Origin of the sequence: Maribacter litoralis, from assembly GCF_003075045.1 — a bacterium.
Classification (GTDB): Bacteria; Bacteroidota; Bacteroidia; order Flavobacteriales; family Flavobacteriaceae; genus Maribacter; species Maribacter litoralis.
In genome coordinates, this window is sequence record NZ_QCZD01000002.1 from 346,027 (window position 1) to 461,369 (window position 115,343).

Annotated in this window: 112 protein-coding genes (2 of these 112 only partly in view); 83 read left to right on the plus strand and 29 right to left on the minus strand. The window is 36.6% G+C overall.

The genetic code is table 11. The features are described 5' to 3' along the window. Positions 1-397: the 3' portion of a rhomboid family intramembrane serine protease gene (locus tag DCS95_RS08740; protein WP_116770421.1), read on the plus strand. 350 nt of this gene lie to the left of the window's left edge; 397 of the gene's 747 nt are visible here — the last part of the coding sequence; the start codon falls outside the window, past its left edge; the stop codon is at positions 395-397. A gap of 7 nt (positions 398-404) precedes the next feature. On the opposite strand, the gene rlmB is transcribed toward DCS95_RS08740, so the two are convergent. The 6 genes from rlmB to DCS95_RS08770 form a co-directional block, all read right to left on the minus strand. Continuing rightward, complete coding sequence (rlmB, locus tag DCS95_RS08745) at positions 405-1,139, minus strand: 23S rRNA (guanosine(2251)-2'-O)-methyltransferase RlmB (protein WP_116770422.1); 735 nt, start codon at positions 1,137-1,139, stop codon at positions 405-407. 66 nt (positions 1,140-1,205) lie between these two features. Beyond that, the gene (locus DCS95_RS08750) at positions 1,206-1,952 is read right to left on the minus strand and encodes a hypothetical protein (RefSeq protein WP_116770423.1); all 747 of its coding nucleotides are present in this window, start codon (positions 1,950-1,952) and stop codon (positions 1,206-1,208) included. Between the two features lie 62 nt (positions 1,953-2,014). Then, positions 2,015-5,386, minus strand: coding sequence for a VCBS repeat-containing protein (locus DCS95_RS08755; protein ID WP_116770424.1), 3,372 nt, complete (start codon positions 5,384-5,386; stop codon positions 2,015-2,017). A gap of 89 nt (positions 5,387-5,475) precedes the next feature. After that, on the minus strand, positions 5,476-6,342 hold the full coding sequence (locus DCS95_RS08760) for a hypothetical protein (RefSeq protein WP_071341358.1): 867 nt from the start codon (positions 6,340-6,342) through the stop codon (positions 5,476-5,478). Positions 6,343-6,353: 11 nt separating this feature from the next. Next, the gene (locus DCS95_RS08765; protein ID WP_116770425.1) at positions 6,354-8,030 is read right to left on the minus strand and encodes a SusD/RagB family nutrient-binding outer membrane lipoprotein; all 1,677 of its coding nucleotides are present in this window, start codon (positions 8,028-8,030) and stop codon (positions 6,354-6,356) included. 30 nt (positions 8,031-8,060) lie between these two features. Then, positions 8,061-11,294, minus strand: a complete 3,234-nt coding sequence (locus DCS95_RS08770; RefSeq protein ID WP_116770426.1) for a SusC/RagA family TonB-linked outer membrane protein — start codon at positions 11,292-11,294, stop codon at positions 8,061-8,063. 400 nt (positions 11,295-11,694) lie between these two features. On the opposite strand from DCS95_RS08770, the gene rpsL reads away from it, so the two are divergent. The 41 genes from rpsL to DCS95_RS08975 all read left to right on the plus strand — a co-directional run bounded on the left by rpsL (position 11,695) and on the right by DCS95_RS08975 (position 39,852). Beyond that, on the plus strand, positions 11,695-12,069 hold the full coding sequence (gene rpsL, locus DCS95_RS08775; protein WP_036152127.1) for a 30S ribosomal protein S12: 375 nt from the start codon (positions 11,695-11,697) through the stop codon (positions 12,067-12,069). A gap of 23 nt (positions 12,070-12,092) precedes the next feature. Further along, a complete protein-coding gene (rpsG, locus tag DCS95_RS08780; protein ID WP_116770427.1) occupies positions 12,093-12,569 on the plus strand; it encodes a 30S ribosomal protein S7 in 477 nt (158 codons plus the stop codon). A 6-nt stretch (positions 12,570-12,575) separates the two neighbouring features. Further along, a complete protein-coding gene (gene fusA / locus DCS95_RS08785) occupies positions 12,576-14,708 on the plus strand; it encodes an elongation factor G (RefSeq protein ID WP_116770428.1) in 2,133 nt (710 codons plus the stop codon). 9 nt (positions 14,709-14,717) lie between these two features. After that, entirely contained in the window at positions 14,718-15,023 is a 306-nt protein-coding gene (rpsJ, locus tag DCS95_RS08790; RefSeq protein WP_007094989.1) for a 30S ribosomal protein S10, read from the plus strand. A 145-nt stretch (positions 15,024-15,168) separates the two neighbouring features. Beyond that, positions 15,169-15,786: a 50S ribosomal protein L3 gene (gene rplC / locus DCS95_RS08795; protein WP_116770429.1), complete on the plus strand. Its 618-nt coding sequence runs from the start codon at positions 15,169-15,171 to the stop codon at positions 15,784-15,786. 5 nt (positions 15,787-15,791) lie between these two features. Further along, positions 15,792-16,424, plus strand: a complete 633-nt coding sequence (gene rplD / locus DCS95_RS08800; protein WP_058103829.1) for a 50S ribosomal protein L4 — start codon at positions 15,792-15,794, stop codon at positions 16,422-16,424. Between the two features lie 4 nt (positions 16,425-16,428). Next, positions 16,429-16,719, plus strand: a complete 291-nt coding sequence (rplW, locus tag DCS95_RS08805; RefSeq protein ID WP_073242596.1) for a 50S ribosomal protein L23 — start codon at positions 16,429-16,431, stop codon at positions 16,717-16,719. 9 nt (positions 16,720-16,728) lie between these two features. After that, entirely contained in the window at positions 16,729-17,553 is an 825-nt protein-coding gene (gene rplB, locus DCS95_RS08810; protein ID WP_116770430.1) for a 50S ribosomal protein L2, read from the plus strand. A 14-nt stretch (positions 17,554-17,567) separates the two neighbouring features. Beyond that, a complete protein-coding gene (gene rpsS, locus DCS95_RS08815) occupies positions 17,568-17,846 on the plus strand; it encodes a 30S ribosomal protein S19 (protein ID WP_036152139.1) in 279 nt (92 codons plus the stop codon). A gap of 3 nt (positions 17,847-17,849) precedes the next feature. Beyond that, positions 17,850-18,257, plus strand: a complete 408-nt coding sequence (gene rplV, locus DCS95_RS08820; RefSeq protein ID WP_116770431.1) for a 50S ribosomal protein L22 — start codon at positions 17,850-17,852, stop codon at positions 18,255-18,257. 1 nt (position 18,258) lies between these two features. Then, a complete protein-coding gene (rpsC, locus tag DCS95_RS08825) occupies positions 18,259-18,975 on the plus strand; it encodes a 30S ribosomal protein S3 (protein ID WP_058103826.1) in 717 nt (238 codons plus the stop codon). Positions 18,976-18,995: 20 nt separating this feature from the next. Further along, positions 18,996-19,424 (plus strand): 50S ribosomal protein L16, encoded by a 429-nt coding sequence (rplP, locus tag DCS95_RS08830; RefSeq protein ID WP_036152144.1) that lies wholly within the window; start codon positions 18,996-18,998, stop codon positions 19,422-19,424. 12 nt (positions 19,425-19,436) lie between these two features. After that, positions 19,437-19,628: a 50S ribosomal protein L29 gene (gene rpmC, locus DCS95_RS08835; RefSeq protein WP_116770432.1), complete on the plus strand. Its 192-nt coding sequence runs from the start codon at positions 19,437-19,439 to the stop codon at positions 19,626-19,628. A 12-nt stretch (positions 19,629-19,640) separates the two neighbouring features. Beyond that, a complete protein-coding gene (gene rpsQ, locus DCS95_RS08840; RefSeq protein WP_027064820.1) occupies positions 19,641-19,898 on the plus strand; it encodes a 30S ribosomal protein S17 in 258 nt (85 codons plus the stop codon). Between the two features lie 3 nt (positions 19,899-19,901). After that, on the plus strand, positions 19,902-20,270 hold the full coding sequence (gene rplN / locus DCS95_RS08845) for a 50S ribosomal protein L14 (protein ID WP_027064819.1): 369 nt from the start codon (positions 19,902-19,904) through the stop codon (positions 20,268-20,270). 13 nt (positions 20,271-20,283) lie between these two features. Then, positions 20,284-20,598, plus strand: coding sequence for a 50S ribosomal protein L24 (rplX, locus tag DCS95_RS08850; protein ID WP_116770433.1), 315 nt, complete (start codon positions 20,284-20,286; stop codon positions 20,596-20,598). Between the two features lie 2 nt (positions 20,599-20,600). Further along, positions 20,601-21,152, plus strand: coding sequence for a 50S ribosomal protein L5 (gene rplE, locus DCS95_RS08855; RefSeq protein ID WP_058103822.1), 552 nt, complete (start codon positions 20,601-20,603; stop codon positions 21,150-21,152). Between the two features lies 1 nt (position 21,153). Beyond that, positions 21,154-21,423, plus strand: a complete 270-nt coding sequence (gene rpsN / locus DCS95_RS08860) for a 30S ribosomal protein S14 (RefSeq protein WP_116770434.1) — start codon at positions 21,154-21,156, stop codon at positions 21,421-21,423. A 66-nt stretch (positions 21,424-21,489) separates the two neighbouring features. Further along, the gene (gene rpsH, locus DCS95_RS08865) at positions 21,490-21,888 is read left to right on the plus strand and encodes a 30S ribosomal protein S8 (RefSeq protein ID WP_058103820.1); all 399 of its coding nucleotides are present in this window, start codon (positions 21,490-21,492) and stop codon (positions 21,886-21,888) included. Positions 21,889-21,907: 19 nt separating this feature from the next. Further along, on the plus strand, positions 21,908-22,450 hold the full coding sequence (rplF, locus tag DCS95_RS08870) for a 50S ribosomal protein L6 (protein ID WP_058103819.1): 543 nt from the start codon (positions 21,908-21,910) through the stop codon (positions 22,448-22,450). A gap of 12 nt (positions 22,451-22,462) precedes the next feature. Further along, positions 22,463-22,819 carry a 50S ribosomal protein L18 gene (gene rplR / locus DCS95_RS08875; RefSeq protein ID WP_058103818.1) on the plus strand — a complete coding sequence of 119 codons (357 nt, stop codon included), beginning with the start codon at positions 22,463-22,465 and terminating at the stop codon, positions 22,817-22,819. Positions 22,820-22,828: 9 nt separating this feature from the next. Continuing rightward, the gene (gene rpsE, locus DCS95_RS08880; protein WP_116770435.1) at positions 22,829-23,353 is read left to right on the plus strand and encodes a 30S ribosomal protein S5; all 525 of its coding nucleotides are present in this window, start codon (positions 22,829-22,831) and stop codon (positions 23,351-23,353) included. A 10-nt stretch (positions 23,354-23,363) separates the two neighbouring features. After that, complete coding sequence (gene rpmD, locus DCS95_RS08885; RefSeq protein WP_027064811.1) at positions 23,364-23,543, plus strand: 50S ribosomal protein L30; 180 nt, start codon at positions 23,364-23,366, stop codon at positions 23,541-23,543. A gap of 12 nt (positions 23,544-23,555) precedes the next feature. Continuing rightward, complete coding sequence (gene rplO, locus DCS95_RS08890) at positions 23,556-24,008, plus strand: 50S ribosomal protein L15 (protein ID WP_116770436.1); 453 nt, start codon at positions 23,556-23,558, stop codon at positions 24,006-24,008. Between the two features lie 14 nt (positions 24,009-24,022). After that, positions 24,023-25,366, plus strand: a complete 1,344-nt coding sequence (secY, locus tag DCS95_RS08895; protein ID WP_058103815.1) for a preprotein translocase subunit SecY — start codon at positions 24,023-24,025, stop codon at positions 25,364-25,366. 3 nt (positions 25,367-25,369) lie between these two features. Continuing rightward, positions 25,370-25,585: a translation initiation factor IF-1 gene (gene infA / locus DCS95_RS08900; RefSeq protein ID WP_013305172.1), complete on the plus strand. Its 216-nt coding sequence runs from the start codon at positions 25,370-25,372 to the stop codon at positions 25,583-25,585. Positions 25,586-25,593: 8 nt separating this feature from the next. Next, positions 25,594-25,710 (plus strand): type B 50S ribosomal protein L36, encoded by a 117-nt coding sequence (gene ykgO, locus DCS95_RS08905; protein WP_013305171.1) that lies wholly within the window; start codon positions 25,594-25,596, stop codon positions 25,708-25,710. Between the two features lie 2 nt (positions 25,711-25,712). Continuing rightward, positions 25,713-26,087, plus strand: coding sequence for a 30S ribosomal protein S13 (rpsM, locus tag DCS95_RS08910; RefSeq protein ID WP_116770437.1), 375 nt, complete (start codon positions 25,713-25,715; stop codon positions 26,085-26,087). Positions 26,088-26,096: 9 nt separating this feature from the next. After that, entirely contained in the window at positions 26,097-26,489 is a 393-nt protein-coding gene (gene rpsK / locus DCS95_RS08915) for a 30S ribosomal protein S11 (protein ID WP_027064807.1), read from the plus strand. Between the two features lie 88 nt (positions 26,490-26,577). Further along, a complete protein-coding gene (gene rpsD, locus DCS95_RS08920) occupies positions 26,578-27,183 on the plus strand; it encodes a 30S ribosomal protein S4 (RefSeq protein ID WP_116770438.1) in 606 nt (201 codons plus the stop codon). 17 nt (positions 27,184-27,200) lie between these two features. Further along, positions 27,201-28,193, plus strand: coding sequence for a DNA-directed RNA polymerase subunit alpha (locus tag DCS95_RS08925; RefSeq protein WP_058103813.1), 993 nt, complete (start codon positions 27,201-27,203; stop codon positions 28,191-28,193). 59 nt (positions 28,194-28,252) lie between these two features. Continuing rightward, on the plus strand, positions 28,253-28,807 hold the full coding sequence (gene rplQ, locus DCS95_RS08930; RefSeq protein ID WP_116770439.1) for a 50S ribosomal protein L17: 555 nt from the start codon (positions 28,253-28,255) through the stop codon (positions 28,805-28,807). Between the two features lie 96 nt (positions 28,808-28,903). Beyond that, positions 28,904-30,031, plus strand: coding sequence for a glutamine-hydrolyzing carbamoyl-phosphate synthase small subunit (gene carA, locus DCS95_RS08935; RefSeq protein ID WP_116770924.1), 1,128 nt, complete (start codon positions 28,904-28,906; stop codon positions 30,029-30,031). A 102-nt stretch (positions 30,032-30,133) separates the two neighbouring features. Beyond that, the gene (gene eno / locus DCS95_RS08940) at positions 30,134-31,426 is read left to right on the plus strand and encodes a phosphopyruvate hydratase (protein ID WP_116770440.1); all 1,293 of its coding nucleotides are present in this window, start codon (positions 30,134-30,136) and stop codon (positions 31,424-31,426) included. A 119-nt stretch (positions 31,427-31,545) separates the two neighbouring features. Continuing rightward, positions 31,546-33,081 (plus strand): glycogen synthase, encoded by a 1,536-nt coding sequence (locus DCS95_RS08945; protein ID WP_116770441.1) that lies wholly within the window; start codon positions 31,546-31,548, stop codon positions 33,079-33,081. Positions 33,082-33,196: 115 nt separating this feature from the next. Continuing rightward, positions 33,197-34,483 (plus strand): citrate synthase, encoded by a 1,287-nt coding sequence (locus tag DCS95_RS08950; protein ID WP_116770442.1) that lies wholly within the window; start codon positions 33,197-33,199, stop codon positions 34,481-34,483. A gap of 93 nt (positions 34,484-34,576) precedes the next feature. Further along, positions 34,577-35,491 carry a dimethylarginine dimethylaminohydrolase family protein gene (locus DCS95_RS08955; protein ID WP_116770443.1) on the plus strand — a complete coding sequence of 305 codons (915 nt, stop codon included), beginning with the start codon at positions 34,577-34,579 and terminating at the stop codon, positions 35,489-35,491. Positions 35,492-35,531: 40 nt separating this feature from the next. Then, a complete protein-coding gene (gene ctlX / locus DCS95_RS08960; protein ID WP_116770444.1) occupies positions 35,532-36,461 on the plus strand; it encodes a citrulline utilization hydrolase CtlX in 930 nt (309 codons plus the stop codon). Between the two features lie 136 nt (positions 36,462-36,597). Then, on the plus strand, positions 36,598-37,179 hold the full coding sequence (locus tag DCS95_RS08965) for a hypothetical protein (RefSeq protein WP_208630755.1): 582 nt from the start codon (positions 36,598-36,600) through the stop codon (positions 37,177-37,179). 9 nt (positions 37,180-37,188) lie between these two features. Further along, entirely contained in the window at positions 37,189-37,680 is a 492-nt protein-coding gene (locus DCS95_RS08970) for a (2Fe-2S)-binding protein (protein ID WP_116770446.1), read from the plus strand. Positions 37,681-37,683: 3 nt separating this feature from the next. Further along, positions 37,684-39,852 (plus strand): xanthine dehydrogenase family protein molybdopterin-binding subunit, encoded by a 2,169-nt coding sequence (locus DCS95_RS08975; RefSeq protein ID WP_116770447.1) that lies wholly within the window; start codon positions 37,684-37,686, stop codon positions 39,850-39,852. Between the two features lie 2 nt (positions 39,853-39,854). On the opposite strand, the gene DCS95_RS08980 is transcribed toward DCS95_RS08975, so the two are convergent. From DCS95_RS08980 to DCS95_RS08990, 3 genes are all read right to left on the minus strand, one after another. Then, on the minus strand, positions 39,855-40,721 hold the full coding sequence (locus DCS95_RS08980) for a lysophospholipid acyltransferase family protein (RefSeq protein WP_116770448.1): 867 nt from the start codon (positions 40,719-40,721) through the stop codon (positions 39,855-39,857). Positions 40,722-40,834: 113 nt separating this feature from the next. Continuing rightward, positions 40,835-42,268: an SDR family oxidoreductase gene (locus DCS95_RS08985; protein WP_116770449.1), complete on the minus strand. Its 1,434-nt coding sequence runs from the start codon at positions 42,266-42,268 to the stop codon at positions 40,835-40,837. Continuing rightward, the gene (locus DCS95_RS08990) at positions 42,265-42,690 is read right to left on the minus strand and encodes a hypothetical protein (RefSeq protein WP_116770450.1); all 426 of its coding nucleotides are present in this window, start codon (positions 42,688-42,690) and stop codon (positions 42,265-42,267) included. The genes DCS95_RS08985 and DCS95_RS08990 overlap by 4 nt, the downstream gene beginning before the upstream one ends. Positions 42,691-42,805: 115 nt before the next feature. Here DCS95_RS08990 and argS point away from each other — a divergent pair, with 115 nt between their 5' ends. Next, a complete protein-coding gene (gene argS / locus DCS95_RS08995) occupies positions 42,806-44,587 on the plus strand; it encodes an arginine--tRNA ligase (protein WP_116770451.1) in 1,782 nt (593 codons plus the stop codon). A 2-nt stretch (positions 44,588-44,589) separates the two neighbouring features. Here the strand turns inward: argS and DCS95_RS09000 are convergent, their stop codons facing one another. From DCS95_RS09000 to DCS95_RS09010, 3 genes are all read right to left on the minus strand, one after another. Continuing rightward, positions 44,590-47,109 (minus strand): TonB-dependent receptor plug domain-containing protein, encoded by a 2,520-nt coding sequence (locus DCS95_RS09000; protein ID WP_116770452.1) that lies wholly within the window; start codon positions 47,107-47,109, stop codon positions 44,590-44,592. Then, positions 47,090-48,001: a FecR family protein gene (locus DCS95_RS09005; protein ID WP_116770453.1), complete on the minus strand. Its 912-nt coding sequence runs from the start codon at positions 47,999-48,001 to the stop codon at positions 47,090-47,092. The genes DCS95_RS09000 and DCS95_RS09005 overlap by 20 nt, the downstream gene beginning before the upstream one ends. A 115-nt stretch (positions 48,002-48,116) precedes the next feature. Next, positions 48,117-48,629, minus strand: a complete 513-nt coding sequence (locus tag DCS95_RS09010) for an RNA polymerase sigma factor (RefSeq protein ID WP_116770454.1) — start codon at positions 48,627-48,629, stop codon at positions 48,117-48,119. 106 nt (positions 48,630-48,735) lie between these two features. Here DCS95_RS09010 and DCS95_RS09015 point away from each other — a divergent pair, with 106 nt between their 5' ends. The 3 genes from DCS95_RS09015 to DCS95_RS09025 all read left to right on the plus strand — a co-directional run bounded on the left by DCS95_RS09015 (position 48,736) and on the right by DCS95_RS09025 (position 52,997). Beyond that, positions 48,736-50,508 (plus strand): hypothetical protein, encoded by a 1,773-nt coding sequence (locus DCS95_RS09015; RefSeq protein WP_244178425.1) that lies wholly within the window; start codon positions 48,736-48,738, stop codon positions 50,506-50,508. Positions 50,509-50,741: 233 nt separating this feature from the next. After that, complete coding sequence (gene ffh / locus DCS95_RS09020; protein ID WP_116770455.1) at positions 50,742-52,079, plus strand: signal recognition particle protein; 1,338 nt, start codon at positions 50,742-50,744, stop codon at positions 52,077-52,079. Positions 52,080-52,112: 33 nt separating this feature from the next. Beyond that, positions 52,113-52,997 (plus strand): bifunctional 5,10-methylenetetrahydrofolate dehydrogenase/5,10-methenyltetrahydrofolate cyclohydrolase, encoded by an 885-nt coding sequence (locus DCS95_RS09025; protein ID WP_116770456.1) that lies wholly within the window; start codon positions 52,113-52,115, stop codon positions 52,995-52,997. 49 nt (positions 52,998-53,046) lie between these two features. Here DCS95_RS09025 and DCS95_RS20235 read toward each other — a convergent pair whose 3' ends face one another. Further along, positions 53,047-53,193 carry a hypothetical protein gene (locus tag DCS95_RS20235; RefSeq protein ID WP_159303129.1) on the minus strand — a complete coding sequence of 49 codons (147 nt, stop codon included), beginning with the start codon at positions 53,191-53,193 and terminating at the stop codon, positions 53,047-53,049. Between the two features lie 113 nt (positions 53,194-53,306). On the opposite strand from DCS95_RS20235, the gene DCS95_RS09030 reads away from it, so the two are divergent. The 3 genes from DCS95_RS09030 (at position 53,307) to DCS95_RS09040 (ending at position 57,063) form a co-directional block, all read left to right on the plus strand. Next, on the plus strand, positions 53,307-55,037 hold the full coding sequence (locus tag DCS95_RS09030) for an alpha/beta hydrolase-fold protein (protein WP_116770457.1): 1,731 nt from the start codon (positions 53,307-53,309) through the stop codon (positions 55,035-55,037). Positions 55,038-55,168: 131 nt separating this feature from the next. After that, the gene (locus DCS95_RS09035; protein ID WP_116770458.1) at positions 55,169-56,140 is read left to right on the plus strand and encodes an aldo/keto reductase; all 972 of its coding nucleotides are present in this window, start codon (positions 55,169-55,171) and stop codon (positions 56,138-56,140) included. A gap of 14 nt (positions 56,141-56,154) precedes the next feature. Further along, positions 56,155-57,063, plus strand: a complete 909-nt coding sequence (locus DCS95_RS09040) for an alpha/beta hydrolase family protein (protein ID WP_116770459.1) — start codon at positions 56,155-56,157, stop codon at positions 57,061-57,063. Positions 57,064-57,072: 9 nt separating this feature from the next. Here the strand turns inward: DCS95_RS09040 and DCS95_RS09045 are convergent, their stop codons facing one another. From DCS95_RS09045 to DCS95_RS09065, 5 genes are all read right to left on the minus strand, one after another. After that, complete coding sequence (locus tag DCS95_RS09045; protein WP_116770460.1) at positions 57,073-57,498, minus strand: VOC family protein; 426 nt, start codon at positions 57,496-57,498, stop codon at positions 57,073-57,075. A gap of 2 nt (positions 57,499-57,500) precedes the next feature. After that, positions 57,501-57,752 carry a DUF7218 family protein gene (locus DCS95_RS09050; RefSeq protein WP_116770461.1) on the minus strand — a complete coding sequence of 84 codons (252 nt, stop codon included), beginning with the start codon at positions 57,750-57,752 and terminating at the stop codon, positions 57,501-57,503. 58 nt (positions 57,753-57,810) lie between these two features. Continuing rightward, complete coding sequence (locus DCS95_RS09055) at positions 57,811-58,650, minus strand: alpha/beta fold hydrolase (protein WP_116770462.1); 840 nt, start codon at positions 58,648-58,650, stop codon at positions 57,811-57,813. A 64-nt stretch (positions 58,651-58,714) separates the two neighbouring features. Continuing rightward, on the minus strand, positions 58,715-59,269 hold the full coding sequence (locus tag DCS95_RS09060; RefSeq protein ID WP_116770463.1) for a hypothetical protein: 555 nt from the start codon (positions 59,267-59,269) through the stop codon (positions 58,715-58,717). Positions 59,270-59,272: 3 nt separating this feature from the next. After that, positions 59,273-60,778: a helicase HerA-like domain-containing protein gene (locus DCS95_RS09065; RefSeq protein WP_116770464.1), complete on the minus strand. Its 1,506-nt coding sequence runs from the start codon at positions 60,776-60,778 to the stop codon at positions 59,273-59,275. A gap of 171 nt (positions 60,779-60,949) precedes the next feature. Between DCS95_RS09065 and DCS95_RS09070 the strand changes: the two genes are divergently transcribed. Continuing rightward, positions 60,950-61,582: a 7-carboxy-7-deazaguanine synthase QueE gene (locus tag DCS95_RS09070; RefSeq protein WP_116770465.1), complete on the plus strand. Its 633-nt coding sequence runs from the start codon at positions 60,950-60,952 to the stop codon at positions 61,580-61,582. Between the two features lie 10 nt (positions 61,583-61,592). On the opposite strand, the gene DCS95_RS09075 is transcribed toward DCS95_RS09070, so the two are convergent. Both DCS95_RS09075 and DCS95_RS09080 read right to left on the minus strand, forming a co-directional pair. Further along, on the minus strand, positions 61,593-62,504 hold the full coding sequence (locus tag DCS95_RS09075; RefSeq protein WP_116770466.1) for a hypothetical protein: 912 nt from the start codon (positions 62,502-62,504) through the stop codon (positions 61,593-61,595). A gap of 44 nt (positions 62,505-62,548) precedes the next feature. Next, positions 62,549-63,262, minus strand: coding sequence for a class I SAM-dependent methyltransferase (locus DCS95_RS09080; RefSeq protein ID WP_116770467.1), 714 nt, complete (start codon positions 63,260-63,262; stop codon positions 62,549-62,551). A gap of 75 nt (positions 63,263-63,337) precedes the next feature. On the opposite strand from DCS95_RS09080, the gene DCS95_RS09085 reads away from it, so the two are divergent. From DCS95_RS09085 to DCS95_RS09105, 4 genes are all read left to right on the plus strand, one after another. Beyond that, positions 63,338-63,829, plus strand: coding sequence for a YkgJ family cysteine cluster protein (locus DCS95_RS09085; RefSeq protein WP_116770468.1), 492 nt, complete (start codon positions 63,338-63,340; stop codon positions 63,827-63,829). 64 nt (positions 63,830-63,893) lie between these two features. Then, positions 63,894-64,619: a tRNA-uridine aminocarboxypropyltransferase gene (locus DCS95_RS09090; RefSeq protein ID WP_279629389.1), complete on the plus strand. Its 726-nt coding sequence runs from the start codon at positions 63,894-63,896 to the stop codon at positions 64,617-64,619. A 175-nt stretch (positions 64,620-64,794) separates the two neighbouring features. Beyond that, positions 64,795-65,607 carry a hypothetical protein gene (locus tag DCS95_RS09095; RefSeq protein WP_116770470.1) on the plus strand — a complete coding sequence of 271 codons (813 nt, stop codon included), beginning with the start codon at positions 64,795-64,797 and terminating at the stop codon, positions 65,605-65,607. Positions 65,608-66,211: 604 nt separating this feature from the next. Continuing rightward, complete coding sequence (locus DCS95_RS09105; protein WP_116770472.1) at positions 66,212-67,084, plus strand: sterol desaturase family protein; 873 nt, start codon at positions 66,212-66,214, stop codon at positions 67,082-67,084. Here the strand turns inward: DCS95_RS09105 and DCS95_RS09110 are convergent. Next, positions 67,073-68,308 (minus strand): exo-beta-N-acetylmuramidase NamZ family protein, encoded by a 1,236-nt coding sequence (locus DCS95_RS09110; RefSeq protein ID WP_116770926.1) that lies wholly within the window; start codon positions 68,306-68,308, stop codon positions 67,073-67,075. The genes DCS95_RS09105 and DCS95_RS09110 overlap by 12 nt on opposite strands. A 3-nt stretch (positions 68,309-68,311) precedes the next feature. Here DCS95_RS09110 and DCS95_RS09115 point away from each other — a divergent pair, with 3 nt between their 5' ends. From DCS95_RS09115 to DCS95_RS09145, 7 genes are all read left to right on the plus strand, one after another. Next, positions 68,312-69,553, plus strand: a complete 1,242-nt coding sequence (locus DCS95_RS09115) for an ABC transporter permease (protein ID WP_116770473.1) — start codon at positions 68,312-68,314, stop codon at positions 69,551-69,553. Between the two features lie 78 nt (positions 69,554-69,631). Then, entirely contained in the window at positions 69,632-70,927 is a 1,296-nt protein-coding gene (locus tag DCS95_RS09120; RefSeq protein WP_116770474.1) for a M20/M25/M40 family metallo-hydrolase, read from the plus strand. A 1-nt stretch (position 70,928) separates the two neighbouring features. Further along, positions 70,929-71,705 carry an aldose 1-epimerase gene (locus tag DCS95_RS09125; RefSeq protein WP_116770475.1) on the plus strand — a complete coding sequence of 259 codons (777 nt, stop codon included), beginning with the start codon at positions 70,929-70,931 and terminating at the stop codon, positions 71,703-71,705. Positions 71,706-71,723: 18 nt separating this feature from the next. Next, complete coding sequence (locus DCS95_RS09130; RefSeq protein ID WP_116770476.1) at positions 71,724-72,497, plus strand: SOS response-associated peptidase; 774 nt, start codon at positions 71,724-71,726, stop codon at positions 72,495-72,497. A gap of 2 nt (positions 72,498-72,499) precedes the next feature. Further along, positions 72,500-72,844, plus strand: a complete 345-nt coding sequence (locus DCS95_RS09135; protein WP_116770477.1) for a TfoX/Sxy family protein — start codon at positions 72,500-72,502, stop codon at positions 72,842-72,844. A 54-nt stretch (positions 72,845-72,898) separates the two neighbouring features. Then, positions 72,899-74,647: a SulP family inorganic anion transporter gene (locus DCS95_RS09140; RefSeq protein WP_116770478.1), complete on the plus strand. Its 1,749-nt coding sequence runs from the start codon at positions 72,899-72,901 to the stop codon at positions 74,645-74,647. 58 nt (positions 74,648-74,705) lie between these two features. Further along, positions 74,706-76,112, plus strand: coding sequence for an MBL fold metallo-hydrolase (locus tag DCS95_RS09145; protein ID WP_116770479.1), 1,407 nt, complete (start codon positions 74,706-74,708; stop codon positions 76,110-76,112). Here DCS95_RS09145 and DCS95_RS09150 read toward each other — a convergent pair. From DCS95_RS09150 to DCS95_RS20240, 3 genes are all read right to left on the minus strand, one after another. Continuing rightward, positions 76,107-77,471: an exonuclease domain-containing protein gene (locus DCS95_RS09150; protein ID WP_116770480.1), complete on the minus strand. Its 1,365-nt coding sequence runs from the start codon at positions 77,469-77,471 to the stop codon at positions 76,107-76,109. The two genes, DCS95_RS09145 and DCS95_RS09150, sit on opposite strands and share 6 nt — an antisense overlap. Positions 77,472-77,714: 243 nt before the next feature. Next, positions 77,715-77,912: a hypothetical protein gene (locus DCS95_RS09155; protein ID WP_116770481.1), complete on the minus strand. Its 198-nt coding sequence runs from the start codon at positions 77,910-77,912 to the stop codon at positions 77,715-77,717. A gap of 284 nt (positions 77,913-78,196) precedes the next feature. Further along, positions 78,197-78,373, minus strand: a complete 177-nt coding sequence (locus tag DCS95_RS20240) for a hypothetical protein (protein WP_164674156.1) — start codon at positions 78,371-78,373, stop codon at positions 78,197-78,199. A gap of 636 nt (positions 78,374-79,009) precedes the next feature. On the opposite strand from DCS95_RS20240, the gene DCS95_RS09160 reads away from it, so the two are divergent. From DCS95_RS09160 to eutC, 3 genes are read left to right on the plus strand one after another with little or no spacing between them, the layout of a single operon-like run. Next, positions 79,010-80,326, plus strand: a complete 1,317-nt coding sequence (locus DCS95_RS09160; RefSeq protein ID WP_116770482.1) for an amino acid permease — start codon at positions 79,010-79,012, stop codon at positions 80,324-80,326. A 1-nt stretch (position 80,327) separates the two neighbouring features. Beyond that, complete coding sequence (locus DCS95_RS09165) at positions 80,328-81,698, plus strand: ethanolamine ammonia-lyase subunit EutB (RefSeq protein WP_116770483.1); 1,371 nt, start codon at positions 80,328-80,330, stop codon at positions 81,696-81,698. Beyond that, complete coding sequence (eutC, locus tag DCS95_RS09170; RefSeq protein ID WP_116770484.1) at positions 81,695-82,435, plus strand: ethanolamine ammonia-lyase subunit EutC; 741 nt, start codon at positions 81,695-81,697, stop codon at positions 82,433-82,435. The genes DCS95_RS09165 and eutC overlap by 4 nt, the downstream gene beginning before the upstream one ends. 3 nt (positions 82,436-82,438) lie before the next feature. Here eutC and DCS95_RS09175 read toward each other — a convergent pair whose 3' ends face one another. Next, a complete protein-coding gene (locus DCS95_RS09175) occupies positions 82,439-82,669 on the minus strand; it encodes a hypothetical protein (RefSeq protein WP_116770485.1) in 231 nt (76 codons plus the stop codon). A gap of 221 nt (positions 82,670-82,890) precedes the next feature. Between DCS95_RS09175 and DCS95_RS09180 the strand changes: the two genes are divergently transcribed. From DCS95_RS09180 to DCS95_RS09220, 10 genes are all read left to right on the plus strand, one after another. Then, on the plus strand, positions 82,891-84,678 hold the full coding sequence (locus DCS95_RS09180; protein ID WP_116770486.1) for an alkaline phosphatase: 1,788 nt from the start codon (positions 82,891-82,893) through the stop codon (positions 84,676-84,678). Positions 84,679-84,779: 101 nt separating this feature from the next. Continuing rightward, positions 84,780-85,349 (plus strand): RNA polymerase sigma factor, encoded by a 570-nt coding sequence (locus DCS95_RS09185; RefSeq protein ID WP_116770487.1) that lies wholly within the window; start codon positions 84,780-84,782, stop codon positions 85,347-85,349. 120 nt (positions 85,350-85,469) lie between these two features. Further along, positions 85,470-86,438: a FecR family protein gene (locus DCS95_RS09190; protein ID WP_116770488.1), complete on the plus strand. Its 969-nt coding sequence runs from the start codon at positions 85,470-85,472 to the stop codon at positions 86,436-86,438. A 201-nt stretch (positions 86,439-86,639) separates the two neighbouring features. After that, complete coding sequence (locus DCS95_RS09195) at positions 86,640-89,861, plus strand: SusC/RagA family TonB-linked outer membrane protein (protein WP_244178426.1); 3,222 nt, start codon at positions 86,640-86,642, stop codon at positions 89,859-89,861. A gap of 18 nt (positions 89,862-89,879) precedes the next feature. Continuing rightward, positions 89,880-91,637, plus strand: a complete 1,758-nt coding sequence (locus DCS95_RS09200) for a RagB/SusD family nutrient uptake outer membrane protein (RefSeq protein ID WP_116770490.1) — start codon at positions 89,880-89,882, stop codon at positions 91,635-91,637. A 73-nt stretch (positions 91,638-91,710) separates the two neighbouring features. Beyond that, positions 91,711-92,400: an alkaline phosphatase gene (locus DCS95_RS20605; RefSeq protein ID WP_279629391.1), complete on the plus strand. Its 690-nt coding sequence runs from the start codon at positions 91,711-91,713 to the stop codon at positions 92,398-92,400. A gap of 4 nt (positions 92,401-92,404) precedes the next feature. Beyond that, positions 92,405-92,845, plus strand: coding sequence for an alkaline phosphatase (locus DCS95_RS20610; protein WP_279629392.1), 441 nt, complete (start codon positions 92,405-92,407; stop codon positions 92,843-92,845). A gap of 235 nt (positions 92,846-93,080) precedes the next feature. Continuing rightward, on the plus strand, positions 93,081-94,355 hold the full coding sequence (locus DCS95_RS09210; RefSeq protein WP_116770491.1) for a DUF5690 family protein: 1,275 nt from the start codon (positions 93,081-93,083) through the stop codon (positions 94,353-94,355). Then, the gene (locus DCS95_RS09215) at positions 94,342-95,499 is read left to right on the plus strand and encodes a TIGR03364 family FAD-dependent oxidoreductase (RefSeq protein WP_116770492.1); all 1,158 of its coding nucleotides are present in this window, start codon (positions 94,342-94,344) and stop codon (positions 95,497-95,499) included. Before DCS95_RS09210 ends, DCS95_RS09215 begins: the two co-directional genes overlap by 14 nt. Before the next feature lies 1 nt (position 95,500). Next, positions 95,501-96,184 (plus strand): phosphonatase-like hydrolase, encoded by a 684-nt coding sequence (locus DCS95_RS09220; protein ID WP_116770493.1) that lies wholly within the window; start codon positions 95,501-95,503, stop codon positions 96,182-96,184. A 64-nt stretch (positions 96,185-96,248) separates the two neighbouring features. On the opposite strand, the gene DCS95_RS09225 is transcribed toward DCS95_RS09220, so the two are convergent. Then, positions 96,249-96,815 (minus strand): helix-turn-helix domain-containing protein, encoded by a 567-nt coding sequence (locus DCS95_RS09225; RefSeq protein WP_116770494.1) that lies wholly within the window; start codon positions 96,813-96,815, stop codon positions 96,249-96,251. A gap of 258 nt (positions 96,816-97,073) precedes the next feature. Here DCS95_RS09225 and DCS95_RS09230 point away from each other — a divergent pair, with 258 nt between their 5' ends. From DCS95_RS09230 to DCS95_RS09260, 7 genes are read left to right on the plus strand one after another with little or no spacing between them, the layout of a single operon-like run. Beyond that, the gene (locus tag DCS95_RS09230; protein WP_116770495.1) at positions 97,074-100,253 is read left to right on the plus strand and encodes a SusC/RagA family TonB-linked outer membrane protein; all 3,180 of its coding nucleotides are present in this window, start codon (positions 97,074-97,076) and stop codon (positions 100,251-100,253) included. Between the two features lie 30 nt (positions 100,254-100,283). Further along, positions 100,284-101,837 (plus strand): SusD/RagB family nutrient-binding outer membrane lipoprotein, encoded by a 1,554-nt coding sequence (locus DCS95_RS09235; protein ID WP_116770496.1) that lies wholly within the window; start codon positions 100,284-100,286, stop codon positions 101,835-101,837. Next, positions 101,800-103,491, plus strand: a complete 1,692-nt coding sequence (locus DCS95_RS09240; protein WP_164674157.1) for an alkaline phosphatase family protein — start codon at positions 101,800-101,802, stop codon at positions 103,489-103,491. Before DCS95_RS09235 ends, DCS95_RS09240 begins: the two co-directional genes overlap by 38 nt. Before the next feature lie 2 nt (positions 103,492-103,493). Further along, on the plus strand, positions 103,494-104,771 hold the full coding sequence (locus DCS95_RS09245) for a ComEC/Rec2 family competence protein (RefSeq protein ID WP_244178427.1): 1,278 nt from the start codon (positions 103,494-103,496) through the stop codon (positions 104,769-104,771). Next, positions 104,758-106,110 carry a (R)-1-hydroxy-2-aminoethylphosphonate ammonia-lyase gene (gene pbfA, locus DCS95_RS09250; RefSeq protein ID WP_116770499.1) on the plus strand — a complete coding sequence of 451 codons (1,353 nt, stop codon included), beginning with the start codon at positions 104,758-104,760 and terminating at the stop codon, positions 106,108-106,110. The genes DCS95_RS09245 and pbfA overlap by 14 nt, the downstream gene beginning before the upstream one ends. Positions 106,111-106,116: 6 nt before the next feature. Beyond that, positions 106,117-107,703 carry a fibronectin type III domain-containing protein gene (locus DCS95_RS09255; RefSeq protein ID WP_116770500.1) on the plus strand — a complete coding sequence of 529 codons (1,587 nt, stop codon included), beginning with the start codon at positions 106,117-106,119 and terminating at the stop codon, positions 107,701-107,703. Between the two features lie 6 nt (positions 107,704-107,709). Continuing rightward, entirely contained in the window at positions 107,710-108,795 is a 1,086-nt protein-coding gene (locus tag DCS95_RS09260) for an alkaline phosphatase family protein (protein ID WP_116770501.1), read from the plus strand. 188 nt (positions 108,796-108,983) lie between these two features. On the opposite strand, the gene DCS95_RS09265 is transcribed toward DCS95_RS09260, so the two are convergent. After that, positions 108,984-109,595: an SIMPL domain-containing protein gene (locus DCS95_RS09265; protein WP_116770502.1), complete on the minus strand. Its 612-nt coding sequence runs from the start codon at positions 109,593-109,595 to the stop codon at positions 108,984-108,986. Between the two features lie 353 nt (positions 109,596-109,948). Here DCS95_RS09265 and DCS95_RS09270 point away from each other — a divergent pair, with 353 nt between their 5' ends. Next, a complete protein-coding gene (locus tag DCS95_RS09270; protein ID WP_116770503.1) occupies positions 109,949-110,353 on the plus strand; it encodes a response regulator in 405 nt (134 codons plus the stop codon). 80 nt (positions 110,354-110,433) lie between these two features. Here the strand turns inward: DCS95_RS09270 and DCS95_RS09275 are convergent, their stop codons facing one another. After that, entirely contained in the window at positions 110,434-110,820 is a 387-nt protein-coding gene (locus DCS95_RS09275) for a hypothetical protein (RefSeq protein WP_164674158.1), read from the minus strand. Between the two features lie 102 nt (positions 110,821-110,922). After that, positions 110,923-113,451, minus strand: coding sequence for a leucine-rich repeat domain-containing protein (locus tag DCS95_RS09280; protein WP_116770505.1), 2,529 nt, complete (start codon positions 113,449-113,451; stop codon positions 110,923-110,925). Between the two features lie 259 nt (positions 113,452-113,710). Between DCS95_RS09280 and DCS95_RS09285 the strand changes: the two genes are divergently transcribed. After that, positions 113,711-115,343, plus strand: partial view of a DUF4132 domain-containing protein gene (locus DCS95_RS09285; RefSeq protein ID WP_116770506.1) — the beginning only. Its footprint extends 3,362 nt past the window's final position; the window shows 1,633 of its 4,995 coding nt (coding positions 1-1,633); its start codon is at positions 113,711-113,713; its stop codon lies off the right edge, out of view.

Below are 115,343 nucleotides of genomic sequence, written 5' to 3' on the forward strand. Positions count from 1 at the left end.
CGGGCTCATCTATGTTCTGGCTAGTTTCGTGTTCTTTAAGGGAGTTTTTAGCTCCTATTATAGATTGGTAGCGCTATCTTTAATAGTTGTATTTATCTACGGAAGTATGCTATGGTATATATTTCCAGTGAAAGAAGGTATGTCTTGGGAAGGTCATTTAGCTGGATTCATTGCCGGATTGGTTTTAGCGAAAATGGTGAAGGCGCGTATTCCCCAAACTAAAAAATATGAGTGGGAAAAAGACGACTATAATGAAGAAGATGATCTTTTTTTAAGACATTTTGATGAAAACGGAAACTTTAGGGAATTACCCATTGAAGAAGATTTCGAGGAAGAAGAAAGTTTTAAATACAACTACATCTTCAAGAAAAGCTCTAAAAGTGATTCAGATAGATAAATTGTAATTACAAACGTTGGCGAACCGCTTCGTATAAGAAAACGGCACATGCAACAGAAACATTCAACGATTCAATCTCACCTAATAATGGAAGTTTAGCTTTATAGTCAGAAGCTTTTAAAATAGAAGGAGTAATGCCACGATCTTCAGCACCCATAACAATTGCTATAGAATCTGTAAAAGGAACATCATAAACGGAATCATCTGTTTTTTCGGTAGCCGAAACTATTTTAATATCTGATGCCTGTAGGTAAAATACAGCATCTTTTAAGTGGTCTACTTTTGCTATTGGCACTCTATATGCGGCACCGGCACTGGTTTTTATAGTATCGGCCGTTACTGGAGCGGCACCTTTCTTTTGAACAATGATTCCGTCAACTCCGGTACATTCCGCAGTTCTAATGATTGCACCAAAATTACGTACATCTGAAAGTTGGTCCAATAATAAAAATAAAGCGGGACCTTCTTTTTCGTTCGCTTTTTCCACTAAATCTTCAAGAGTATGAAATGTAATAGGGGAGATATTGGCAACGGCACCTTGATGATTGTTTTTTGTTAACCTGTTCAGTTTTTCAATAGGCACATAGACCATATTAATTTCATTGCGACGCAATAAACCCTCCAATTCTTTCATAAGATCTCCTTTAAGACCTTTTTGTAGAAATACCTTATCTATTTCCTCATTGGAGTTAACAGCTTCTATGATGGCTCTTAAGCCATAAATTTGAGTGGTTTTTTGCATGGAGCAAAGGTAAATAAAAACCGCCCAACTATTGTTGGGCGGCTATTAATCTTAAGATTTAAATTTTTAGCTGTTTAAATAATCAAACACTTTAATTAAATCTTGCTCGTTCTTAATGTTTAAGCTGTTCTCTTTTAAAAATACTTTTACATCCTCTCTTTTAGAGGCATCAAGTAACTTTAAAAGCTTTTTATTTTTTTGTGGAATCTGATCTATTCTGTTTACACCTTCTTTTTGAAAATAATATTCGGTAAATTTTGTAAATCTACTAGGTACTGCTGCAACAAATGAGTTTTGCGCAGGTTGACCTTCAGTAAATTTAACTAGGGTTCTTTGGTAAAGGTCGTATTTACTACCTTTTTGAAGTAGGGTTAAATAACCATTGGTCGTTGTATTTTTTTCAGTTACGAAAGTTTTAAAACTTAATGGTTTTGAATTTATTAATAAACTAATCTCTTTATCCTTTACCAAAGCTTGATATGGTTCATCTTCAGAAGAGGTTTTCTTTATTTCAATTTCCTCATTTAAGGCATTGTATCGATAATAAATAGAGCCTACAACTTCATCTTCATATTTTAAAACAGTAGGGGCAAAGGTGTTTGAAGTATAAGGTGAACCTTGAAATTTATCTAAATCTATTTCTCTTCTTTTTTGATAAGCTTCATTTACGGGACCCAAAAAATTTGCAATTGCTGCACCTGCCGCTGCATTTTGACTTGCACCGCCTAAATTGGATGGTACTTGGCCAGAATATTGTGCTTGTAAAGTTGTACTAGCTATAGCGGTAATAACTAACATTAAAATTTTTCTCATGGTGTGGTTGTTTAAGAGGTATAATTTAGAAATTTTTTTTAACCTGCTTATAGTCAGTATGTTTAATTTTTTGTTAATTCGAAAGTTCGCAGTTTATCATCGTTTATGCCTGCAACTAATAAAGTCTGGTCATTAAATTTTATGGATTCTGTACTTTTTACGTTGCCTTTAATGTAAAGTCCGGTTTTTTCCATCGATGCAGGTGTATACCCATCTTTTCCATTGGATATAAGTGCTAAACCAGAAACAGCATCGAGTCTAGGGGTTTCTACCTCCGTTTCATATATATTTCCAGAGATAACACAGTCTTCAAATCCGTCATTATTCAAATCAAAAACTGATATCGCTAAAATCGGAAATAATTGTGATTCGCTAGGAAGCGTAATTTTTTCAAAGTTATTATTCCCTTTGTTCAATAGAAGAATGGAATTAAAATCGTTGACTTCGCCAGTATAGGATTCTTTTAATTTATCACCATAAATATCCTCCATAGTTGCCTGGGCAAAATCATTATAGGTAGAAAATTTCTCTTTAATAAACGGCATTTGTTGAGATGAGCATTCTCTACCTCTTACGGGTACATAGGTTTCATGATATTTCTTACTTAACACCACATCGTTAATACCATTATCATCAAAATCGTTGGCGTATATTTTAAAAGGTTTTTCTTCGCTAGCGGTAAATTTTATATTTCTACCGACATTGCCAACAATGTAATCTTTATTTCCATCATTATTAATATCGGTCTCTTTCACCTTAAACCACCAGCCTTTAGTGTTAAGTACATTGCCTTCGACAGGTAGACGTTGGAATTTGCCATTTTTGTTTTCGAACATTCCAATTGGTGTCCATTCACCTACAGCTATAAAGTCTTGCCACCCATCATTATTAAAATCTGTTGTGATAATACTATTGATCAAACCAAAATTTTCCAATTCTGGTACAATGGTATTTGTAACATTTTTCAAAACACCGTTATCATTTTCATATAGTATGGATGCACTAAACTTCGGATAGTTATGAGGTATAATTCTATTACCTACTAATACATCGTTATCACCATCTTTGTCGAAATCTATTATTGTGACAGATTTACCACTTTTTGGAAAGGATTGTAAAATAGGAGTGTCTAATTTTTCAAAATTTCCCTTACCGTCATTTATGTACAATCTATCGGCATAATATGAAGAGCTTTCTCCATATTCATTTCCCCCGCTAACCACATATAGATCTAAATCATTATCATTGTCAAAATCAAAAAATACAGATTCAGCATCCTCTTTTTCTTTATCCAATTCAAAAGATTTTTGTGTGTTCTTAATAAATCCATTTGCAGTCTGAAGGAATAAAGCACCTGCTTGTCTTGAACCTCCGCCAACATACATGTCTTCTTTACCATCGCCATTTACATCGCCTTTAGCTAAAAATGGACCAGTGTTAGACTGTTTGTAAGGTAGTAGGATTTCTTGCTCAAAATCATCATAAGTTGTTTCTTGATGACGGTAATTTAAGCTAAGGTCTTTTGTGTTTTTTAAATTAAAAAAGGGAGTGCTTACCAATGTTGATTTTAATATCGTATCAACAGACTCTTCTTCTAAGAATTTTAATGAAGAGTTAGCCTCAACGTTTAATTTGTATGACACTTTTCCACTAAGCCATTCCACTTTTACTGTGTCAATAATTTTTGAACTGCCTATACCAAAGTGGGCGGAATTTTCTTGAGAAGACATGTAGCCTCTTATTCTTTTTATTTCTTGGTGCTGTGTTTTATTATTATAGGAAATTGTGATTTTGGCAAAAGATTCTGGTGTATTATCTAGGGTTGTAACTTTTAGAAAATTACCAAGGTTGTTGTCTACAGTTGTATTCTTATATAATAAAGCTTTTTGATCGATATTGTTAATGACCAAATCCAAGTCACCATCATTGTCAAAATCGCCTTGTGCCGCTCCATTGCTAAAAGTTAGTTCATTAAGCCCCCAGTCATTACTGATTTCTTGAAACTTTAAATCTCCTTTATTTCTATACATTAAGTTGCTTAGACTTTCAGAAGGCATTTCATTATAAAGTTGTTGTTTTAAATTGCTTGGTATATTGCCTTTATATTTAATTTTTGCATTATAAACTTTGTTCTGGAAATCATTGTCTAGGGCGTATTTGCGATATCCATTAGTAATAAACACATCTTTTTCTCCGTCATTATTATAGTCGGACATTAAGACAGACCAGCTCCAATCTGAGCTTGCCATTCCCGTAAGTTGTGCTATGTTTGAGAAATGATCGTTTCCTTGATTCAACTGTAGGGAGTTGAACATATATTGATATTGAAAGCCGGCTGTATTTGTTAAGAAGTTAAATCTTTCTACACTCATAGATGCCATAAGGGTTTTTGCTCTAAAATGGTCATTTGATGCCATATCCAGTACAAATATATCTTGCAAGTTATCGTTGTTGATATCGGCAATATCCAAGCCCATACCATAAAATGAAATTTGTTGTGTTAATTCGTTAACGGAGTTGATAAATTGCCCCTTCTGATTGTTAATGTATAGAGCATCTGGTAAATAATAGTCGCTGGACATATAAATATCTAGGTATCCATCAGAATTTATATCGGATACACAAAGACCTAAACCAAATATGGGGTTTTCTAAACCTACTTCTTTAGTGACGTCTATGTATTTTCCGTCTACATTTTTATAAAAATGACTACTGTTGAAGTATTTTGATTCGTTGGAAGTATTTACGGTTTTTAATAGGGAAATAGGATCTAGACCATAAAGTTCATTTTCATTCATAACTATGCAATCTAAATCACCATCTTTATCATAATCGAAAAATGCAGTTTGTGTAGAAATTCCTGGATCGTTTAAACCATACTCTGTGGCACTTTCTGTAAATGTTAAGTCTTGGTTATTAATATATAAGAGGTTGTTTCTATTACTTCTATTGTTAGGGCCGCCCTGTGATACATATATATCTTGCCACCCATCATTGTTAATGTCTACGAAAGTAACACCGTTGCACCATTTTTTATTAATGTTGATACCGGCGGTAGAGGAGATGTCTTCAAACTTAAAATTCCCATTATTTAGATATAATTTATTGTCAACTTGATTGCCGGAAAAGAAAATATCTAATAAACCGTCATTATTAATATCTTCCACGCCTACGCCAGCCCCATTGTAGAAATAATCAAAATTAAAAACGTTTTCATAAGTTTCAACATTCTCAATTAAGTTATTGCTAAAGTCTATAGCACTATGTTCACTGGTGATTTTTTCAAAAATTTTTGTTGTTTCTTTTTTATTTACAGCAATTTCTTTTGAGTTGCTATTTGTTTGTTCAGAGCACGAGTGCATTATTGGGAGTAATGACAAAATTAGAATTTTCGTCATTTTCTTTATTCTATTGAACTCTAATACAAATTTCATAAGGGGAAGTTATATGTTGTTGTAAACAAAATAGCTGCCTTAATTTTTAAATAAGGCAGCTATATTAATGAATGAAATATTATTTAAGACTACCCTCCACAGATATTCAATGTTTGAACACCTACAGCTGGCGTTGGACCGTCAGAAAGAGCTAATTCTCCAGTTGGCGCAATAATTTCATAAGTAATTTCACCATCCCAGTCACCTGAAGAAAATGCTAAAGTAAATTCAGCTGTTCCCTCTGGTACTGTAAATGTTTGAGAACCGGCAGCACCACTATCAAGAGTGTAAGATGTTTCAACACCATCAATAACAACATCAATAGAAGCTCCGTTCCATCCATCACCATAACTATCTTCCATTTCAATAGTGTACTCACCTGCAACTGGTGCTGGAGGAATACATTTTATGATAGGAGCATAGAAATAAGGTGCATTAAAGAAAGAACCTGTAATTGTACCTGTACTATCATCATTGGTAAAGGTTCTTCCGTCAGTTAAAGTTAAAATTAAACGGAATTGAATAGCGTCTCCACCGTCAAAATCACCTTCAACTAAACCTAGTTGAGAAAGTGCGTTGGCTAAAGTGGTTTCATAACTAGCTCTAGGTAAACCAAATTCACCATCTGTAAAATCTGCAGGTAAGAAAGTTTCAATTAGAATTTCGTCTACAGTGGAATCACCATTAGCTTCAGTATTATCTTCAAAGCTAATATATAGATCTACTTTCTCCAAAAGATCACCATCTTCGTAATCTTGCTCTTCAAATGTAAACCCATAGGTAGTTGAAGTATCAAAACGATCAAAAATACCGTCTGCTTCAATTGTTCTAAGAACTGCACCTCTAGTTGTTTCGTCAAAAACAGTGTCAATAACTTTGTCACCATCATCACATGATGATATTAGTAGCGTAGAAACACCTAGAATAGCGCCTAATATTTTATTGTTTATTTTCATTTTCTTATTTTTTAGTTAGCAGATGGGAATGCTGGTCCGGCTGGATTTGTATCCCAAAATACTTGAGTTGATAAATCTGATTTCTGCGATACATTTGAGTTTGTAATAACCTCTGTCTGAGGATACAAAAATGATCTTGGGAAAGCACCTGGATTTAACTCCCAGTTTGGAGCCAATGTAGTAGGGAAGCCAGTTCTTCTATAATAGTTATATGCTTCAACACCACCACCGTAAAGTGCTATCCAGTATTGTTCAGATAAAATATTCATTTGATCATCTCCTGTTGCCGCTAGGTAATCAGCAACCGTATCTTCAATGTAAGTAGTAACTTCATCATCAGAAGGGGCTACAGATAAATCTGCACCAGAATCCAATGATCCAAAACTTTGAACTTTAGCTATAGACTTGGTCATTGCAGACTCTAAGAAAGTTGCTTTTTCAGCTGCAGATGAAGCCATTTCAGCTTGCCAGAAATCAACATAAGATGCTAAGATAATCGGCTCTATACCGCCACCTCCGCCACCAAGGCCAAGACCTACAACATCAAAGCTGCTATCGTCAAAACGACCTCCTGCAGGGTAAACACCTACAGCCGTTCTTTGGAAACCATCTGGAGGGGTACCTTCATTGTTACCATGAGATCTGCCCCAGTATCCGTTAGGTACGGAACAATAGATGAAGCCGTCATAATGTGCCGGTGCTGTAGCTAATGAACAAGCTAATAGCTCTTCATTGGCTGGTTCACCCGCTGCACCTGGAGTAGCGCTTTCTTGACGATAGAAATAATATCTAATCCTAGGATCGTTTTTCACCATCATGTTGTTCATCAACCAGTTATTTTGGTAAATGTTTGCACCACTAGTGGTGTAATCATCTTGATAATCTGGGTGACGTGTATCTGGTTGTAATTCTCTAGTTCCATATTGCCATTGAAAATCATCTGCAGAATCAGCAATATATTCACCTCCAGCAATTATAGAATTAAATGTACTTGTGTCACCGGTAGTAACAGCAGCTTTTAATCTAATAGTGTTAATTAATTTAATCCAATTTTCAGTGTCACCACCGTAAAAGAAATCTTCTCCACCTTGGGTTGAAGGGTCAGCTGCAAATAATGCTTCTGCTTCGCTTAAAAGAGCTAACGCTCCGGTATAAACATCTTGACCATCATCTAACATAGGAGCTGGAAAATCTACTGGATTACCTGCTTCGCTCAATGTCGCTTTTCCAAGATAATCAACTAACAATAAAAGCATGTGAGCTTTTAATGTTTGACCTACGGCAATATGGAAAGAGTAATCAATATCACTTTCAGCATCTATAGTTTGCAAGTTGTCAACATTAGGGAAAATACCTAGGTCAACAGCAGTGCTAAAAACATCACCATTTCCATCTGTACTACTGTACAAACGTTCCCAGATGTCATCAAAAGTATCACCAGGGTATGTGTTAAAGTAGTTACGACCAAGCATGTAATCAATTCTAGTTAATTCAGAACCAATATCATTTATTGTATACATGTTAGCAACATACGCTAATTGAATTGAATTCAATAATAGGTTAGGATCTGCTTGATCAGCAGCAAGATCATTAGGGCTAGTCCTAAGATCTAGATCTGTTGTTTCACAAGAGTTGAATAACACTCCAGCTGCAAAAACAACGGTTATATATTTAATTATTTTTTTCATAATATTTCTATTAATTAAGATTAGCAATTTTTAAAAGGTTGCTTTAATACTAACTCCATATCTTCTAGAACTTGGACCGTTGATAAAGTCAAAACCTTGAGAGTTACCAACACCAGCACCTTGAATGTTTGGATCGAAGTTAGCTCCATCTGGTGTGTTGTAAGCATCATACCAAAGGTTAAATCCTTGGGCAGTGATTGTCAATGAACCGAAAGGAGTTCTTTCTAATGCTTTTGCAGGGAAAGTGTATCCTAAAGAAAGTTCTTGTAAACGTACTACAGAAGCATCATAAACTTTTAATTCTGTTGGTCCGAATAAGATGTTGTTGAAGTAGTAAGTAGAGTTATTGATCTGCTTATTGTTTACTTCTCCAGTGCTCTGAGATACACCAGGTAAAATATAAGTGTTCTCTCTATCTAAAGTTTCAGTAATTAAACCTCTACCTAATAATGTACCAATAGTGTTAGAAACTATGTCACCACCTTTGGTATGACTAATTTGAAAACCTAAATTCCAATTCTTGTAAGAAAGAGAGTTTATGATGTTCATAATATAATCAGGGTTTGGGTTACCGATGATTGGAACATTACCATTAGCATCTACCTCTGTAGTTACATAATCACCACCATCATCAATTAAGAAGTTGCCATCCGCATCTCTTGCAATTGCATCACCTACAATAACACCTAACTGCTCACCTTTAATTGCGGCGTTACCACCTACTGATAAAGTTGAACTACCAGCATAGATAATGATATCTTGCTCTTGCTCAGTTACTATAAATTTGTTTTTAGTGAAGTTAGCTCTTGTGTTCCAGTTGAAGTTGTCACCTCTTACCCAGTCAACACCTAAATCTATTTCAATACCATCACCTTCTATTTTACCTACGTTACTTTGTGTGAAAGTAAAACCGGTTGAAGGAGAAAGAGGCTCTCTAACGATCAAGTCTTTTGTAGTTCTGTCAAAATATGTGAAATCTAAAGAAACTCTATTGTTAAAGAATTTAGATTCAAATCCTACTTCAAATTCGGATAATAGCTCAGGTTTTAAGTCAGGATTAGCTTTAAAAGCAGCAACCTGGTTGGTTGTAACTTCACCGCCTTCACCATATACTTGCGTATTTTGCTCGACAACACTAACAGTTGGATAAGCAGTTGGGAAAGTCGCAGACTGTCCTAAACCAGCTCTTAATTTCAAGAAGTTAAGACCTTTTTCAGATTTAATACCAGGCCAAGCAGCAGTAGGCAAGAAAGATGCACTAGCACTTGGATATGTTTGACTGTTGTTTTCTGTAGTTAAGTTAGAAACCCAGTCAGTTCTAGTAGATGCTGTAAGGAATAACATGTTGTCGTAGTCCAAAGTAACCTGTCCTAATAAACCAGCAATATTTCTTTTTTCAGAATATTGAATAGGGGATTGGTTAGAGTAGTTAAAATGTCTCTGTATGTCAAATACAATTTGACCAGTACTAGCAACACCCTGCTGATCAAAAGTTGTAGATCTTGTTGTAGCACCTGCGTTGAATGACAAACCTAATTTTTCAGATAAATCATAATTACCATTAAGGGCTAAATAGTGGTCCCAAATCGTATTATTGTTATCATAGGTATTCAAGAAACCAAATATTGCACTTGTAAATGCAACACCACCCTTATTAGAGTATTGTTCATTTCTTTCGTTATAATAATCTAAACCTGCTCTATAGGTCATGTTTAGGTTATCATTGATGTCATATTGTACAGAAGCATTCCAGAAAACACGTGTTGTTAACTGAGAGTATTTTACGTTATTTTCAGTCCAACGTGGGTTAATGATATCGTTACCATTTCTATAGTATACACTAGAACCATCAATTGGGTTTTGGTAAGGTAATCCTAATAAATCTACACTTCGTGGTGTAAAATATATATTACCAAAAATTGATAGACCAGTTGTACCGTTACCTTCACTTGCCGCAATTGGAGGTGAACTATAGTCAGTTCTAGAGTAGTTCATAGCACCAGAAACAGTAAACCTGTTTGATAGTTTAGATCTACCTCCCAAAGAAATGTTGGCTCTTGTTAAACCGTTACCTGGAACGAAAGATTCATCGTCTAAATAACCAAAGTTAGCGTTGAAAGTTGTATTTCCATCTTCAGAAGCACCATTAATGTTAACAGAGGTAGAACTTACTGAACCTGGCTTAAAGTAATCTTCAACAGAATCGTAAGGTTTCCAATCATATCTTGTTCCTTGTAATTCAGGAAATGCTTCTCTAGTAGCAGCAACTGCTGTACTACTATATGGGTGCTCTAAAGTTCCATTTTCATCAATTGCAGATTGTCTTCCCCAACCTGAAAGGCCGCTTTCTTCAAAACTTGGTCCCCAATTACTAAAGAACCAACCAAATGCTTGATCAAAACCATTACCGTATTCATCTTGGTAATCGGGTAATGAAGCAAATTCGTTAACAAAGTAAGATTGGTTAACTGTAATTTCAGTTTTCTTCTTACCACCAACAGCGGAACCTGCTTTAGTAGTAATTAGAATTACACCATTTTTACCTTGAGAACCATAAAGTGTTGCAGCTGCAAGACCTTTTAAAACTTCGATTTTAGCAATGTTGTTTGGATCTAAATCTAAAAATCTTGAAGAACCAGTGTTACCGGTTAAAAAGTTAGAACCACCACCATTTGTATCCTGTGCGTTAGTATCACTACTAAAAGGTACACCATCAACAACAAAAAGAGCTTGGTTACTTCCACTAAAGGAACTTAAACCCCTTACTACAACATTCGTCGCAGAACCAGACATACCACCTGCAGCGGTAATCTGTACACCAGACGCTTTTCCCGAAAGTACACGGGCAACATCACCTTCAGAACGAGACTCCAAATCTTCTTCGTCTACAGATGATACTGCAAAACCTAAAGCTTTTTTCTCACGTTTAATACCTTGAGCGGTTACAACCACTTCTTCCAGTGCTTGTGCATCTTCTTCCATTTGCACATTTACTGTACTACCGGCACCAACCGATTGTCTCACGGCTTTCTGACCGATGTAAGTAAATAATAATGTTTCGCCTTGTGAGGCCATAATGGAATAGTTACCATCAAAATCTGTTTGAGTACCAGTAGTGGTACCTTCAACTACGATGTTAACCCCGGGCAAAGGAAGCCCTCCCTGATCAGTAACCGTACCGGAAACTGTTTTTTGCTGTGCAAAAGAAATATGCACAACTAACGCCAATAGTAGCGTTAACAATCCATTTAGTTTTGTTCTCATTTTTAAATTATTTGAATTAGCTAGCGACAAACTTCATAATAATGTGTTAATAATGCAAGATAATTTTAATAAAACTTTAAGAACTTGTTATAAAATTCGGAGTTACATATTAAACACGATCCATATTTAAAGTTATATAATTCAACACGGTTTTTTTTATCATATTCATAATTCTGCAGAAAAAGTCCAAAAAACCTGCGTTTAATTTAAAGTGAAAATTGTATGGGAATTTACGTGGAGTTTTAAATAAATTAAGGTTGTTTTAACAGTGTATTTTGTGAGTAAATTTGTTGGGATTAAAAAAAAATAAAAATAAATTCATAATGATTTGAATTTTACCGAAATATGACTACATTTGCCGACCCTTAAAGTAGGGGTAATTTTTATATATTATTATAGTATGCCAACAATATCACAATTAGTACGAATAGGAAGAGAGACGATTACTAAGAAGAGTAAATCGGCTGCTTTGGATTCGTGTCCTCAAAGAAGGGGTGTTTGTACACGTGTTTATACTACCACGCCAAAGAAACCAAATTCAGCTATGAGAAAAGTAGCAAGGGTTAGGTTGACAAATGGTAAGGAAGTGAATGCTTACATACCTGGTGAGGGTCACAATTTGCAAGAGCACTCGATAGTATTAGTAAGAGGCGGAAGAGTTAAAGATTTACCAGGAGTTAGGTATCATATTGTACGTGGTGCATTGGACACAGCAGGTGTGGCCGGTAGAACACAACGTAGATCAAAATATGGTGCAAAGCGTCCAAAGAAGTAATTAAACTTGTTTAAAACGAAGTAATGAGAAAAAGACAGGCAAAGAAAAGACCACTTTTACCAGATCCAAGATTTAATGATCAATTGGTGACGCGTTTCGTCAATATGATGATGTGGGATGGTAAAAAATCAGTTGCTTTTGGTGTTTTTTACGATGCAATAGATATCGTAGATGCTAAAAAGACCGACGATGAAAAAACAGCTTTAGAGCTTTGGAAGGATGCATTAAGTAATGTTATGCCTCACGTTGAAGTTAGAAGTAGAAGAGTTGGTGGTGCAACATTTCAGATTCCAATGCAAATTAGACCAGACCGTAAAATATCAACAGCTATGAAGTGGTTGATCAGTTATGCTAGAAAGCGTAATGAAAAAGGTATGGCTCAAAAGTTGGCTGGAGAAATCTTAGCGGCTGCCAAAGAAGAAGGTGCAGCTGTTAAGAAAAGAGTCGATACGCACAAGATGGCTGAGGCAAACAAAGCATTTTCGCACTTTAGATTCTAAATAGACATGGCAAGAGATTTAAAATTTACAAGAAATATTGGTATTGCAGCACATATTGATGCTGGAAAAACTACTACTACTGAACGTATTCTTTTTTATACGGGTGTTAGTCATAAAATAGGTGAGGTACATGATGGTGCTGCGACTATGGACTGGATGGAGCAGGAGCAAGAAAGAGGTATTACAATTACTTCTGCTGCTACTACATGTACATGGAAGTTTCCTTTGGAAAATGCAAAAGAATTGCCCGATACAAAGGATTATCACTTTAATATTATTGATACTCCTGGACACGTTGATTTTACCGTTGAGGTGAATCGTTCTTTGCGTGTTTTGGATGGTTTGGTCTTTTTGTTTAGTGCTGTTGATGGTGTAGAGCCTCAATCTGAAACTAACTGGAGATTGGCTGATAATTATAAGGTTCCAAGAATTGGTTTCGTGAACAAAATGGACCGTCAAGGTTCTAATTTCCTTATGGTTTGTAAGCAAGTTAAGGAAATGTTGGGTTCAAATGCAGTTCCAATTGTTTTGCCTATTGGTGAAGAGGCTGATTTTAAAGGCATCGTTGATTTGGCAAAGAACAGAGCAATTGTATGGCACGATGAAGGTTTCGGTTCAACATTTGATGTTATCGACATTCCAGAAGATATGAAAGCAGAGGTTAAGGAGTATAGAGCTGCCTTGATCGAAGCTGTTGCGGAATATGATGAGGAGTTGATGGAGAAATTCTTCGAAGACGAGGATTCTATTACTGAAGAAGAAGTTCATGCTGCTTTAAGAGCTGCGGTTATGGATCGCGCGATTATTCCTATGATATGTGGTTCTTCATTTAAGAACAAGGGTGTTCAGTTTTTATTGGATGCTGTTTGTAGATATTTGCCTTCTCCAGTGGATAAGGATGATATTGAAGGTACAAACCCAGATACAGGTGCTGTTGAAAAGCGTAAGCCTAATGTAAAAGAGCCTTTTTCGGCTTTGGCATTTAAGATTGCTACCGATCCTTTTGTGGGTAGATTGGCGTTCTTTAGAACATATTCTGGTCGTTTAGATGCTGGTTCTTATATATTGAATAACCGTTCAGGTAAAAAAGAGCGTATTTCACGTATTTATCAAATGCACTCCAATAAACAAAATGCTATCGATTATATCGAAGCTGGTGATATTGGTGCTGCTGTAGGTTTTAAGGATATTAAAACAGGTGATACTATGTCTGACGAAAAACATCCTATCGTTTTAGAGAGTATGGATTTCCCAGAGCCGGTAATTGGTATTGCTGTAGAGCCTAAAACTAAGGCGGATGTAGATAAGTTAGGTATGGCCTTAGGAAAATTGGCCGAAGAGGATCCAACTTTTACGGTTAGAACCGATGAAGCATCAGGGCAGACTATTATATCTGGTATGGGTGAGCTTCACTTAGATATTATCGTTGATCGTCTTAAAAGAGAATTTAAAGTTGAGGTTAGCCAAGGTGAGCCGCAAGTTGAATATAAAGAAGCATTAACAAAAACTGCATCACATAGAGAAACTTATAAAAAGCAGTCTGGTGGTCGTGGTAAATTTGGTGACATTGTTTTCGAAATGGGTCCTGCTGATGCGGATTTCGAAGGAGATGGGTTACAGTTTGTTGATGAGATTAAAGGTGGTCGTATTCCAAAAGAATTTATACCATCTGTAGAAAAAGGATTTACCGTTGCTATGCAAAACGGACCTTTGGCTGGATATGAAATGGATTCCATGAAAGTTGTTCTTAAGGATGGATCTTTCCACCCTGTGGATTCAGATGCTCTTTCTTTCGAATTAGCTGCTAAAATGGGGTATAAAGCTGCTGGTAAAGCTGCTGGTGCCGTAATTATGGAGCCTATTATGAAATTAGAGGTTATTACTCCTGAAGAAAACATGGGTGATATCGTTGGAGATTTAAATAGACGTAGAGGTACTATTGGTGATATGAGTGATAGAGCTGGGGCAAAAGTGGTTAAAGGTACTGTACCTTTATCTGAGATGTTCGGTTATGTTACTTCGTTGAGAACATTGTCTTCGGGTCGTGCAACTTCAACAATGGAATTTTCACATTATGCAGAAACTCCTTCTAATATTTCAGAAGAAGTGATCAAAGCAGCAAAAGGTATAACAGCATAAATTTAGGACATGAGTCAGAAAATTAGAATAAAACTAAAATCTTACGATCACAATTTGGTGGATAAGTCTGCTGAAAAGATTGTAAAAACGGTAAAAACTACCGGTGCTGTTGTAACAGGACCAATTCCTTTACCAACGCATAAAAAGATATTTACGGTTTTACGTTCACCACACGTGAATAAAAAATCAAGAGAGCAATTTCAATTAAGTTCTTATAAGAGATTATTGGATATTTATAGCTCTTCATCTAAGACTATTGATGCACTAATGAAGTTAGAGCTTCCAAGTGGTGTTGAGGTAGAGATCAAGGTGTAATTAATGTCCATCTCTATTAAAAGAGTTGGGCTACATGTCCTAAGCTGCGTGCGAGGGAAAAACGGAAAAAATAATTTAGGGTTAAATTATTTTGACCCTATTTTTTTGAAAAGAATTTAATAAGTAATAATTAATATAAATAAGTATGTCTGGGTTAATAGGAAAGAAAGTAGGCATGACTAGTATTTTTGACGAGAACGGAAAGAACATTCCTTGTACCGTTATTGAGGCTGGACCATGTGTAGTTACCCAAGTCAGAACCGAAGAGGTAGACGGGTATAGTGCCCTTCAACTTGGTTTCGATGACAAGGCAGAAAGTCGTGCTAATAAGGCTGAATTAGGCCATTTTAAAAAAGCAGGTGCTTCTCCTAAGAAAAAAGTCGTTGAGTTTCAAGATTTTGAAGGTGATTTTAAATTAGGCGACACTGTAGGTGTTGATGTTTTCGAAGAAGGTCAGTTCGTAGATGTAATTGGTACATCTAAAGGAAAAGGTTTTCAAGGTGTTGTGAAGCGTCACGGTTTTGGTGGTGTTGGTCAAGCAACGCACGGTCAGCATAACAGACTTAGAGCTCCTGGTTCTATTGGTGCTGCGTCATATCCTGCAAGAGTATTCAAGGGTATGAAAATGGCCGGTAGAATGGGTACGGACCGTGTTACGGTTCAAAACCTTAGAGTTTTAAAAGTAGTTCCAGAAAAGAATCTTTTAGTAGTTAAAGGTTGTGTTCCGGGCCATAAGAATGCTTATGTAACTATACAAAGGTAGATGTAATGAAAGTAGCAGTTTTAGATATTAAAGGAAAAGACACAGGTAGAAAGGCAAACCTTTCTGATGATGTTTTCGCTATAGAGCCTAACGAGCATGCAGTTTACCTTGATGTTAAGCAGTATTTGGCTCATCAAAGACAAGGTACGCATAAAGCTAAGGAAAGGGCTGAAATAGCTGGTAGTACTAGAAAGATAAAGAAGCAAAAAGGTACAGGTACTGCAAGAGCAGGTAGTATTAAATCACCGGTTTTTAGAGGTGGTGGTAGAATATTCGGACCTAGACCTAAAGATTATAGCCAAAAGTTGAATAAAAACTTGAAGCGTTTGGCAAGAAAATCTGCATTGACATTAAAGTCTAAAGAAAATGCAATTTTAGTAGTTGAAGACTTTGATTTTGATACTCCAAAAACAAAAGATTTTGTTGGTGTTTTAAAGACATTAGGTCTTGAGAATAAAAAGTCTTTAATAGTGTTGGGTGATTCAAATAAAGGTGTATATTTGTCTTCGCGTAATTTTAAAGGGTCGGAAGTTATAACTAACTCAGAATTAAGTACTTACAAAATTCTTCATGCTAATAGTGTGGTGTTGTTAGAGAGCTCTTTAGAGGGAATTGAATCGAATTTAAATAAACAATAATATCATGAGTGTGTTGATAAAACCAATTATAACGGAAAAAATGACTGCTGATAGCGAGTTGAATAACCGTTATGGATTCGTAGTTGACCCTAAGGCTAACAAGTTGCAGATCAAAGATGCGGTTGAAGCTACTTATGGTGTTTCTGTGAAGAAGGTTCGTACAATGAATTACGGGCCTACAAGAAAATCCAGATATACAAAAACTGGTGTACAGCATGGTAAGACAAATGCAATTAAGAAGGCAATTGTTGATGTTGTAGAAGGTGATATTATCGATTTTTACAGTAATCTATAAAGACAAGAAATGTCAGTTAGAAAATTAAAACCAATCACTCCAGGGCAGCGTTTTAGAGTAGTAAATGGATTTGACGCCATTACTGCTGATAAGCCGGAAAAAAGCTTGCTTGCTCCGTTAAAAAAGTCCGGAGGTAGAAACAGTCAAGGAAAAATGACCATGCGCCAAAAAGGTGGAGGTCATAAAAGAAGGTATCGTGTAATAGATTTTAAAAGAGATAAGCAAGGTGTGCTTGCTACTGTTAAAACTATTGAGTACGATCCAAATAGAACTGCATTTATTGCTCTTTTGGAATATGCGGATGGTGAAAAGCGTTATGTTATCGCTCAAAATGGATTACAGGTAGGTCAGCAGGTTTCTGCTGGTACTGATGTGGCTCCTGAGATCGGAAATGCTCTTCCTTTAAGTGAGATTCCATTAGGTACTATAATTTCATGTATTGAGCTTAGACCTGGGCAAGGTGCTGTTATGGCGCGTAGTGCTGGAACATTTGCTCAGTTAATGGCAAAGGATGGTAAGTTTGTTACTGTAAAAATGCCATCAGGTGAAACAAGATTAATTCTTTCTGGTTGTCTTGCGACAATTGGAGCTATTTCTAACTCTGACCATCAGTTATTGGTATCAGGTAAGGCTGGTAGAAGTAGATGGTTGGGTAGAAGACCTAGAACTAGACCGGTAGCTATGAACCCTGTGGATCATCCAATGGGTGGTGGTGAAGGTAGAGCTTCAGGTGGTCATCCAAGATCGAGAAACGGTATACCTGCAAAAGGTTTTAGAACTCGTACGAAGACCAAGAGCACCAATAAGTATATAATAGAACGTAGAAAGAAATAAAAAAGTAGAAAGAAATGGCACGTTCACTAAAAAAAGGACCATACGTTCACTATAGTTTGGAGAAAAAAATCCAACAAAGTGTATCATCCGGTAAAAAATCGGTAATCAAAACATGGTCAAGAGCTTCTATGATTACTCCTGATTTTGTTGGGATGACGATAGCGGTTCATAACGGAAAACAATTTGTACCTGTTTTTGTAACAGAAAATATGGTAGGACATAAACTTGGGGAATTTTCACCTACTAGATCTTTTAGAGGTCACGCAGGTGCAAAAAACAAAGGAAAAAAGTAAGCTATGGGAGTTCGTAAAAAACAGATGGCCGAAAGAATTAAGGCTGAGAAGAAAAAAGTGGCTTTCGCTAAGTTGAACAACTGTCCTACTTCACCTAGAAAAATGCGCTTAGTTGCTGATTTAATTCGTGGTGTAAAAGTAGAGCAAGCATTAGCTATATTGAGGTTCAATCCGAAAGAGGCTTCTAGAAAATTAGAGAAGTTGTTACTTTCAGCTTTGGCTAATTGGCAAGCAAAAAACGAAGATGCAAATTTAGAGGATGCAGATTTGATTGTTGCTGAGATTAGAGTTGATAGCGGTGCTATGCTTAAGAGATTGCGTCCTGCTCCACAAGGTAGAGCGCACAGAATTAGAAAACGTTCAAACCATGTTACATTGGTTTTAGGGTCAAAAAATATAACAGAAAACTAGAATGGGACAGAAAACAAATCCAATAGGAAATCGTCTAGGAATCATCAGAGGTTGGGAGTCTAACTGGTATGGTGGAAACGATTACGGAGATAAATTGGCTGAGGATGATAAAATACGTAAGTATATTCATGCAAGACTTTCTAAGGCTAGTGTTTCAAGAGTTATAATAGAGCGTACCTTAAAACTTATTACTGTAACAGTAACAACTGCAAGACCTGGTATCATTATTGGTAAAGGTGGTCAAGAAGTTGATAAGTTGAAGGAAGAGTTGAAAAAGATCACTAATAAGGAGGTTCAAATCAACATTTTTGAAATAAAGAGACCAGAACTTGACGCTAATTTGGTTGCGGCAAGTGTAGCTCGTCAAATTGAAAGTAGAATTTCTTTTAGAAGAGCAATAAAAATGGCAATCGCTGCAGCAATGCGTATGAATGCCGAAGGAATTAAGATTCAAATCTCTGGTAGATTGAATGGTGCTGAAATGGCACGTTCAGAATCGTATAAAGATGGTAGAATTCCATTATCGACCTTTAGAGCTGATATTGATTATGCTTTACAGGAAGCTCAAACTACATATGGTAAACTAGGTATTAAAGTTTGGATTATGAAAGGTGAGGTTTACGGTAAAAGAGAATTATCTCCATTAGTAGGAATGCAAAAGGATTCTTCTAAAGGTGGTAAGCAAGAAGGTGGAAGAAAACAACGTCGTAGAAAGTAATTTTTTAAAGAACTAAAGTAATGTTACAACCGAAAAGAACAAAGTTCCGTAAGATGCAGAAAGGCCGTATGAAAGGTCTTGCTGGAAGAGGACACCAACTTTCAAATGGTATGTTCGGTATAAAGAATGTTGATGATGCTGCATTTTTAACTTCACGTCAAATAGAAGCTGCGCGTATTGCTGCTACTAGATTTATGAAAAGGGAAGGTCAATTGTGGATTAAAATATTTCCGGACAAGCCGATTACCAAAAAACCATTAGAAGTACGTATGGGTAAAGGTAAGGGTGCGCCAGAATATTTCGTAGCCGTGGTAAAGCCAGGTAGAATTATGTTCGAAGTGGCCGGAGTTCCTATGGAAGTAGCAAAAGAAGCTTTAAGATTGGCGGCTCAAAAACTTCCTGTTAAAACTAAATTTATTGTAGCTCGTGATTACGAGGCTGGAAATTAAACGTAAGGAATAATGAAAAAACAAGAGATTAAAGAAATGTCTGTGGAAGGACTTACGGAGAAATTAGCCGAGTACAAGAAGCAACATTCAGATTTGAAAATTGCGCATTTTGTAACTCCGTTAGAAAATCCACTTCAGATTAGAAAAGTAAGGAGAACGGTAGCAAGATTAGCGACTGAATTAACTAATAGGGAGAACCAATAATTGGTGGGCTTTATGGAGAAAAGAAACTTAAGAAAAGAAAGAGTAGGAGTTGTTACTAGTAATAAAATGGAGAAATCTATTGTAATTGCTGAAGTAAAAAGAGTAAAACATCCTATGTACGGTAAATTCGTTTTGAAGACAAAGAAGTATGTTGCACATGACGAAAAGAACGATTGTAACATTGGTGATACTGTAAAGATCATGGAGACTCGTCCTATGAGTAAAACCAAATGTTGGAGATTAGTAGAAATCTTAGAAAGAGCTAAATAAGTTATGTTACAGCAAGAATCTAGACTAAAAGTAGCGGATAACACCGGAGCAAAGGAAGTTTTAACTATCCGTGTTCTTGGTGGTACCAAAAGAAGATATGCTTCAATAGGTGATAAAATAGTTGTTACCGTTAAAGAAGCTACTCCGAACGGAGGTATCAAAAAAGGTGCGGTATCAACTGCTGTTGTAGTTCGTACAAAGAAAGAGGTTAGAAGACCTGATGGGTCTTATATCAGATTTGATGATAACGCTTGTGTGTTATTGAATCCTGCCGGAGAAATGAGAGGAACTCGTGTTTTTGGACCTGTAGCAAGAGAGCTTAGGGATAAGCAGTTCATGAAGATTGTATCATTGGCCCCAGAGGTATTATAATATAACGGACAAGATGAAAAAGTTGAAAATCAAAACAGGAGATACGGTAAGAATTACTGCTGGTGACCATAAAGGTACAGAAGGTAAAGTAATGCGTGTGGATCTTGAGAAAAATAAAGCCATCGTAGAAGGTGCCAATATGGTATCTAAACATGAGAAGCCTAGTGCTAAAAACCCTCAAGGTGGTATTGTAAAAAAAGAAGCTTTAATCCATATTTCTAACCTAGCTTTAATCGACAGTAAATCTGGAGATGTAACTAGAGTGGGTTACGAAGTTAGAGATGGTAAAAAAGTTAGGGTTTCCAAAAAATCCAATGAAGTAATTTAGTTATGGCATACGTTGCAAGATTAAAGAAAGAGTATAAGGAGCGAATTATAGCTGCCCTTACCGAAGAGTTTGGTTACAGTAATGTAATGCAGGTTCCTAAGTTAGAAAAGATAGTAATGAGTAGAGGAGTTGGAGCTGCTGTTGCTGACAAGAAACTTATTGACCATGCAATAGATGAAATGACTATGATTACCGGTCAGAAAGCTGTTGCTACAATGTCTAAAAAAGATGTTGCTGCCTTTAAATTAAGAAAAGGTATGCCAATTGGTGCAAAAGTTACCTTAAGAGGTGAGCGTATGTACGAATTTTTAGATCGTTTGGTTACTTCTGCTTTACCACGTGTAAGAGATTTTCAAGGTATTAAAGCTACTGGTTTTGATGGTCGTGGAAATTATAACTTAGGTATTACGGAACAGATTATATTTCCAGAAGTTAATATTGATAAAATCAATAGAATTAACGGTATGGATATTACATTTGTAACTTCTGCCAATACGGATAAAGAAGCGAAATCATTATTAACAGAATTAGGATTACCTTTTAAAAAGAATTAGTATGGCTAAGGAATCAATGAAAGCCCGTGAGAGAAAAAGGGAAAGAACTGTAGCAAAATATGCTGAGAAACGTAAAGCTTTGAAAGAAGCTGGCGATTATGAAGCGTTACAGAAATTACCTAAAAATGCTTCTCCGGTACGTTTGCACAATAGATGTAAATTAACTGGTAGACCAAAAGGTTACATGAGAACTTTTGGTATTTCTAGGGTAATGTTTAGAGAGATGGCTAACGCTGGATTAATTCCAGGAGTTAAGAAAGCTAGCTGGTAAGAAAAGAATTATTAATGGATTCAGGTTTGGCTTAATTGCTGAAAACCGTCTCCGAATTATATATACATGGTAACAGATACTATTGCAGATTACCTAACGAGAGTTAGAAACGCTAGTAGAGCGGGACATAGGGTTGTTGAAATCCCTGCGTCAAATCTAAAGAAAGAGATAACTAAAATATTATTCGATCAAGGGTATATTTTAAGTTATAAGTTTGAAGAAGACAAGGTTCAAGGTTCTATAAAGATAGCTTTGAAATATGATAAGCTTACAAAAGAGCCTGTTATCAAGAAAATACAGCGTATAAGTAAGCCTGGTCTTAGAAAATATGCTGGCAGTGAAGAATTGCCACGTGTATTAAATGGTTTAGGTATTGCAATTGTTTCTACATCACATGGTGTAATGACTAGCAAGCAGGCCAAGGCAGAGAAAGTTGGTGGTGAAGTTTTGTGCTACGTTTATTAATTGATTAAAGATTTAGAAAATGTCTAGAATAGGTAATAATCCAGTCGCAATTCCAGAAGGAGTTACAATTGAAATCAATGACAATATTATTTCTGTTAAAGGAAAATTAGGTGAATTGACTCAAGAATTCTCTGGCGTAGCGATTAAAGTAGAAGATGGTCAGGCTTGGGTAACAAGACCTTCAGATTCTAAAGAGCATAAAGCTAAACACGGTTTGTATAGATCACTTATCACTAACATGGTAGAAGGTGTTTCTAAAGGATGGACCAAAGAATTGGAATTAGTTGGGGTTGGATATAGAGCAAGCAATCAAGGTCAAAAACTTGATTTGGCTTTAGGTTTCTCTCACAACATTGTTTTTGACTTGGCACCAGAGGTGAAGGTTGAAACTATATCAGAAAAGGGTAAGAATCCTATCGTAAAGCTGACTTCACATGACAAGCAGTTAGTTGGTCATATTGCAGCGAAAATAAGATCTTTCCGTAAGCCAGAGCCATACAAAGGGAAAGGTATCAAGTTTGTAGGTGAAATATTAAGAAGAAAAGCTGGTAAGTCAGCTTAATAATAGGATATTATGGGATTATCAAAAACACAAAGAAAATTAAGAATCCGTCGTAGAATTCGAAAGGTTTCTTCTGGAACTGCAGCAAGACCTAGGTTATCTGTATTTAGAAGTAATAGCGAAATTTACGCTCAAGTTATAGACGACGTTAAAGGAGTCACTTTAGTATCTGCTTCTTCAAGAGATAAGGATATTGCAAAAGTAAAAGGAAATAAAACCGAGATTGCTGCTTTGGTTGGTAAAACAATCGCTGAGAAATCTGTAAAAGCTGGTTTAGATAAAGTAGCTTTTGATAGAGGGGGTAATTTGTATCATGGTAGAGTTAAATCTCTAGCTGAAGGTGCAAGAGAAGCAGGTCTAAAATTCTAATATACTAGTATGTTCCAAAAATATAAAAACGTAGAAACTGTTAAGCCAGGTGGTTTAGATTTAAAAGATAAATTAGTTGGTATTCAACGTGTAACTAAGGTAACAAAAGGTGGTAGAGCATTCGGTTTTTCTGCAATTGTTGTTGTAGGTGATGAAAATGGTGTTGTAGGTCACGGTTTAGGTAAATCTAAAGAAGTTGCTACGGCAATTGCAAAAGCAATTGAAGATGGTAAAAAGAATTTAGTACGTATTCCTTTGAACAAGGGAACTTTACCTCATGAGCAAAAAGGTAAATTTGGTGGGGCTAGAGTGTATATTCAGCCTGCATCTCATGGTACCGGTGTTATTGCTGGGGGTGCTGTAAGATCAGTACTTGAATCTGTAGGTGTACATGATGTATTGTCAAAATCCCAAGGTTCTTCGAACCCACATAATGTTGTTAAAGCTACTTTCGATGCTTTATTGCAACTTAGGGATGCGAAAACCATTGCATCACAAAGAGGTGTTTCTTTAGAAAAAGTATTTAAAGGCTAAGAGGAAAATTATGGCAAAGATTAAAGTTACACAGGTAAAAAGCGGAATTAAGAAACCTCAAAATCAAAAAAGAACTTTGGAGGCTCTTGGTTTGAAGAGAATAGGACAGGTAGTTGAGCATGATGATACTCCTAACATTCTTGGAATGATAAATAAAGTTAAACATTTAGTTTCCACTGAGGAGGCTTAAATTAAGAATAAAATGGGTTTACATAGTCTACAGCCTGCAGAAGGTTCAGTAAATAGAGACGGAAAACGCCTTGGAAGAGGTCAGGGTTCTGGTAAAGGTGGAACTGCTGCAAGAGGGCATAAAGGAGCAAAATCAAGATCTGGTTATTCTAAGAAAATTGGTTTTGAAGGTGGTCAAATGCCTTTGCAACGTCGTGTACCTAAATTTGGTTTTACGAACATTAACCGTAAAAATTACCAAGGTATCAACTTAGAAAAGTTACAAGAGCTTGTTGATAATAAGATCATAACTGATGAAGTGTCTTTAGACATCTTAATTGAAAATGGTTTAGTAGGTAAGAATGATTTAGTGAAAATTTTAGGAAATGGCGAATTAAAAGCTTCTCTTAAAGTTTCAGTACATAAATTTACAGCATCTGCCAAAGCAGCTATTGAGGCAACAGGTGGTGAAGCAATAAGTTTGTAAGCATAAACGAGAGCATGAAGAATTTTATTGATACAATATCCAATATTTGGAAGATAGAAGAGCTAAGAAATAGAATTCTTATTACACTAGGTCTTTTGTTGGTTTATCGTTTTGGTTGTCAAATCGTACTTCCGGGTATAGATTCAACACAACTAGGTGGGTTAACTGATGGCACTGATCAAGGTATATTTGGTCTTTTAAATGCATTTACAGGAGGGGCTTTTGCCAACGCTTCTGTTTTTGCATTAGGTATAATGCCTTATATCTCTGCTTCCATTGTAGTTCAGTTGATGGGTATTGCAATTCCTTATCTTCAAAAATTACAGAAAGAAGGTGAAAGTGGTCGTAAGACAATCAATCAAATAACTAGATGGTTGACCATCGGTATTTGTATTGTTCAAGCGCCTGCTTACTTATATGGTTTAGAAGCCTTTGGTGTAAGGGATAGTGCATTTTTATTAGGAAAAGGACTTGATTTTATGGTTCCTGCTGTTATAATTTTAGTAACAGGTACTGTATTTGCAATGTGGTTAGGTGAGAAAATAACCGACAAGGGTATTGGTAATGGTATATCATTATTGATTATGATCGGTATTATCGCAACAATGCCTCAATCTTTTGTTCAAGAATTTATATCTAGAACAACTAATAATAATGGTGGACTAATGTTCATATTGATAGAAGTTATAATTTGGTTCTTGGTTATTTTGGCTTGTATACTTTTAGTGATGGCTACAAGACAAATTCCTGTTCAATATGCTAGACGTACCGCTTCTGGTGGCTACGAAAAGAATATAATGGGTTCTAGACAGTACATACCATTGAAGTTAAATGCTTCTGGCGTAATGCCAATTATATTCGCACAAGCTATAATGTTCGTGCCTGGTATGATTGGTGGAGCTTTTGATGATACTTCATTTGGACAGTGGATGCAAGTTCAGTTTAGCGACATTTTCGGATGGGCTTACAATTTACTTTTTGCAATATTGATTATAATCTTCACATATTTTTATACTGCGATTACGGTTCCTACCAATAAAATGGCAGATGACTTAAAAAGAAGTGGTGGTTTTATCCCAGGAATACGTCCTGGTAAAGAAACTGGAGATTATTTAGATAAGATTATGTCTTTAATAACGTTACCTGGATCTATTTTCTTAGCTTTGCTGGCTATTTTACCAGCGGTGGTGGTAAAGTTGATGGATGTTCAGGCTGGATGGGCGTTATTTTATGGTGGTACTTCCCTTTTAATTATGGTGGGTGTTGCTATAGATACAGTGCAACAGGTAAATTCGTATTTGTTGAACAGACATTATGATGGTTTAATGAAAACCGGTAAAAATAGAAAAGTAGCATAATTTATGGCTAAGCAGGCAGCAATAGAACAAGATGGATCTATCATTGAAGCATTATCAAATGCAATGTTTCGTGTAGAACTGGAGAATGGACATGTGGTAACAGCGCATATTTCAGGTAAGATGCGTATGCACTATATAAAACTATTACCTGGAGATAAGGTGAAATTGGAGATGAGTCCGTATGACCTTACAAAAGCAAGAATTACATATAGATACTAAGATACAAGATGAAAGTAAGAGCATCAGTTAAGAAGAGAAGTGCCGACTGCAAGATTGTTCGCAGAAAAGGCAGGTTGTACGTAATCAACAAAAAGAATCCTAGATTTAAACAAAGACAAGGGTAATTATGGCAAGAATCGCAGGTATAGATATACCAAAACAAAAGAGAGGTGTTATCGCCTTAACCTACATTTTTGGAATTGGAAGAAGTAGGTCGCAAGAAATATTGAGTAAAGCCCAAGTTAGCGAAGATACTAAGGTTTCTGATTGGAATGATGATGAAATAGGACGTATCAGAGAAGCTGTTTCTCAATTTACGATTGAAGGTGAATTACGTTCTGAAACCCAATTGAACATTAAGCGTTTAATGGATATTGGTTGTTATAGAGGAATTCGTCATAGATCAGGTTTACCTTTAAGGGGTCAGCGAACTAAGAACAACTCTAGAACTAGAAAAGGAAAGCGTAAAACAGTTGCTAACAAGAAGAAAGCGACTAAATAATAATTAGGTATGGCAAAGGCAAGTACTAAAGTTACCAAGAAACGTAAAGTTATAGTTGATTCTGTTGGTGAAGCACATATTAGCGCTTCTTTCAACAATATCATTATCTCTTTGACAAATAAAAAGGGAGATGTTATTTCTTGGTCATCTGCTGGTAAATTAGGTTTTAGAGGATCTAAGAAAAATACACCTTATGCTGCTCAAGTAGCTGCAGAGGATTGCTCAAAAGTTGCTCATGAAGCAGGTTTGAGAAAAGTAAAGGTTTATGTAAAAGGTCCTGGTAACGGAAGAGAATCTGCAATTAGATCTTTACATAATGCAGGTATAGAAGTAACTGAAATTATTGATGTTACTCCAATGCCTCACAATGGATGTAGACCTCCAAAAAGAAGAAGAGTTTAATTAATTACAAATAATTTCACCGAAAGTGTAATTACGATTATCGAAGGATAAGCCTTAATTCATAATCTCACTTTCAAATTTTTAGAAAATGGCAAGATATACAGGACCAAAATCAAAGATCGCTCGTAAATTCGGCGAAGCAATTTTCGGAGACGATAAATCTTTCGAAAAGAAAAATTACCCTCCAGGACAACACGGTAACAACAGAAGAAGAGGTAAAAAATCTGAGTACTCTGTTCAATTAATGGAGAAACAAAAAGCTAAATATACTTACGGTATTTTAGAAAAGCAATTTAGAAACCTATTCCAGACTGCAAAGAGAAAAGAAGGTGTTGCTGGTGAAATTTTACTTCAATTATGTGAGTCTCGTTTAGATAACGTGGTTTACAGAATGGGTATTTCTCCAACTAGAAGCGGTGCAAGACAATTGGTTTCTCATAGACACATTACGGTTAATGGTGAGTTGGTTAATATTCCTTCTTATTCATTAAAAGCAGGAGATGTTGTTGGTGTTAGAGAGAAATCTAAGTCATTACAAAGTATACAAGATTCATTAGCTGCAAACAATGCGGTGTATGAGTGGATTTCTTGGAATAGCGAAAAGAAGGAAGGAACATATGTTTCAATTCCTGAAAGAATGCAAATTCCAGAAAATATCAAAGAACAATTAATTGTGGAGTTATACTCTAAATAAACAACAACGATCCAATTATGGCATTATTTAATTTTCAGAAACCCGATAAAGTAATAATGATCGATTCCTCTGATTTCGAAGGGAAGTTTGAATTTCGCCCTTTGGAACCTGGTTATGGATTAACTGTTGGGAATGCATTAAGACGAGTATTGCTGTCTTCATTAGAAGGGCATGCAATTACTTCGGTTAGGATAGATAAAGTAGAGCATGAGTTCTCAATGATTCCTGGCGTTGTTGAAGATGTAACAGAGATTATATTAAACTTGAAACAAGTACGTTTCAAGAAACAAATAGAAGATTCTGAAGCTGAAGTTGTTTCAATTTCAGTTAGTGGAAAGAATCAATTGACTGCCGGTGATTTTCAAAAATTCATTTCTGGATATCAAGTACTGAATCCAGATTTAGTTATCTGTAATATGGATGCTAAAGTAAGCATCAATATGGAGATTACTATTGAGAAAGGTAGAGGATATGTACCTGCTGAAGAGAACAGAAAATCTGGCGCTCCATTAGGTACTATAGCTGTTGATTCTATCTTTACACCTATAAAAAATGTAAAGTACAGTATCGAAAACTTTCGTGTAGAGCAAAAAACGGATTATGAAAAATTGGTTTTTGAAATCTCTTCTGATGGATCAATCCATCCTAAGGATGCTTTGACCGAGGCGGCAAAAGTTCTTATTCATCACTTCATGTTATTCTCAGATGAGCGTATCACTTTAGAAGCCGATGAAATTGCTCAAACAGAGACTTATGATGAAGAGTCTTTACATATGAGGCAATTATTGAAAACTAAATTAGTAGATATGGACCTTTCTGTTCGTGCACTAAACTGTTTAAAAGCTGCTGAAGTAGATACTTTAGGTGATTTAGTTTCTTTTAATAAGAACGATTTAATGAAGTTTAGAAACTTCGGTAAAAAATCTTTAACGGAACTTGAAGAACTTGTTATAAACAAAGGTTTAAGTTTTGGTATGGATTTATCAAAATACAAATTAGATAAAGATTAAATAATCATATTTTGCTCCTCGTTCTATCGAGTTTGGTAGCAAGATGATAAAACAAAAACATGAGACACGGTAAAAAAGTTAACCACTTAGGTAGAAAAACTGCTCACAGAAAAGCAATGTTAGCAAACATGGCTTGTTCTTTGATCGAGCATAAAAGAATCAACACTACTGTTGCAAAAGCAAAAGCTTTAAAACAATTTGTTGAGCCTTTGATTACTAAATCAAAAGCAGAAAACAACGTTAGTGCTGAAAAAGGTACACACAACAGACGTATCGTTTTTAAAAACCTTCGTGATAAGAATGCAGTTACTGAATTATTCAGTGTTGTTTCTGAAAAAGTAGCAGACAGACCAGGTGGTTACACTAGAATTATCAAGTTAGGTAATCGTTTAGGTGATAACGCTGATATGGCAATGATAGAATTGGTTGACTTCAACGAATTGTACAATGCTGGTAAGCCTAAGAAAAAATCTACTAGAAGAAGTAGAAGGTCTGGTTCTACTAATACTGAAGCTACTTCTGTAGAGAAAGAAACTAAAGTAGTAGAAGAAGCAAAGCCTGAAGCTGAAGCGCAAACTGATACAGAAGCTAAGACAGATGATTCAAAGGAATAACATTGTCAATAAATATTAATAATGAAAAAGGATAAGCTTTCTAGCTTATCCTTTTTTTTATGTTTTTTTGTTAACGAAATAAATTATAAGTACAAAATGAAATATCAAGCAAAGAGAAAAGCACTAATATTACTTGCCGACGGAACTATCTTTTATGGTAAGTCAGTAGGGGATAAAGAAGGTACTGCTTTTGGTGAGGTATGTTTTAATACGGGCATGACCGGTTATCAAGAGATTTTTACAGATCCTTCTTATTTTGGTCAGATAATGGTTACTACAAATGCGCATATTGGTAATTATGGTGTAAACAAAGATGAAATAGAATCGGAATCCATAAAAATTTCTGGTTTGGTTTGTAGAAATTTTAGTTATGAATATTCTAGACCTTTAGCAGATGATAGTCTTCAAGGCTTTTTAGAACAAAACGGACTTTTTGCAATATCTGATGTAGATACACGTGCTTTGGTTAGTTATATTAGGGATAATGGAGCCATGAATGCGGTAATATCTACTGAGGTTGATAATGTAGAAGATTTAAAAAAGCGTTTAAGTGAAGTGCCAAGCATGGAAGGACTGGAGCTAGCTTCTAAAGTATCTACCAAAGAAGCCTATTTTGTAGGGGATGAAAATGCGACCTTTAAAATAGCTGCATTGGATATTGGAATCAAGAAAAATATTTTAAGAAATCTTGTGAAAAGAGGCGCTTATGTAAAAGTGTTTCCCTATAATAGTAGTTTTGAGGAGATGTCTTCGTGGAATCCTGATGCTTATTTCATATCTAATGGTCCTGGAGATCCAGAGCCCTTAGTTGATGCTATTACTGCTGTTAAGAAAATGATAGAAACAGATAAACCACTTTTTGGAATTTGTTTAGGACATCAAGTTTTAGCTTTGGCAAATGGTGTTTCAACCTATAAAATGCATAATGGTCATAGAGGAATTAATCATCCGATTTTAAATCTGATAACGGGTAAAGGAGAAATTACTTCACAAAATCACGGATTTGCAATTAATAGAGAGGAAACCGAAGCAAATACCAATTTAGAGATTACACATACGCATCTAAATGATAAAACGGTTGCCGGTATAAAAATGAAGAATAAGGATGTTTTTTCTGTGCAATATCACCCAGAAGCTAGTCCTGGTCCTCACGATGCCGATTATCTATTTGATGATTTTTTCAAATTGATCGAGAAAAGTTCAAAACATAACGAAATAGTTTAAATAAACATTATTTAATTGGGAAATCTTGGGTTCAAACAAACCCAGTGATTTCCCTGTTTTGTATCTTTACTTTTTTACAAACAACAAATAAAAAGATTAAAAATGAGTATAATATTAAATGTTCACGCAAGACAAATTTTAGATTCTAGAGGAAACCCAACTGTAGAAGTAGATGTAGTTACTGAGAATGGTGTAATGGGTAGAGCTGCAGTGCCTTCTGGAGCTTCTACCGGTGAACATGAAGCTGTTGAATTACGTGATGGTGGTGATTCTTTCATGGGTAAAGGTGTAAGTAAGGCTGTAGATAACGTAAATAGCGTAATTGCAGAAGAGATATTGGGTATGAGTGTGTTTGATCAAAATCTTTTGGATCAAACAATGATCGATTTAGATGGTACGCCAAACAAATCTAAATTAGGTGCTAATGCAATTTTAGGTGTTTCCTTGGCTGCTGCTAAAGCTGCTGCTAATGAACTTGGTCTTTCACTATTTAGATATGTAGGTGGTGTTAGTGCTAATACACTTCCTGTACCAATGATGAACATTATTAATGGTGGTTCTCACTCAGATGCGCCTATTGCATTTCAAGAGTTTATGGTAATGCCTGTAAAAGCAAAAAGCTTTTCTCACGCAATGCAAATGGGTACTGAAATCTTTCACAACCTTAAAAAAGTATTACATGACCGTGGTCTTAGTACTGCAGTAGGTGATGAGGGTGGTTTTGCTCCGAACCTTGCAGGTGGTACAGAAGATGCCTTGGATACTATTGCTAAAGCTGTTGAAAAAGCTGGGTATACATTAGGTGATGATGTTATGATCGCTTTAGATTGTGCTGCGGCAGAATTCTTTGTAGATGGTAAGTATGACTACACTAAGTTTGAAGGTGAATCTGGTGTAATTAGAACATCTGAAGAGCAGGCACAATACTTGGCAGAACTAAGTGCCAAATATCCTATTATCTCTATTGAGGATGGTATGGATGAGAATGACTGGGACGGCTGGAAAGCTTTAACTGAAAAAGTTGGAGATAAAGTACAATTGGTAGGTGACGATTTATTTGTAACCAATGTTGAACGTTTGTCTACAGGAATTGAAAAAGGTATCGCAAACTCAATTTTGATTAAGGTAAATCAGATCGGTACTTTGACAGAAACAATAGCTGCAGTGAATATGGCTAAAAATGCAGGTTATACTTCAGTAATGTCGCACCGTTCTGGTGAAACAGAAGATAATACTATTGCTGATTTAGCAGTAGCGTTGAATACGGGTCAAATTAAGACCGGTTCGGCTTCAAGATCTGATCGTATGGCTAAATATAACCAACTACTTCGTATAGAAGAAGAGTTAGGTAGCATGGCTTACTATCCACAAGAAAAAGCCTTTAAATTAGGTTAATTTAGATGCGAAATATATTATTAAGCCTTTCTTTCGAGAAAGGCTTTTTTTTTTGGCGTACTTCAAAACTTTAACTACCTTTTGAGAATAAACCAATAATGATACCCCTTTGTTAGCGTATGAATAATTTTCTTTTTGTTTCAGCAGAAAACGATGCTATTCCAGATTGTAAAGCGGGTGGAATGGGTGATGTTGTAAGAGATGTGCCTAGGGAGATTTCGAAACGAGAAGATAGGGTTCACGTGGTTGTGCCTTCTTACTCTAGATTGCATAAGAATGGAATTTTTAAAACCAAATTAGAGTTTAGCCTTCGTGGTGTTTCCTATACTGCAGAGTTGTACGAGGTTATTCCAAAAAGAGTAGATAAGAATATAACACATTATGTTATTCATCATCCAGAAATAGTAGAAGGTGGTATTGCACATATTTATCATGATGACCCTACAGAACCATTTTTTAATGATTTTGTAAAATTTGTCATTTTTTGTACCGCTACTGCAGAAGCCATTAAAATTGGTGCTTTTGGAGATTTAGATATAGTGCATTTACATGATTGGCATTCTGCGGCACTTTTGTTTATAAAGACTTATCATCCAAATTATAGTGATTTGAAAAAGATGAGATATGTCTACACCATACATAATTTGGCAATACAGGGTATCCGTCCTTTTTATAATAATTATGCCTCTGTGAACAATTGGTTTCCAGAAATACAGTTGGATCACAATGCCTTAATGGACTCTAGATATCATGATTGTATTAATTTAATGGCAGTTGGTATTCGTTTGGCAGATGCCGTGCATACGGTATCTCCTTCATATAAAGAAGATGTACTTTTACCTAGTAGAAGACCAGAGTTTATAGGTGGTGAAAGTTTAGAAAATGATTTGTTGAATGCGGATAATGAAGGTCGTCTCTTTGGTATTTTAAATGCTAGTAACTATGGTAATATAAGAGTTGCGGAAAAAGGTTTTCTTTATAGGAATACGGTTAAAGCGTTATTTAGATGGCTACAAGAAAACTCAAAGAAATATAAAGCAGATTTTTTAGCACATACTGGGGAAAAGATTATGCAGTACGTAGGCAATAGACCTAAATTTATAGTGTCTAGTGTAGCAAGACTTACAGAGCAGAAATTTTATTTTTTAAAGCGCTCACCTGAAGCATTTGAAAAAATGTTGGTGAGGTTGAATGAGGTAGATGGTATATTTATGCTCTTAGGGACCGGAGACCCAGATTATGAGGAATTTTTTCGTCATATGAGTTACCATCATAAGAATTTCGTATTCACCAACGGGCAGTCGGAAGATTTGATCGATTCTATGTATTTGGAAACCGACCTCTATTTTATGCCAAGTTTGTTTGAACCTTGTGGAATAAGTCAAATGTTGGCGATGAGAAATGGAAATCCTTGCTTGGTGCATCATACAGGCGGATTAAAAGATACCGTAGATCACTTGAAAACAGGTTTCGCTTTTAGCGGAAATACCTATGATGAACAGATAAGTAACATGGTGAAAAGCTTCGATGAAGCATTGACCATTTGGGAGCATGATAAGGACACTTGGAAAAAGATAAAAGCGAACGCAAAAAAAGCTCGTTTTACTTGGGAAAAATCTTTAGATGCGTATTATGAGTCACTATATCTGTTGTAATGAAAGCTATTCATAGTACTTATTGTTAATTTTACCCAAAACAGATTTTTGAAATTGGTAGACCAATCCTGTTTTGTTAACTTTACGAGGAGTATTTAAAACGTAAAAATTAAAAATGTCAGACAAAGCTATTTTAGAATATAATGGTGAAAAATATGAGTTTCCGGTAATAAAGGGAACCGAAGATGAACTTGCAATAGATATCAAATCTTTGCGTTCTGCAACCAAAGGAATGATAACCATTGATCCGGGTTTTAAAAATACAGGATCATGTGAAAGTGCTATTACTTTTTTAGATGGCGAAAAAGGAATTTTACGTTACAGAGGATATTCAATTGAGGAGTTAGCTGAGAAGGCAGATTTCTTAGAAGTTGCATATGCTTTAATATTTGGAAACTTACCTAACAAAGAAGAACTGGCAAAGTTCCATAAGGATATAAAAGATGAGTCTCACGTAGATGAGGAGATGAAAAAGATTTTGGACGGTTTTCCAAAGTCTGCACACCCAATGGGTGTTTTATCATCTTTGACAAGTGCATTAATTGCATTTAACCCGTCTACAGTTGATGTAAGTTCAGATGAAGATATGTACCATGCAATTGTACGTATTCTTGCAAAATTTCCGGTTCTTGTTGCCTGGACTTTACGTAAAAAGAAAGGTCTTCCATTAGATTATGGAGATGATAGTTTAGGGTATGTTGAGAACATTCATAAAATGATGTTCAAGCGTCCTAATCAAGATTATAAAAAGAACAAGGTTGTTATTGAGGCATTAGACAAGTTATTGATATTACATGCAGATCATGAACAAAACTGTTCTACGAGTACTGTTCGTATCGTAGGTTCTTCACATGCTGGTTTATTCGCGTCTTTATCTGCTGGTATTTCAGCGCTTTGGGGACCACTTCATGGTGGTGCCAACCAAGCGGTTTTAGAAATGCTTGAAGCTATTGAGGCTGATGGTGGTGACACTAAAAAATACATGGCTAAAGCAAAAGATAAGTCTGATCCTTTCAGGCTAATGGGCTTTGGACATAGAGTTTACAAAAACTTCGACCCACGTGCTAAAATTATTAAAGTTGCAGCAGACGAGGTGTTGGCAGACTTAGGTATTGATGATCCTATTCTTGATATTGCCAAAGGTTTAGAAAAAGAAGCACTTGAAGATCAGTACTTTGTTGATAGAAAATTATATCCTAATGTAGATTTCTATTCAGGTATTATTTACAGAGCTTTGGGTATACCAACAGAAATGTTTACGGTTATGTTCGCATTGGGTAGATTACCAGGGTGGATTGCACAATGGAGAGAAATGAGATTGAAAGGCGAACCAATTGGTAGACCAAGACAAGTATATACAGGTGAAAATTTAAGATCTTTTGTCGAACTTGACAAAAGGTAGATTGCTACCGTTAATAAAAAAACAAAAGCTCTTTTAATTTTTAAAGGAGCTTTTTTTTGTGCCATATTTTAATTCATATTTAAATATAGACTTATGTTACAATTAAATATCAATGATGAAATTTCACCTTTAAAGGCGGTTGTGCTGGGTATCGCGAAAAGTTCGGGACCAACACCTACTTTAGAGGAAGCTTATGACCCAAAATCCAAAGAACATATTAAGGCGGGTACTTATCCCTTGGAAGCCGATATGATTGAAGAAATGGAAGCTTTTAAAAATGTCTTTGAAAAATATGATGTTAAGGTTTTTAGACCCGAGGTTCTTGAAGATTGTAATCAGATATTTACCCGAGATATCGCTTTTGTTATTGAAGATAAATTGATAAAAGCCAATATCTTGCCTGATCGCGAACAAGAGGTAGAGGCTATTTTACATGTTCTGGATAAAATAGACGATAATAATATTCTAACCCCACCAGATGATGTTCATGTAGAAGGTGGCGATGTAATGCCTTGGAATGATTATATTTTCGTTGGTACGTATACCGCAGATGATTACCCTTCATATATTACAGCAAGAACTAATAAGGCTGCTGTTGAATATTTGACCAAACAGTTTCCTCACAAAACAATCAAATCATTTGAGTTGCGTAAATCCAATACCGTAGCTAAAGACAATGCCTTGCATTTAGATTGTTGTTTTCAACCCTTAGGTAAGGGAAAAGCTATCATTCATAAAAATGGTTTTCTGGTAGAGGAGGAGTACCAGTGGTTGGTAGACTTTTTTGGTAAAGAGAATGTTTTTGAAATCGATGCTGTGGAAATGTACCATATGTACAGTAACGTTTTTTCTATTTCACCAGACGTGGTTGTATCTGAACAAAACTTTACCCGACTTAACAATTGGTTACGCGAACAGGGCTTTACGGTAGAAGAGATTCCGTATGCAGAGATATCAAAACAAGAAGGCTTACTTCGTTGTAGTACGTTGCCCCTAATTAGAGATTAATTAATAATTCAAAAATAGTAACAACTTAATTAGTACCCCTATGCAAATTACAAATACAATACTCATGATTCGTCCTATTTCATTCAGAATGAATGAACAGACCGCTGTCAATAACTACTTTATGGAAGATATTGATATGAAGAATCAAGAAATAAATCAGAAAGCTCAAGAGGAGTTTGATGCATTTGTATCCGTATTAAAAAATAAAGGCGTTAATGTTATTGTTGTGCAGGATACCAAAGAACCTGATACTCCAGATAGTGTTTTTCCAAATAATTGGATTTCTTTTCATGCAAACGGTACGGTAGGGGTATACCCAATGTTTGCTGAGAATAGAAGGGAAGAGCGCCGAGATGATATTTTCGATACCTTAGAAGAGAACGGGTTCAAAATAAATGATATTATCGATTATACTTCTGCCGAAGAAGAAGAATTGTTTCTTGAAGGTACCGGTAGTATTCTCATTGACAGGGTAAATAAAAAAGCGTATTGTGCACTTTCTGAACGCGCAGACGAGGAATTGTTTATAGAGTTCTGTGAAGATTTTGATTTCTTTCCGGTAATATTTACAGCGAATCAATCTGTAGACGGTAAAAGGCTACCTATATATCACACTAATGTAATGATGGCATTGGCAGAAAATTTTGTTGTTATTTGTGCAGACTCCATCGATGATAAAAAGGAAAGAAAGAATGTATTGGACCATCTTAAGAAAGATGGTAAAGAAATCATTACCATTACAGAACAGCAAATGCATCATTTTGCTGGTAATATGTTGCAGGTTTTAGGCGGTAATGATAAAAGATATATGGTTATGAGTTCGGCGGCATATCATAGTTTGACTAAAGATCAGATTACTCAAATAGAGAAACACTGTGGTATTCTACATAGTTCTTTGCATACTATTGAAACCTGTGGAGGTGGTAGTGCTCGTTGTATGATGGCTGAAGTTTTTCTTCCTAAAGCATAATAATACGTGTTGGCCTATTGAAATAATTAAATTTAATAGGCTAACATTTGTTAACGGTATTCGCTATCTTCATAGAGATTGAAAGTTTTATCTATCAAAGGTTTTTATGAGGTTAAAAGCAATTTATATTTTTTCGATGTTTTTACTTTTAGGGTTGATATTCGTATTGGCGAATTCACCTAAGTTTTCTGGTTATGAAATTGTAGAAAAAACAAAACTTCAAAATCAACAGGGTAATGAAGACTTCAACAAGATGATGGATGTGCTTACCCATCAACGATGTATGAATTGTCACCCTAGTGACCATATTCCTAAGCAAGGAGATGAGAGTCATCCGCACTATTTTGGTATGACAAGAGGTGAAGATGACCATGGCTTTGAAGCTACTACTTGCAATACCTGTCATCAATCTGAAAATAATATGAGTTCTGGGGTTCCCGGTGCACCACATTGGGCATTAGCGCCTGCCTCTATGGCTTGGGAAGGACTTACAAGAACCGAAATCGCAAAGCGTTTGTTGGACAAAAGTATGAACGGCAATAGAAGTCACGAAGATTTAATAAAACATATGACAGAAGATGACCTGGTGCTTTGGGCATGGGAACCTGGGGTAGACGCCGAAGGAGAACAGCGTACATTGCCACCGGTTTCAAAGGAAGATTTTAAAATAGCAGTTGAAAATTGGTTTGCTAACGGAGCGGTCATTCCTTCTAAATAATTAAACTTTATGAAAATTTCCATTACTGTAAACGGAGTAGTAAAAGCTCTTGAAATAGCAGATGAAAATACGCCCTTACTTTGGGTAATTCGAGATACGTTAAACTTAAAGGGTACAAAATTTGGCTGCGGAAAAGCGGCTTGTGGGGCTTGTACCTTACATGTAGATGGTGAGGCTGTTCGGTCTTGTTCCTATCCCGTTAAATTTGCTGAAGGTAAAGAAGTAACTACTATTGAAGGGTTGGGAGACAGAGAAAACCCACATCCTGTTCAACAAGCTTGGATAGATGAGATTGTACCGCAATGTGGATATTGTCAACCTGGGTTTATGATGGCAACGGCTGCATTGTTGAATAAAGTTCCAACACCAACAGATGAGGATATAGATAAGAATATTATCAATGTATGTCGCTGTGGTACCTATTATAGAATGCGAAAGGCGATACATAAGGCGGCGGAATTGCAAGCGGATAAGGTTATGAACGAATCTAAAACCCTGTAAGCCATGGCGGATAAAAGTAAAAAGAAAGTTTCTAGGCGTAAGTTTCTTGTACGAGGTGGATTGGGAACCATTGGTGTTGTAGCTATTGGTGCATATATTTTTAGAAACCCCATACGCCGTCAGATTTTAGGAATGGTAAATTCTTTAGAGGCACCCTATACCGATAATACCGATAAGCCTATGGTTTGGTTCGAGGTTACATCTGATAATACTATTCTTTTACATTCTCCTAAAATGGAAATGGGTCAGGGTACGTTTACCGGTATTGCCCAAATGGCTGCCGATGAACTTTCTGTAACCATGAATCAGATAAAAGTGGTTCATGCAGCTTCTTCTACCGGTAATGTAGATAGTTTTGCTACTGGCGGTAGTACGTCTATTTCTGGATTATGGAAACCGCTCAGGGAGCTTGCTGCAATGTTAAGGGTTATGCTCTTAAAAGAGGCTGCACTTAAACTAAATATTGGGGTCGATGAACTCTCGGTAGCGGATGGAATAATATCGGGTAACGGCAAAACGCTGACATATGCTCAGGCAGCGGAAGGAGTAGAACAATGGGAAGTGCCAGATGCACCTGTTTTAAAAGATATAAAGGACTATAAGTACATTGGTCAGCCTATTGCTAGAGTAGATTTGGAAGCTAAGGTATATGGTGATCCTATTTTTGGTATGGATGCCGATATGCCGGGTATGCTCTATGGGGCAGTAGTTAGACCAACAAAAATTGGAGCTACCTTCGTTAGTGCAGATACGTCTGGAGCTGAAAGTATGCCCGGGGTAATTAAAATAATCGTTGAAGATGACTTTGTAGGTGTTGTAGCCAATTCTATGATAGCGGCAGAGCATGCAAAAAATGCAATCAAGGTAACTTGGAATAGTATTGAGGATTTAGATACTACTGCCATAACCGAAATGATGACGGTCGGTAATGGTAATTCTACTATAATACAACAAAATGGAGCTGCTTTTGATGAGGATGATGAATTTGCAACCTTGGAATTTAGAAGTCCTATTGGGGCACATGCGCAAATTGAACCAAATGGAGTCGTAGCCTCGGTGGAAGCGGATAACGCAATTATTAAAATTTCTACACAGGTAGTTAGTCTTACCAGAAAAGAAGTTGCCAAAAGGTTAGGTTTAGATACCGAACAAGTGAATATTGTGCCTACGTATTTAGGGGGTGGTTTTGGTAGAAGGTTACATACACCCCATGCCGTACAGGCAGCAGTAATGTCTAAGGCTGTTGGTAAACCGGTAAAATACTTTTTTAGTAGAAAGGAAGAATTTCAGCATGATATGTTTCGCCCGCCAACACATCATATTATTAAAGGTAAATTAAATGCTGAAGGTTATCTGGACGGACTAGAACATCAATTCGTGAGTGGTGATGTTGCTACAGATTCGGCATTGGTTCCAAATGTACTTACAAATTTCCTTGGCGCTGATGTTGGTGCCATACGGGGCGGATTCATACAATACACGGACATTCCTAATTTCAAGTCAGTATATTGGCACGTTGAGTTGCCTTTTGCCACTAGTTGGTGGCGTAGCCTAGGTTTGTTGGCAAATACCTTTGCTATGGAAAGTTTTATTGATGAAATGGCGCTTAAAGCAAACAAGAATGCAGTCGATTTTAGGTTAAGGCAAATAGGAGAGCAAGATATTGATGTTCGTTTAAAAAATGTTATCAAGGCAGCAGCTGAAAAAGCAAAATATTCAGAAGAGGTTGTAGACGGTCGTGCTATGGGCTTTGCAGCGTCTATAGATGCAAATACCCCTTGTGCCCAAGTGGCTGAAGTTTCTATTGTCGATAATGAAATTAAAGTTCATAAAGTAACGGTTGCCATGGATCCTGGTTTGGCTGTTAACCCCGATCAAATTCGAGCGCAGTGCGAGGGTTGTGTTATTATGGGCATGAGTGCTGTACTTTATGAGCAAATGTTCGTTGAGAATGGCGAGTTGACACCAACCATTTACGGTCCATATCAAATGGCATTGATGAAAAATGCCCCTAAAGAAATAGATGTGATATTACTGCAAGGAAAAGATACTCCGGGTGCTGTAGGCGAACCTCCATTGGGTCCTATTGGTGCGGCAATAGCAAATGCAGTTAGAAGATTAACGGGCGAACGATTAACCCAGTTGCCACTTAAACTTTCTACCGAATCATAATTTTAATAGGTAATTCCATCACGCTTCCATCTTTTGTGAGTCCATAGATACAATTCAGGGTATTTTTCAATGACCTTTTCCAATTTATTGGCATATAAATCAATAATGTTCTGTTCGTTTAAAGTGGCTGCTTGGTTGACAATGTTCTCGAAGAAAAGTTCATAGGATCCGCGTTTTATTTTCTTTAGATAGGGAATGAATATTGCTGAATCTGTTTTCTTGGCTATTTTGGCAGCACCTGTAAAAAAGGAGGTTTGCTGATTAAAAAATATGGTTTGCTGCTTGCCGGATTTTCCTAACGGACTTTGATCGCCAATGACACAGTTCATGGAAACGATGTTGTTATTTTTTAAATGAAGTAAATGGCGGTATCCTTCATTACTAGGAATACAATGAACATTAAAACGTTCTCGCATCAATATGAACAAATCGTTGAAATAGGTATTAGATAATGGTTTGTATAAAGTATTGCAGTTTACATTTAGAAATAAAGGTACTGTAGTAAGCCATTCCCAATTGCCTTGGTGTGCGGTGTACAGCATAATATTTTCATTGTTTTTTAGGTGATTGGTCAATAGGGATAGGTTGTTGATTTTAAACCTTTTTTGAACTTCATTTGGCTTAATGGTCAATAATTTAATCGCCTCAAAGAACATGTCGCAGAAATGCCTGTAAAATTTTTTTGCGATGCTGTTGATTTCTTTTTCTGTCTTATCGGGGAAGGCTACATGTAAATTTTTGCAGACTACTTTTTTTCGGTAACCAAATATGTAGTATGTTAAGAAAAAGGTGATGTCAGATATGATGTATAATGCCCAAAAAGGTAAAATTGACAATACATAAAATGGAAAGAAACGTAAGTATTTCATCTTCAAAAAATTATGATAGTGATTGATGCTGCCTAAAAACGCTTACAATACTAGTCGTGAAAATAAAATGGATATTACTCTAAAGAATAAAAAAATAACTCTTTAGCTTAAAACTAATTTTGGTCGGTTTTAGCAATATTTCTGATCATGCCACCAAAAATAAAATAGTGAAAAGGCACTATGCTATACCAATATAATCTACCGCGCAAACCACGTGGTCTAAAGGTAGCGGTTTGATGTAGTACGTTATTATCATCAATTTTAAATTCCAACCATGCTTCGCCAGGTAGTTTCATTTCGGCGAATAACAATAATCTTTTCGCTTTTTTGTCCGCAAGTAATACACGCCAAAAGTCAAGTGAATCACCCGCAAATATTTTGTCTGGATGTGTTCTGCCTCGTCTTAAACCAACACCGCCCCAAAGTTTATCTAAAAATCCCCTAATTTTCCATAACCAATTTCCATAGTACCATCCGGTTTCACCGCCAATGCTCCATATACGCTCTAGAACTTCCTCAGGTTGGGTAACTTGAAGTTGCTTGTAGTCTTTCAATACTCCATATTTTGGGACTTGTATATGTTTTTCAAGGTTTTCAAGAAAACGACCACTGATCATACTGTCTTTCCAACTGCTGATCACTAAGTTTTGTTCTATCTTTTTAAATGCTAAATCAATAGCTTCTTTGTAGGTATGTGGTTCAATGTTAAGTATATCCTGTAATCTGGTATCTTTTGCTATAACTTCTATTTTCATGCTATCTACCAGATTCAATGCCAATTTATATGATGTTGAGGTTACAAAGTATAACCAATATGAAGATAGTTTTGGAGTCATTACAGGTACGGTCCAAATCCAATTTTTGAATCCTCTGACTTCGGCATATTTATGTAACATTTCTTTATAAGTGAGTACATTTGGTCCGGCAATATCAAATGAATCGTTATATGTTTTTTCGTTTCCTAAAACTCCGGTTAAAAATGCGATAACATCACGAATGGCAATAGGTTGCGTTTTGGTTAACACCCATTTAGGAGTAATCATAACAGGTAGTTTTTCACATAAATCGCGAATAATTTCAAATGAAGAACTGCCTGACCCAACTATGATTCCTGCTCTTAAAACAGTAAGGTTAAAATCACCTTGGTAAAGAATATCTTCTACATTTTTTCTAGATTGTAAATGTTTTGAAAGTAGCTCGTCATTTACTATTCCACTTAAATAAATTACTTGTTCAATTTGAGTTTTAGAAACATACTTGTTGAAATTTTCTGCGGTTTTCGCCTCCATGTCATCAAAGTCTTGTGTAGAAGAACTCATGGAGTGAATTAGAAAGTATGCGGCATCAATATCTTGTGGAACTACATTCTCTTTGGGGTCCTCTAGAAAATCAATTTCAATAACTTCAATTTGGCTTCTGGTTTCTTTATCTACAGAAAGTCTGGTTTCATCGCGTACCGCACAAACAATGTCATGACCCATTTCTATTAATTGTGGTAGAATACGCATACCTATATAACCATTGGCACCTGTAAGTAGTATTTTCATAAATCTTCAATTGAGGTGGGTGCGTTATCAGCTTTGTAGCCTAAGATTTTTTTAAAGAATTTCTGTACCGCTTTTGTATCGGACTCCACTTTTATAAAATATTGGTCTTTGTAAATGGAGTACACTGAAGCCTGCCCTTTGTATATGGAAAGTTTGTAATAAGGTATCACCAAGGCATAAGATTCTAATAAAGATCTAAAGCCAACAATGATTCCTTTTGGTCTCATTTCTATATTGCAGGTATTTCTGTTATTATCTAAAATCAGTAAATTTTTAATGTCGATACTGGTTTCTGTAATGATAAGTTTTGGGGAGCCTATACCGCCCAATGCCCATCTTTCTTTTAAAGTAAATGGCTTACCCACTTCAGCGTCAATTTTCTTGGAAACCGATTTGTTGTTATAAGATACGTTTACGAGCATGTATGTTTTCTTACACTGTTTTCATTAAAGTTAACGAAATGCCGAATGAATGCCGCATCTGTTCATCTTAAAGCATAAAAAATGATTAATTTTGCAGCCTTAATTAAACGTTTTGGTGAATATTCAAGAGGTACTATCAGATAAAGTAAAAGAAGCGGTTAAATCTATTTTTGACAAGGAATTGCCAAATGTAGAATTTCAGCCTACACGTAAAGATTTTGAAGGAGATATCACTATCGTGGTTTTCCCGATGTTGTGTGTAGTTAAGGGTAACCCTGTTCAAATTGGGGAGCAAATTGGTTCTTATTTACAAGAGCATGTAGAAGCTGTTGCAGGCTTTAACGTAATTAAAGGATTTTTGAATATTGTTATTGATGATAGTTATTATTTAAATTTCTTCAATTCAATTACCTCCATTGAACAATACGGTTATGTAAAAGAGTCCGATGATGCCGTTATGGTAGAATATTCTTCTCCAAATACCAATAAGCCTTTGCATTTAGGTCATATCCGAAATAATTTATTGGGCTATTCCGTTGCTGAAATTTTAAAGGCATCTGGTAAAAAAGTATATAAAACCCAAATCATCAATGACCGAGGAATCCATATTTGCAAAAGTATGGTGGCTTGGCAGAAATTCGGAAATGGAGAAACACCGGAGTCTACAGGATTAAAAGGGGATAAGCTAGTTGGTAACTATTATGTAGCTTTTGATAAGGCATATAAAGAACAAATAGCAGAATTAGTAGCTAAGGGCACTGAACAAAAAGTTGCCGAAAAAGAGGCTCCTATTTTATTGGAAGCCCAAGAAATGTTGTTGAAATGGGAATCTGGAGATGAAGAGACAGTTTCGCTTTGGAAAACCATGAACGGTTGGGTGTATAAAGGTTTTGATGTTACCTATAAAAATTTGGGTGTTGATTTTGATACCCTTTATTATGAAAGTGACACCTACCTTTTAGGAAAAGATGTTGTTGCGGAGGGATTGAAAAAAGGTGTTTTCTTTAAGAAGGAAGACGGAAGTGTTTGGATAGATTTGACCGAGGACGGATTGGACGAAAAAATTGTACTTCGTTCAGATGGTACTGCGGTTTACATGACCCAAGATATTGGTACAGCGATACAACGTGTAAAAGACCACCCAGATGTAAATGGTATGGTATATACCGTGGGTAACGAGCAAGATTATCACTTTAAAGTATTGTTTTTAATACTACAAAAACTCGGTTTTTCATGGTCTAATAAATTACATCACCTAAGTTACGGAATGGTAGATTTACCTAGCGGAAAGATGAAAAGTAGGGAAGGTACTGTTGTAGATGCGGATGATCTTATGGCAGATATGACCCAAACTGCTGCTACAATTTCTGAAGAGTTAGGTAAGCTTGAAGATTACAGTGAAGAAGAAAAGCAGTCGCTCTATAAAATGATCGGCTTAGGCGCTTTAAAATATTACATTTTAAAAGTTGATCCTAAAAAACGAATTTTGTTCGACCCAGAAGAGTCGGTTGATTTTCAAGGGAACACCGGTCCGTTCATTCAATATACTTACGCACGTATTCAGTCGATCTTAAGAAAGGCAGATAGTATGGGTATTGATATTTCTGAAAATGCTGAGGTTACTTCATTGCATGCAAAAGAAAAGGAACTAATCAAACAACTTCAAATGTTCCCAGATACCATTCAATTGGCTGCAGATAATTTTAGTCCCGCTTTGATTGCCAATTATACATATGATCTGGTAAAGGAATTCAATTCTTTTTACCAACAGGTTTCCATATTAGGCGAGGCAGATGAGGCTAAAAAAGTTTTACGTGTTCAGTTGTCTAAAAAGGTTTCCGAAGTTATACAAGATGCTTTTAAGCTGTTGGGCGTTGAGGTGCCAGAGCGTATGTAATATTAAAAACGTATTCGTACACTGGCATTCGGTGTTATGCCTAGAGATAATCTCTCAATGGTTTCAATTGTATTATCGTCTTGTAATCTGTAATAAGTGTTCAAGGTGTTGCGTCTGTTCGTAAAATTTAACACCGATGCTCCAAGTATTGCGTTTACGGTATCACTTATTTTAAGGGTGTAATTTGCAGAGGCATCTGCTCTAAAATACTCAGGTAGTCTGCTGCTGTTTGGTTCTTCATAATTGATTTGGGAAGGAAAAACAGTTTCATCTACTGGGTCGTTCTCATCTGGCTGGGTGAAAGGTTTTCCTGATTTATAATTTAAACCTACCCCTAATTTTAGATTTCCAATGGTGTAATTTCCTGCCACGGTTAACGAGTGCCTTACATCTAAATTATTTGGAAAAGTAGTTGGTGTCAAAATATCAAAAGTGTAGTCATTTTTATTGAAGGTGTAACTTAGCCAAGCGCTATAATCATTGTTCTTGGTATTAATTAAGAATTCGGCTCCCTTAACTACGTATGAGCCAATTTCGCCATCAAATTGATTCTGATTTTGGAAGCCTTGGGTGTAGACATTAATGCCATTGACTTCTTTGTAAAAACCGTCAATACCTATGTACAGTGTATTGGTATCGTAATTAAAACCTATTGAGCCCTGTTTACTTTTTGTAATGGGCAGATCATTTCCGTCAGAAAGTATCCATCTTCTTTTTTCTATCCCTAGAAAGTTCTGTTCTAAATCTATAATCTGATTGGTAACCTGACTTTTATATTCACCTAAAATTTCGGTTTTAAAATTTGGCAGCAGTTCGTAACTGATGTTAATTCGTGGTTCAAAAATATACTCCTTAAATGTGTTCAGGTTTTCATAATAGTTAATTCTGCCACCTATGGTACCTTGAAATTTATCGTTCTCTGAGGCATACTGTATTTCTGAAAATAATGCATGTTGGCGAATTACCCCTTTTATGTTACTGGCAAATGGTGGTTGATTAAGGTTGGTGGTGTTTTCTATACCGGTTTCGGTAAATTCATAACCATTTGTCCAGTTTAAATTATCCCGTAATTTGTATGTGGCAGCTAATTTAAGGTTCGATTCTTTTACCAAGTTGTTTTGGGTTAAACGTTGAGCGTCATTATTCGAAATAGTGAGGGCATCTAGGTCGTACTGTGTATAATAAGCACTTAGCACAGATGTGATTTTATTGGTCCACTCGCTTTGTAACTGTCCACCAATAGAGAAATTATCTTGATTTAAATTACTTCGGTTTGGTGCTGTAGCTTCATCTGTAGTTTCAATATAATTTAAGTTATTGCTCATGGTGATCATGCTGGTGCTTAACTTATGATCAGGATTAATTTCATGTATGAACTTGGTAGAGAAATCATAGAAATAAAACTCACTTTGGTTGTCCACTTCAGAGTCTTGAAAGGCTTTTTCTGAAAACGTGGTATAGGTTGGTGTGTTCAAAAAATCAGTATACGACCTACGTGCCGAAACTTGAATTGCAGATTTTTCACCGATAGGAATTTCACCAAAAATATCACCAGATATTAAATTAACACCCGCTCCACCACTACAGGTTAAAGGCAGTTCTTCCATCGATTTCATGCTCAAGGTACCGCTAACTCCTCCGCCATACATCGCAGAGGTTCCGTTTTTAATTATAGATACGTTTTCGGTAACATATGGATTGAAAGCAGATATTAAGCCAAAAAAGTGTCCGGTTTGATACATTTTTATGCCATCCCAAAGCATAAGGTTTTGGTCATTGGTTCCGCCTCGAATGTTAATATCAGATACGGTTTCGTCGACACTTTTAATGCCTGGTAGCGCTTGTACGGTCTGTAAAATATCTGGTTCGCTAACACCTGGTAAAATGCCGAATTTTGAAGGATTTAGTTCAAAGCTGGCATTATTAAGTTTGTTTAATCCTATAGTTAAAAATTGAGTAACAATAACCTCTTCCAATTCTTGGTAGCTAAGTGCCATAGCCACGGATTTGCATTTAGAAGTTTTAATAAACTCTTTTGCTTTTATAAAAATGGGCTTGTAGCCCAAATGTTTAATATGGATCAATGAGTTTATTGGTACGTTGTCAAAACTGAACGAGCCGTTCTCTGTTGTTATGCCATATATTTCAGAATCATAAATTTCAATGGTTGCACCGGGTATCGTGTTCTCTTCAAAATTATCAAAAACAAAACCGCATATAGAAATGGTAGTTGTTTTGGTTAAAGTGTAATAACGATCATTTAGTTTTTTGATGGTTATACCAGTAGCTTCACTAAGTTCCTTTAATATAACTTCAAGGGAATCTGAATTTGGCTTCGGTACTTGTATTGCATTTACATCACCATCTGCAAAAGAGAATTTTACATTGTAGGTTTTTTCCAGTTCGGTAAGAACATTGCGCAACAACAAAGTGGTTTTAGGTTCGCTTTGGGCATAGATGTTTCCACCGATAACCAGTAAAAAAATAAAACCAATAAGAGTATTAAGGTGCTTTTTCTGCATAGAACAGCACTTTGTTCCCATCTAAGTTAAACTTAATTTGCAAAGGAACGCTTATACTTTTTAGGGCAAGTTCTAGATTTTCATTACTAAAAGTACCGGTAAAAAGTTGAGCGGTGTCAATATTTTCTGTTGTGATGTCAATATTATACTGCCTTTGAAGTTCATCTATTACATAGTGTAACGGTATGCTCTCAAAAGAACTTTCATTAGATAACCATGATGGCTCACCATTTACGGGAGCTTTGGACATGGTGCTTGTTCCTGCGATGTTCAATATTGAATTGCCGGCAGGTAACTTGGTTTCTTCACCGTTGATAGTGACACTTACCAAACCTTCAAAACAGGTAACTTCAAAATATTCTTTTCTGTTTTCTACATTAAATTGTGTACCTAAAACGGTAACTAGCCCTTGTGAAGTTTTTACGGTAAATTTTTTTCCCTTGGCGACTTTAAAATAAGCTTCGCCGTTTAAGTCTACATTTCTATTGGAGTCCCATTTTTTTTCGCTAAAAGTTAATTCTGATTCCGCGTTAAGAATTACTTCAGAATTATCGGGTAGGGTTATGGATTTGTTTTCTGCATATGAGGTGGAGAAAGATTCGTTCAGCGTACTTAAATAAAAGAACGATGCTGTTAGTAATACGGCAATAACTGCGGCAACACGTAGAAACTTTTTAAATGGTGATAACACAAAAACCTTTGGTGTTTCTACAGTTTTATGTTGTTCTATAGCATTCCAGGCTTTATTCATGTCAAAATCAGGTGACGCTAATTTTGACGAGGATTCCTTTATTTTTTTATATGTTTCGTATGCCTCAGATTTCTTGAACTCCGCCAATTCGGCATCGGTCAATTCATCGTTTAGCCATTTTGCTAAGTAATTGTCTTGCATAATTTTAGCTTTCTATCAGTATAACAACTATGTAGAGGAATACCCTACTTTTTTATTCTTGTATCGGGTATTAAGTAGTTGTGTTGTTTAATTGAAATGTATTTTTTTCACTAATCTATATCCCATCAATTTGCTCTCTTAAACTTTTTAATGCCAAATGCATCCTTTTTTCTATCGCTTTAACGCTTACACCTTCCATTTCAGCAATTTCTGCATATTTTTTTCCATCTATCCTATTCAATAAAAAAGTAGTACGTTGGTTTTCTGGTAAACTATTTAAGGCATTGTCTAATTTCTCCTTAAACTGATTTTCCTCCATAATAAATTCAGGAGATTCATTGGTGGTCTTTAATGTTGCATCCGCATACTTTAAACGTACTTTTTCTGCTTTAATAACATTTAAGTACAAATTATTGGCTACCGTGTATAAATAAGATTTGGCTTTTTCTGGGGTGACTTTTGCACAATTCTCCCATAGTTTTACAAATGCTTCTTGTACGGCATCATTTGCTTTTTCCTCATTACCAAATTTGTAATAAATATAATTGAAGATGGTTTTAGACGTTTCATTAAAAACCTTCTTATAAACCAACTCTTCGCAAACGTTTAAATGTTTTTCCGTTTTCAATTATTTGCTTTTTACCAAAGATATTTGAAAAAAAACAAAAAAGGAGGTAGGGTATTTTTAAAGTCGGTTGTTTTAGAAGCATAATAACAAACAATACCAAGTCATTATGAAAAAGATTTTAAATTATGTAATGTATGTTAGCCTACTAGCCATTGCATTTAGTTTTACCGCTTGTCAAGATGAGTTTGAAGAAATTAATACGGGCGAAGAGCCACAGGCAATAACTGCAAGTTCTGCTACGGCAGAACTAATACAGCGTACCAGTTCAAATGATGGTTCTGGTGATAATATTGTTGATGGTACCAGCTGCTTTGAAATAAATTTTCCATACACCGTTGAGGTTAACGGTATTGAATTGACCATTGATTCTGAAGAGGATATAGATCAGGTAGAAGAAATTTTTGATAGTATTGATGATGATGAAAATCTATTGGATATAATTTTCCCAATTACCGTTACAGCTGGTGATTTTACTGAGATTACCATTAATGGATTAGAAGATTTACGTAATTTGGCCGCAGACTGTAAAGAAGGTGGTGAAGATGATGATATAGAGTGTATAGATTTTGTGTACCCCATGACCATGTTCACATTTAATGTAAACCTAGAACAGACGAGTTCTGTTGAGGTAACTAGTGATCGTGAGTTACGGTTGTTCTTTAAAGATTTAGGCGATGATAGTTTGGTGAGTTTCGATTTTCCGGTAACACTACAACTTTATGATGAGACAACTATTGTTGTTGAAAGTAATCAAGAATTGGCTATTGCTATTGAAAACGCAAAAGACACCTGTGATGAAGATGACGATGATGATTATAATGATGATGATTTTAATGAAGATGATTTTAAGGAAGAACTTGTTGAATGTGTATGGTTCGTAACCGATATGATCAGAAATGATGTTGATCAGACGCCTCAATACGTAAATTATATATTAAACTTTAAGGAAGACGGTACCGTAGTAACCGGTTTTAGAGGAGCAACAACCGTTGAAGGTACTTGGACCAGTACGGTAGGTGATGATGGCGCTAAACTTACCATTGATTTTGAATTTAGTACAGATTTTAACCTAGAGTGGACTGTCTACGATTTAGGTGATGATCAAATTAAGTTATACAACGATGCAAGCAACAGAATCATAATGAAACAATTCTGTGAAGAAGACTTGCAAGAATTGACTCTTGAAAATCTAAGAGAGACTTTAAATGACTGTTCTTGGGTTATAAAAAGGTTGAAGAATAACGGTGATCATATCAATAGATTGTTAGGTGGTGAGTTTGAGTTTCAAGCAGAGGGTGTAATTACACTTACAAACCAAACCACTGTAACCCAAGGTACTTGGGAAATAACAACAAATGCAGAAGGTCGTTTTGTAGTAGCCATTTCTATGGGTGATGAAGGTGCCGTGAGTTTTGAGTGGTTGTTGACAGATTTAAAGGATCGTATTATCAAATTCAACGTTGAAGAAACTTTTTATGAATTGGTAATTGTCAAAAAATGTATTGATGATGAAGATGAGGAAGAAGATATCACCTTCATTAAGAACATATTTGATAATACTGTATGGGATGTAGCTTACTTCGCAGAAAATAATGATGAGTCTACAGTACTTTATGCAGATGTAAAGTTATACATGGAAAATGATGGAACCTTAGAAGTAAGAAACGTAAACGGAGATGTGTTCAGTACCGGAAATTGGTTCGTGTATAGAAACACCTTTACCGGTAACTTAGAAATGCTTGTTTCCTTTGAAACGGGTAGTAATTACCTGCCGTTGGCCAATGATTATCAGATTCTAGAGATAGATGAAATGAGAATAGAGCTGAAACATGAGAATGAAACAGGTTTATATGATCATTTGGTCTTAGAAAGATCGTAAGAATAGAACATCCAGAAATATACCGTCAACAGTAAAGAGTTGGGCCTCGTTGGCGGTATTGATGGAAGTTTTATAACAGGAATTTATGAAAATGTAATTCCTTTTTTGCCCCACAACTAAGTTAAGAGCATCCATTTTAGTATGGGTGCTTTTTTGTTTTGTATATTTTGTGGCACTTGCTACGGAATTAGCATTGATATTATTAAATTTGTAGCCCCTTAAAAAAGAAAAGAATGTTCGATAATTTAAGCGATAAGCTAGATAAGGCTTTACATGTACTAAAAGGTCATGGTCAAATTACAGAAATTAATGTTGCGGAGACTACTAAAGAAGTACGCCGTGCCTTATTGGATGCCGATGTTAACTTTAAAATTGCCAAGGAATTTACCAATAGGGTAAAAGAGAAGGCATTGGGGCAAAACGTATTAACGACCTTACAGCCAGGTCAGTTAATGGTGAAAATTGTAAAAGATGAACTTACCCAGTTAATGGGAGGTGAATCGGAGGGTATAAATTTATCGGGCAAACCATCGGTTATTTTAATGTCCGGTTTACAGGGTTCCGGTAAAACTACTTTTTCTGGAAAGCTTGCGAATTTCTTAAAAACAAAGAAAACTAAAAAACCATTATTGGTTGCTTGTGATGTATACCGTCCTGCTGCAATTGATCAATTGCACGTTGTTGGTGATCAGATAGGGGTTCCTGTTTATTCAGATAGAGATAATACTGATCCCGTAGCTATTGCAAAAGCTGGTATTGCCAAGGCTAAAGCAGACGGAAACAATGTTGTTATTATAGATACCGCAGGTCGTTTAGCGGTAGATGATAAGATGATGGCAGAGATATCTGAAATTCACAAGGCCATTGAACCTCAAGAGACTTTGTTCGTTGTAGATTCTATGACGGGTCAAGATGCTGTTAATACGGCAAAAGCCTTCAACGATATCTTGAATTTTGACGGTGTTATCCTTACGAAATTGGATGGTGATACCCGTGGTGGTGCAGCTATTTCTATTAAATCTGTGGTAGATAAGCCAATTAAGTTTATTGGTACAGGTGAGAAGATGGAAGCTATAGATGTTTTTCATCCATCACGTATGGCAGACCGTATTTTGGGTATGGGTGATGTTATTTCACTTGTGGAAAGAGCCCAAGAGCAGTTTGATGAGGAAGAGGCTAGAAAGATCCAGAAGAAAATTGCCAAGAATAAATTCGGATTCGATGATTTCCTGAGCCAAATTCAGCAAATCAAGAAAATGGGTAATATGAAAGACCTTATGGGGATGATTCCTGGTGCAGGAAAAGCCTTAAAAGGTTTGGATATTGATGATGACGCCTTTAAACATATTGAAGCGATCATTTATTCAATGACCCCAGATGAGCGTTCAACACCATCTAAATTAAATGCCAGTAGAAAAAAACGTATTGCAAAAGGTTCTGGTAGAGAAGTTCAAGAAATCAATCAGTTGTTGAAGCAGTTTGATCAAATGAGCAAGATGATGAAAATGATGCAAGGCGGTGGCGGTAAGAAGATGATGCAGATGATGGGTGCCATGAAAGGAATGAAATAATAAGCGAACAACACAACTTAAAAAGAGACGGATATGGAATTATTGGATGGTAAAAAAGTATCCAATCAAATAAAGGAAGAAATCAAGGCAGAAGTCGCCAAGATGAAAGAACGTGGTGAAAAGGTGCCACATTTAGCTGCAATAATTGTAGGTAGTGACGGTGCTAGTTTAACCTATGTAGGTAGTAAAGTTCGTTCTTGTGAGCGTATTGGTTTTGAATCTACGTTGATTCAGATGCCAAGTACCACTTCTGAGCAAGAATTATTGAACAAGATCAAAGAATTGAACGTTGATGATGATATTGATGGTTTTATTGTTCAATTACCCTTACCTGAGCAGATAGACACACAAAAGGTAATTATGGCCGTAGATCCAGATAAGGATGTTGACGGATTTCACCCTACCAACTTCGGTAAAATGGCTTTGGATATGAGTACGTTCATACCTGCTACTCCGTTCGGTATTCTTGAATTATTGGAACGCTACAAAGTAGATACAAAAGGTAAACATACCGTAGTTATTGGTCGTAGCCATATTGTAGGTAGGCCAATGAGTATTTTAATGGGTAGAAAAGGTTGGCCAGGTAACTCTACCGTAACCCTTACCCATAGTCATACAAAAAACATTACACAGATTATCTCACAGGCAGATATTGTAATTTCAGCATTAGGAGTTCCTAAATTCTTAAAGGCGGAAATGGTAAAAGACGATGCCGTTGTAATTGATGTGGGTATTACTAGAGTTCCAGATGAAACAAAAGAAAAAGGATACTACATTACCGGTGATGTTGATTTTGAAAACGTAAGTAAAAAAGCATCATACATTACTCCCGTTCCTGGTGGAGTTGGTCCTATGACCATTGCAATGCTATTGAAAAATACATTGCTAGCTCGTGAGAGACATAGAAGTAGAAATTAGTATTTATAATATTGATTAAAAGCCTTGCAATAGTATTGTGAGGCTTTTTTTATGCCGGTAATTTCTTGATAGTTACTCCGGTTTCGGTAGTGTCGTTTGGCACTAAGATGTCTATGTCATTACTGTCGTCATAATCACAGCTTGCTAGTACGGTAATAGAAATTACTGTCAACAGGGCGTAAAATAGTTTTTTCATAGCATTAGATTTAGGTTGAATGAAAAAGGGCGTGTATTTAAAACGTTGAAATTTTAGTCTTGGTATTTGATGTGATTAGAGAATGCTGTACCTTTTGTGAAACATTTGTCCTTATGAGAAAAATTCTATTCGTTCTAGTGGTTTTTGGTTTTATTGTGGGTTGTGAAGAACCTAAGTTGGAGCATAAAACATCCATCAAAGTTAGTTATTCCGTTGAGGTGGATTCCTTGGTAAAAGATGGGCGTTTGCTACTTATGCTATCTTCAGATGATAGTGACGAGCCAAGGTTTCAAATTAATGATGGACTCAACACACAACTTATCTTTGGTATGAACGTGGAGAATTGGGCAAAAGATTCGGTAGTCACTTTCAATGAATCTGTATTTGGTTATCCGTATGAAAGTTTAAAAGATGTGCCACCAGGGGAATATAATGTGCAAGCGCTTTTGCATGTGTATGAAACTTTTAATCTCTCAACCGGACATACAGTTAAATTGCCCATGGATAATGGAGAAGGACAACAATGGAATAAATCACCAGGCAATTTATATAGTAAACCATTTAAAATTAGGGTGGCCAGTAACGGATTTGAAAATGTATCGGTCAATTTAGATCAAGTGATTCCGCCAATTGAAGAGCCAAAAGATACCGAGTGGATAAAACATGTTAAGGTAAAATCTGAAAAATTATCCGAGTTCTGGGGAAGAGATATATATTTAGGAGCACATGTGTTATTGCCAAAAGGATTTGAAGAACATCCGGAGGCTAAGTATCCGCTGATGGTTTTTCACGGTCATTTTCCTTCAGATTTTGGCGGATTCAGAACTACGCCTCCAGATCCTAATATGAAACCAGAGTATTCTGAACGCTTTAGTTTAGAAGGCTATAATATTATACAACAACAAGAAGCTTATGATTTTTATAAACGTTGGAACGAGCCAGATTTTCCAAGATTCATAGTGCTGCAGATTCAACACCCTACGCCATATTATGATGATTCTTATGCGGTGAATTCTGCAAGTCAAGGTCCATATGGCGATGCCATTACCTATGAATTAATTCCTGAAATAGAAAAACAATTCAGAGGAATGGGCGAAGGGTGGTCTCGTTTTCTTTATGGCGGTTCAACCGGTGGTTGGGAAGCTTTGGCTGTTCAGGTAAAATACCCAGATGAGTACAATGGTTGCTTTGCGGCATGCCCAGATCCTATAGATTTTAGAGCATATACCTTAACGAATATCTATGAAGATGAAAATGCCTACTTCTATAAGAGCGCACATAAAACATTAGAGGTGCCATCGCATAGAAATTACCTAGGTCAAATTCAATCTACCCTAAAACAAGGAAATCATTTGGAGTTGGTTTTGGGAGATAAATCTAGATCAGGTCAACAATGGGATATTTGGGAAGCTACGTATTCGCCACAAGGTGAGGATGGATACCCAGAAAGAATATGGGATAAAATGACCGGAGACATCGACCATGATGTTGCAGCATACTGGAAAGAGAACTATGATTTGCGGCATATTCTAGAGCGAGATTGGGATAAATTGGGGGAGAACTTAAAGGGGAAAATTCATATTTACTGCGGAGATATGGATAATTATTACTTGAATAACGCAGTATACCTAATGGAAGATTTCTTGGAAAGTACCACGGATCCGTATTATGAAGGTGAAGTAAAATATGGTGACAGAGATGAACATTGCTGGAACGGCGATCCAGATCAATCAAACGCTATTACTCGATTAAGGTACAATACTATGTACGTACCAAAAATTATGGAACGTATAGAGAAAAGTGCACCCAAAGGGGCTGATTTAACGAGTTGGAGGTATAGGTAATGTTAATTGTTTACTCAAAATATGAGTGTCACTTCGAGTGAATTTTGAGGCGCGAAAAATTAGTATCGAGAAGCATCTAAGTGCACAATGTTGCTTTTAAAAATTTATAATAATTATAGAATAAAGATTTGATGAAATACAGAAGATTTGGTCGAACAGACTGGCAGGTAAGTGAAGTAGGATACGGAATGTGGGGAATGGCAGGTTGGACAGCCAGTGACGATGCGCAGTCAGCAAAATCGTTGGACTTGGCAGTTGAAAACGGAGTCAATTTCTTTGATACCGCTTGGGGATATGGAGAAGGTCATAGTGAGGAGTTGCTAGGGGAGTTGGTAAAAAGACATCCTTCCAAAAAGCTGTATACGGCTAGTAAAATTCCGCCAAAAAACTTTCAGTGGCCAGCTAAGCCAGAATTTGACTTTGATGATTCCTACCCCGTTGCGCATATTATGGAATACACCCATAAGACTTTAAAGAATCTAGGGCTGGAGCAAATAGACCTTATGCAATTTCATACCTGGGATGACGGATGGAGCGATAGGGAAGAATGGCAACGTGCTATCGAAGATTTGAAAACTTCGGGTAAAATAGCGGCAATGGGCATAAGTGTGAACCGTTGGGAACCTGAAAATGGTATAAAAGCTCTAAAAACAGGATTGTTGGATGCTGTACAAGTCATTTACAACATATTCGATCAAGCACCAATAGATAACTTGTTTCCGCTCTGTAAAGAGCTAGATATTGCAACCATAGCACGTGTACCTTTCGATGAAGGAACATTGACAGGTAATATCACCAAAGAAACCACATTCCCTGAAGGTGATTGGCGTGGGACTTACTTTGTACCGGAAAATTTAATTTCTTCGGTAGAACATGCCGATGCTTTAAGACCGCTAGTGCCTGAAGGTATTACCATGGCAGAGATGGCACTTCGTTTTATTTTGATGAACGATAATGTAAGTACTACCATACCCGGTATGCGTAAGCAACGAAATGTATTGGCTAATACTGCAACAAGTGACGGTAACGGTTTGCCTGCAGAACTATATGAAGAATTAAAAAAGCATCGTTGGGATAGGGAACCTACTTCTTGGTCTCAGTAATTACTTTGGTTGAAATGAAAAGTATATTTTGCTTGTTATTTGTTTTATTGTTTGTTGAACTTGTAATTGCACAAAATGGTAAAATTTTGGACAAGCAATTAGTTGATTTATCTAAAACTGAGGTTTGGTATAGAATATCAGAGAACAATATTTTAAAAGACGAGTTCGCTCATTTGAATAATCTAGATTTCTTTTTCATTACGTATCAAAGTGATTCCTTGGTAATTAATGGTATTCTGATAGAACCCAAAAGTAGTGGAAAGTATCCGGTGGTAATTTTTAATCGTGGGGGAAATAGAGATTTTGCTCCACTCAACTTATCTACGATAATTAATTATACTTCAAAATTGGCAGGACAGGGGTATGTTATTATTGGTAGTAATTATCGAGAAAAGGATGAATTTGGTGGTAAAGAGTTAAATGATGTATTGAATTTGACAGAAACAGTAAGAGAAATTGAAAAAGCTGACCCAAATTGTATTGGTATGTTCGGGTGGTCAAGAGGTGGTGTAATGACTTACTTAAGCTTAAAAGAATCAGATAGAATTAAAACTGCAATTGTTGGTAATGGAGTTACAAACTTGTTTCAGTTAATTAAAGATCGACCTAAAATGGAAACAGCAGTTTTGGCAGAATGTATTCCAGATTATTGGAAGAATAAAGAGTTAGAATTGCGAAAACGTTCAGTCATATATTGGTCAGAAAAACTAAGTAAACAAAGTAGTCTTTTGATTATATCCGGTAAGAATGATAAACGAGCAAATCAAAATACCACAACTAAGTTTGTAGAAAAATTATCAGAATTGAAATATGATTATCAATACCAAGAGTTTATAACTGATCATTTTTTCTCAAACAAAAGAAATGAGTTAGATCAATTAGTTCTTTCTTGGTTTAATAAACGATTAAAAAACGCAGATTAAACTGGTGTCTTACTTCGCAAACAACTGCCCCATATCTTTAAAAGCTTTAAATTCTAAAGCATTGCCCGCTGGGTCATAAAAAAACATGGTAGCTTGCTCTCCTGTTTTACCTGCAAAACGCACATAAGGTTCAATGACGAATTTCACACCCTTAGATTTTAGCTCTTCTGAAAAGCTTTGAAATGTATCCCAAGGTAAAACTACCCCGTAATGTGGTACGGGTACATCATGACCATCAACAGGGTTGTGGTGTACACTTTCTGATTCAGATTTAGGTTTGTAATGAATCACTAATTGATGTCCGAATAAGTTGAAATCAACCCAATGGTCGCTACTACGACCTTCTTCGCAATTCAAGATATCTCTATAAAAAGTTTTGCATTCCTCTAAGTTATGAACGGGAATGGCAATGTGGAAAGGTGTTACGTTTTGCATAATCAGTTATTTCTTAAGGCTGAAATTAACTCTTTTTTGCTCATTTTCGAACGTCCTTCTATACCAATTTTCTTCGCTTGCTCGTAAAGCTCATCTTTTGTTCTGTCTTCATAAGTGGAAGCTTTACCACCTTTCTTGCCTGCATTATCGGTATTTGCAATTCGAGCTGCCTTTTCTTTACTATAGCCCTTGTCTACCAATGCTTCGTATTGCTCTTCGTTTTTTATTTGGGGTATATCATTTGATTTTGCCATTTTTTATTTTAAAAATAAAAAATTAATAGCCTGGCAATGTGCTGTATACCTTTAGATATTACTCCGCTAAAAAAGAAATGATCTTGTTGTTGACCTCATCCTGGTGCATAGAGTGTCCAAATCCTTCAGTGCTAACGAGCTCACTTCCTTTCCAATGTTTATGTACATCTACAGAAGCGTGGTACGGAGCAATTTTATCAAACTTGTCATGAAAAAGCAATCCTTTTTTGTTGTTATGCTCAACGAACTTGGCACTTGAAAATTCTTCTGTTGTAAAGTTGAATTTTTCTTGAATAAACTGGTTAAGTGCAGAAATCACTTTGTTGTTTAAACCAAGTAAACTTTTGTAATGAGCCATTATCTCATGAAACTCAGATGGCGAACCTATAGTTACCATTTTTTCTAAGATATTATTGGGGTTTTTGTATTCATTGTACAAAATGGTCATACCTCCCATAGAATGGCCAATAGCTATCGTTGGTTTGTATTTTAATAGCATGGCTTGTACTTGTTTTGCATATAATGGTGCATGTAATATTTTTCCCGTAGAATAGCCATGGGCAGGAGCATCAAAAGCAATAATATTGTAATCTTCTTTTTGTAATTTTTCAATGAGTTTATGCCATCTCCAAGTATTGCTTTCCCAACCATGTACCAACAAAACGGTCTCTTTAGAACCTGCCCAATTATATACTTGTATTTTATGCTCACCTACGGTAACGACTTCTAGCTTGGCAGTATCCAAATATTCTTTTTGGTTGGGTAAAACCCTGCCTTTACGTACGGTGGCAAATACGATAAAAGCCTTGTAGGCTGCTTTTTTCGAAGAAAACCAAACAAGTATATTAAAATATAGACCGTATAATTTTGGTATAAGTTTTTGAAGAAATGCGGGCACGTAATAGTATTTAGAAATTAGTAAGTAATTGGGGGTAGTAATTATAACCTCAACTGGGGTACTATTAATCCCAGCCGATCATCATATATTTTACTTTGGCATTATCAGGTATTTGAACCTCTTCTATATTATTGTTTGCATTGTATCTAAGACTTTCAGGTAGCTCTTTTTTGTCTATGGTAAAATAGAGGTCACTGTCTTTTAACAATACAACCACATTGTTAAGCGAGGTTATAATCTTTTTTATGGCGTAGTTCTCCCGTATTTCTTTAAATGTGCTCAGTTTAGAGATTCCCTTGTCCGTTACAAATCTATCATCATTAATAAGTACATTCTGTATGGTGGCAATGCTATCGTTGTTTGGTGTAAGGGTCAATAGTAAAGCACCTCCTTTCTCGTAAATTTTGATTTTGCTGGCTCCATTGCCAAAGTTCAGTTTTACGGTATCTTGTACAACGGAGTCTTTTTCAAATATCAGTTCTATATCTCTGGCAAGGCTCTCTTTTGATAGTTTGCCAACCTGATCGCCAGATATTTGAAAATCATTGCTCTGCTCATCGGTGCAACTTATCAATAGACCACAGCAAATCATTAAAATAAGGGTATAACTTAATTTCATAATTTATCTCATCACTTTTTTTAATACTCCCAATACACCTCTTATAAAAGTAGCGCTTGTTAAAACCTTAATGACAGGGTTCTGTCTTGTACTGGCCCTTCTGGTGGTTTTTCGCGCAGCTGGTTTGTTCTTTTCTTTTTCCGCCAATTTTTCGGCAGTTTCTATTTTTTCGTTCAGTATTTCATAGGCACTTTCCCTGTCTATTACTTCGCCATATTTCTTCACTAAAGATGACCTATCAACAACTTCATCCAATTCATTTTTGGTCAATACATCCATACGGCTCATTGGTGCGCGTAATAACGTTGCCGCTAATGGTGTGGGTCTTCCTTTTTCATCTAAAGCAGATATCAATGCCTCACCTATACCCAAAGAGGTAAGTACTTCTTTGGTATCGTAATAATCAGATTCAGGATAGTTCTCTGCCGTCAATTTAATGGCTTTTCTGTCTCTTGCCGTAAATGCTCTTAAGGCATGTTGTACTTTTAGACCTAATTGCGACAGTACATCGTTTGGTACATCTGTTGGGTTTTGGGTTACAAAATACAACCCGATTCCTTTTGAACGAATCAGTTTAACAATACTTTCTATTTGATCTAATAAGGCTTTTGAGGCTTCCTTGAAAATAAGGTGGGCTTCATCTATAAATAGTATTAATTCTGGTTTATCGCTGTCACCTTGCTCAGGGAAGGTATCATATATTTCGGCTAACAAGCTCAACATAAAAGTTGAAAATAACTTAGGTCTGTCTTGAATATCGGTTAATCGTAAGATATTGATATACCCTTTTCCTTCTTCGTTTATGCGGGTGAGGTCATTGACATCAAAAGACTTTTCACCAAAGAACATTTCTGCACCTTGCTGTTCCAATTCAATAATTTTTCTAAGAATGGCACCTGTAGAACTTGTTGAAATTCTACCATATTCTTTAGTGAACTCAGCTTTGCCTGCGCCCGTAGCATATTGTAATACTTTTTTAAAATCCTTTAAATCTAAAAGAGGCATTTTTTGGTCGTCGCAATATTTGAATACGACCGACACTATACCTGACTGTGTTTCTGATAGGTCAAGAATTCTTGATAATAATACAGGACCAAATTCCGAAACCGTTGCTCTGAGCTTAACACCGTCTTGTTCAGATAATGAAAGTATTTCTACCGGAAAGCTACTAGCCTCAAATGGGAAGCCGATTTTTTCGTGGCGCTCGTCTATTTTTGCATGACCGGGACTAGGTTGTGCCAATCCGCTCAAATCACCTTTTAAATCCATCAACATTACCGGTATGCCCTTGTCAGATAAATTCTCTGCCAATACCTGCAATGTCTTTGTTTTACCCGCACCGGTAGCACCTGCAATAAGCCCGTGCCTGTTCAATGTTTTTAAAGGTATTTTTACGAAGGCATTTTTTACGGCTTCACCATGTAACATGGCCGCACCCATATTTATATAATCACCCTTGGTAGCATATCCTTTTTCTATATGTTCAAAAAACTCTTCGGTACCGGCCATTTTCTATATTTTCGATAAAAATAGGGCATTTTTCACCAAACCAAAAAACTACATCACCCTTAAATATCACTACTTTTTAACATTTGATGTGCGAACTGTACTGGTCTGAGTACAGAATTTACCGATGCGTTCTTACTGTATAATTTGTGAACTAAAGCGTATCTTTGCCGAATGAAAAATGAGGAGGTACTGGAGAAAGTGAATAAAGGGGTGTATTTGCCTTTAATGGAAGAGTTCTATACCATACAGGGCGAAGGTTTCCATAAGGGAACCGCAGCTTATTTTATTCGTGTTGGCGGGTGCGATGTAGGTTGCCATTGGTGCGATGTTAAGGAAAGCTGGAATGCTGAAACTCATCCACCTACAGCAATTGAGCATATTGTGGAGAATGCCGCTACATATTCAGATACCATCGTTATTACCGGTGGTGAGCCATTAATGTGGGACATGAACCCCATTACCAAAGCCTTAAAGGAAAAAGGACTGAAAACGCATATTGAAACATCTGGTGCCTATACCTTATCTGGCGATTGGGATTGGATCTGCCTTTCACCTAAGAAAAACAAACTACCTGAAGGTAGAATCTATGACGAGGCACATGAGCTTAAAGTCATTGTATACAATAAACACGATTTAATCTTTGCAGAAGAGCAAGCCGCAAAAACAAATTCAAATTGTATTTTGTACCTACAGCCCGAATGGAGCGTGAGAGATAAGGTGGTGCCTATGATCGTAGATTATGTAATGAACAACCCTAAGTGGAAAGTGTCATTGCAAACACATAAATACCTTAATATTCCTTAAGAATTTCAGCTTATTGGCGACCGCCATTTGCACGTATATCTAACAAGCATTCTGTGTCTAAACCAGCAGTTGCCGCACCTTTAGCGGTATTTTGCTGTAATAGGCTTAGCACCGTTGCACCAGATAATGTGCAGCCAGATTTTATACCGGCTTCATATTGGGCAACAGAATTTGTATAAAGTGATTTGCCCGATGAGCCCCCAAACTGCAATTCTGCTCGCATTAGGCAGCCAGCTTGGTTACAATGATTATCATCTACTAATTGGCCGTCTTCGTTTTCAGATTGTGATTGGTGGTCGTTGACCATATCCGTACCCAAATCTACCAACCCGAACAAATGCCCGAATTCATGGTTTAACGTGGTCGTCTCCACATCGCTCACATTGATGGATGCACTTAAACTGGCCAATTCCCTAACGGTAACCTCATGGATGATCATAGACGTATTGCGGTAAACCGCACCAAGGGTTACTAAACCTCCGTCAAGATCATCACCTTCAGCAGGTGCATCGGCAAAGTAAATGTATATCGCCAATGTACTGCCAGAATTAAAAACGGTTCTGTTCGAGGTTTCTAAATCTGCAATTTCCTGCAGTGTTAGTTCGTCTTCGGACGGACTAGGTAATTCGTTATAGACCAGTTCTATTTCTTCTTTGAACGTATGTTCTTTTAGATAATCTGTAAACTGGGTCATTGCAGCTTCGGTGGGCTGAAAACCGGTAACATATGCTATTTCTATTAAAAGCTTGTCGAAATTATCGTTTGAAAGTATGTCATTGGCAGAATCTCCCGTTGCCAAAAGGTTGGCGCTTTTATCTACTTGTGCGGTAGTATTATCGGCATCATCATCAGAAGAACTTTTAGAGCAAGAAATACTACATATTAAAATGCCTAATAGTAAAAAGCTTTTGAACTTGGTCATAATAGTATTTATATGAATAGGATAACGTAAAAAAAGACTGCCTATTATTTCATATGAGTTAATCTTGCTAAATAGTCGTAATGTTCCCCTTCCATTACAAGTTCACATGTTAAATTACTATAGTTAGCTGCTCTTTGTAAGGTGTTGTAGTCTACATAAAGCCAAGGAAATGGGGTGCTTTTTTCGTTTTTGTATTCCATGCTAAAACTTACTTCGCCGTAGTACTCAACATGATCGGGAATCCAGTAGCCGCCATCTTCATCATTTTCAAACATATAAATGATATCGCTGGAGTCTAAAAGAATTTGACCGCCTTGTTCTAATAGCGATTTCAGCTTGGAGAAAAACGCTTCTATTCCGGCTAAGGTACCTCCTAGTCCTACACCATTCATTAAAATTAATATCGTATCGAATTTTTCACCATCAAACGTTAAGAGTTCTGAGTGTACGGTATTGTTGAGTCCGCGTAATTTACTGACTTCAATAGCTCCTTTTGATGCATCTAATCCGGTTACGGTTAGTCCTTTTTCCTGTAAATACAGACCATGGCTGCCAGCACCGCAACCAACATCTAGAACCTTTCCTTTGCATAATTGCAGCGCCTTTTGCTCTATTTTGGGCATTTCTTTAAAATTCCGGAACATATATGGTATTGGTAAAACATCTTCTTCATCAAGAGAGGAATACGTAATGATGTCTTCGGAATAATTACCGTGTTGATAGTCTAAAAGAGCCGTGCCTAAAATGTCCTTGTTCAAAATTCTAGTATTTCTAGATACAAAAGTCTCGCTTTTTGGTACTACTTTCCTAGTTTTGAAGAATTAATTTTAGAGATGAAAGAGGTTTTGCGTCAATTGCCCAAAAAGGCAAGAGAGAAACATACTGAAAATAAAAAGTTCTTTGCCAAGCTAAGGAAAAAGCCGCCTAAAGATTTGGACTATACCATGCAAGAACTTCATGAGGCGGAGTTTGAACGTACCGATTGCCTAACCTGTGCCAATTGCTGTAAAACAACAGGACCACTTTTTACAAATGCCGATGTAGAACGTATTTCAAAATCGTTCCGTATGAAGCCGCAAAAATTTATTGAAACCTATTTGCGTATAGATGAGGAGAACGACTATGTCTTGCAACAAGTGCCGTGTACTTTCTTAGGTGCCGATAATTATTGCTCTATTTACGATGTACGCCCCAAGGCATGCAGAGAGTTTCCACATACAGACCGAAAAAAGTTTCAGCAAATTAGTAACCTAACCCTTAAAAACGTAGCTATTTGTCCTGCGGCTTTTAATATAGTGGAGGAAATGAAGAAGCGGATAAAGTAAAAGCTATTATTTAAATATGCTCTTTATATGTTGGGGTAGTTAGATAAACATAAAGAATTTCAAATTGCAAATCGAAATAGAAAATCATAGAATAAAATGTTACACATGCATGAGACCATCAACCACTTGTGTCTGCAAGCATATTAGTCCTCTGAAGACTAAAACCCGTTTTATCATTCTAATGCACCCCAAAGAGTACAAAAAAGAAAGAAACGGTACGGGGCATATGACCCAACTGCAACTTGAAAATTCAGAGATTATAGTTGGTGTCGATTTTAGCGATAATAATCGTGTAAATGAAATATTGACCAAAAAAGAGCAAAGCTCTTTTTTGCTTTACCCCGGAAAAGACAATTTTAATCTATCTCAAAGAAATGGTTCTGAAATGAATGCCTTTCTGGGTAAAAGACCTTTTATCTTTATTCTAGATGGTACGTGGCCCTGTGCCCGTAAAATGCTAAACCTAAGTACGAACTTGCAAAAATTGAAGAGACTTAGTTTTAATAACAGTATAGAATCGAAGTTCATTTTTAAGCAACAACCGAAATCGCTATGTTTAAGTACTATTGAGTCGGTCTTTACGGTTTTGAATTTACTAAAGAAAGGAGAAGTAGAAGAGTGTGATACGACGGATTTCTTAATTCCTTTTGAGAAAATGATTGCCCATCAACTCGATTATATTATAAATCCAAATAATAAAAACGACAGTTCTGCTCCGATCAAAGAGATTCTTCCCAAGAAAAAGTATAAAACCAATACTGAAAGAAATGTTGTTTTTGAGTTGGGATAAAATTTGATTTTTAATACAGTCAATTTGGGTAGGTATTAAAATTATTCATATTTGTTGAAGTATTTTTTAGCACTGTTATCAACATAGAGAAAGAAATTATGCTAAAATAATTTTTACTGAATTTGAAAATTAACTAGATTACAAGTAGATACCATTTTTTAAAAACATCTTATTCTTGAGCATTATAAAAAGTTTTTTTGGATTCAATAATCAAAAAAGAGATTTTGTTTTGGATTATTTCAAAGTGCAAATCGAAAAGCAGGGTATGAAAATTGATTCCATAGACGAAACTGAACTTATCTATATTTCCAAAGGCGATATAAATTTAAAAGTAAGTTTAGACAACATAAGGGTGGTTTATGAACGAGAGTATGATAAGTCAGTTATTACAGGTTTTGTAAAATCGATTTTAAATTATTCTTTAGAAATGCCTGAGCAGTGGTCTGATGTTAAAGAGAGGATATTTGTTTCATTATTTACTTCAGAATACGATTACCAAGATTTTATAAACTTTGAATTTTCTCAAAAAGTAAATAAAATATATACTTATAGGGAGAATGACCTTTTTTTTTGGGTGACTTATGAAAACTTAAAAAAATGGAATATTTCTGAAAAAAAATTAGTTGAGCAAGCTCAGCAAAATGGAGATAGAATTTTATCAGCTACTAAAATAGTATATGATACCATAGAAGACAGAAAATTAGGTATGCTTGAATCTCCTGAAAATGAAAATCTGAAAGCGGCTCTTCTGTTAGCTCCCTCAATGAAAGAAAGGATTGTAAAAGATTTCAGCTTTCCGTTTTATGCCGTAATTCCGGTACGAGATTTTTGCTATGTATTTTCAGAACATGATTTTGAATTCTTTTCACAGCGTATAGGGCAAGTAGTGGTAGAGGAATATGAGCAATCTGCATATCCATTTACACCTGAGTTATTAAGATTTTCAGAAGTAGGTGTTGAAACTGTTGGTATATATAGCGAACTGTAGTTTATGTATTTGATAATTAATTGATTAGATGAAACTTAAATTTATATCATCAATATTTCTTTCCTTTTTAATCGGATTATATATTGCATTCCATATGACCTTATTTTCAGGAATAACTCCATTTTTAGATACCATTCTTTTGGTTATTGTTGTTTTGCTATTAGTATGGAATTTAGTTTTGATTTTTAAAGAGCAGGACAAGCCACTAAAGTTTATTCAATTATCAATTTTGGTTTTTGTAATACTAATAGCTTTCTATTCAGCAAAGATAGAGTTAGAATCTCTAGCATAAGAAAACCCAAGAAAATACTTTAGACTGGTGCAACATTCAGACCAGAGGATTAAATGCCAGATCAATATTTGACTGGCTCAAAATTAGCGGTGACCTACCCATAGTTTGCTAGTTTTGGACCGTATATAATAAATAAAATTTAAGTTTGATATTTCTGAAAATTAATTGTTTTACGAGTAATACCAATAAAAGTTTATTATATTGATTGATTATTTGCGAATTTGTCAGAGTTAACATATTTAATTAATAATGCTTTAATTAGGTGATGTAATTCTATTTGCATGTAAATAACTTAAAATACACTTTCATTTTATGGATCAGATTATAACCTATTTTGAATCGATACCTGCCGCACACCGGTCTTTAATTTTGGTTGGTGGTATAACTTTTTTCTGGATATTAGAAGGTATTGTCCCCTTATTCAATGGTGCTTATAATAAATGGAAGCATTCGGTGCCTAATTTCTTTTTTACGCTGACCACTATAATTGTAAATTTTCCGTTGGCTTTCTTCCTTTTAAAAACATCGGATTGGGCTGTTGCCAATGATTTCGGTATCATTAATTGGTTGCCAGAAATGCCTTTGTGGGCATATGTATTTTTAGGTGTTGCTTTGCTTGATTTAATCGGAGCTTATTTGGCACATTTGGTAGAGCACCGAGTAAAACCGTTGTGGATGGTGCATTTGGTACATCATACCGATCATAATGTTGATACGACCACAGCTAATAGACATCATCCGTTAGAAAGTATTATTCGTTATTTATTTACCTTACTAGGCGTTTTTATGGTTGGTGCCCCAATAGGAATCATAATGTTGTACCAAAGTCTTTCTGTAGTGTTGTCTCAATTTAACCATGCGAATATAAAACTGCCAAAAGGTTTGGACAAAGCAATTAGTTGGGTAATCATTTCCCCAGATATGCACAAAGTACATCACCATTATGTATTGCCGTATACAGATAGCAATTACGGAAATATTTTCTCTTGGTGGGATCGTTTATTCGGCACCTATATGCATTTGGATCGTGAAAAAATAATCTACGGTGTAGATACGTTCCCCGATGAGGTAGCGAACGGTAAAATTGGTCCGTTGTTAAAATATCCTTTTGTAGGGTACAGAAAACCAACTACCGATGGTAGTAATTTGGCAGATATTGTCAATGAGCAGCATTTAGTAAAGTAGATACTTTGCCCTTATCTTTTTAAATTTTTCTATATCATCTTGCCAACTTGTTTTTATTTCGGCATTGGTGGCGCCGGCTTCAATTTGCTTTTGCAATCTGTCATTACCTGCGTGTTTGGTAAAACCACTAGTTAGAAAGAATTTACTTTTATCTACAGAATGTGTATAGGCATCTATAACGTATTCCATAGTCATCTGGTTCATTCGCTTGGTACTGGAAAGGTCTTTGCCATAACACAGTTTTCCTTCTTCTTTCGGGTATTTTGAACCAAAATTGGGTTTTGGTGTATAGGAGAAATCGTAAGCAGTGGAATCTAAAAATGAAGCTCCGTAGCGTTGAAATTGAAACTCCGTACCACGACCGGCATTGATGTTTGTGCCTTCAAACAGGCCCAAGCTAGGGTAAAGGGTAATTGAGGTGTCGTTTGGTAAGTTCGGTGAAGGGCGAATAGGTAAGCTATAAAAGCGATCATGCGACCAGTTTTCTAGAGGAATTACGGTCAAATCGGCTTTTTTATCACCCTCTAACCACATCTCTGCATTGATCATGTTGGCATATTCGCCAATGGTCATACCATATACCAATGGTATCTGGGTCATACCAAGAAAAGAAGTATGTTCGGCTTCCATGGTAGGGCCGTCAATATAATGTCCGTTGGGGTTTGGGCGGTCCAATACCAAAACGGGTATTCCTTTTTCGGCACAGGCTTCCATAACCAATTGCAATGTAGAAATGTATGTGTAAAAGCGTACACCCACATCTTGTATATCGAACAATACCAGATCTAAGCCTTCTAATTGTTCTTGAGTCGGTTTTCTGTTCTTTCCGTGTAATGATATTAATTCTAGTCCCGTTTTGGTGTCGGTACTATTTTTCACATGCTCACCGGCATCGAAATTACCCCTAAACCCATGTTCTGGTGCAAAAACCTGTTTAATGTCAACATCTAAAGAAAGAAGACTGTCTACCAAGTGGGTGTACCCATCGGGTTTAAAAATGACGCTTGTTTGGTTGGCGACAATGGCTATTTTTTTGTCTTTTAAGAATGGTAAGTACGCTTTGGTTCGGTTGGCCGCTACCACAATTTCTTTTTCTTGTACTTCAATTTTTGGCTCGTCTTGGGTTGGTGAGTTGTTGGCTATTACTTTGGTATCGTTTCCACAGGTAGCCAATACCAAAAACCATAATAAAACTGTACTTTTGAAATTGGATAAAAATAACATCATTTGAATCTAGAATATTTTATCGCCAAACGGCTTATAAAGGGTAAGGAGCATAAAATTAGTATTTCCGCACCAATAATAAAAATAGCCATTGCCGCAATTGCCATTGGGGTGATCATGATGTTGATCGCTATTGCTACCGGTTTGGGTTTAAAAGATAAAATACGTGAAAAAGTAACTGCTTTTAACGGTCACGTACAAATTTATAATTACGATAATAATAATTCTGAGGTATCTGTAGTTCCGGTAAGCACGCAACAAGAGTTCTATCCAGAATTTAAAATGGTAGACGGGGTACGTCATATTCAAGCAGTAGCTACCAAGGCCGGTATCATTAGAACTGAAGATACCTTTGAAGGTATTATAGCCAAAGGCGTAGGTAAAGATTATAACTGGGAACCATTCGATGAATTTCTGATCGATGGTGTGCTGCCTGATTATACGGGTGATTTGAATTCTGATGTGCTCATTTCTAAAATTATGGCGAACCGACTAAATTTTAAGGTGGGCGATTCGTTTTTTACTTTTTTTCTAAGGGATGATGCTCCGGATAAAATTCCAAACCAAAGAAAATTTACCATAACCGGCATTTTTGATAGTGGTTTTGAGGAGATAGACGGACTCTATATTTTTACCGACATTCGCCATATTCAACGCATGAACAAGTGGGAAGAAACAGAGGTTGGTAATTTTGAGATATTCTTGAACAGTTTTGATGATATTGACCAAAAAGCGAATGAAATCTATGGGCAAACAGTATCTAGTTTAGATACAAAATCCATAAAGGATAAATATTACAAGATTTTTGAATGGATAGGGTTATTCGATTTTAATATTGCCCTTATTATAGGTATAATGATTATCGTGGGTGGTATTAATATGATTACGGCACTATTGGTACTTATTTTAGAACGTACCCCAATGATCGGAATTTTGAAGGCTTTGGGTACTAATAATTGGAGTATTCGCAAAGTCTTTTTATATAATGCCGCTTACCTTATTGCCGTTGGCTTGTTCTGGGGTAATTTAATTGGTTTGGGCATAATTTTTCTTCAAGATCAGTTTCGTTGGTTTAAGTTTCCAAACCCTAAGGAATATTATATTGAATACATTCCGGTGAGTATAGATTTATGGATTATTCTTCTTTTAAATGCCGGGGTATTGTTGTTATGTTTATTGATGTTGTTGATACCGTCGTATATAATTACGAGAATTACACCGGTGAAGGCCATTAGATTCGAGTAGTGTAATTTTCATAAGCTTATTGTGTAATTCACCTTTGATTACCCCTCTTTTTGGTAAATTTGATGTAAAACAAATCACATGCATCAAAAGTTACTTCTTACCCTATTTGCTGTGCTTTTATTGACGGGAGTCAATGCGCAGAAACTTTCAAAAAACGAGAAAAGGATTGTAAAATCCATTGAGCAGAATAATGCCGAAGCTATTTCATTTTTAGAGAAAGTTGTAAATATCAATAGTGGCACTCTTAATCTAAAAGGTGTAGAAAAGGTGGGAAAGGAATTTGCAACTGCTTTTACTGATATTGGTTTTGAAAGTACTTGGATTCCTATGCCCGAAGAAATGAACAGGGCGGGTCATTTATTTGCCGAAGTGAAAGGAACAAAGGGTAAGAAATTATTGTTGATCGGTCATTTAGATACGGTGTTTGAAGAAGATAGTCCGTTCCAGACTTTTGAGATGGTGAACGATTCTATTGCACATGCGCCTGGTGGTAATGACATGAAAGGGGGTAATGTAATTGTACTCTATGCGTTAAAGGCTTTACAACAAAACGGATTATTGAATGATGCCCAGATCATAGTTGCCTTTACAGGAGACGAAGAAAGTACGGGAAGTCCTTTAGAGAAAAGTAGGCACGATTTAATAGAAGCGGCAAAAAGAAGTGATATTGGTTTGGGTTTTGAAAATTCAACGGGGTTCAACTATGCTACCGTCGCCCGTAGAGGTTCTTCTGGATGGAAGGTTGAGGTAGAGGGAAAAAGAGCCCATTCTTCAGGCATTTTTAGCGATGATACTGGTGCAGGTGCCATTTTTGAAATGTCTAGAATCTTGAACGGTTTTTATACCGATGTAAAAGGTGAAGATTTGTTGACCTTTAATCCTGGTACATTGGTCGGTGGTACTTTTGTGGAATTCGATGAAATGAGTAGTAAAGGAACCGTGTTTGGAAAAACAAATGTGGTTGCACAAAAAGCGGAAGTGCGAGGTGGCTTACGTTTTATTTCCGAAGAACAAAAAGAACGTGCTCGCGAGAAAATGAGAGCGATAGTAGCCGATAATTTGCCGCAGACATCTGCAACGGTAACTTTTAAGGATAGTTACCCGGCAATGCAACCTACGGAAGGTAATAAGGCTTTACTTGAAAAATTAAATGAGGTGAGTTTAGATCTTAAACAAGGTGAGGTATTAGCATATGATCCTGGTAAAAGAGGTGCTGCAGATACGTCTTTTGTAGCTGAATATGTAGACTGTTTAGACGGGTTGGGTACCATGGGAAATGCTGCACACACCCCTGAAGAAACGGTAAACTTGAATACTATTGAGGCATTGACAAAGAGAACGGCATTATTAATTTATAGATTGATAAATGAGTAATATGACAACATTAAAACATAAGGATCACGAAGTTAAAATCGAAATAGGTGAGTTGGTGGGCTATCGAGTAGACGGTCATGAGTTTATGCATCAAAAAGGAAACCCCGGTTGGCGTAGTGTAGATACTGAAATGTTCCCTTTGATCGGGCCAACGAACGAAGCCGATTTTAAAGTAAAGACTCCTAAAGGATTTGCTGTTCAAGATCAGCATGGTCTATTGCGTGAAATGGAATATGAGTTGACGGAGCATACTGCTTCTAAAGCAGTGTTCTCAAAAAAATATACAGCCAATACCACGGTGTTAAACTCGAAATACCCTGCGAAGTCTACCGCTGAGAAATTAAGCTGGCCCTATGATTTTGAGTTTGTGAAAACCTTTGAATTGACCGGTGATGCTTTAGAGGTAACGTTTACTATTTCGGGTGAAGAGGGTATGCCTTTTATGTTAGGCTATCACCCTGCATTTATGTTGCATTCTAAAAACGCCATTATTTCTACCACTAGTCAAGATATTACCATTCCTGAAGTTATGGCAGTAGGGAGTAGGGCGCTACAGGTGCCTAAGACAGATACGATTACCTTAAAGGATGAGAAATCCATTCAAATAACATCTGAAGGCTTTAGCCATTTTATGTTGTGGACAGAAGTGCCAAATATGGTGTGTATTGAGCCCATAACATTCTATCCATATGCCGTTGCACAAGAAAACCTAGCGGAAGGTTTTACGAGGCTTAAAAAGGAACCGGCTGTTTTTAAAGTGGTGTTGAAACCTATGTAGTTTTAAAATCACCAGTGTATGTGTTATGATGTAAAAACGAGTTTAGAGGCACAATTAAAACGTGCTCAGCGAAACCAAGATTTAAAGGCAATAGAGGAAATTGTAGAAAAATTGGGACCGTTGACAGACTTGCCGCTTCATCATGCATCGGGGTTTACGCATCCAGAGGTATTGATTTACACCAATGAAGACCCGTGGTATCCAATTGTGGCTACGTGGGGACTTATTCCCCATTGGGTGAACACGGTTGAGCAGCAAAAGAAAATTTGGAATAGTACATTGAATGCCCGGGTCGAAACCATATTTGAGAAACCAGCGTTTCGAGATGCCGCACATGAAAAAAGATGTATTTTTTATGTGGACGGGTTTTATGAGCATCACCATTTTAACAATAACACCTATCCTTTTTTTATCCATCCAAAGAACAAAAAACCTTTGGCACTTGCAGCTTTGTGGTCTAAATGGCAACATCCAGAGCATGGTGGTACTATTAATTCATTTTCAATAGTAACTACATTAGGAAATGGTATGATGGCAAAAATTCACAACAACCCTAAATTAAAAGAGCCACGTATGCCTTTAATGTTATCCGAAGAAATGGAAGAAAGGTGGCTTTCATCAAGCTCAACTATTGAAAAGCAAATAGAGGAAGTATTAAATTCCACCAATGACATCGCATTAAAAGCCCATACCGTTGGCAAGCTTCGCGGTAAGAATTATATGGGCAATACGGAGTCTATTTGTAATGAAGTTGAATATGCGGAGCTAGATCCCGAAAAACTAAATTTATAAATATGGCTTATAGTGAGTATCTGGCAGATAGGGTAAGACCAAGGTTGAAAGGAAAAGGTCTGGTTGAAGAGAAGAAAATGATGGGCGGACTCACATTCATGGTCAATGGTAAAATGTGTTTGGGTATCATGTTCGATAAGAAAACCGAAGAAGATAAATTAATGGTTAGGGTGGGTAAATTGAATTATGAAAAATTATTGCACAAACCCGGTAGTACCCCAATGGATTTTACAGGTAAACCCTTGCGAGGTTTTTTATTTATTGGTCCTGACGGCTTTGACCATGAAGACGACCTTGATTTTTGGGTAGTAAAAGCGTTGGAGTTTAACAAGCTTTTAAATGCATGAGCTATTGGTTTCAAAATACGCATTCGTGCCCTTTATAATGATTAAATTTACGGCGTGAAAAACATTTTTCCTTTTCTGGATTGGATTTCATCCTACAAAAAAGCCAACTTTATTAAAGATTTGTTGGCAGGTATTACCGTGGGTATCGTATTGGTGCCCCAAGGGATGGCCTACGCAATGATTGCGGGTCTTCCTCCGGTTCATGGTTTATATGCATCGTTGTTTCCTGTGCTCACCTATGCACTTTTAGGTACTTCAAGAAAAATTGCTGTTGGTCCTGTTGCGATGGATTCGTTATTGGTTGCGGTAGGTTTGGGTACTCTAGCTATTACAGGAGTTGAAAATTACATTAAAATGGTGGTGGTTCTTGCCTTTATGGTAGGGGCAATTCAATTTTTGTTAGGGGTGCTTCGTATGGGTTTTTTGGTCAACTTTCTTTCTAAACCAGTCATCAGCGGTTTTACTTCAGCTGCAGCCATTATCATTGTTTTCAGTCAAATGAAACATTTATTGGGTATTTCGGTGGTTGGCAGCAATAGAATTTATGAGACCATAATCAATATTTTTGATAAGCTCGGTGAGATAAATTATGTTGATTTCGGTATCGGCCTAGTTGGTATCGCATTATTGCTTGGTTTTAAAAAATGGACGAAAAACATACCCGGAATATTAATAATCGTTGTATTGGGTATTTTGGCTGTTTACTCTTTTCAATTGGAATCTTTTGGTATAAAATTGGTGGGTAATGTGCCTAGTGGGTTGCCTTCTTTTATTATGCCATCATTGAATATCGATGATATAGAGCAATTGGCACCTATTGCCATTGCCTTAGCACTGGTGGGGTATTTAGAAGCCATTTCTATCGGTAAGGCAATAGAAGATAAAACGGGAGAAGATACCATTAAGGCCAACCAAGAATTAATTGCTCTAGGTTCTGCTAATATTGTCGGGTCTTTTTTTCAAGGGTATCCGGTAACGGCAAGTTTTTCTAGATCGGCTATTAGCTTTGATGCGGGTACAAAAACGAATTTAAGTGCAATTTTTAGTGTGATTTTGGTAGTGCTGACACTGTTGTTTTTAACTCCCCTGTTCCAATACCTCCCTAATGCTATATTGGCTAGTATCATAATGGTATCGGTAGTAAAACTTATCGATATTAAGTACTTTAAATATTTATGGCAGAACAGAAAAGATGAATTTTTTGTGATGTTGGTCACCTTTTTGATTACGTTATTCATTGGTATAACACAAGGTATATTAATAGGTGTTCTATGTTCTCTTTTATTAATGGTATATAGAACCTCTAAACCACATTTTGTGGAGATTGGGAACATTGGCAATTCAGATTATTATAAAAACGTAATTCGTTTTGCAGATGAGGTCGTGGTACGTAATGACCTCTTAATAGTAAGGTTTGATTCTCAGTTATATTTTGGTAATTCTGCCTATTTCAAAAAGCAGTTGTTAAAGCATATAAAGGCAAAAGGACCCAAGTTAAAGGGAATTATCTTGAATGCGGAGTCAATAAATTATATTGATGCAACAGCAGCAGATATGTTGACAAAATTAATACATGATATTCGGGAACGTGAGTTGCAGTTCTACATTGCGGGAGCTATAGGTCCTACAAGGGATATCATATTCAGTACCGGAATTATAAAGGAATTACAGCGCGAATTTTTATTCGTAAAAACAAAAGAGGCGGTTGATTTTTTCGATGACCCCAATGAGGTATCGTTACTGGCAGCAAAGGTGGCTTACGAAAATAGTAGAATGGCGAAAATGAATAATGTCAAAAAATAATAATTCTTGTACCTTAAGGGGTGAAGAAGTAGATAGAAAATTTTAAAAATTAGGAGATATGAACATAGAACAGATATATACAGGATGTTTAGCTCAGGGAGCATATTATATTGAAAGTGATGGTGAGGTGGCAATTATTGATCCGTTGCGCGAGGTGACTCCGTATTTACAAAGGGCAGAGAACGATAATGCTAAGATTAAGTATATATTTGAAACTCATTTTCATGCCGATTTTGTGAGTGGGCACGTTACCCTTTCAAAAGAAACCGGGGCTCCAATAATTTATGGTCCTACGGCCAGCCCAAGTTTTGATGCAATAATAGCGGAAGACGGACAAGAATTTAAATTAGGAAAGCTGACTTTTAAAGTATTACATACCCCTGGGCATACCATGGAAAGTACTACGTATTTATTACGCGATGAAAATGATAAGGATTATGCGATTTTCTCTGGTGATACTTTGTTCTTAGGAGATGTGGGCAGACCGGATCTTGCTCAAAAATCGGCTGATATGACGCAAGAGCAATTAGCAGGTACGTTGTACGATAGTTTGCGTACTAAAATAATGCCCTTGTCTGACGATGTTATTGTATACCCTGCACATGGTGCCGGTTCTGCATGCGGTAAAAATATGATGAAGGAAACTGTAGACAGTTTGGGTAATCAAAAGAAAATGAATTATGCCTTAAGGGCTGATATGACCAAGGAAGAGTTCATAAAAGAGGTAATCGATGGTTTGTTGCCTCCACCTAAATATTTTCCTTTAAATGTAAAAATGAACAAGGAAGGTTACGAAGATATAGGCGAAGTGCTTAATCGTGGTAATGTTGAGCTTTCTCCAGATGAATTTGAAAAAGCCGCTAACGATACTGAAGCATTGGTGTTAGATGTTAGACATCAAGACGAGTACGTTAAGGGGCATATTCCAAGGTCAATATTTATTGGGTTAAACGGTGATTTTGCTCCTTGGGTGGGAGACTTGATCGCCGATACCAAACAACCATTGTTATTGGTTGTACCAGAGGGTAAAGAAGAGGAAGCCATCACTAGATTATCGCGTGTAGGTTTTGATGCTGCAATAGGATATTTAAAAGGCGGAATTGATGCTTGGAAAGCAGCAGGAAAAGAAATAGACCAAATAAATTCGATCACGGCATCCGAGGCAAAAACTTTAATAGATAAAGGCAATGCGGTTTTTGATGTTCGTAAAGATGGGGAGTACCAAAGTGAGCATTTAGTAGGTGCCGTGCATGCGCCTTTAAGCGAGTTGAATAAACATTTGGGTGAATTTCCTGAGAAGGGAGAATTCTTGGTGCACTGTGCTGGTGGTTATCGTTCGGTAATTGCATCTTCAATACTGAAAAGCCGAGGTATTCATAATCTAATCGATGTAAAAGGTGGATACGGAGCCTTAAAAAATGAAGATTTGGAGAAAACAGATTATGTTTGCCCAACGACTTTATAGTTGAAAAACAGCATTTGGATTTTTTCTTAAATAACTTTCTACAATACGCTGGGTTTCCAGCGTATTTTTTTGTGGTGTAATGAACATCTCTAGATCTTCCATTTGAGAAATGGGCAGTTCGTGAGGTGCAAACCCGTAACCGGCGTAGTTGTTTTCTTTGATGACTACAAATCCGTTTTCATCCATAGTTCTTCCCTTGGTCTTTATCACAAGCGTAGAAGCAACCTCTTTTATACTTTGAAGGGCATTATGAACGCGCTGGTTGTATTCCTCCACCATTTCCAAATTTGAGCAAATACCAATACACTGCTTAATTTTATAGTGGGAACATACAACCACATTTTCTTGTAAATGACAGTACTTGGGGCACAACTCAAAAGTACTGCACAGGGTTTCCAAATATTGCCTGGCTTCGGTGGGACTATAGCAAATAGCAATAGGACTTGGAGTCATTTTTATTTTATTGAATGCAAGATGAATTATCCCGTTACGATCTACGTACGTAAATATGCCGTATTGCTGTATTGACCTTTTCTGCGCACTATTGTATTTAGGGTAGTAATGTTTAATCTCTGCCGATTCTTTTAAAAGAGCAATGAGCTCATTACCGGTTTCTTCATAGTCTATAGATGCGGTTTCACCACAAAGCACCAATTCTTTGGTTTTTTTATCATAGAAATGACCTAGGACCCTTTTTTTAATATTCTTGGCTTTGCCTACATAAATTATTTTGCCCTTATGGTCTTTAAAATAATATACACCGGGAGTACTGGGTAATTTTAAGAATTCCTCTTTGGGTAAACCAGGTGGTAAAGTAGCTTCTTGAGATTTTGCGTTCAAGAATTGCTTAAAAACCGTTTCGGCATTTTCTGCCCTTAACAATTTATGGAACAAAAGTACGGTAGCGTGCGCATCGCCTCTAGCACGGTGTCTGTCGGTTAACGGTATGCCCAAAGCCGTAGTTAATTTTCCTAAGCTATATGAGTTATAGCCGGGTAATAGTTTTCGAGATAAGCGTACCGTACATAATTTCTTTCTAGAGAAATCATGACCGAGTAATTTAAACTCGTTTTTGATGACGTTGTAGTCAAAATTGACGCTGTGGGCTACAAAAATGGTGTCTTTGGTAATGGCTTCGATTTGCGGTATAATTTCCTCTAGTAAAGGCGCATTTCGAACCATGTCATTGTCAATACCGGTAAGACCGGTTATGAATGCGGGAATCTCACATTCTGGGTTAACTAAAGAGGTAAATTCATCTACCACCTCATGACCGTCATATTTAAAAATAGAAATTTCCGTAATTCTATTTCCTTTTATGCCGTTTCCGGTAGTTTCTATGTCAATTATCGTATACAAAAAGTGAGGAATAACTTATCGGTACAAAGTTAGTTCAAAATGAATTAGTAAGACTTGTTGTTTAGCAGCATAAAAGAGAAATTAGGTCTATTGGAATAGGAGTAATTAACTGCTGTAAAGCTGGGGTAATGTTATATGGGGAGGTCAGTGGTAATATTGTGTAATGGGGACAGATAATTTTAGATGATTTACATCTAGTATTAACTGGAACTTTAAGGTAAGTTATACCTTATGATGTGTCGGTTATTTATTCTGGGAATTGATAACGGCTACATCTGTTTTTTGAGTATCTAAATTTTCATTTAATAAGTCGGTCTCAACATTCTCGCGCACTACGTAATCAGAAACTAGGTCGTAGTCTTTACCGCAAGAAGATAAACTTAATAAGAAAACAATGGCTGCAACAGGGACGAAAAAGGCTTTGGTCGGGTGGAATTTCATGTAAATCTTGGTAAAATTATCTCGCTATATTATTAACGCAATCCGAAAATATTTAAACTTTATGCATTAACGACGAAAAGTTGAATTTATTCGATGAAATGCACACAAAATGTTATTAACACTAATTGTTAATAATTCACAAGGGTTGGTTATAAGGATATAAGCTAATAATCAGTAACGCTAATCTTGGGTTTGGATTGGTGAATATAAAAACCAAGCCCTTCATTTTCGTTGCTTCTCTAGTTCCCCCGATTTCGATTAGCAATTTCCATGAAGGGCTTGGTCTAAAATATGTTCAAGGTTTTAGAAAAATCTAATCCTCTTCGATTTTTGTGTTTATAGTGAAGCTTTAATATTACCAAGAGCTCAGATTCGGTCAGTTCATAGTTTGCTTTTATAGATTTAATTTTTCGTTCACCTATTCTAGCTAAAATTTGAAGTTCTTCTTTTTGTCTTTGCATTTTTCTTGGTTTAAATCCGTCCTCTTGAGGGAAGGACGGATTTTTAACAACTAACAATTGATCGCTATATAATCTAGTTTGATCATAGGGTAAAACTATTTGAACTTAAAATATTGGACAATACCCAATTAAGGGTATTTTTTAACTTAAATAATTTTATTAAAATGAAGAGTTGTTACATTCAATAAGACTCCCTATTGGTATTTTTTGAGAATTTGATAAGTTATAAGTATTTGAATTTTATGGTTGAATACTATATCAATTGTAAGGAGTAAAAACTGTCTTGGATTTTAAATCAATCAAGGTAAAATGAATTTAAAGTTTCCTTGATGTTTAGTTAAACTTGAACCTAATAAATGATTGCATATTTGCAGCGAGTTTAGAATAAGTTTGAGTTAGTTGAAAAAACCGGCATATCCTCATAATGTGTCGGTTTTTTTGTGCCCTAATTTTACTTCAGAAAGTAAAAAATCGATAGTCTTAGAATTATCGGTTTTTAAAAATGTACCTACTAATTTTATTGATTTCATACTTCTATGTCAATTCTAGAATATTAAATAGGTATTACATATAAGGTGTCATAATTAATCTTAGCTTTAAGGTGAACGTTAGTATCTATCACCTTACGCATATTTAATGAAGATTACCGAAAAGCCTGCCATTTCTAAGAAAATTGGAGTTTTTGCCATTTGGGCAATTGGCGTTGGTATGGTGATTTCAGGTGAATCTTTCGGCTGGAATTTAGGTTGGGCCATTACCGGACCATTATGGTTTTTTATTCCTGTAGCAGTTGCGGCCTTAATGTACTTCGGGCTAGTGCAAAATTTAATTGAATTGGCATGTGTTTATCCTAATGCCAATGGTCCGCATTCTTATGTAGAAAAAGCTTTTGGTCAGAAATGGGGTTATTTTGTAGGGCTGGCTATTTTATTTGAATTTTTATTTGCCACTCCTGCAATTGCCAGTTCTCTCGGTGAATATTTAGGGTTTTTAATAGATGATTTAACCATGTCTCCTTGGATAGCTACACTTTTTATTCTGTTTTTCTCTATCATAAACCTTTTTGAAATGCACGTTGGGGTGCGTTTGTTAGTAATTTTGACCTTACTCGCAATTGCAGAATTATTTTTGTATCAAGGTTCTGTCATTAGCTCTTTTCAGGTGGAAAATCTTATGAATTCAGGAGTGGGGTCGTTTGATGTTGAGCGTTTTGTTCAAGCTATTCCATATGCTATTTGGTTGTTTTTAGCCATTGAAGGAATATCGCTTATGACCAAAACAATAGATAGAAAGGGCTTTAGAAAAACGATCACCAAGGGGTATAATCTCGCTTTTTTTACCTTATTAACTTTGGCGCTTTTGGTGTTATTCCTTGCCGCTGGAGGTATAGATTGGACATTGCCAGAAAGTATGGATATACTGACTGAAAATCACCCAATGCCGGCATCTATGGCATTGATATTGGGCAAAGAGAATTTTTTGGTGCAACTATTTACATTTATTGGTCTATTTGGACTCATAGCTTCCTTACAAGGAATTGCTTTTGCGGCAACTACGCAGCTAGAACCCTTGCTGCCAGATTTAAAAATCAAAAGGGTTTCTAAAAGAGCCGTTGCTTCTGCGTTGGTTTTTATTATTAGCCTTGTCGCTATTTGGAGTAGCCAAACAGGATTTTTAATTGAACTGTCGGTATTTGGAGCGGTATGTATGTATTTGGCGGTAAGTGCATCTTTATTAGTTTTAAGAAAGAGGAAAGACTTGGTGTCAACGGTATCTGATCTCGATTGGTATCGACATTCAGATTTTAACCCTATTTTCTCAACCGTTAGCGCTATGACTGCTGTAATTATTTCGCTAATTTGTGTATTGGCTTTTGCATACCTTCAATTTACGGCGTTTGTTATTTTTATTGCTTGTAGCTTGGTGTATGTATTTTTAATCCGGAAAAAGTAGCATGGCTTATCAATTTACATTGGGAAAACAGAATTATCTTTTCGATGATTTGAAATCTGTTTTGGCAAAAGCGAGTCCGTTAAGATCGGGCGACGCTTTGGCGGGTTTGGCAGCAGCTAGTAATACCGAAAGAATTGCGGCTCAGTATGTGTTGAGTGAATTGCCCCTAAAAGTTTTTTTAAATGAAGCTGTAGTTCCTTATGAATTAGATGAGGTTACTCGGTTAATAATCGATACCCATGATTTCAAAGCTTTTGATAATATTTCTCATTTTACGGTAGGTGACCTTAGAGATTGGTTGCTAGAATATACTACATCTGGGCAAAATATTTTAGAAGTTAGCAAGGCATTGACTCCCGAAATGGTTGCTGCCGTATGTAAGCTAATGCGTAATCAAGATTTGATTGCCGTCGCTTCCAAAATACAAGTAATTACCCGTTTTAGAAACACGGTCGGCTTAAAAGGTCATGTTTCGGTGCGCTTACAGCCCAATCATCCCACGGATGATATGAAAGGAATTTTAGCAAGTACGATAGACGGTTTGTTGTATGGTTGTGGAGATGCGGTTATTGGTATTAATCCCGCAACCGATAGTCCTAATGTGACTGTCAATCTATTGAAAATGCTTGATGATGTTCGTTTAAAATATGAAATACCTACCCAGAGTTGTGTGTTGTGCCATGTAACTACGGCTTTACAGATTATGGATAAAGCTCCGGTAGATTTGGTGTTTCAATCTATTACCGGTTCGCAAAAGGCTAACAGTTCTTTTGGTATCGATCTACAAGTTTTAAAGGAAGCTCATGATGCTACTTTAGCTTTGGCGAGAGGTACGGTTGGTAATCAATGTATGTATTTTGAAACCGGTCAAGGGTCTGCTTTATCTGCAAATGCTCATCATGGTGTTGACCAGCAAACAATGGAGGCAAGGGCTTATGCGGTCGCAAGACACTTTGATCCTTTTTTGGTGAACTCGGTGGTTGGTTTTATTGGTCCGGAATATTTGTTCGATGGAAAACAGATTACCCGTGCAGGATTGGAGGATCACTTTTGTGCCAAAGTTATGGGGCTGCCAATGGGTATGGATGTATGTTATACCAACCATGCAGATGCCGATCAAGATGATATGGATAATTTATTGACCTTATTAGGCGTAGCCGGATGCAATTTTTTTATGGGTGTACCCGGTACAGATGATATAATGCTAAACTACCAATCTACTTCTTTTCATGATGCATTGTATTTACGTAAAGTTCTTGGTAAAAAGCCAGCACCGGAGTTTGAAGCTTGGTTGTTGAAAATGGGTATTGTTGATGAGTTGGGAAATAAGCGTATTGTGGGTGATACGAATAAATTGCTGTTGAATTTATGAGTAAGGATATATCCATAGCCAATAAATGGCAACAATTAAAAAATCATACTAAAGCAAGGGTAGCACTGGGCAATGTGGGTACTGGTTTGCCGTTGAGCGAAGTACTGGCATTAAAACATGCACATGCAATGGCAAAAGATGCTATTGTAACCAAGTTAGATGTTGAGGGGTTATCACAAAAATGTAAAGCGCAGGCAATACCATATCAAATATTTAATAGTAGGGCAAGCGACAGGCTTGAGTATTTGAAAAGACCCGATCTTGGCAGGCAGTTATTGTTCAATACTAATTTAAAAAAGACTGAAAAGGTCGATATTGTTTTTGTCATTACTGACGGACTTTCAGCAAAAGCGGTAAATACCAATGCTTTTAAAGTTTTAAGTCACCTTTTGCCAAAAATAAACGAAAGCTATACTTATGCAATTGCACTTGTTCAACAAGGGAGGGTTGCTATAGGTGATGCTGTAGCGGAATTGTACCGTGCAGATTTTGTAGCTGTGTGTATTGGTGAAAGACCGGGTTTGTCCTCCCCTGAAAGTATGGGTATTTACACCACGTATCATCCAAAAATAGGCTTTACCGATGAGCGTAGAAATTGTATTTCAAATATTCATTCGAACGGACTAAGTGGTAAACAAGGTGCTCAGCTTCTGCAGTATTTAATTGAAAAATCTTTCGCTTTAAAAATTAGCGGAGTATCATTAAAGCTTGAAGTTGGTGAAATATTAAAGAGCTAGTTTTTAAAGCTTGACCTTTATTTCCTTTATTTTGAACGCTTGTGTTCTCAATAGATTTTGAAAAATACGAACTATTCTTTCTTGGTTTTCTTCAGGAATACGCCCTCCTATAATCCAATTTTTTTTGGCGTATTTAGTACTTTCCAAGTTGAATTCGCCCATTAAGCATTCTAATGCTTCCTCGCGAGTTTCGTCGTTCATTTTACTGAACATTTGTTTTATATTTTCGGTCATTGGTGGTTATGGTAGTTTTCAAAAATAAATAAAAAAGTCTTTCAGCTTGCCAAAAAAATAAAATAGATATGAGCATTTTCATAACATCTTAATGTTTACTTGACCTTAACTTAAAATAATAATGAAATTTTGACCTCACTTTTGCAATCTGTTAAATTTTCTTGAGGTATAACCACACCTTAAGCTTACTGACCAAACTTCCATATTTATACAATAGACATATGAAATTTCTGAAATTACCAATAGCCTGCTTGTTGTTTATTAACATGCTTGTAGCTGTTGCCCAAGATTATAAAGTTCATTCCCATAACGATTATAAACAGAATATTCCCTTTTGGAAAGCCTTTGGTGCAGAGGTGCAGTCGATTGAAGTAGATGTTTTTTATAAGAACGGAAAGTTAATGGTTGCCCATGAACAAGGAGAAATAGAAGAAAATAAAACATTAGAGAGGCTCTATTTAAATCCGTTGCAAGAAGCTTTAGATTTAAATTTGTCTGCCAATAGATCTTTGCAATTATTGATTGATGTAAAGACCGATGCCTATAAAACTTTAGATGCTATTGTAGTTAGTCTAAAAAAGTATCCGTCGATAATCAGCAATAAGCATGTGAAAATTGTCATCTCTGGTAACCGCCCGGCATTGGAAGAATATGTAGATTATCCAAATTATATTTATTTCGACTATCAAAGTCTACAACCTGTAACTGATACAGAAGTACTTGATAAAATTGCCTTGGTAAGTGTTAGTTTCAAGAACTATTCTGAATGGAACGGTAAAGGCAGGCTTACCTCACAAGACTATAATAACGTAACAGAAGTTATAGCACAAGCACATCAATTAAAGAAGCCTTTTCGATTTTGGGCTACACCCGATTCTAAATCCGCCTGGAAAGCTTTTGTAAACATGGGTGTCGATTTTATAAATACCGATATGCCTAATGCGTGTGTAGCTTATGTTTCTTCTTTAAAGGATAGGGTGGTGCTAAATTCCGTTTTCTCTGAAGTTTACCATCCAAGTTTTAAGTCGGATAAAGCACAGCGCTCACCAAAGAATATTATTTTAATGATCGGTGATGGTAACGGGTTAACGCAAATATCATCTGCGGTTTTGGCAAATAACGGGGCGCTTTCTTTAACACAGATAAAAAGTATTGGGTTGATTAAGACACAATCTGCCGATGATTTTACTACAGATTCTGCCGGTGCTGGTACGGCTATAGCTACTGGTGAGAAAACAAATAACAGGGCGATAGGAACCAATGTAGATGGTGAACCTATCCCTAATCTAACCGAAATTTTATCTAAAAAAGGCTTCAGTACAGGCATTATTACTACCGATGAGATTACCGGGGCAACACCTTCTTCTTTTTTTGCGCATAGAACAGATAGAGGAATGGCTACAGAAATTGCATCGGATTTGCAAACTTCTCAATTGAAACTATTTATTTCTCGACCAACTGCAGCTATAAAGAACAATGAAGATACCGGTTTTGTAATGAAAACAGATATCAATACCATTGCAGCGAGTACAGAACTAAAAGTTGGGGCATGGTTCAATACCGATAAAAAGGACTTATCGGGGTATATTCAAAATTTGGCTTTGGCAACTAAAAATGGAATTTCGTATTTAAATAAAGAGAAACCTTTTTTCTTAATGGTAGAGGGAGCAAAAATCGATAGCTATGGTCATGCTAATCATATTGAAGGTGTAGTGACCGAAAGTATTTCTTTTGATAGAGCTGTTGCAGAAGCTATAAAGTTTGCAGATGCCGATCAAAATACTTTAGTAGTGATTACGGCAGATCATGAAACTGGCGGGTTGACCATACCCCAAGGTAATGTAGGGTTACATGAAATTGAGGCAGATTTCACTACCAATGACCATACTGGCGTTATGGTTCCTGTTTTTGCATACGGACCAATGTCACAAGAATTTCAAGGGGTGTACGAGAATAATGAAATTTTTGCAAAGCTATTAAGCGTGTTGGATATAACTACAAAGAAGTAGTTTTTAGCAACTATCTAGAGGTCGAGCTATAGAGATCATTTTACCTAATGTTTACAATGTTATAATATCACTTCAATTAATTTAAGGGAGATTTGTGAACTATGAAAAAGGAGGGCATGGATACTATTGAAATTGAAGACTTGGTTTTGCGTGTTAAGAAATCAGATCAAAAAGCATTCAATACATTGTTCAACGAATTATGGGAACCTATGTATTCCTATGCCTGTTCTATTCTTATGAATGACAGCCTTGCTAAGGATATCGTACAAGATATTTGGGTCGATTTTTGGCAAAGAAGACAAGATGTTGAAATCAAGTTTTTGAAGTCATATTTGTATAAATCCATTCGTTATAAGTGTTACAATCATTTAAGGGATCAAAAGTTCAATAAGATCCAATTGGAAGTTGCCAAATCTGTGTCGGTTGCATCAGAAGTAGATCAAAGTGATGATGTCATTGAATTATCTACCAGAATAAATAGTGTTATATCAAACCTTCCAAAAAGATGTCAGGTAATTTTTAGACTAAGTCGAGTAAACAATATTGACAATAATGAGATTGCCAGTCAATTAGATATTTCCCAACGTTCTGTAGAGAATCAAATTTCTTATGCTTTACGTCAATTACGTAAAGAACTTGCTGTAGCAAAAACGTTGTTTTCCTTTCTTTAGTTTCTTTTTCATTATCTAAAAGTTAAGTGAACGGTTGCTTTGTTAAGTAACCATTAAGCCTGCTTTTTTGAGTGTGCGTACCCCGTCTGTTTCGGTACTTGTCATTGTAACGATAGTATAATGACCGAAAAAGAAGTAAAAATACTCATGACCAAGTTCCTTAATGGTACCATCACAGCCAATGAGGAAAAGCTATTAGAAAAGTTCGATGCTTCTTTAATTATTGAAAATGAAGATCGTGTTTTTAAAAGTGATGACAATAAAAAACAACTAGGTCAAAAACTGTTGCATAGAATACACAGTAAGCAAAATAAGAAGTCGAAAAAACCGTGGCTAAAAGTAGCGGCAGTAATTGCAGTTGTTATCAACCTTGGGGTTGTAGCCTACTTTGGTCTGAATGCGGATAATAAAGTGCCTGAAACCGTTTCACAAATAGTTGAAACCACAGATTGGGGTAAACGAAAAGATTTTGTGCTATCTGACGGAACTGAGATAAAATTGAATTCGGGAAGTACCATTTCATTTCCAGAAAAATTTATTGGCAATACTAGGGAGGTAACATTGATAGGAGAAGCTTTTTTTAATGTAGCCAAGAATCCTGATAAGCCTTTCATTATTAAATCTGGAGATTTATGTACTACGGTTTTAGGTACATCATTCAATATTAATGCCTACCCAAAAAGTGATGATATTTCAGTGACCGTGGCTACGGGTAAAGTGCAAATAGGAGCTAAAAACAGTATGGTTTATCTCTTGCCAAATGAGCAGGGAGTGTTCCATAAAAAATCCGATAGTATATCAAAGAATGATGTTGACACTAACAGTTTAATCAATTGGCAAAAAGGACTACTAAAATTCAATGATATAACGGTTAAAGAAGCTTTAGGAATGTTAGAGAAGTGGTACGGAGTAACCTTTGTAATACATGATGATCAACCATTGGATTGCCATATTACAGCTTCATTTGATAATGAAACCCTATCTAATGTTTTAGAAAGTATCACTTATGTGAAAAAAGACTTGTCTTTTAAGCCATTAAAAAACAATACCATTCTGATCAAAGGAAAATGCAGAGATAACAACCAATAAATCAAAAAACCAATCTATGATGTAAACTTAAAAAAGAAGACAGCCTGTAACACTTTGGCGAGCTAAAACAGACTGTCGATTATTCAACGATTATTTAAAAAAAACAACCATTAAACATTATGTGAAATTATGAATTTGCTAACTAATAAACAATTTATCAAGTTGACATTCAATACGTTTTGTCTCCTTATAATCATGGCGATGCTGAATCCCATACTTGCAGCTGACCTTAGGGGCCAAAAATTAGAAAATTATAAAGTGGATATTGCCGTAAAAGGCGCATCGGTTTTAGATATTTTAGATGATATCGAAAATCAGACGAATTTTAATTTTGTCTACGATCGCAAAGTAGGTAGGCTTAAGAATACCTACAATATAGCTTATGAAAGCGTGTCTTTAAGATCGGTTTTAGAGCTAATGGCCAAAGATGCCAATTTAACCTTTAGAAGAATTAACAAAACCATCTCGATAACTGTAAAACCTAAGGTCTACAAAAGAGTGGTAGAAGTTGAGTTTCTCACTGTAAATGGTACGGTAACAGATCAAGGCGGTGTTCCTTTGGTGGGTGCAACGGTACTTGAAAAGGGAACTTTGAACGGAGTTACGACAGATTTTGATGGTAACTTCACCATTGACGTTAAGAGCGATGCTGTACTAGAAGTATCGTATTTGGGCTTTACAACTAAAGAAATAGCGCTACAGGGTCAAACTACGTTGACCGTTCAGTTAGCGGAAGATGCTACCCAGTTAGATGATGTTGTTGTCGTTGGTTACGGTACTCAAAAACGATCGGATGTTACCGGCTCTATTGCATCGGTAAAGAGCGAAAACTTTAATAAAGGGGTAGTTGCCAATCCTGGTCAGCTATTACAAGGTAAGGTTGCCGGTGTTAACATTACTTCGGTAAGTGGTGAGCCTGGTGCCTCTCAGAATATCGTTATTCGTGGTATCGGTAGTTTTAGATCAGGTACTTCACCTTTGTTCGTTATTGATGGTTTTGTCATTGATAACACTTCCACGGGTGTAGCTTCCAATCCTTTAAATTTCATCAATCCGCAAGATATTGAGTCTATGGATGTATTGAAAGATGCTTCTGCCGCTGCCATATATGGAGCACGTGCTGCAAACGGGGTAATTGTGATCACTACCAAAAAAGGAAAAACCGGTAAAACGGAAATGAATGTGTCGGTCTCAACTGCTTTTGCAACATTGGCAAATAAAATTGATGTGTTTTCTGCGGATGAGTTTAGAACGCAGGTGCCAGCGGTTGGTGGTACTTTGGTCGATGGCGGTGCAAATACCGATTGGCAAGATGAGCTTACACAAACAGGTATATCTAAAAATGTAAACTTTTCTATGAGCGGTGGTGCTTCAGATAAATTCAACTATTATGCTTCGGTAGGGGTTGATGATCAAGAAGGTACGTTTGCAAACAGTTCTTTAAAAAGATACTCTGGTCGTTTAAACTTAAATCAAAAAGCATTGGATGGTAAGTTGAACGTAGATTTTAATCTTTCCGCTACCAGAACATTGAACAATAGACCAGATGCTAGTGCTACGGTTACAGATATGTTAGAGTTGAATCCTACCGTTCCTTTATACACGAATGGAGAACCAACGATATTGGATGATAACAGATTAAACCCGTTGATACGTAACGAAATTTATGCAGACGAATCTAACAGCAATCGTATTCTAGCCAATATTTCTCCATCTGTAGAAATTGTAAAGGGGCTAACGTATAAACTGAGCTTGGGTGTCGATTATTCTTCTACGAATAGGGATCAGCAACGTGCACCTTATGCTTTGTTAGAAGATTTAAATCAAGGGTATTTAAATACATGGATCACTACGAACCAAAATACACAGGTAGATAATACCTTGACCTATACTTTTGAAAAAGGTGATCATGGTGCAACGATTTTAGTTGGTCATTCATACCAAGAAGTGTTATTTCAACAAAAGAAATTTGAGTTGGAAAGTTTTGCCGATAATGACATCGAGCCAAGATATCAAGATCAGATCAGTAGTCAAGAGTACCCAACGAGCATGTACTCAACGGCTGAGAAGAATGAGCTGCAGTCTTTCTTTGGTAGGGTAAATTATGATTATCAAGACAAGTATTTGCTAACGGCGACCATGCGTGCAGATGGTTCTTCAAAATTTGGTGAGAACAATAAATACGGATATTTTCCTTCTGTTGCCTTAGGTTGGAATATTAGTAAAGAGAATTTCTTGGCAGAAAGTACAGTTGTCAACAACTTAAAGTTACGTGCTAGCTGGGGGCAAACGGGTAGTCAAGAAGGTATAGATAATAAAGTATCCTTGGCGAGTTATATTGATAGTAAGAGCGACAATGATACTTATCCTTTAGATGATAGTGCCACTACCTTAGATGGTTACCCTTTTGGTACGGTACCTGCGCGAACTGCCAATCCTAATTTAAAATGGGAGGTAGCTACACAGACCAATATTGGTTTGGACTATGGTTTCTTGAACAATAAGATTACAGGTACAATAGATTACTTTAATAAGGTAACTACAGATGTAGTTTTGTTCGCCAATAGAGTAGATCCAATTCAGCCAACCGAGAAAATATGGACCAATCTTGAAGATTTGGAAATACATAACTCCGGTCTTGAATTTGCATTGGATTTTAGAACAATGATCGGTGAAGATTTCTCATTAAATGTTGGTGGTAATGCTACTTTCATAAACAATGAGGTAACAGATTCTCCTTTTGCCATTATTACCACTGGTGCTGCGCAAGGTGGCGGTCAAACCGGTGCTACGATCAATGGTTATTTAAATAATGAAGCTATCGGTACTTTTTACATGAAAGAATTTATCGGTATTGGTGATGATGGTTTAAATCAATTTAGAGATGTTACTGGCGATGGTGAAATTTTAGATGATGATCGTATTGCCGCGGGTAGTGCTTTGCCAGATTTCACTTATGCGTTCTACTTGAATTTCGATTATAAGAATTTTGATCTTGGTTTTAACTTCAATGGGGTTTCCGGTAATAAAATTTATAACCATACCGCAATGTCCTCTTTCTCAAAAGGGCAATTAAGCAGAAACTTGAATACTACAGATTTTGCTATTCAATTTCCAAACGAAGATGTTAGCAATTCCAACGAGGTTTCAACGAGATATTTGGAAGACGGTGCTTACCTAAAATTGAATAATGCTACGTTGGGATACAATCTTTTGGCAAGTAAAATAGGCTTGGGCGATTATGTGAACGATATACGTTTTACACTTACAGGTCAGAATTTATTCATCATTACAGATTATACGGGCTACAGCCCAGAGGTAAATACAGGTAGTGCAATAGATGGTATTCAAACATTTGGTATTGACCGGTATACTTACCCTAATTCAAGAACCATCTTGTTCGGTTTAAATGTATCCTTTTAACATAAAAAAACTATCAAAATGAAAAATAAACTAATTATATCGTCATTGTTTCTTGTCGCTTTGTTGACATGGAGCTGTACGGATCTAGAAGAAGAATTATTAGATGAATCATTGACCGGTGCCCAGGCAGAAGTTATTAGCGGAGTTATTGCGCCTGCTTACGGCTATATTTCTTGGACATGGAGGCATACCAACTATTATGGTTTACAGTTAATACCTTCAGATGAGGCTATTTTGCCTTATAGAGGAGGAACAGATTGGTTTGATGGTGGTAAGTTCTTGGCGGCACATAGCCATAATTTTACTCCTACAAATGATTTGGTCGCCAGTGGTTGGAACGAGCTTACTACCAATATTTCTAGAACCTTGGCAGCAATTGAAGTACTGACTCCGTTAGCGGATGAAGGGGATGCAGAAGCTGCAGGGGCTTTGTACGAAATGAAAGCGTTAAGGGCTTATTTGAACATGTTGTTGTTAGATAGTTGGGGTATCGTGCTTAAAAAGGAATCATCTGAAGAACTTTCTGAGGTATTGAGAACCCAAGATGCCATTGATTATATAGAAAGTGAATTGTTATCGGTTGTTGATGTAATCAATGATGACAAAGGACCTGGTAGAATGACACGTTCTGCCGTTTACGGATTCTTGGCTAGATTAAATCTTAACGCTGCTGTATACCGTGACCCTTATGGTACGCCTAATTTTACGCAAGCCGATATGGATGCGGTAATAACATATACCAGCAATATCATAGACTCTGGAAGTTTTTCGTTATCTCCGGAGTATTTTGAACTGTTCAATGATGAAAATCATTCAAATCCTGAGTTGATATTTGCATTAGATCAACGTGGGGTATTGACAAGAGAGCATAGCCGTTGGGCATATTGGTCTATTGCAGGATCAATGTTTCCAAGACCGGAGTGGCCTAGTGCCGATGGTACTGACGGACCTGCCATTACTTCAGATTTTTATCAAACATGGGCTGATGCCTATGGCGATGTAGATCCTGCAGAAGCAGATGCGCGTTTCTATCAAAAAAATACATTGGTGCCAGATGTACAATTGGCAGATTTAGAAGGTCGTGAAAAACTGTTGGAGACAGAGACCGAAGATAGTTTTTACTGTGTGCAAGATGTTGCTTTTGAAATGGACAGAGGTATTCTTCGCGGTATACAGTGGGGACCAAGAAAAGGAGATGATGGTCAGTTTCTTACCTGTGAAGACGGTACAGTTAAAATATTACCTGTAAGACAGATAAAAGGTAACGGTCCTTCACGAGATATAGGGTATGTAGATCACACTTTAGAAATTGATTTCACTAATGAAGGGTCATTACATAATACAGGGTATAGAGTTTCTAAATATCAATTTAGCCGCACTTCACCTAATGGTAATGGTAACAGTAGTGTTGATTTGGTGTTAATGAGATTAGCTGAGGTATACTTAATGAGAGCGGAAGCTAAATTAAGGAATGGCGATACCGCTGGTGCTTTGGCAGATGTGAATATAGTAAGAACATCTAGAACCGCACGCCCAGAACAAACGCCCGCTCCTTTATCTACTATAGATGCGGATGACCTATTTCGTGAGCGTGGTTTTGAACTATATTGGGAAGGGTTTAGACGAGGAGATCAAATACGTTTTGGAAAGTATGAAGATAGCTGGACAGAAAAAACGGATACAGATGTAAATCATAGATTATTTCCTATACCGCAAAGTGCCGTTGATGGTGCTTCTGGTATAGATGGTTTCTTGGATCAGAATCCAGGATATTAATCGAAAACTAATTTTAATTGGAAACGGTAAGAATGTAAATTCTTGCCGTTTTTATTTCCATAAATAATATACGATGCGAAAAATTTTAATATTAATTGCTGCAATACTGTTACAATCGGCGTGTACTTCACAAACAGCCATAATTAAAGAAGAAGCAAATGTGTCTGCCTCTAAAGAGGAAGCTCCGGTAAATATAATTCTCATGATCGGTGACGGTATGGGTGTTCCTCAAATTTCTACCGCTTTTTATTTTGAAGATCGAACTTCAAATTTTGAACGGTTCAAAAGTATCGGATTTCATAAATCATCTTCTACCAGTCATTGGATTACCGATTCTGCTGCTGGTGCTACTGCATTTTCTATTGGAGAGAAAACTTATAAAAGGGCAATAGGTGTTTCGGCAGATACGGTTCCAAAAGAAACGATTTTAGAAAAATTACAGGATAAAGGCTATAAAACAGGACTTATAAGTCTAACATCTATAACCCATGCCACACCGGCTAGTTTTTATGCCCATGTGAAAGATAGAGATATGCACGAAGAGATAGCCGAGCAATTGGTGGTCTCTAATGTTGATTTTTTTGCAGGTGGAGGAAAGAAATATTTTAACCAGCGTAAGGATGCTAAAAACCTATTTAAAGAATTGGCAAATAGGCAGTATAATGTTGATACTTTGGCATTGTCAAAGTCCAATGCGTCTACTAAAAATGCATTTATTTTAACCGAGGAAGGGTTGCCGTCAAAAAATAGATGGTCGTGGTGATTTTTTGAAAGAGGCTACAGAAAATGCACTGCATTACTTTGATCAGGCGAACCGGCCATTTTTTATGATGATAGAGGGGTCTTATATTGATTGGGGAGGTCATGCCGAAAATGGGGAAATGGTAATCTCTGAGGTAAGTGATTTTGATCGTACGCTGGGTGCTGTTTTAGATTTTGTAGAAAGTCATCCTAATACCTTATTAGTGGTCACAGCAGATCATGAAACTGGTGGAGTAAGTGTTGGTAAATTTTATGAAACAGATAAGGAAAGCGGTAAGAAAACAGAGGTGCCACAAAAGGTAGGTGTGTATTTTAATACCGATCAACACTCGGGCGAATTAATTCCAGTATTTGCTAAAGGGAAAGGTGCTCATAACTTTCAAGGGATATATGAGAATAGTGAGATTTATCATCAAATGATGAAAGTGATTTTGGAGAGTGAATAATGTTCAAGGAAACTAAAATAAATGGTAGGGTCTTTATTTTACTAAACTTTTGAGATTTTGCAATTTGATATATAATAATCCCCTCAACAAACCAGAGGTTTAACTTATTCTACCACTTTTTATAACCATCTAATAACATTAAAAAAGTTACTAATAGTAAATAAATACTGAATTTTGAAGTAAATATTTACTATTAGTAAACAAATGTTGCGTGTTTAAAATTTCTAAAATAAATATGAACGTACTTCTGAACGGAGCTTTTGCTTCATTCGGACTCTATTTTTGTATGTATGCTTTTAGAAAGCCTTTCTCGGTAGCAACATTCGATGGTCAATTTTTATTCGGTATCGATTATAAGATTCTTCTCATTCTGGCTCAGGTAATGGGGTATATGCTTTCTAAGTTTATTGGTATTCGGGTGGTTTCAAGTTTAAAAGCACAGCATAGAGTAGCCTACCTCACGGGTATGATATTATTTGCAGAGCTGACACTTGTTTTATTCGGACTATTGCCAAAACCTTATAATTTCATCCTTTTTTTCTTCAACGGACTCTCCCTAGGGATGATTTGGGGAATTACCTTTTCTTATTTAGAAGGTAGAAAAATGACCGAAATTCTAAGTATTATTTTATGCTCAAGTTTTATTGTTTCCAGTGGTGCCGTGAAATCTGTTGGGTTGTGGCTAATGACCACTTATGCTATTTCCGAATTTTGGATGCCGGCGGTAACCGGTGCAATCTTTTTACTTCCGTTTTTTATATGCCTGTATTTTTTGAAGAAATTACCACCGCCAACGACCGAAGATATTAGTCTTAGGAAAAAGAGAAAACCAATGTGTGCGGCAGACCGCAAGCAGGTTTTCAAAAGATTTTCTTTCCCCATCATAATTTTGGTGGTTTTTTATACCGCGCTTACGGCATTGCGAGATTTTAGGGATAATTTTTCTAGGGAATTATGGGACAGTGTAGGCTATGCCGGTGATGCTTCTATCTATACCTTGGCAGAACTGCCCATTGCATTTTTAGTCTTGCTGGTACTGGGGTTGTTCGGTTTGGTAAAAAATAATTTTAAGGCATTTATGGGTTTTCATTTCTTGTTGATATTGGCAAGTATACTTGTGGGTGTTTCTACCTTTTTATTTCAGCACGGTGCGATGTCTCCCGTATATTGGATGGTGCTCATAGGCTTCGGGCTGTATGCCTGCTATGTGCCTTTCAACTGTATATTTTTCGATAGAATGATAGCAACATTTAAAATTAAAGGTAACGCTGGCTACCTTATTTATATTGCTGATTCTTTTGGCTATTTGGGTAGTATGGCTGTGTTGCTCTATAAAAATTTTGGACAACCCAACAGTTCATGGCTTCAGTTTTTTGTAAACGCTACCTACTGTATTGCATTTTTGGGCGTTGGAGTTTCCGTAGTGTCAATGTTTTATTTTCAAAAGAAATACAAGCAAGATAATTCTAGTTTCCATTTTAAAATACCTATGGTTAATGGCAGATATTGAGTATGATTTAGTTGTAGTTGGTGGTGGTGTATTAGGTACTTTTCATGCCTATCACGCTATGAAAAAAGGTTTAAAAGTGGCTTTGCTCGAAAAAGATGCCATGCCCAAAGGGGCAACCGTTCGAAATTTTGGGCAGGTAGTGCCATCTGGCATGAATACCAAATGGCAGCAGTACGGTCGTAAAAGTTTAAAGATTTATAAGAAGATTCACGCCAAATTCGATATTTCGGTACGTCAAGAAGGTTCTATTTATTTGGCTTCCAACGATGAGGAAGTTCAGCTTATAGAAGAGTTAAAGGAAATAAATCGTGCCAATGATTACACCTCCATACTATTTACAAAGACGGAATGTCTTAGAAAATATCCAGGTCTAAACGAACAATATGTAAAAGCGGGCTTATTTTTTCCGGAGGAAATTACCGTAGAACCCCGTACCATGATCGGTCGTGTACATAAGTTTTTAAAGAAAAAGGGTGTCAGTATTTTTTACAAAGCCAAAGTCATTGAATGCAACGCTCTAAATAACGAGGTAAGTACACAATTGGCCAATGGTAGAATGTTGTTGTCTTCTAAAGTGATTATCTGTAATGGGAGTGATTTTAAAACCTTGTATCCAGAGATGTTCGCTACTAGCGATTTAGAAATTTCTAAGTTGCAAATGATGAAGACGAAATCACAGGGCGATTATAAAATTAGTGGTTCTATTTTAACGGGACTTTCCATAAGAAGATATGAGGCTTTTGCCGAATGCCCGTCATATTTAAAGATTAAATCCAAAGAACCATTGGATAGCTTAGAGAAAAAATGGGGTGTTCACATTTTATTCAAACAAGCTATGGATGGAGGTGTAATTCTGGGGGATTCTCACGAATATGCCGATGCGGATAATATAGATGACCTTGGGTTTGACCTAAATATGGATATTGATAATCTAATGCTGTCAAAAGCCAAAGAAATTTTTAGCTTACCTACTTATGAAATAGAACAACGCTGGTTCGGTATGTATTCGCAATGTAAAAACGCCGATATTTATGAGCGTACCATTGATAGAAATATACATATCATAACTGGTATCGGCGGCAAGGGAATGACGGGCAGTGCCGGTTTTTCAAAACATAACATTCAACAACTTTTTAATATTTAACATGCATACAATTAAATTGGCCGTATTTGATATGGCGGGTACCGTTGTCAATGAAGACAATGTGGTATACAAGACCTTACAGAGAGCTATTAATGAAAGAGGATTTCAAGTGACTTTGGATTTTGTCTTGGAACACGGTGCCGGTAAAGAAAAACATCAAGCTATAAAAGATATTATTAAAGCGGATATAGGTAGTGTTGATGCAGATATGGCAGCTTCCATTTTTGAGGATTTTAAAGTATTGCTGGGTAAAGCTTACGAGCAATTGGAGGTTGATAGTTATGATGGGGTAGAGGACTTGTTGCTGGCCTTAAAGGAGAACGGAATAAAAGTGGCTTTGAATACCGGTTATGATACCCAAACAGCCCAGTTGTTATTAGATAAAATGGATTGGGTCGAAGGTAAACAATATGATGTTTTAGTAACTGCAGATGACGTAGTTCTTGGTAGGCCTAATCCAGATATGATCGTTGAGGCCATGATGAAACTTAACGTGCAACAAGAAGAGTTGGTGTTAAAGGCAGGTGATTCCATTATTGATATAGAAGAAGGTAAAAATGCCAACTGTGGTGTAACTATAGGTGTTACTACCGGTGCACATACCAGACAACAGTTGCTCAGTGCAAACCCTACCCATGTTTTAGATAGCTTGACCGAATTAAAACAGTTGTTATTGCCATCATAAAGAATAAAATGAAAATAAAAAAAGCCACTGATTGTGGCTTTTTTTATTTGTATTCTGTGGTTAACTATATAAAAAAATAGAGCACTAGCATAGTTGCTGTGCTATTACTTCTATTTTCGGGTACATGGGCAATTCTACCATCAAAGAAAATAGAATCCCCTTCTTTTATAAGTACTTCTTCTTCGTCTATAATGTAGTAACATTCTCCCGAGAGCATGTATTTGAATTCGTAGGCATCGGTTTTCACCTTATCTCTTTTAGAATTTGGATGCACGTGTAGCAATACGGCTTCAAACCCAAGGCTGTTCAGTTGTTTTCCGAAAATAAAGGAATACGAAAATCCTATGGCATCGTCTTCCTTTTCAATAAAAGTATTGTCCTCTTTTCGGGAAACAATAAAATTGGCACCGTTAGATTGTGGTAGTCCGCTAAAAAAATCGGTCACCTCTATATCCAAAGAGCTGATAATTTTTAAAAGCACAGGTAAAGAGGGTATGGTTCTTCCGTTTTCTATTCTAGAAATAAGCCCGGCAGTGACCCCTGCACGCATAGCAATTTCACTAATAGTCAAATTTCCATTTTTGCGAATTTCCTTTATTCGTTTTCCTATTCCAATAAGGTAATCATCCATTGATAAGTGTTCTCCTACAAACATAATGAAAAATAAAATGTATTGGTTTTTGATGGGTGGTATGGCTGTAATCACCCATTATAAAGGGGCTTAACATAAAACTTACATTTTGCATATTTGTAAATAATGTTTAACTAACTTTTAGGTAACCTTAGCCTTGCAATGGTTGCAATTGCTTAATATATAATAGTCTTGTCATTGAATTTTCATTTAGATATTTGCTGAACTAACAAACCAAAGTTTACAAATACGAACAAAATGAAAAAAACATTATTAATTACAATGCTTGTTTTCTTAGCAAGTTTTGTAGCACATGCCCAAACGGTTTTTACGGGTACTGTGTTAGATGAAAACCAAGTTCCTTTACCTGGTGCCACAGTGGTAGTGAAAGGAACAACGAACGGAGTTGCTAGCGATTTTGATGGTAACTTCAGTATTGAACTAAACAGTTCAGATGACATTTTAGTGGTATCTTATATCGGGTACATTAAACAGGAGTTTGAAACTGCGAACAAGCTAACTGGTACTATATCACTACAGCCAGATTCTCAACAACTAGATGAGGTTGTGGTTACCGCATTGGGTATAGAAAGAGAGAAAAAATCGCTGGGTTATGCTTCACAAGAACTGGATAACGATGAAGTTGTTCAGGCAAGGGAACCCAATTTATTGAACAGCATGTCCGGTAAAGTTGCCGGTTTGCAAATTACCAACAGCCCAACTGGTTTGGGTGGTTCTGCAAGGGTTTCTATTCGTGGCGATGCTTCTTTGGATATTAATGGTAACTCGCCATTGTTCATTGTTGACGGTACACCTATTAGTAATGAAATTGTAGGGTCGAGCGGATCTGGTACACAAAGTGTAGATTATGGTAACGGCGCCGCAGAAATCAATCCGCAGGATATTGAATCGATCAACGTACTAAAAGGTCCGGCTGCAGCAGCACTTTACGGGTCAAGAGCTGCGAATGGTGCAATTATTATTACGACCAAGAAAGGAACATCTCAAAGCAGTAAATTGGGGGTATCCTTTAATACCGGTATTACCATTGAAAATGTTTTGATGTTACCAGATTGGCAAAATGAATATGGTCAAGGTAACAATCAACAGTTCTCTTTTGTTGACGGTAGCGGTTCTGGTATTGCCGATGGTGTTGATGAAAGTTGGGGACCTCGTTTAGATACCGGACTTATGATCGCACAATTTGATTCACCAAGAACAGACGGTACTCGTGGTGGCGACACTTTTGTTAGTGATGCCGATATAATTCCAACGCCATGGGTTTCTCAACCGGATAATACTAGAGATTTCTTTGAAACGGGAATAACAAAGACCAATAGCATCGCTATTTCAAAAAGCGGAGAAATGGGGAACATGCGTTTGTCTTTTCAGAATTTAGATCAGGAAGGAACATTACCGAATACGGATTTAAAGAGAAATACTTTGAGCTTTTCTGGTACCATGAACGTATCGGATAAGGTTAAGGTAAATGCCAATATGAATTATGTAAAAACCGATAGTGACAACAGACCTGCGGTTGGTTATGGTACGGAAAGTATTATGTACTTGTTTATCTGGTACGGTCGTCAATTGAATACCAATAATTTAAGAGATTACTGGCAGCCAGGTTTAGAGGGTACGCAGCAGTTCAACTACAACTACAACTACCACGATAACCCTTACTTTACCATGTATGAGAATACAAATGCGCAAGACAAGGATCGTATGTTCGGTAATGTGAGCCTTACCTATGACATCAGCGAAAACTGGAAATTATTATTACGTAGCGGTAGAGATTTCTATAGAGATTTTAGAGTTCGTAAAAGAGCGTTTAGTACACAGCGTTTCCCATTTGGTACATACCAAGAGGATAATATTTTCTTCGAGGAAAGTAACTCAGATTTCTTATTGAGTTATGATAAGGATTTTGGTGAAAAGTTCAATTTAAATGTTTCTGCAGGTGGAAACCAATTGCGCCAAAAGCAAGATTTCACTAAAAGTGTTGCACCACAATTAATTAACCCTGGGGTATATTCTTTTAACAATAGTAGACAGGCGGTACAGGTAAGTTCTAACAACAGTGAAAAACGCATCAATAGTTTATATGGGTATGCACGTTTAAGTTATGACAATGTATTGTTCATGGATATTACAGGTAGAAATGACTGGTCTAGTACTTTGCCAGAGGGGAATAACTCTTATTTCTACCCATCGGTGACATTAAGTGGTATTGCCAGTGATATGTTCAATATGCCAGACTGGGTAACGTTTGCTAAAGTAAGGGCTGCTTATGCTGAAGTAGGTAATGATACTGATGCATATAGGTTACGTAGCTTCTATCAAAATGAGACTGCTTTTGATAGTTCTACGCCCATATTGACGGAATCATCTTTGATACCGAATGCAGATTTAAAACCAGAGATTACAGGTTCTTACGAATTCGGTTTAGATCTACGTTTCTTGCAAAGCAGAATCAATTTAGATCTTACGTATTATGACAGTTCTACTAAGAATCAGATTATCAACATTAGTACTGATATCGCTAGTGGTTACAGTAGTCAATTGATCAATGCCGGTGAGGTTCGTAACTACGGTTTTGAAGCTATTGCGAACTTTGTTCCGGTACTTACAGATAACTTTAAGTGGAGCTCTACCTTTAACTTTGCTACCAACAAAAGTGAAGTGACCGATTTAGGCGATGATATCCAGTTCACCTTAACTTCAGCGAACGGGGCATATATTCAAGCTCGTGAAGGTGGTTCTATCAGTGCGATCTATGGTAGAGGTTTTCAAAGGGTAGAAGATGAGGACAGCGAATATTTTGGTCAAATGATCATCAATAATCAAGGTATTCCAGAGCGTACAGATGATTTGGTCTACCAAGGCGATTATGCGCCAGACTTTACTTTGGGCATGCAAAATACGTTCAAATATAAGAATGTTGACTTAGGATTTTTGATCGATACCAGACAAGGTGGTATCGTAGTTTCTAGAACAAAAACCATTGGTAGTACTTCTGGTCAATTGCAAGAAACATTGGAAGGTAGAGAAACAGGTATCGTTGCAGAAGGTGTAGTTAATACTGGTACAGCCGAGAGTCCTAATTATGTGCCAAATACCGTAAATGTAGATGCTAGAACATTTAACAACAGATACTACGAAAGAGATAATGTTGAAGCTGCAAAATATGATGCTTCTTACACTAAACTACGTGAGGTTTCTTTAGGGTATTCTTTTCCACAGAAAATGATCAACCAATTGCCTATTACCAATGCAAGAATTTCTGTAACAGGTAGAAACTTGATTTTATGGACAGATAACCCACATTTCGACCCTGAAACGGTTGGGGTATCGGGTGGTACGCTACAACCGGGTATAGAGAATATGTCTTACCCAAGTTCACGTTCGTTTACCTTCAATTTACAGGTTAATTTCTAAGAGTAGAAGAAACTATTAATTAAAGAAATCATGAAAAAAACACTATTAATTATATGTTCTTTGGTACTGGCGGTAAGCTGTACCGAAGATTTTGAAACGATCAATATAAACCCTAACTATCCTGCTTCTGCAGAGCCAGGTTTATTATTGCCCGGCGTACAAAGAGAGATGGCTTACAATTGGGGCGATCAAGGTTGGGAAGAAGGTTTTACCGTAGTACAATATGGGGCTAGACTACAGTTTACCAGTGGTGATACCTATAACTGGTCTCCTTCCGGTGATCCTTATGATAACGCTTATGCATCTTTAAGAGATGTGGAAAATATTATTAGGGATACCGAAGCTAACGAAGATGCCCAGAATTATTACGGCGTTGCCTTGGTGATGAAATCTTGGATCTATTCTTATGTTACCGATGCTTACGGAGATGTGCCTTACTCAGAAGCTACCATGGGTATTGAGAATGGTAATGTTACTCCTGCTTTTGATGCTCAAAGTGCTATATATGCCGGTATTTTGGCAGATTTAGAAACAGCGAATACGGTTTTGACAGATGCCGATAATATTTCAGGTGATATTTTTTACGATGGCGATATTGAAAAATGGAGAAAATTTGCCAATTCGTTAAGATTGCGTTTGTTGATGAGAATCAGTGATGTGGATAATGCAACCGCAGTAGCTGGTATGACTCAAATTACGAGTAACCCAACTGCATACCCTATTTTTGAGAGTAATGAGGACATGACCTTCGTGGCATGGAATTCAGATAACCCACAGCCAAAATATGACACGCGTAGTGGTAGTTTTGATGAGGTTCGTTTAAGCCAAACCTTAGAAACTCGTTTAAAGGATTTGAACGATAACAGATTGTATGTTTTCGCACAGCCTACTACAGCTTCTGAAAAGGGAATTTTCTCTGAAGATTTTGATGATTATGTAGGTATGCCAAATGGATTGGATGATGAGGCAGCATTAGGCTACAGTCCGTCTGGAAATCCAGATGAGTCTGGATCTAATTTCATTTCCAGATTGGGTATATTATTAGGTTGTAGAGCATGTAACCCAGAGCAGGCATCTGCTACCGCTTCACAGACCATTATCATGAGCTATTCTGAACTACAGTTCATTTTGGCAGAGGCTGCGGAAAGAGGATTCATTTCTGCAGGTGATGCGGCAACGTACTATGAAAACGGAATTAGAGCTTCTTTTGAGTACTACACTGAAAGAGTTGCTGCTGGCGGATGGTCTGATATTGCAAACGCTATGCAAGCAACGGATCTTGATGCCTATGTAGCGCAAGATGCCGTAGCTCTTACGGGCGATACCGATGACAACTTGGCTAAAATAGCACTTCAAAAATGGATTTCTCTTTTCTATACGGGTTTTGAAGGCTGGTCCGATTGGAGAAGAACGGGAATGCCAGAGGTAATTCCTGGTCCCGATGCCGTGAACGATGGTATGGTACCGGTTCGTTTTCAATATCCTAATTCTGTAAAATCTACGAACAGCGAAAACTACAATGCCGCTGTACAAAGTATGGGTGCAGATGATATTAATACCAAACTTTGGTGGGATGTTGATTAAGCATAGGGTTAAAAAATACACTTCAATTATTGCACTGACCATAGGGATGACTTCCCTATGGTCTTGTGATTATGACAAGTTGGATAATATGGGTGCGGAAAATACCCATGTGGTGGTCATTGGTTTTGATGGGTTGAGTCCCGACGGACTCCAGAATGCAGATACGCCTACTTTCGATAAATTGATGCTAGAAGGAGCATTTACAATGCATGCTAGGGCGGTATTGCCAACAAGTTCAAGCACTAATTGGGCTTCTATGATTATGGGAGCAGGACCAGAGCAACACGGTATTACTTCCAATTCATGGGAGAAGGATAATTTAGTTTTACCGGCAGTTACGCAGAGCGAACCGTTTTTATTTCCTAGTATTTTTCATTTGATACGTGAACAACGAAAATCGGAGAAAATCGGAGCCATTTATCATTGGGGCGGTTTTGGTCGCTTATTTGAAAAAAGTGCCGTTGATTTTGACGAAAATCCGGCTACGGAAGAAGAGACTGCCGTAAATGCTAGTAGTTATATTAAAGTAGAACAACCGTTATTTACGTTTATTCATTTTGACCATATTGACCACGCAGGTCATGAGTTTGGACATGGTACAAAAGAGTATTATAAATCTGTTGAAAAAGGAGATTCATTATTGGCTGAGATTATGAAAGCCATAGCTGAATCTGATATGGCAGATAATACCATGGTCATTATTAGTTCCGATCACGGGGGTACAGGAAAAGGGCACGGTGGTGAATCTTTGGATGAAATAGAAATACCATTTATTCTTTGGGGAAAGGGTGTTAAAAAGAACTACAAAATTAAATACTCGGTATATCAATACGACAATGCAGCAACCGTTGCTCATGCATTACGTATAAAAACACCGCGCGCTTGGATAGGTAGACCTGTTATTGAAGCATTTGAGGGCGAAAAAATAGAAGATGATTATCCTGTTTTGGTACAATTGAAGAAACCGGAATTGTATAATCCGGCAAAAGGCTATGCTGCTGAAGGCGGATTGTTCAATGATTCTGCTGAACTCATTTTAAAGAATCCGAATTCGGTAGGTGAAGTAAAGTATACATTAGATGGGAATATGCCCAATAGTGATGCTGACACTTTTTCGTCACCAGTAGTGCTTACAGAAAATACGGTGGTTAAAAGTGCTGTTTTTGTAGACGGTGCCTTGAGTAGCGGGGTTAAAGAAGCGTATTTCAGAATTAAACCAGTGACATTAAAAGCTCCCGTTTCTTATGAGGTTTTTCATTTGGATAACCTGTCGTTTATTCCATCCATCGGCAATAGAAAACCAGATGCCACAGGTGCCGTATTCGAATTTTCATCAGAAGAGGTGCGTCAACATATTCAATCGAATACACTGTTCCGCTTTAAAAGTATACTTGAAATACCTGCGGATGGCGATTATAATTTTGCCATAAGATCAGATGATGGTAGTCAGTTATTTATTGATGGTGATTTGGTGGTGGATAACGATGGTGACCACGGCGTAAGAACAAAAAACGGAAGCATTGAACTTGAAAAAGGGAAGCATACCGTTGAGGTACTTTGGTTTAATGGTGGAGGTGATGGTTGGTTAGATGTGTATGTGAAAAGTGATGAAATGCCCAATCAGATTTTGTCGACCAATCTTTTAAGAAACTAACATTGAAAAAGTACAAATACCTCTTAGTTATACAGATTCTTTTGGTATCGGCATTTTGTTATTCTCAAGGTGTCAATATGCAATTACCCAGCTGGGAAGAGGGAATGATGGATATTCACCATATCAATACAGGTAGGGGAGATGCCGCTTTTGCCATTTTACCAGACGGTACTACTTTATTGATTGATGCTGGCGATATGTCTGAGACCCACCCGAGAACCTTGTCGGCAAGAAATGCACCTAGATTGCCAAATACAAATAAAACAGCACCAGAGTGGATCGTTGATTATATGCATCAGTTTTTTCCGAAAGGATATAAAAAACAACTGGATTATGCGCTGATCACACACTATCATGATGATCATTTTGGTGAATTGGATAGTTTAAGGATAAAAGCCGCAAATGGTGATTATAGGCTCACTGGTATTACCGAAGTAGGCAATAAGTTTCCTATACATAAAGTGTTGGATAGAGGCTTTACGTACCCCATTAATTTACGTAACCCCGAGATTCAAAATCAAGAAAGGTTTCAAAATGATGCCTATGGTATGGTGCCGACGCTTAAGAACTATTGGAAGTTTCTAGCGGCTGAACAAACTCGAAATGGTTTGGTACACGAGCAATTGATACCAGGGCAAAATAACCAGATCGCTTTGGTGAACAAAGCGAAAAAGTATCACAATTTTAATATTCGCAATATTGCCGTAAACGGAACAGTTTGGACGGGGGTAGGTAATGATACATTGGCTCTTTTTTCAAAAGGGGAATACCCGGGTGAGAATAATTTGAGTACCTGTATTAAAATTAGCTATGGAAAGTTCGATTATTTTACCGGTGGAGATATAAGTGGAGTAAATGGTATAGGTGCTACCGATGATAATTCTGTGGAATCTCATATTGCACCCGTTATTGGAGCGGTAGATGTGGCAACCTTAAATCATCATGGCAATCGCGATTCGCAGAATGATGTCTACGTGCGCACATTGAGACCACGGGTATGGATTCAACAAAACTGGTCATCAGACCACCCAGGTGATGAAGTATTGAGAAGAATAACATCCAAAGAACTATATCCGGGAGAACGTGACATTTTTTCTAACGTCATGTTGCAGGCAAATAAAGATGTTATTGGTGGTAGACTGGATCAATACAAAAGTCAAAATGGTCATATAGTGCTACGCGTATATCCTAATGGAAATAGCTACGCCATTTTTGTACTTGATGATACCACGGATAAAAGAGAAATAACCGCAAAATTCGGACCGTATGAAGCAAGATAAACTACAGAACAAGCGTACCGAAGGCGATATAAACAATACCAAGGCAAGAAATGAGTGGATTGAAGGTATCACTGATCTTAAAACCTTAAAATTATTGGAAAAAGATGCGCGTTTCTTTTTTTATCAAGCATTATCAACTCCGTGCTTAGACGTGCTTGGTAATTGTAACGGTGCACATATAGAAAATATATCTGGTAAGCGCTATCTTGATTTTCATGGTAATAATGTGCATCAATTAGGATTTTCACATCCTAAATTGGTAAAGCGTTTAACCGAGCAATTAAAGGGCTTATCTTTTTCTACCCGAAGATATACGAATGAGCCTGCTATAAAATTTGCAGAGAAGCTCGCCTCTTTACTTCCTTCAGATTTAAATCGGGTTTTAATGACCCCAAATGGTAGTTCAGCCATCGGTATTGCCCTAAAACTGGCACGAGCCATTACGGGCAAGTTTAAAGTGGTCTCTTTCTGGGATTCTTTTCATGGCGCATCTTTAGATGCGATCAGTGTTGGTGGCGAAGCGGTTTTTAGGGAGTATATGGGTCCCATGATGCCGGGAGTTGAACGCATTCCGCCACCGGTAACCTATCGCGGAATTTTTGAAGGTAATGAAGCCAAATGTTTGGAGCATTTAGAATATGTTTTCGCCAAAGAAGGTGATATTGGAGCCTTTGTTGCAGAAACCGTAAGAAATACCGATGTACAATTGCCATCTCTAGGGTTTTGGAAAGAGGCACGTGCCCTGTGCGATAAATATGGAGTGGTTCTTATTTTAGATGAAATTCCCATTGCCTTAGGTAGAACAGGTAAAATGTTTGCTTTTGAGCATTATGACATTGAACCCGATATTCTTTGTTTGGGTAAAGGATTGGGCGGCGGAATTTTTCCTCAGGCATGTATCGTTACCAGAGATAGGTATAACACATTTCCAGATATTTCATTGGGTCATTATACCCATGAGAAAAGTCCGTTAGGTGCCATGGCAGCTTTAACTACCTTAGAAATTATAGAAGACGAAAAAATCTTGCATAAGGTTGCTGGTGACTCGCTGAACATGTGCACATCAATGACCATTTTAAAAGAAAAGTACGAACTGATCGGTGATATACGTGGTCGCGGTCTACTATGGGGTGTTGAATTGGTTACCGATAGGGAAACAAAAGAAAAGGCGGTGCAGCAAGCAGAAAAGGTAATGTATGAATGCCTTAAAAACGGATTGAGTTTTAAGGTGTCTGCCGGCAACGTACTACAGTTGGCGCCAGCTTTGACCATCTCAAGAAAAGAGCTAAAAGAAGCCTTGATAATTTTAGAAAATGCACTGGAAAGTGCGAGTAATTAGATACGTATGAAAACAATAAAATTTAATGTGTTGTTAGTCCTTTTATGGGGAATTATTCTAAATGCCCAAGAAAAGGCAGCTTTTGTGGTTCAGCCTTATTTACAAGATGCGAACCCTACCGAAATTACCGTTAAGTGGGAGACATCGTTGGGTGAAGAAAGTGTTGTGGAATATGGTACTACACCAAAATTGGGGAAAAAGACAAACGGAAATGCTTATGATATTAACTTCAGTACTTCTCGTATTCATGAAGTGCACTTAACCGGACTCAAAAGGTTTACTACGTATTATTATCGGGTAAAGACCGGTAAGTTGGTATCCGATACTTTTCAGTTTAAAACTCCTCCATTTGCTAGTGATAACGAATCGTTCAACTTTTTGGCGATGAGCGATATGCAAATAGACCATCAAAATCCAGATAAGTTCAATGAAATAGTAAACAAAGGAGTGCTTCCTTTTTTAAAATCGGAATATGGTAATGATGTGCCAGATGATTTGGCAATGGTATTGATTCCCGGAGATTTGGTGGAGAACGGAGCAAAATATGAGCAATGGCAGAATGACTTTTTTAAGCCCGCGCAAAACCTATTTGCTGAAGTACCCGTGTATCCTGTATTGGGAAATCATGAACGAAACTCCAACTATTATTTCAAGTATTTCAGTCTACCAAAGAACGGTACGCCTGCGTATGCCGAGCATTGGTGGTATAAGGATTATGGCAATACGAGAATCATCGGGCTGAATTCTAATGATGGTTATCGTGATAGCCGAGAACAATTTGCATGGTTAAAATCATTGCTTGAAGAGACGGCTAAGAATGAGGAAATCGATTTTGTTTTCGCACAATTGCATCATCCTCATAAATCAGAATTATGGATTCCCGGTGAAGAGGAATCTTCTGCTAAAGTGGTAAACATGTTAGAAGAGTTCACTACAAAAACCGGTAAACCTAGTTTGCACTTTTTTGGTCATACGCATGGCTATTCAAGAGGACAGTCTAAAGATCATAAACACCTTTGGATCAACGTAGCCTCGGCAGGAGGTGCAATAGATAATTGGGGAGAATTTGAAGGTAGGGATTATGATGAGTTTAGCGTTACCCAAGATGAGTATGGTTTTGTTATGGTTGAGGTAGACGCCAATAAGAACAACCCTAAGTTTACGATCAAAAGAATAAGCCGTGGTAACGAATACAAGTTCAGGGAAAATGAAAAGACCGATGAAATCGTCATCTACGCAAATGAATATAAACCCAATACTCCACAAGCTATTGCATTTAATGGTACGGTGGAGTATACTGGCGGAATGTTAAAGGCGCAACCTTTTAAAAGTACGTTGAAAGATGCCTACCATGCGGCTTCGCACTGGCAAATTGCCACCACCGAAGATTTCAGTGATTTGGTATTGGATAGTTGGAAGCAATCTGAAAACTGGTATTACGGGGAGAACAGACAAAAAAATGATAACTTAACCGATGAGCCTACCAAAAGGCTAAAACCAAATACCAATTATTATTGGCGTGTACGTTACAGAGACCAGCATTTAAATTGGAGCGATTGGTCAAAAACGCAGTCGTTTAAAACAAATAACTAATTGATTATGAAAGTATTATTAAGAATGTTTTTGGTGACAATGCTATTTGTTACCACACAGATAAACGCTCAAGAAGATAAAGATCCCAATGTGTTTTTAATTACGTTGGATGGCGTGCGCTGGCAAGATGTGTTCACAGGTATGGATACTGACCTGTTGAATAGTGAATTCACACAAAATAAAGAGTTGCTTACTGAAAAATTCGTAGGACAATCTGAAGAAGAAAATAGAAAAATGTTGATGCCTTTTTTTTGGAATACCATTGCTAAAGAAGGACAATTGTATGGTAATAGAAATAAAGGGAGCAAGGTAGATTTAACCAATAAAATGCTGTTTTCCTACCCTGGGTATAATGAGATTTTAACGGGTAAGGCAGATGACGCCCATATTGATAGTAACGATAAAAATTATAATAAGAACGTAACGGTGTTAGAATTGGCAAACAGCCAAGATGAATATAAGAACAAAGTAGCGGCCTTCGCCAGTTGGGATGTGTTTCCGTACATCATCAACGATAAAAGAAGCGGTATACCTGTTAATGCGGGCTACATGAACGCAATTGGAGATCTGAACGAAAAAGAACAATTTTTAAATGAGATTCAAGAGCAGGCTCCCGTAATTTGGGAAAGTGTTCGCTTAGATGTTTTTACACATCACTTTGCGAAGGAGTATGTTAAAAAGAATCATCCGAAAGTGGTGTACATCTCTTATGGTGAAACAGATGATTTTGCACATGGCGGTCAGTTTGATTTTTATATGAAATCATTGCACAACACCGATGCTTTAATAGCAGATTTGTGGGATTATGTACAAAATGTTGCATTTTACAAAGACAATACCTATTTCATAATCACTACAGATCATGGTAGGGGAGATGGTGTTCAAGAAGATTCAAAATGGACAAGTCATGGTACAGATGTAAAAGGAGCCGAGCACACTTGGATCGCTATTTTGGGACCAAATGTAAATCCTGTTGGTGAAGTGGGCAATGGTCAACTATTTGCAAATCAGATAGCACCAACGTTAGCTAAAATCTTAAGCTTAAAATCGGATGATAGGTCAATGTCGGCAAAGCCCATAAACTTAAAATAACATTGACAATTTCTTTAAATAAAAGATAGTATTAATCGCCATTTTTACGGTGAGTTTAGAATAATTTAGAGTTGTTAAAAAGCCAATGCCAATTAATTTTGGTGTTGGTTTTTTTGTAACTAATTAAAAATTAAAAGGGCGGTTATATTTTTAATAACAGCCCTTTTAATAATTAAGAGATAAAACTTTTAATTCATGTTGTATTCAACGTTGACCGTTAGTTGTTCTTGGTAGTCTGCATAAAAACTTGTCCAATCATCATTATAATTAGAACTACTGCTAATAGCTTTAATTTCACCTAAACTAGTGTTTATGGTTTTACATAGTTCAGTAGCATACGTTTTTGCATTTTCCAATGCAGCATTTAATGCCATTTTATTATTCACTGACGATACTATTTGTTTTACTTGAAATTGAAGTTGTACGCCTAATAAATTAGTTTTTAATAATTTCATGGCTAACTCTTTAGAGTCGGTCTCATAGTATAAGATAGTACCATCTCGTTGATATCCTAAAGAAAAATATTCCATTTCTTTTTCTTGAAAGATAGCCGTATCAATATTTAAATCTTTCAATTCTTGAAAGTATTGTTTTTTTAACTGCTCTAGGTTTTCTACTCTGGTGTCTGCATAATATACTTGATCCATACTTAGTGTGGCTTTAACACGGTATTTTACAATTGTTTTTTCTAATGGCGCACTGGCGGTAACTGTTACGGTTTTTGCCTTTGTGTCGATCTGTGCCTGCATAGCGGTAATTCCAAAAAGGGTCAATAAAAGGATGTAGCTAATTTTTCTCATTTGTGTTTGTGATTTTAAATTTTGAAAGTTTATTTATTAATTGTCTAAGAAGCATATTGTCAGTTGTTTATGTGACAAGTAAGGCTATAATTTTGAGGGGTCTATATTTTTACATAATTCTTATTTTAGGGTCATTTTTTTATTATTTCAGATGATTGTAATTTGTTTCGTACTTTTATTATGAAATTTCTACTGTATATTTTTAGGAATCACTAGTCAAATTCTTTGGTATTCCCATTGTATATTGCATTTTGTATATAAATCATTAGTTATTTTCAAAATATATTTGTAAGTTAAATCCTGTTAATTTGAGAACTAGAATTCCCCCCTGGGATTAACGAATGTAATTAGCTATGAAAAAAGATACAGTTTGTATTATAGATGACGACCCTATTTGTGTGTATGGTACTAAAATACTTTTGAACCATAACAATTTTATGAGTGCTGATATTCTTGTTTATGAGGATGGAGATGAAGCGCTAACCAATTTAACCGCCCAATTGAATAAAGGGCAGCAAATGCCAGATATTATATTACTGGATCTTAATATGCCCATAATGGATGGCTGGGGTTTTTTGGATGAATTTTCAAAATTGCCACTAAAGAACAAACCTCAGGTGTATATAGTAAGTTCAATGTACGGCGAAAATGAAATGAAAAGGGCAAAAGAGTATGAGTTGGTTCGTGATTTTATCACTAAACCATTGATCTCAAAAAATTTGAATGACATTATTACCATGAGTAAGACTGCTGTTTAATAGTTGGCAGGTTTTAAAACGTCTGCAACTATTAAGTCTTCTGTATGATATTGAAAGTGTCAAAAGGTGCATTGTTGGTTTTATGCAACCTCCAGCTCATTTAAGATAAAATCAATATTGACCACATTTGCCTTGTGATAGCTAACTAGTCTATTAAAAGACATCATATACCCTAAACCGTCCAATGCTTTGTTATCTGTTTTCTTCAGGCAGATTTCTTGTAGGTTCTCAATGATTTCGTTCACTATGGAATCTACTGTGTTGCCCGGGTTTACTTCTAACGACCGCAATGTTTTGGCTACCAATTCTTCATTTTTAGTATTGGCGTTAATATAATCTTTAATGGCTTGTTGTCTATGCTCATCTAAAAAGCTAATGTCACAATTGTTGAAATAATGGTTTACCTGCTTGTTTATGGCATACAGGTTACTTAATTCTTTTCCCAATAATTCTTGCTTGTCCATCATTTTTAAATTTATAATTTCATCATAATATAGTTTTTAAGGTTAATGTTTATTAATGTTATTGCACAATATAATATCTCAAAAATGTGATAATTAGAAACCATTTTATACATCTTTGCTAGCAAGTTTAAACGGAGTTATTTTATCTTCATCATCCAAATACCTTTGAGCAATACACTTGCCTACAAGTGGCTCGTATAGTTCATATTTCATATTACTGCCCGAAAATTTAGAGGTCCAGTAAACCAATTTCTTTAAATTAAGATTTGTGAACTCTTCCGGTATGCGCTTTTGAAATTCACAACCGGTTATACTCAAAACTTCCAATTGGGTGAGCGTAGCCAATTCTTTGGGTAGCGTGACTTGTTTAAAACCTTCTATTCCCAAAACACGAAGCGATTTCATAGTGCCTAACCATTGTGGTATTTCTCTTTTGCTGTTCTTTCCGCTTATTAAAAGTGTATCCAGATTTAAAGTGGCTATTGCTTCTGGGTAGGTTTTCATTTCTTTGGATATATGTTCTAACCAAAGATATTTTAAGGTTTTCCATTGGGTGATGGTCTCAACTGCATCATATCCAAAGTCATCACAGAAATTAACTTTAAAGGCTTCTATTTTTGAAACCTCTAAGGCAGCTACGGTTTGAACATCACAGCTGTAGAATTCTAGTATCTTAAGCTTATTTAAACTCACCTTTGGAAAATTTTGGATACCCTCACATTCTCTTAGCTCCAGATGTTCAAGATTGGGAGTTTGCTCCAAAACCGATTGCAATGAGGCACTATCTCCTTTGTAATTATTGAGTTGTAGGGATTTTAATTTTAAGTTTTTATAACCAGAAAGTCCCGCGCAGAATTCTGGTTTGTCTTCGGGAAACTCAATAAAAAGACGTTCTAAATTCGGACAAGTTTTTAACAGCTCAGCAACATTCTTAGCGGGACCGCTATATTCGTATTTCTTACTATTCTCTGGATTTTTAAGAAACCCGAATCCCGATTCACCTGCGATATAGGAGTTGTTTTTACCTAATTCCATCAGTTCGGCATCCACAACATTATAAAACTCTTTTAAATTGGATATAGGAGTAATTTCAACATACACCTGAGTTGCCGAACGTTTCGTTTTTCCAGGAACAATTCCTTTTAAACCTTTTATGGTCAGCTGCTCTGTATGTATTGGCAATGCATCTGTGCTTAATTCCAAATGATTATCGAATTGAGCAGTGAACTGTTTTAGTTTTTCAATTTTAGAAAGTGCTTTGGGTACAATTACCGAACTAGGTGCTTCGTCTACAGGTGTGGCATAAGAAGTGTTTTTATACAAGGTGACACTTTCTAATGTATCTAATTCATTTATCCCATCAAAAATCCAATCGAAGTTAGGTACTAGTTTAAAGGTTATGTTGGCTAGGTTTTTAAATGCTGCCAAGGTGTTTGTATGCTTTGTTTCCGGAGCTTCGCAATCAATTGAAATGGTGGTCAATTCTTGAAAAAACTCCGCATTGTCCAACACATAATTTAGCAGTTTGGGTGTGTCTAAATTCAGTTCTTTTCGGCTTGATTTTTTGGTCATTGGGGCAATGTCTACATTACGATTGCCAATTTTTGTCACCAAATTCGGTTTCGATTCAAAACCAAAAAAGAAATCTGCAGAAATGGTTGTTATTTTAGGGGCTATAAGTTCAAACAGCTTTAACTCTGGCATTGCTTCAAACCCTGTTGGCAAGGTTGCTAAACTGTCTGAAACTACTTTAAATTTTTCTATTTTCGGTAAGTTTTTCATTTCCTTTGGCAATGCTGTAAGCTCATCTAAACCGAACAAATCTATCTTGTTCAAAGTGGATGGAAATACAACTTCAGACAAATCTTCTACTCCTACATTTTGCAACTTTAGCACTTTTAAACTTGTGAGGTGTGACAGCCAATTGAAATCTTTTAAATAGGTATTGTTATCATCGCCTCCAAAAGAGTAATCGCCTTTAACGTTGAATTCTTTTAGTGCTTTTAGTTTACCTATTGAAGCAGGAATTTGCTTTAAGTAAGGCATGTTCAGCTTCATTTGCTTCAAGTTGACAAGGTTGCCCAACTCTTCTGGTAGTTGCTCAAAATCTGCCTTTATTTCCAATTTTTTTAAACTCGTCACTTGTGGCAAATACTCTAGAATAGGATTATAGCTGTTTCCCTCATCTTTTAGAGAGATTTCTAATTTTTGAATACCGTTTAATCTGCCTAATATATTCGGGTGTTCTACCAAACGGTCTAAAAAGTTTTTGGTGAAATTGAATAGCCCTAATTCGGGTTCTTTGAATAATAACGAGTGTAGTTTAAATAGGTCTAGTTCATCAGAAAGCAATCCGTATTCCAACATCGCAACCAATCTGGAGTCTACGGATTTCACACCTCCTTTTTGACTTATCTTTTTTCGGCTTTTAAATGCCTCCTGTAAATTCTCCGGTGCTTGCTTTTTTATAATGTTGGTACACTCCGTTCTAATTTCTTTGTTAGCCGTGGTTTTTGCTATAACAAAGATTTCATAGTAAAAATCTTCAGGGTAGCTGGCACTCTTTTTAACTGCTTCAAAAGATGCATCTATCTCAAAAAAATCGAATTGAGGAGTTTCGTTGGTATTCGGCATAACACACGTAATAGTTTAGATGTACAAAGTTTTTTAAATGCATGCGAATTTTTGTCACTGCATTCCGTGATATTAAGAACCAAAAAAATCCCGTAGTTGAAAAAATCCCCAAATTCCGTTAGAAGGAAAAGTTGAAATCCGGCTACCTTGCCATAATTAATTTGCGACTGTAAAATAACATTGTGCCGCGATAGTTTATATGTAGGCAATTGTTGTTAAGTCGTTATTTCAGAATAAAAAGCATAAAGAATAGCATCATATGATTCCAGCAGAAGAAGCTCATAAATATATAGGTCAACATCAAAAACCAGCAGTAGACCGTTTTGAATTTCGTCCCTTTTCTCAACCCTACAGAAGGCTTGGGCAAATTCTAGGCAGGATAAAAAAAGAGGAGTATACATACTATGATATAAATGACTTCATGAGCGAGTTTGATGATCCTTTAACCATCAACCCTTGGGCAACGGAAGAAGGTATGCGCTTGGGTATGCAATTATTTGGTTTGGTGCAGGCACCGTATTTAGCTGCCATGTGGGATTTTATTAACACCATGCCCTACCAAAGAAGCTATGGTCGTAAAGCGTTTAGGTCTCAACCCAGTGAAGATATTTTACAGAATAAACTAACGATATTCAGTAATTTTTTAAGCGCTAGCCGTTCTGGTTTTTGTGGACTCACCTTACAAGAACATTTTCAATACAGCACGTATTACCCACATTCTAACAGTGTTTTTTTAGCTATTGTTTTGCAGAATAGTGGAGATATGTTCAATGAATTATTGAACGATATTATTCAAGGCGAAGATGAAATTGGAGGTGTAAGTCAAGATATTATCAAAGCTTTGTTATTATCCGAAGATGAAAAGCATTGGGAGATGGTGGGTAAATTATTGTTGGCGGCACAGCGCCAAGAAGGTTTGCGACAGTCCATTTTGGAATCTATGGATGAAGCGGGACTCCAGTCTTTAAAATACATGATCAATGTGGTGTTGGAGAACGACCTTACCCGTTTCAGTAGTGTGGTACGGGCGGTAAACACTTGGTTCGGATTAAATTGGGAAGCGCCAAAGAAATCGGTCATCAATCGTATTTTAGAATTGGCGCATTCCCTGATTTTAAACTTAAAAGAAGTAGATACGCTGCTGCAGAGCAAGGATAATATTGAGGTGTTGGTGGCATTATGGGCTATCGGTATTTTAGATGCGGATAAAGCCAATGCCAAAGCCTTGGATATCGTGTATTCTTCAGCAGATAGAAACAAAAAGATTCTAGCGCTTTACTTTATGAGTAAAACCGAGCGTACCAATGATTCTTTGGTACCTTATTTCATAAAGGAATTAGGGAAAGATTATGCGCTAGACCATTGGATGGCGGTAAACTTACCGGAAATGCAGTTGGATAATGATACGTTCGTAAAATTGTTCGAGGTTGCAAAAACAGTTGGGAATAAGGGAAAAACATATGAAAGCAAGATTTTTTCTTGGTGGAGTTTTACCCCTAGCTCACAATATTTCTATCAGTTTTTATTGCATGAAGCTACGGAACAACAGCTGGAGCTAATGGCAAATGATTTAGATGAATTGCCATCGGAATTTAGGGAAACCTACATTCGTAAAGTTTTTCCAATACATTACAGTTATGCGTTTCACCACTATAAGACCGACGAGAAAAAAGTAAAGTTGGACTACGATAAATACTCATGGCGTAGGGCATTGGCAAGAAAGGCGGTGTACAATAGAAATGAGTGTGTTATGGCAACGGGACTCAACATTTTCCGAAAGATGTATTTATATGATACAGATTTGGAGATTGCAGAAGATTTGCTGAAACGCAAAGGTAAAAGTATGCGTACCGCAGTAATTCAACTATTGGTCAGTTTGCCTAATGATGATG

What these genes read in the sequence shown, in the direction of transcription:
- rlmB (WP_116770422.1), bottom strand. Translation starts at nt 1,139, where the DNA reads ATGCAAAAAACCACTCAAATTTATGGCTTAAGAGCCATCATAGAAGCT.
- DCS95_RS08750 (WP_116770423.1), bottom strand. Translation starts at nt 1,952, where the DNA reads ATGAGAAAAATTTTAATGTTAGTTATTACCGCTATAGCTAGTACAACT.
- DCS95_RS08755 (WP_116770424.1), bottom strand. Translation starts at nt 5,386, where the DNA reads ATGAAATTTGTATTAGAGTTCAATAGAATAAAGAAAATGACGAAAATT.
- DCS95_RS08760 (WP_071341358.1), bottom strand. Translation starts at nt 6,342, where the DNA reads ATGAAAATAAACAATAAAATATTAGGCGCTATTCTAGGTGTTTCTACG.
- DCS95_RS08765 (WP_116770425.1), bottom strand. Translation starts at nt 8,030, where the DNA reads ATGAAAAAAATAATTAAATATATAACCGTTGTTTTTGCAGCTGGAGTG.
- DCS95_RS08770 (WP_116770426.1), bottom strand. Translation starts at nt 11,294, where the DNA reads ATGAGAACAAAACTAAATGGATTGTTAACGCTACTATTGGCGTTAGTT.
- rpsL (WP_036152127.1), top strand. Translation starts at nt 11,695, where the DNA reads ATGCCAACAATATCACAATTAGTACGAATAGGAAGAGAGACGATTACT.
- rpsG (WP_116770427.1), top strand. Translation starts at nt 12,093, where the DNA reads ATGAGAAAAAGACAGGCAAAGAAAAGACCACTTTTACCAGATCCAAGA.
- fusA (WP_116770428.1), top strand. Translation starts at nt 12,576, where the DNA reads ATGGCAAGAGATTTAAAATTTACAAGAAATATTGGTATTGCAGCACAT.
- rpsJ (WP_007094989.1), top strand. Translation starts at nt 14,718, where the DNA reads ATGAGTCAGAAAATTAGAATAAAACTAAAATCTTACGATCACAATTTG.
- rplC (WP_116770429.1), top strand. Translation starts at nt 15,169, where the DNA reads ATGTCTGGGTTAATAGGAAAGAAAGTAGGCATGACTAGTATTTTTGAC.
- rplD (WP_058103829.1), top strand. Translation starts at nt 15,792, where the DNA reads ATGAAAGTAGCAGTTTTAGATATTAAAGGAAAAGACACAGGTAGAAAG.
- rplW (WP_073242596.1), top strand. Translation starts at nt 16,429, where the DNA reads ATGAGTGTGTTGATAAAACCAATTATAACGGAAAAAATGACTGCTGAT.
- rplB (WP_116770430.1), top strand. Translation starts at nt 16,729, where the DNA reads ATGTCAGTTAGAAAATTAAAACCAATCACTCCAGGGCAGCGTTTTAGA.
- rpsS (WP_036152139.1), top strand. Translation starts at nt 17,568, where the DNA reads ATGGCACGTTCACTAAAAAAAGGACCATACGTTCACTATAGTTTGGAG.
- rplV (WP_116770431.1), top strand. Translation starts at nt 17,850, where the DNA reads ATGGGAGTTCGTAAAAAACAGATGGCCGAAAGAATTAAGGCTGAGAAG.
- rpsC (WP_058103826.1), top strand. Translation starts at nt 18,259, where the DNA reads ATGGGACAGAAAACAAATCCAATAGGAAATCGTCTAGGAATCATCAGA.
- rplP (WP_036152144.1), top strand. Translation starts at nt 18,996, where the DNA reads ATGTTACAACCGAAAAGAACAAAGTTCCGTAAGATGCAGAAAGGCCGT.
- rpmC (WP_116770432.1), top strand. Translation starts at nt 19,437, where the DNA reads ATGAAAAAACAAGAGATTAAAGAAATGTCTGTGGAAGGACTTACGGAG.
- rpsQ (WP_027064820.1), top strand. Translation starts at nt 19,641, where the DNA reads ATGGAGAAAAGAAACTTAAGAAAAGAAAGAGTAGGAGTTGTTACTAGT.
- rplN (WP_027064819.1), top strand. Translation starts at nt 19,902, where the DNA reads ATGTTACAGCAAGAATCTAGACTAAAAGTAGCGGATAACACCGGAGCA.
- rplX (WP_116770433.1), top strand. Translation starts at nt 20,284, where the DNA reads ATGAAAAAGTTGAAAATCAAAACAGGAGATACGGTAAGAATTACTGCT.
- rplE (WP_058103822.1), top strand. Translation starts at nt 20,601, where the DNA reads ATGGCATACGTTGCAAGATTAAAGAAAGAGTATAAGGAGCGAATTATA.
- rpsN (WP_116770434.1), top strand. Translation starts at nt 21,154, where the DNA reads ATGGCTAAGGAATCAATGAAAGCCCGTGAGAGAAAAAGGGAAAGAACT.
- rpsH (WP_058103820.1), top strand. Translation starts at nt 21,490, where the DNA reads ATGGTAACAGATACTATTGCAGATTACCTAACGAGAGTTAGAAACGCT.
- rplF (WP_058103819.1), top strand. Translation starts at nt 21,908, where the DNA reads ATGTCTAGAATAGGTAATAATCCAGTCGCAATTCCAGAAGGAGTTACA.
- rplR (WP_058103818.1), top strand. Translation starts at nt 22,463, where the DNA reads ATGGGATTATCAAAAACACAAAGAAAATTAAGAATCCGTCGTAGAATT.
- rpsE (WP_116770435.1), top strand. Translation starts at nt 22,829, where the DNA reads ATGTTCCAAAAATATAAAAACGTAGAAACTGTTAAGCCAGGTGGTTTA.
- rpmD (WP_027064811.1), top strand. Translation starts at nt 23,364, where the DNA reads ATGGCAAAGATTAAAGTTACACAGGTAAAAAGCGGAATTAAGAAACCT.
- rplO (WP_116770436.1), top strand. Translation starts at nt 23,556, where the DNA reads ATGGGTTTACATAGTCTACAGCCTGCAGAAGGTTCAGTAAATAGAGAC.
- secY (WP_058103815.1), top strand. Translation starts at nt 24,023, where the DNA reads ATGAAGAATTTTATTGATACAATATCCAATATTTGGAAGATAGAAGAG.
- infA (WP_013305172.1), top strand. Translation starts at nt 25,370, where the DNA reads ATGGCTAAGCAGGCAGCAATAGAACAAGATGGATCTATCATTGAAGCA.
- ykgO (WP_013305171.1), top strand. Translation starts at nt 25,594, where the DNA reads ATGAAAGTAAGAGCATCAGTTAAGAAGAGAAGTGCCGACTGCAAGATT.
- rpsM (WP_116770437.1), top strand. Translation starts at nt 25,713, where the DNA reads ATGGCAAGAATCGCAGGTATAGATATACCAAAACAAAAGAGAGGTGTT.
- rpsK (WP_027064807.1), top strand. Translation starts at nt 26,097, where the DNA reads ATGGCAAAGGCAAGTACTAAAGTTACCAAGAAACGTAAAGTTATAGTT.
- rpsD (WP_116770438.1), top strand. Translation starts at nt 26,578, where the DNA reads ATGGCAAGATATACAGGACCAAAATCAAAGATCGCTCGTAAATTCGGC.
- DCS95_RS08925 (WP_058103813.1), top strand. Translation starts at nt 27,201, where the DNA reads ATGGCATTATTTAATTTTCAGAAACCCGATAAAGTAATAATGATCGAT.
- rplQ (WP_116770439.1), top strand. Translation starts at nt 28,253, where the DNA reads ATGAGACACGGTAAAAAAGTTAACCACTTAGGTAGAAAAACTGCTCAC.
- carA (WP_116770924.1), top strand. Translation starts at nt 28,904, where the DNA reads ATGAAATATCAAGCAAAGAGAAAAGCACTAATATTACTTGCCGACGGA.
- eno (WP_116770440.1), top strand. Translation starts at nt 30,134, where the DNA reads ATGAGTATAATATTAAATGTTCACGCAAGACAAATTTTAGATTCTAGA.
- DCS95_RS08945 (WP_116770441.1), top strand. Translation starts at nt 31,546, where the DNA reads ATGAATAATTTTCTTTTTGTTTCAGCAGAAAACGATGCTATTCCAGAT.
- DCS95_RS08950 (WP_116770442.1), top strand. Translation starts at nt 33,197, where the DNA reads ATGTCAGACAAAGCTATTTTAGAATATAATGGTGAAAAATATGAGTTT.
- DCS95_RS08955 (WP_116770443.1), top strand. Translation starts at nt 34,577, where the DNA reads ATGTTACAATTAAATATCAATGATGAAATTTCACCTTTAAAGGCGGTT.
- ctlX (WP_116770444.1), top strand. Translation starts at nt 35,532, where the DNA reads ATGCAAATTACAAATACAATACTCATGATTCGTCCTATTTCATTCAGA.
- DCS95_RS08965 (WP_208630755.1), top strand. Translation starts at nt 36,598, where the DNA reads ATGTTTTTACTTTTAGGGTTGATATTCGTATTGGCGAATTCACCTAAG.
- DCS95_RS08970 (WP_116770446.1), top strand. Translation starts at nt 37,189, where the DNA reads ATGAAAATTTCCATTACTGTAAACGGAGTAGTAAAAGCTCTTGAAATA.
- DCS95_RS08975 (WP_116770447.1), top strand. Translation starts at nt 37,684, where the DNA reads ATGGCGGATAAAAGTAAAAAGAAAGTTTCTAGGCGTAAGTTTCTTGTA.
- DCS95_RS08980 (WP_116770448.1), bottom strand. Translation starts at nt 40,721, where the DNA reads ATGAAATACTTACGTTTCTTTCCATTTTATGTATTGTCAATTTTACCT.
- DCS95_RS08985 (WP_116770449.1), bottom strand. Translation starts at nt 42,268, where the DNA reads ATGAAAATACTACTTACAGGTGCCAATGGTTATATAGGTATGCGTATT.
- DCS95_RS08990 (WP_116770450.1), bottom strand. Translation starts at nt 42,690, where the DNA reads ATGCTCGTAAACGTATCTTATAACAACAAATCGGTTTCCAAGAAAATT.
- DCS95_RS09000 (WP_116770452.1), bottom strand. Translation starts at nt 47,109, where the DNA reads ATGCAGAAAAAGCACCTTAATACTCTTATTGGTTTTATTTTTTTACTG.
- DCS95_RS09005 (WP_116770453.1), bottom strand. Translation starts at nt 48,001, where the DNA reads ATGCAAGACAATTACTTAGCAAAATGGCTAAACGATGAATTGACCGAT.
- DCS95_RS09015 (WP_244178425.1), top strand. Translation starts at nt 48,736, where the DNA reads ATGAAAAAGATTTTAAATTATGTAATGTATGTTAGCCTACTAGCCATT.
- ffh (WP_116770455.1), top strand. Translation starts at nt 50,742, where the DNA reads ATGTTCGATAATTTAAGCGATAAGCTAGATAAGGCTTTACATGTACTA.
- DCS95_RS09025 (WP_116770456.1), top strand. Translation starts at nt 52,113, where the DNA reads ATGGAATTATTGGATGGTAAAAAAGTATCCAATCAAATAAAGGAAGAA.
- DCS95_RS20235 (WP_159303129.1), bottom strand. Translation starts at nt 53,193, where the DNA reads ATGAAAAAACTATTTTACGCCCTGTTGACAGTAATTTCTATTACCGTA.
- DCS95_RS09030 (WP_116770457.1), top strand. Translation starts at nt 53,307, where the DNA reads ATGAGAAAAATTCTATTCGTTCTAGTGGTTTTTGGTTTTATTGTGGGT.
- DCS95_RS09035 (WP_116770458.1), top strand. Translation starts at nt 55,169, where the DNA reads ATGAAATACAGAAGATTTGGTCGAACAGACTGGCAGGTAAGTGAAGTA.
- DCS95_RS09040 (WP_116770459.1), top strand. Translation starts at nt 56,155, where the DNA reads ATGAAAAGTATATTTTGCTTGTTATTTGTTTTATTGTTTGTTGAACTT.
- DCS95_RS09045 (WP_116770460.1), bottom strand. Translation starts at nt 57,498, where the DNA reads ATGCAAAACGTAACACCTTTCCACATTGCCATTCCCGTTCATAACTTA.
- DCS95_RS09050 (WP_116770461.1), bottom strand. Translation starts at nt 57,752, where the DNA reads ATGGCAAAATCAAATGATATACCCCAAATAAAAAACGAAGAGCAATAC.
- DCS95_RS09060 (WP_116770463.1), bottom strand. Translation starts at nt 59,269, where the DNA reads ATGAAATTAAGTTATACCCTTATTTTAATGATTTGCTGTGGTCTATTG.
- DCS95_RS09065 (WP_116770464.1), bottom strand. Translation starts at nt 60,778, where the DNA reads ATGGCCGGTACCGAAGAGTTTTTTGAACATATAGAAAAAGGATATGCT.
- DCS95_RS09070 (WP_116770465.1), top strand. Translation starts at nt 60,950, where the DNA reads ATGAAAAATGAGGAGGTACTGGAGAAAGTGAATAAAGGGGTGTATTTG.
- DCS95_RS09075 (WP_116770466.1), bottom strand. Translation starts at nt 62,504, where the DNA reads ATGACCAAGTTCAAAAGCTTTTTACTATTAGGCATTTTAATATGTAGT.
- DCS95_RS09085 (WP_116770468.1), top strand. Translation starts at nt 63,338, where the DNA reads ATGAAAGAGGTTTTGCGTCAATTGCCCAAAAAGGCAAGAGAGAAACAT.
- DCS95_RS09105 (WP_116770472.1), top strand. Translation starts at nt 66,212, where the DNA reads ATGGATCAGATTATAACCTATTTTGAATCGATACCTGCCGCACACCGG.
- DCS95_RS09110 (WP_116770926.1), bottom strand. Translation starts at nt 68,308, where the DNA reads ATGTTATTTTTATCCAATTTCAAAAGTACAGTTTTATTATGGTTTTTG.
- DCS95_RS09120 (WP_116770474.1), top strand. Translation starts at nt 69,632, where the DNA reads ATGCATCAAAAGTTACTTCTTACCCTATTTGCTGTGCTTTTATTGACG.
- DCS95_RS09125 (WP_116770475.1), top strand. Translation starts at nt 70,929, where the DNA reads ATGACAACATTAAAACATAAGGATCACGAAGTTAAAATCGAAATAGGT.
- DCS95_RS09130 (WP_116770476.1), top strand. Translation starts at nt 71,724, where the DNA reads ATGTGTTATGATGTAAAAACGAGTTTAGAGGCACAATTAAAACGTGCT.
- DCS95_RS09135 (WP_116770477.1), top strand. Translation starts at nt 72,500, where the DNA reads ATGGCTTATAGTGAGTATCTGGCAGATAGGGTAAGACCAAGGTTGAAA.
- DCS95_RS09145 (WP_116770479.1), top strand. Translation starts at nt 74,706, where the DNA reads ATGAACATAGAACAGATATATACAGGATGTTTAGCTCAGGGAGCATAT.
- DCS95_RS09155 (WP_116770481.1), bottom strand. Translation starts at nt 77,912, where the DNA reads ATGAAATTCCACCCGACCAAAGCCTTTTTCGTCCCTGTTGCAGCCATT.
- DCS95_RS20240 (WP_164674156.1), bottom strand. Translation starts at nt 78,373, where the DNA reads ATGCAAAGACAAAAAGAAGAACTTCAAATTTTAGCTAGAATAGGTGAA.
- DCS95_RS09160 (WP_116770482.1), top strand. Translation starts at nt 79,010, where the DNA reads ATGAAGATTACCGAAAAGCCTGCCATTTCTAAGAAAATTGGAGTTTTT.
- DCS95_RS09165 (WP_116770483.1), top strand. Translation starts at nt 80,328, where the DNA reads ATGGCTTATCAATTTACATTGGGAAAACAGAATTATCTTTTCGATGAT.
- eutC (WP_116770484.1), top strand. Translation starts at nt 81,695, where the DNA reads ATGAGTAAGGATATATCCATAGCCAATAAATGGCAACAATTAAAAAAT.
- DCS95_RS09175 (WP_116770485.1), bottom strand. Translation starts at nt 82,669, where the DNA reads ATGACCGAAAATATAAAACAAATGTTCAGTAAAATGAACGACGAAACT.
- DCS95_RS09180 (WP_116770486.1), top strand. Translation starts at nt 82,891, where the DNA reads ATGAAATTTCTGAAATTACCAATAGCCTGCTTGTTGTTTATTAACATG.
- DCS95_RS09185 (WP_116770487.1), top strand. Translation starts at nt 84,780, where the DNA reads ATGAAAAAGGAGGGCATGGATACTATTGAAATTGAAGACTTGGTTTTG.
- DCS95_RS09190 (WP_116770488.1), top strand. Translation starts at nt 85,470, where the DNA reads ATGACCGAAAAAGAAGTAAAAATACTCATGACCAAGTTCCTTAATGGT.
- DCS95_RS09195 (WP_244178426.1), top strand. Translation starts at nt 86,640, where the DNA reads ATGCTGAATCCCATACTTGCAGCTGACCTTAGGGGCCAAAAATTAGAA.
- DCS95_RS09200 (WP_116770490.1), top strand. Translation starts at nt 89,880, where the DNA reads ATGAAAAATAAACTAATTATATCGTCATTGTTTCTTGTCGCTTTGTTG.
- DCS95_RS20605 (WP_279629391.1), top strand. Translation starts at nt 91,711, where the DNA reads ATGCGAAAAATTTTAATATTAATTGCTGCAATACTGTTACAATCGGCG.
- DCS95_RS09210 (WP_116770491.1), top strand. Translation starts at nt 93,081, where the DNA reads ATGAACGTACTTCTGAACGGAGCTTTTGCTTCATTCGGACTCTATTTT.
- DCS95_RS09215 (WP_116770492.1), top strand. Translation starts at nt 94,342, where the DNA reads ATGGCAGATATTGAGTATGATTTAGTTGTAGTTGGTGGTGGTGTATTA.
- DCS95_RS09220 (WP_116770493.1), top strand. Translation starts at nt 95,501, where the DNA reads ATGCATACAATTAAATTGGCCGTATTTGATATGGCGGGTACCGTTGTC.
- DCS95_RS09225 (WP_116770494.1), bottom strand. Translation starts at nt 96,815, where the DNA reads ATGGATGATTACCTTATTGGAATAGGAAAACGAATAAAGGAAATTCGC.
- DCS95_RS09230 (WP_116770495.1), top strand. Translation starts at nt 97,074, where the DNA reads ATGAAAAAAACATTATTAATTACAATGCTTGTTTTCTTAGCAAGTTTT.
- DCS95_RS09235 (WP_116770496.1), top strand. Translation starts at nt 100,284, where the DNA reads ATGAAAAAAACACTATTAATTATATGTTCTTTGGTACTGGCGGTAAGC.
- DCS95_RS09240 (WP_164674157.1), top strand. Translation starts at nt 101,800, where the DNA reads ATGATATTAATACCAAACTTTGGTGGGATGTTGATTAAGCATAGGGTT.
- pbfA (WP_116770499.1), top strand. Translation starts at nt 104,758, where the DNA reads ATGAAGCAAGATAAACTACAGAACAAGCGTACCGAAGGCGATATAAAC.
- DCS95_RS09255 (WP_116770500.1), top strand. Translation starts at nt 106,117, where the DNA reads ATGAAAACAATAAAATTTAATGTGTTGTTAGTCCTTTTATGGGGAATT.
- DCS95_RS09260 (WP_116770501.1), top strand. Translation starts at nt 107,710, where the DNA reads ATGAAAGTATTATTAAGAATGTTTTTGGTGACAATGCTATTTGTTACC.
- DCS95_RS09265 (WP_116770502.1), bottom strand. Translation starts at nt 109,595, where the DNA reads ATGAGAAAAATTAGCTACATCCTTTTATTGACCCTTTTTGGAATTACC.
- DCS95_RS09270 (WP_116770503.1), top strand. Translation starts at nt 109,949, where the DNA reads ATGAAAAAAGATACAGTTTGTATTATAGATGACGACCCTATTTGTGTG.
- DCS95_RS09275 (WP_164674158.1), bottom strand. Translation starts at nt 110,820, where the DNA reads ATGATGGACAAGCAAGAATTATTGGGAAAAGAATTAAGTAACCTGTAT.
- DCS95_RS09280 (WP_116770505.1), bottom strand. Translation starts at nt 113,451, where the DNA reads ATGCCGAATACCAACGAAACTCCTCAATTCGATTTTTTTGAGATAGAT.